Origin of the sequence: Enterococcus sp. AZ050 (assembly GCF_051715085.1) — a bacterium.
In the GTDB taxonomy this organism is placed as follows: Bacteria; Bacillota; Bacilli; order Lactobacillales; family Enterococcaceae; genus Enterococcus; species Enterococcus faecalis.
Genome location: NZ_JBIOTC010000001.1, coordinates 1,485,344 through 1,600,686, shown reverse-complemented (window position 1 = coordinate 1,600,686; position 115,343 = coordinate 1,485,344). Strand labels below are relative to the sequence as shown.

The following is a 115,343-nucleotide window of genomic DNA, read 5'->3' as shown; positions in this document are numbered from 1 at the left end:
CAGAAGTTTATCTACAGGTCATTGCAGAAGTTCTTAACCAAGGCAAAACAGCCATTATGCTTGTCCCTGAAATTTCTTTAACTCCGCAAATGGTGCAACGCTTTAAAAGTCGCTTTGGCGAACATGTTGCTGTAATGCACAGTGGCTTATCGCAAGGTGAAAAATACGATGAGTGGCGGAAGATTGAACGAGGAGAAGCGGAAGTGGTGGTTGGCGCGCGTTCTGCCATTTTTGCGCCAATCGAAAACATCGGTGTGATCATTATTGATGAAGAACACGAGGCAAGTTATAAACAAGAAGAAACCCCCCGCTACCACGCGAGAGATTTAGCGATTTGGCGTTCGGAGTACCATCATTGCCCTGTTGTTTTAGGCAGTGCCACGCCGTCCTTGGAATCACGCGCTCGCGCACAAAAAAATGTTTATCAGCGGTTACGGTTAACACAGCGTGCCAATCAAGCGGCAACCTTGCCTACGATTGATGTAGTGGATATGCGGCAAGAAGTAGAAAATGGCAATGTCTCTTCTTTTTCCATGTCGTTGCAAGAAAAACTCCAAGAACGCTTAGAGAAAAACGAACAAAGTGTTCTCCTACTTAATCGCCGTGGCTATTCGTCATTTGTGATGTGTCGCGATTGTGGCTATGTGTTGCCGTGTCCGAATTGTGATATTTCCTTGACTTTGCATATGGATAGTAAAACAATGAAATGTCATTATTGTGGACATGAAGAACGGATTCCTTATCGCTGTCCTAACTGTGGCCAAGATAAAATTCGCTACTACGGAACAGGCACACAAAAAGTAGAAGAAGAATTACAAACGTTGTTACCAGACAGTCGTATTCTCCGAATGGATGTTGATACGACCCGTCGCAAAGGTGCGCATGAAAAGATTTTGCGAACATTTGGTGAAGGACAAGCGGATATCTTATTAGGCACACAAATGATTGCCAAAGGACTGGACTTTCCAAATGTGACGTTAGTCGGTGTCTTAAATGCTGATACCGCCTTGAATTTACCCGATTTTCGTTCCAGTGAACGGACCTTCCAATTATTGACACAGGTCAGCGGCCGCGCTGGTCGCGCTGAAAAACCGGGGGAAGTCATCATTCAATCTTTTAACCCCGAGCATTATGCGATACAATTGGCAAAAGCCCAAGATTATGAAGATTTTTATACAAAAGAAATGTATATCCGCCATCGTGGGGATTATCCGCCGTACTATTTTACGGTCCAAATTACGGCTAGCCATCCTGAAGAAAATGAAGCAGCGAAACAAATGTTTCAAATTGCGACGAAATTAAAACAAGGCTTATCGCCGCAAGCTATTTTGTTGGGACCAACGCCTAACGCAATTATGCGTGTCAATAATCGATACTTTTATCAAGTGATTATCAAGTATAAACAAGAACCAATGCTTCAACCATTATTGAAAGAAATTTTAACCGATACACAACGAGCAACGGCTCGTGGCTTAAAGCTTTCCATTGATGCAGAACCCATGAATTTTATTTAAAAAATACAGCTTTGAAAGGAGCACTTATGCGCTATCCAGTTGTGATTCACCCGAACGAACACTTAAAAATGAAGGCTCAACCTGTGACGATTATTACCGATGAAATTGTGCAGTTACTAGAGGATATGTATGAAACAATGCTGGCCCATGATGGGATTGGCTTAGCAGCCCCGCAAATTGGTAAAAATTTGCAAATGGCAGTGATTGAAATCGATGAAGAATCTGGTCGTTTTGAACTAATTAATCCAGTGATTATTGAAAAAAAGGGAACCAGTATTGATGTGGAAGGCTGTTTAAGTATTCCAGAAACATATGGAACCGTTGAACGAGCAGATGAAGTGACTGTCCGTTATTTTGACCGTGAAGGTGAAGAAATGGAAGTTACGGCTTACGGCTATTTAGCTCGAGCTTTTCAACACGAAATTGATCATTTGAATGGCGAGTTATTTATCGATAAAATGATTGAGAAAATTGCACCAGAAGATTTAGAAGCGTATATGGAGGAACATTTTGATGACTAAAATTGTATTTATGGGCACACCAGCCTTTTCTGTTCCGATTTTAGAAAGTTTAATCGAGGCAGGCTATGACGTTCAAGCGGTTGTCACGCAACCAGATCGACCAGTTGGCCGAAAAAAAGTGATTACCCCAACGCCTGTCAAAGAAGCAGCTTTAAAACATAACTTATTAGTCTTACAACCAGAGAAAATTTCAGGTTCTCCTGAAATGGAAAAAGTGATTGACTTAGCACCAGATTTAATTGTGACAGCAGCCTTTGGGCAATTTTTACCAGAGAAAATCTTAAAAGCGCCCAAACTAGGTGCAATTAATGTCCATGCCTCACTTTTACCAAAATATCGTGGCGGCGCACCTGTACATTACTCGATTATTGAAGGAGAAAAAGAAACAGGCGTCACGATTATGGAAATGGTGAAAAAAATGGATGCTGGCGCGATTTTAGCGCAACGTGCAATTCCGATTACGAAACAAGACGATGTAGGCACCATGTTTGAAAAATTAAGCATTCTAGGAAAAGAACTTTTATTAGAGACGTTACCTAAGCTAATTGCTGGTGAAATCACGCCTATTCCACAAGTGGAAGAAGAGGCTACTTTTTCACCCAATATTACTCGGGAACAAGAACGAATTGACTGGCAAAAAACTGCTGAGGCAATTGATAACCAAGTGCGTGGTATGCGTCCTTGGCCAACAGCGTTCACAACCTATCAAGGGACTAACTGGAAAATTTGGGCAGTGACACCACTGACTGAAACAACAACTAGCGCCCCAGGAACGATTATCCAGCGTAGTAAAAAAGCGCTATGGATTGCTTGTGGTGAAGGGACAGTCCTTCAAATTGATCGCCTGCAACCAGCAGGTAAAGGTCAATTAACGATTCAAGAATTTTTAAATGGCGTTGGTCAAAATGTCGCAGAAAAAGATAAGGTGGACTAACAAAAATGGCTGAAAAAATCCCCAAGAAATTAAAACGTTCTGTTCGATACGTTGCTTTAGAAACCATCGAACGTGTGGATAAAGGTGGGGCGTACTCCAATCTTTTACTTAATGAAATGATGACAAAATCAGAACTAAGCGAGAAAGATGGCCGCTTGTTTACAGAACTTGTCTACGGCACAATTAGTCGCAAATTATTGTTGGAATACTACTTAACACCATTTGTTAAGAAACCGCAAAAAGTCGATAATTGGGTGAAAAATTTATTGATTTTATCGTTATATCAATTACTTTATTTAGATAAAGTGCCTGATCATGCAGTCATTAATGAAGCGGTTGAAATTGGCAAACGTCGTGGCAATCCTGGGATTGGTAAATTCGTGAATGGCGTGCTGCGGGCGTTCCAACGAAATGGAGCACCTAGTTTGGCCGCAATTAGCGATCCAGTTGATCGTTTAGCAACGGAAATTAGTATGCCACGTTGGTTAACAGAAAAATTACTTGCCCAATTAGGCGAAGAAGAAACACGGCAGTTGGGTTTGTCGTTATTTGAAAAAAGCCATGCGAGTGGCCGCGTAAACACACGGTTTATTTCACGAGAAGAAGCGCTGGAAGAATTACAAGAAACAGGGATTGCCGCGAAGGAAAGTCAACTTTCCCCTTATGGTGTTGTCGCTGAAAAAGGCTACTTAGCTGGCAGTGAACTGTTTATTAACGGTTGTTTAACCATTCAAGATGAAAGCTCTATGCTCGTGGCTCCAGCGATGCAAATTGAACCGCATCATCGTGTCTTGGATGCTTGTGCGGCTCCTGGTGGCAAAACGACTCATATCGCAACTTTTTTAGAGGCTGAAGCAGGTGGTCGTGTGACCTCTTTAGATATTCATGCGCACAAAATTAAGCTAATTAATGAAAATGCGCAACGCCTCCATGTGGCGGATGTCGTCCAAGCCGAAAAGCTTGATGCGCGACAAGTGGCCGAAGAATTTCCCGCAGAAACCTTTGATCGGATTTTAGTTGATGCGCCATGTTCAGGCTTAGGGCTGATGCGCCGTAAACCAGACATTAAATACCATAAAACGGCCAATGATTTTCAAAATTTACCTAAAATTCAGTTAGAAATCTTAGAAAGTGTTGCCCCAACACTAAAACAATGGGGTATAATGGTCTATAGCACTTGTACTATTACGCCAGAAGAAAATCAGGAAGTGGTGGCAGCCTTTTTAGCCAAACACCCTGAATTTGAAAAAATTGAAATTGTTGCAAATGAAAACGTCCAAGCAGTAGTAAAAGAGCAAGAACTGGTTCTGTATCCCCATCAATACATGACAGATGGCTTCTTTATTTGCTGTATGCGGAAAGTTAGTTCAAATGAGGTGAAATAATTTGGAAATCAACGTTCAATCAGATGTCGGTCGCAAAAGAAATACGAACCAAGATTATGCCAACGTTTTTGAGAACCAACAACACATAACCTTTGCTGTTTTAGCAGATGGCATGGGTGGTCACCAAGCAGGTGATGTGGCTAGCCAAATGGCAGTCAATAATTTAGGTGAGAGTTGGTCCAATGCGTCTGTCGACTCAGCTGAAAAATCTGCACAGTGGGTAATTCAAGCAATTCAAAAGGAAAATGAAAAAATTTATGAACGCGGACAATCGAAACCAGAGTATTTAGGAATGGGGACAACCGTGGTTGGTGCCATCCTTTTACCGGATTCATTTGTCTTAGCAAATGTGGGGGACAGTCGTGCTTATTTAGTTCGTGACCAACACATGTTACAATTAACAGAAGATCATTCTTTAGTGAATGAACTAGTAAAATCAGGGGAGATTACTCGTGAGATGGCTGCAAATCATCCACGAAAAAATGTCCTAACACGTTCTTTGGGAATGCCTGGCACTGTCGAAGTCGATGTAACCAATCATGAATGGCTGCCTAATGACTATTTACTGTTATGTTCGGACGGCTTAACCAATATGGTTCCTGAGACAAAAATTTTAGAAATTTTAGAGACGTCAGATCCCTTAGAATCCAAATTAAGCCAACTCGTTGCCCAAGCAAATGAAGCGGGTGGTTTAGATAACATTACCGTGTTAGTGATACACTTTGACGAACAGAAGGAGGAAAACCAATGATAGAAATCGGCAAGAAGCTGAATGGTCGATATCACATTATTGGCAGCATCGGAAGCGGCGGCATGGCCAACGTCTATTTAGCACACGATTTAATTTTAGACCGAGACGTTGCAGTAAAAGTCTTGCGCTTTGACTTCCAAAACGATCAAGCCGCCATCCGACGTTTTCAGCGTGAAGCACTAGCCGCAACTGAGCTGGTTCACCCGAATATCGTCAGTGTGTACGATGTAGGCGAAGAAGATGGACTACAATATTTAGTCATGGAATATGTGAAAGGAATGGACTTAAAACGTTACATCCAAACGCATTTCCCAATCCCTTATTCCACAGTTGTGGACATTACGCAACAAATTTTATCTGCTGTCGCAATGGCACATGAACATAGAATTATTCACCGGGATTTAAAACCGCAAAACATTCTGATTGACGAACACGGCACAGTCAAAATTACTGACTTTGGGATTGCGATTGCCTTGTCAGAAACGTCAATTACGCAAACGAACACAATGTTAGGTTCGGTGCATTACTTATCGCCAGAACAAGCGCGCGGAAGCATGGCGACCAACCAATCAGATATTTACGCTGTGGGAATTATTCTCTATGAAATGCTAACAGGGAATGTACCTTTTGATGGTGAATCAGCCGTAACGATTGCCTTAAAACATTTTCAAGAAGAAATTCCCTCTGTTAAAATGTTTGATCCAGGGATTCCTCAATCATTGGAAAATGTGGTTCGTCATGCAACCGCAAAAGACCCAAGCGATCGCTACAAAACAGCGAATGAGATGGCAGAAGACTTATACACGTCCTTGTCAGCCAGTCGTTTAAACGAACCTGCGTGGGAACCAACGGCTTTATTAGGAGAAACGAAAGTATTAACTCCGATTCCCGAAGACATCGCTGAACCGGAAGAGACAACGCCTGTCGAAGTCCCAGAAGATATCGCAGATGACATTTTAGCTGAACAACCACCGAAGAAAAACCGTAAAAAATTGTGGATTGGCTTAGCAATTGCGGCATTAATTGCTTTAGCAATAGGTGGCTTAGCCTTTGCAATGTCGGGTGGTAAAGATGTTGAAGTTCCTGATGTTACAAACGAAACGAAAGCGGACGCTTCACAAGCGCTACAAAGTGCTGGGCTGAAAGTCGATAGTGAAACCAAAAAAATTCCCGATGATAAGATTGAAGAAGGCAAGGTGGTCAAAACAGACCCCGAAGCAAAATCATCTGTGAAAAAAGGCCGATCTGTTACTTTATACATCAGCTCTGGAACAGAAAAAATTGAGATGGCCGATTATACAAACGAATCGTATGAATCTGCTGTCGAAGCCTTGAAAAAACTAGGGTTTTCAGAAGATCAAATTACAACGAAAAAAGAATACAGTGATTCTGTGTCTACGGATAGCATTATTAAACAAAAACCAGCTGCAGGTAAAAAAGTTGATCCGAAAAAAGACAAAGTCACTTTAACGGTCAGTGAAGGACCAGAAGCGGTTACTTTGCCTAGTTACGCCGGTTATTCTTACGAAAATGCAGTAATTGCACTGAAACAATTAGGCATTTCTGACTCTCAAATTACGCGTGTCGACCAAGCAAGCGATACGGTAGAACCAGGTTTAGTCATTACGCAAGACCCCGCACCAGGTGGGACCGTGACACCTAAAAATGGCCAAGTGACGTTATATGTAAGTAAAGGTAGCGACAAAGTGACACTTTCTGATTATAGCGGAATTTCTTACGATAATGCGGTAAGTCGCTTAATTGCTTTAGGTATCCCAGAATCTCAAATTAAACGAGTGGACGAAGAAAGCGACAAAGTTGAAAAAGATACCGTGATTAGTCAAGAACCAGCTTCTGGTACCGCTGTTGATCCGAAAAATGACACGATTACTTTACATGTCAGCAAAGGCAGCGACTCAGTAACTGTTCCCGATATTTCAGGTTATTCGCCAAAAGCTGCAGAAGACAGCATCAATAACGCTGGCCTTAAAATCAATGAACAAGGATTATCTGGCTCTGGCGATGGCCAAGTCGTTGAACGAACTAGCCCATCCGCTGGCAGCAAAGTCAAAAAAGGCGACGCTGTTACAGTTTATTATTCAAAAGCAAATGATTCAAAAAGCACCACTAGTGAAAGTAGTACGAGTAATTAAGACAAGAGGTTGGGACAGGAGTGTTTAGCTTCAAGAAATAAGAAGAAATTTCCGAAAGATGCTTTTCGTCTTTCGAGGAATTTCGGCTTATTTCTGAAGAAGCTGCTCCTGTCCCGCCGTTTATCTTAAGATTTAAGTCTAGGAAGGTAAGTCATTTCGACTTATGTCCTAGGCTCTTTTTTAATTAATAGAATCGAGAGGCTCCCTTGATTTCTCTGCCACTATCCTGTATATTCGAAAGTAGTTAGGAGTGGTTTATCTGAAAGGTCAAATCAGAAAAGCGTTAAGCGGTTTTTATTATGTATACGCAGATGGAGAAACATATCAAACAAGAGCGCGAGGGAATTTTCGTAATCGAAAAATTACGCCACTCGTGGGAGATGAAGTACTTTTTGAAAGCGATAATTTAACAGATGGTTATGTGTTGGAAATTTTATCAAGACGAAATGAATTAGTGCGCCCGCCTGTTGCAAATGTGGATCTAGGCGTGGTTGTCATGAGTATGGTTTCGCCAAATTTTTCGTTTAATTTGTTGGATCGTTTCTTAGTCAGCTTAGAGTATAAGGATATAGAACCAGTTATTTATTTAACGAAAGTTGATCTATTAGATGAGCCGCAACGTCAAGAAGTCACTGAAATTAAACAGATTTATGAAGCGTTAGGTTATGCGGTAATCGCTTCGGAAGACGTAGAAGCCATCAAAGAATTAGAACGCTTTTTCCCAGAACGGTTGACTGTTTTTATGGGACAATCAGGCGCTGGAAAATCAACATTGTTGAATCAAATTTCACCAGAATTACAACTAGCAACTGCGGAAATTTCCCAATCTTTAGGACGGGGCAAACATACGACCCGTCACGTGGAGTTGATTCCGTTATACGACGGTTTGGTTGCTGATACACCAGGATTTAGTGCCATCGATTTCTTGGAGATGGAAGCAGTGGAATTACCAAAGCAATTTCCTGAATTTGTTGCCGCAGCCTCTCACTGTAAGTTTCGTGAATGTATGCACCACAAAGAACCTGGCTGTGAAGTGAAACGCCAAGTGGAAGCGGGAACCATTGCGACGAGTCGTTACGAAAATTATTTACAGTTTTTAATGGAAATCGAGAATCGACGACCTGTTTATAAGAAAAAATCATAGCAAATATAAAGGGAGCGAGCCAAATGAAACTAGCACCATCCATTTTAAGTGCCGATTTTGCCAATTTAGAAAGAGATATCCGTTTAGTAGAAGAACTAGGAGCAGATTATATTCATGTTGATGTCATGGACGGTCAATTTGTGCCCAACATTACCTTAGGACCGAATATCGTTTCAGCGATTCGTCCAGTGACAAAACTACCATTGGATGTTCATTTGATGATTGTACAACCTGAAAATTATATCAATGCCTTTGCGGAAGCCGGTGCGGATATTATTACTGTCCATCAAGAAGCAACACCCCATATTCATCGTGCCTTACAAATGATTAAAAATGCGGGTGTGAAAGCTGGCGTAACCATCAATCCTGGGACACCACTTTCGATGATTGAAAATGTATTAGACTTAGCAGACCAAGTCTTGGTAATGACTGTCAATCCAGGCTTTGGCGGACAATCATTTATTGAAAACTCACTAGAAAAAATTGCTCAATTAAAAGAATGGAAAGAAACAAAAGGATACACCTATGAAATTGAAGTCGATGGCGGGATTGTTCCTGAAACTGCCGCACGTTGTAAAGAAGCCGGTGCAGAAGTGTTTGTTGCAGGCTCCTACATTTATAATGCTGAAAATCCTCAAGAACGAATCGATGCACTGAGAGCAGTGCTAGACAAATGAGTCGTGTCTTACTGGTAGCTGGCGGCAATCCAAGTGATTGGCCAACCATTGAACCAGCTACGTATGATTATTTCGTAGGTATTGATCGCGGCTGTCTCCATTTATTAGAGGCCGATTTACCGTTACAATTAGCGGTGGGTGATTTTGATTCATTATCACGAGAAGAATACCATTTTGTCCAAAAAACTGCCGAAACACTCATTCAAGCACCTGCTGAAAAAGATGATACAGACACACAATTAGCGCTTCAAGAAGCTTTACAACGATTTCCACAAGCAGAGATGACGATTATCGGTGCGACAGGGGGCAGAATTGACCACCTGTTAGCCAATCTTTGGTTACCCTTTGAACCACGATTTCAAGGCGTACTTCGCCAAATCCGTCTATGCGATCGTCAAAATAGCATCCAGTATTACGCCCCTGGTTCGTATATCGTACCGAAAGAGCCAGATAAAGAATATCTGGCCTACTGCTGTTTGACGCCTGTAGAAAACTTGACGCTACGACGCAGTAAATATTTATTAACCAATCAAGATGTTCCTTACCCAACATCGTATGCAAGTAACGAATTTATCGAAGAAGCCGCTGCTTTTTCCTTCGATGCAGGGATGATTGCGGTTATTCAAAGTAAAGATAAGTAAAAAGAGGTTGAACCTTCAGCACTTTGCTGAAGGCCCAACCTCTTTTTTTTTGCAATAAAAAAAGCCGAACAACGAACGTCCAGCTTTGCTTATTTAAGTTTATTAAACACGTTCGATTTTACCAGATTTCAAAGCACGAGTTGACACCCAAACTTTTTTAGGTTTACCATCGATTAATACGCGAACTTTTTGTAAGTTAGGTTTCACAGTGCGTTTTGTTGAGTTCATCGCATGTGAACGGTTATTACCACTTGAAGTCTTACGACCAGTGAAGTAACATACTTTTGCCATTTTAAGTTTCCTCCTTTGCCTTGATCTTGGAGCGATAATATTCAGCTCATACTAACTTAATTTATCATATTAGGCACTGATTTGCAAGAAGATTTTTAGTGACTAACAACAAAAGTAGCTTGTCAGGTGATAGTTTTTCATTGTCTGATTTTAAATACTTAAGAAATCCATGCACAAACGTAAGACGATAAAGATGAAAATTTAAGAGTTCAAGAAAAAAATGTAGTGGTCCGTGTTTGATTAATATAATTAAAGTACTTAGATAAATGAAAAAGGAGGAAAATATGAGCTTAGAAATTAAAAAGTTGAAAAAGAAAATGAATGAGCAGGAAATTATTAAAGGAATCAATTTGACTATTCCAGAAGGCGAAATTTATGGCTTCTTAGGCGCAAACGGTGCAGGTAAAACTACTATTTTCCGCCATATTTTAGGCATCTACTCTCCTGATGAAGGGGAAATAACATGGCAGGGACGTAAAGTTGATCGCTTTGATGCTAAAGAGGTCGGTTATCTTCCAGAAGAGCGTGGCCTATATCCGAAAAGAACGGTGAGACAACAATTAACTTTCTTTGGGAAGCTCCGTAAAATGAAAAAGAAAGAAATTGAAAAAAGTATCCTCTTTTGGATGGATTTTTTTAAGATACAAAAGAACGTAGATCGAAAAATTAGTGAATTGTCAAAAGGGAATCAACAAAAGATTCAATTTATTGCGTCGATCATTCATGGACCCAAGCTTGTCATTTTGGATGAACCATTCTCTGGGCTAGACCCGATTAATGCGAATCAACTAAAAGAAGCAATTCTTTTTTTGAAGGAAAATAGTGCTACGATAATTTTCAGCTCTCATCAAATGGCAAACGTAGAAGAAATCTGTGAAAACATTTGTATGATGAAAAAGGGTGAGGTTCTTTTTAGAAGGAAATTTAAAAGAAATCAAAGATGAAACGGATAAAAGAAAAGTGATTGTTCAGGCTGATTTTGACAGAGAAATATTAAAGCGAGATTTTGAAATAGAATCGTATAAAGAAGAAAATGATGTTATTTCTTTTTATGTAAAAGATGAATGTACTGCGAAGAAAATTCAAAAATTTATTTTTCAATCAGAAAATATTCAGCAATTCAGAATTGAGCCAATTTCGTTAAATGATATTTTTCTAGAAAGAGTGGGTGAGTAAAGTGAAAAATATAGTGACGATTGCTTTAGAAACATACAAACAAAAAGTCGTGTCAAAAGTGTTTGTTATTATACTGTTGGTTTTGATGGTAGGAACATTTTTGGGAATGAATTATGAAGGGATTCTAAAAAAAGAGGAACCAAGTAAAGAAACCATCCTTGTTGTTTCAAATAATCAAGAAACTGTTACTATGCTGAAAGAAGTTGGTAAAGGTACCAATCTGAACTTTGTTGACGGCGGTCAAAAGTTATCAGATGCTGAGAAAGAGCTGAAAGATAGAGCGAGTAAAACCATTTTGAAAATTGGAAAGAGTAGCGCTGGTCTATACGAAGGAAAAATTTATTACGAAGGAGCTCTCCAATATAATGTGTCTGAACAATTACAAAGTCTTGTAACCACTGTAAATCAATCGATTAAATTAAATCAATTAAATATTGATGCGGCGCAACAACAGTTTTTGAATGAAAGCACACGTTTATCCTTAGAATCTTTAGCTGGAAATCAAGATAATTCGGTTCAAACATTAATACTAGTTTATATTGTTGGTTTTATTCTCTACATGGCAGTTATGCTCTTTTCTACAATGGTTGCCCAAGACATTGCGGTGGAAAAGAGTTCAAGAGTTATGGAAATTTTACTCACAACAATTACACCAGTTCAGCATTTAATTGGTAAAATTGTTGGCATTGGGCTAGTTGGGGTAACGCAAGCAGCAGCAATTTTTGGGGCTGCGTATGCATCTTATGGAATTTTTGGAGATAGTACAGGAGTATTTGACTTTTTGAGTGAAGGCAAAAATAGTCAAGCAATCATCTTAGCTGTCATATGTTTCGTTTTAGGTTATTTGCTATATTCTGTTACGGCTGCTATTTTAGGTTCTGTTGTTTCCTCTGTTCAGGAAGTTCAACAGTTGATGTATATTTTGATTATTCCTTTATTTATTGCGATGTTTATGGTAATGATTCTTGCAGCTGGATTAGGAAGTAACCAAGCGACTATCATTTCATCTTATATACCGTATCTATCACCGATAGTCATGTACGCACGTTATATGCTGGGGGATGCATCGTTAAATGCTTTTGCAGTAGCGATGGGAATTAATCTGGTTTTTACTGCGATTTTAGCGTTTCTAGGGAAGAGTGTTTATCAAGGGGGCGTGTTTATTTATAGTGGAGATAAACTTATAAATGTTTTCAAAAAAGCGTTTAAATCTGGGAAATATTATGTTAGATGAGTATAAAAAATCTTGTCGCAACTCTCATGTATAAAACATTTATTTTGATAAATAAAAAAGTAATTGAAATTGTACACTCAGTATAGCGAGTGTACAATTTTTGTTTATAGCGTAATAGTCGGGCACCGAAATCTACTTTTTCTCAGTTTCACTTATAAAGAAAGCTTGAATTGTCTTTTATTAGAGTATATACTTTTTTTATTAACTGAAATATAAGGAGGTTTTAATTTGGTGAGGTTTGTTTTTATTCTAAGTAATATCACGGCAGTGTTTCAAGTGTTCTTTAATTATCTAAAGTCAAAAGTAGTAAAGCTTAATAAAAAAATTACTTTACATAGTATTTTTGGCTTGATGGTTATTGCAATTTTGAATGGCAAAATAATTTCTGCTATAGGAATGTATGGATTTGCTTGGATTTATTTGAGTATAATAATTTTAGGTTATTTTTTTATCTCTAAAAGCCTTATTAAAGTTTTAGGTATAAATTCTTATATCGTCATTATTTCAGCTATAAGTGGTCAGTTTGTATCCTTTATAAAGGAAAAAATATTTGGCACAGAACTAATTTTTTCAAGTAATTTAACTATGTTTTTACATAGTACATTTCGGCTAGCACTATCAGTAATTCTGACGATATTAATGATAAAGGGGATAAAAAAACTAGAAAAAAAGTTTTCTATTATCAATGAATGTCTTCTGCTTTTTAATTTGATAGGAATCGGCACAATGATTATCTACTATACCAGCCTGATTTTAGGAAAATATTTGGGGAATAACAAGGAAATAATTGTAGTAAATTCAATCTTTCTCACGCTCTATTTAGTCGTTTCATTAATTTCTTTTATTGTGTATCTTAGTTCGCTCAAAAATAAATATGATATTCAACAGAAGGAAACAGAATATTTAGAAAATCAGAGATATATGGAGGCAATGGAGAAACAATTCAAGGAGATTCGGAAGTTTCGGCATGATTATAAAAATATCCTAAATTCATTAGAAGATTTTATTGTAAGTGGAGATTACGAGAGTCTTAATGACTATTATTTCAGTAAAATAAAGAAAGCATCAAAATGCATTGACCAAAATGGGTTCAAGTTAGAAGCGATTGGAAACATTCGAGTAAGAGAAGTTAAAAGTCTCCTTGTGTCTAAGTTGATTTCAACGCAAGAAAAAGGAATGGATGTACAGTTAGAAGTGACTGAACCAATTGAAGAATTAGCCATTGATTCAATTTCTTTGGTTAGAATACTAGGTATTTTTTTAGATAACTCTATAGAAGAAATCGAATTTTTAGGTGAGGGTAAGCTTGTAATCGCTGTATATAAAGATGCCTCTGCTGTACATATTATTATCCAAAATTCATGTAGGAAAAATTTACCAAAATTCCATCTACTTAAGCAACGCGGTTTTTCATTAAAGGGCACTGATAGAGGAATGGGATTGAGTAATGTTCAAGAATTGCTTCAATCCCTAAATAATGTTCAACTAGCTACCTCCATCAGTGATGGATGGTTTACTCAAAAATTGACGATTGAAAACAATAGGAGGTGCGAATAAGGTGATTTCTATTATTATTTGCGAAGATGATTGGCGACAACGACAAATGTTGGAAACCTATGTTAAAAATTACATAATGATGGAAAGTCTTGATATGGAACTGGTTTTTTCAACAGGAAATCCGTTAGAAGTACTTGAATTTGTCAAAAGTCAGTCTAGAATAATTGGGTTATATTTTCTAGATGTTGATTTACAACATGAAATGTCAGGATTAACCTTAGCAGCTAAAATCAGAGACTACGATAATTTAGGTAAAATCGTTTTTGTCACAACACATGGGGAACTGTCCTATCTGACGTTTACGTATAAAGTGGAAGCGCTGGATTATATCATTAAAGACAACAAAGAACATCTACAGCAGAAAATCTGTGAAAATATTCAATTGGCTCATGAACGTATAACTAGTGAACGTGGAGATACAAAAAAATTATTTAAATTTAAGGACGGCGATACCATTCGGTCTGTAGATATGGCAACAATCATTTTTTTTGAATCTTCTTCCGTATCGCATAAAATCGTTTTACATCTTGAAAACGGAGAAATTGAATTTTATGGTTCCTTAAAGGAGATTGAAGAACAGTCTAATGACTTTTATCGTTGTCACAAATCATATTTAATCAACCGCAAGCATATAAGTAAAGTTATAAAAAGCGAACGGATTGTCGAAATGAGTAACGGAGAAAGATGTTTAGTCTCAGTGAGAGCCATGAAAAACCTCTAAAATCAGCAGACAAGATTCAATGAACCAAGTCGAATCTTGTCTTTTTCTGCATTGACAATGCACGACAAACGTTGTAAATTGTACAAATGTTGGTAATTATGAGGAAGGGTCTATAATATCTGACGAACTTCCTTTTAATTAAAGGCTGGATATGATAAAATGTTATGGAAGAAAATAGGGCGAATGTGCTCTTATAAGGAGGCTTTCATCAATGGCTGTAAAAATTCAAACACCCGCAGGTACCATTGAGATTACCAATGATGTGATCGCTACAGTAGTTGGCGGAGCTGCGACAGATATTTACGGAATTGTCGGAATGGCAAGCAAAAATCAAATTAAAGATAACTTAAACGATATTTTACGTCGTGAGAATTACTCACGTGGTGTCGTTGTTCGTCAAGAAGACAACGGAATCGCAGTGGATGTCTACACGATTGTTAGTTATGGTACAAAAATTTCTGAAGTTTCTCGTAACGTCCAAGAAAAAGTAAAATATAATCTTGAAACATTATTAGGTGTCACTGCGAATTCAGTTAACGTTTTTGTTCAAGGAGTTCGTGTATTACCGGATTAGAGGTAGTGTACTGTCAACGATGCAATTGCACAAGGAAGTCGTGTGTTGCCGTTAGCGGTAAATCTGAAGGAGGATTTTTTAGGTGAATGTAACAGAAATCAGCGCAGGTCAGTTCCAGGAAATGGTCCAGGCAGGTGCGACTCGTCTGCACACAAATGCAGAATATGTCAACTCATTAAACGTTTTCCCTGTACCCGATGGTGATACAGGAACAAATATGAACTTATCAATGACCAGTGGTGCAAAGGCTGTGGCCGATTCTCGCTCTGAAAAAGTAGGAGAATTAGCAGGCGCGTTATCCAAAGGGTTATTAATGGGTGCTCGTGGAAATTCTGGGGTTATTTTATCTCAATTATTCCGCGGCTTCTCAAAACAAATTCCTGAGGTTACAACATTAAATGCCAAAGACTTGGCCGCTGCATTTACACATGGTGTAGAAACAGCGTATAAAGCAGTGATGAAACCTGTTGAAGGAACAATCTTAACTGTTTCTCGTGAAGCGGCGCGTTCTGGTGAACGTAAAGCGAAAGAAACAGATGACTGTATCGAAGTTATGACAGCTGTTGTAGCAGGTGCTAAACGTGCCTTAGCGAAAACACCTGATTTATTACCTGTCCTAAAAGAAGTCGGCGTTGTAGATAGTGGGGGTCAAGGACTACTATTTATCTATGAAGGATTTTTAGAAGCGCTTAGTGGTGAATTTTTACCAACTGAAACGTATGAACCAAGTCCTGCCGAAATGGACGAAATGGTTAATGCTGAACATCACCGTGGTGTTAGTGGCCACGTTGCGACAGAAGACATTAAATTTGGCTATTGTACAGAAATTATGGTTCGTATCGGCGAAGGCCCAACCGTGGACAGCGCTTTTGATTATGAAACATTCAGAAACTACTTAAATGAACTAGGCGATTCTCTATTAGTCGTTAACGATGACGAAATTATCAAAGTTCACGTACACACCGAGCATCCAGGTGAAGTGATGAACTACGGCCAAAAATTTGGTTCGTTAGTAAAAATAAAAGTAGACAATATGCGTTTACAACATGAAACGTTAGTTGAACGCGATGCTCAGCAAGAAGCGTTGACTGAAAAAGTTCGCGTACCGTTTGCTGTGATTGCTATTGCAGCCGGTGAAGGCGTTCAAGAATTATTCCGAAGTTTAGGTGCAAGCTACATTATTAGTGGTGGCCAAACAATGAACCCAAGTACGGAAGATATTTTAAAAGCAGTCAAAGAAGTGAATGCAGAGCAAGTCATTATCTTACCAAATAACAAAAACATCTTTATGGCAGCTGATCAAGCAGCAGAAGTTGCCGATGTACCAGTAGCGGTTGTTCCATCTAAAACCATTTCTCAAGGAATGACAGCAATGTTAGCTTTCAATGATCAACAATCATTAGAAGAAAACAAAGCAAGTATGACGGAAATGTTAGACAGCGTTGTGAGTGGTCAAGTAACCACAGCTGTTCGTGACACAACCATTGATGACGTTGAAATTAAAAAAGATGACTTCTTAGGAATGATTGATGGTAAAATCGTCGTTTCTGAAGCAGATCGTTTTAATGCATCATTAGACACGTTGAACCGCATGATTGATGAAGACACTGAAATCGTGACAATTATTGTCGGCGAAGATGGCTCGGTTGAAGAAGCTGAAAAGCTAATCGCTATTTTAGTTTCTGAAAACGATGAACTAGAAACAGAACTTCATGAAGGTGGACAACCTGTATATCCATACTTATTCTCAGCAGAATAGGTTTTCGTGATGAAAAAATAAAAACGAATAGGCTGGTTCATTAGTTAGGGCTAATGAACCAGCCTATTTAATGAATGATCCATTTTTTTGCGTATATTAATGAGGAGGGGATTTTATGGACATCACAGATTTAGTCAGTGTATTGCCCGGTGTTGGCCCAAAACGTGCTGAAAATTTACAAGAACTGGGGATTGCTACAATTGAAGACTTATTGACGTATTATCCCTTCCGCTACGATGATATCCAAGAAAAGGATTTAAGTGAGATTCAGGATCAGGAAAAAGTTACGCTAAAAGGGCTAGTGGTTTCGGAAGCAGTCGTTAGTCGGTACGGTTATAAGAAGAGCCGGTTAACGTTTCGAATGATGCAAGAACATGCGGTCATTAATGTTTCCTTCTTCAATCAACCTTTTTTAAAAGACAAAGTAGTTCTTTCCGAAGAAATTGCTGTTTATGGCAAGTGGGATGCCAAGAGAAAATCATTAAATGGCATGAAAATCTTAGCTTCTAAAGGAGACAATGAAGATTTCGCCCCCATTTATCATGTGAATAAAAAAGTCCGCCAAAGCACGTTGGTTCAGTTAATCCGCACTGCTTTTGAAGAGTATGGTTCACTGGTTGAAGAGATTTTACCGAATGATTTATTAGAAAAGTACCGCTTGATGCCTAGAAAAGAAGCAATGTGGGCGATGCATTTTCCCAGTAATCCAGAAGAAAGCCATCAAGCTAAACGGCGAGTAGTCTTTGAAGAGTTTTTCCTTTTCCAACTTAAAATGCAAGGATTGAAGAAACAAGAAAAAGCGGAAAAAAATGGTTTAGCTATTCAATATGACGTGGATCGCTTAAAAACGTTCACCCAAGGACTGCCTTTTGAATTGACAGGCGCCCAAAAAAAAGTGACCAATGAAATTTGTCGAGACTTGCGAAGTCCGAAGCATATGCAACGATTGCTTCAAGGTGACGTGGGGAGTGGGAAAACGGTAGTGGCTGCGATTGCGCTATACGCCACCATGACCGCTGGCTTTCAAGGAGCGTTGATGGTTCCGACTGAAATTTTAGCGCAACAGCACATGGAAAGCTTACAGCAGTTGTTTGATCCATTAGAAGTTCGGACGGCCTTATTAACAGGTTCCACCAAAACGAAAGAACGTCGTCTAATTCTCGAAGAACTGGCCAATGGCGAGATTGACATTGTGGTAGGGACCCATGCTTTGATACAACAAGATGTCAGTTTCCATCAATTAGGTTTGGTAATCACCGATGAGCAACATCGTTTTGGTGTGAATCAGAGAAAAATATTAAGAGAAAAAGGCTTAAAACCAGATGTTCTATTTATGACGGCCACTCCGATTCCTCGAACGCTGGCCATTACAGCCTATGGCGAAATGGATGTATCAATCATTGATGAAATGCCAGCTGGACGGATTCCAATCGAAACACGTTGGATTCGGCCGCCGCAGTTAGATACTGTTTTAGAATGGATGGAAAAAGAGCTGGCTCGAGGACATCAAGCCTATATTATTTGTCCCTTGATTGAAGAATCAGAAGCCTTAGATGTGAAAAACGCAACAGAAATTTTTGAACATATGCAAAGCTTTTATTCCCCAAGATATCAAGTGGGATTACTACATGGTAAAATGAAAAACCAAGAAAAAGATGACATTATGCAGGAGTTCAAAGACAATCAGCTGCAATTATTGGTTTCTACCACCGTTATTGAAGTTGGCGTGAATGTACCAAATGCCACAGTGATGTTAATTATGGATGCGGACCGGTTTGGGTTAGCACAATTACATCAGTTACGGGGACGTGTGGGGCGTGGCTCCAGTGCATCTTATTGTATTTTAGTGGCCAATCCGAAAAATGAAATGGGCGTTGAGCGTATGAAAATCATGACAGAAACCACCAATGGTTTTGTCTTGAGTGAGCGTGATTTGGAACTTCGCGGACCTGGGGAAGTGTTCGGTGCACGGCAATCAGGGGTGCCTCAATTTGCGGTAGGAGATATCGTGACGGACTTTAACATTTTAGAAGTTGCGCGCCAAGAAGCAAGTGCCCTATGGAAAGTGAAAGAGTGGTGGCAATATCCTGCTTATCAAGGCTTAGCCAATCGAGTGAAACCCCAAGATGAGGCAGCCCAATTTTTCGATTAGAAGAGGTAATTTTTGAAGCCAGAAAGTAAAAGCCAATGCGTATTTCTTTGAAAAAAATATGTTATACTTGTTAGGAAACAAAAAAGTAGGAGGGAATCACTCATGAAAATTGCTGTAGATGCAATGGGTGGAGATAACGCCCCACAAGCAATTGTTGAAGGGGTTATGCTAGCCAAACAAGACTTCCCAGACATTGAATTTCAATTATATGGAAAAGAAGCCGAAATAAAAAAATACATCACCGATGAAAAAAACATTACGATTATTCATACCGATGAAAAAATTGCTAGTGACGATGAGCCAGTTAAAGCAATCCGTCGTAAGAAAACTGCTTCCATGGTTTTAGCAGCGCAAGCAGTTAAAAATGGGGAAGCCGATGCGATTTTTTCTGCAGGCAACACCGGAGCGCTATTAGCAGCGGGTCTGTTCATTGTCGGCCGCATCAAAAATGTGGAACGTCCCGGTTTGATGTCAACTTTACCTGTCATGGGAGAACCAGACAAAGGGTTTGACATGTTAGATTTAGGAGCCAATGCAGACAATAAACCAGAACATTTGGTTCAGTATGCCGTTTTAGGTTCATTCTATGCTGAAAAAGTTCGGAACGTTCAGAATCCTCGTGTCGGTCTATTAAATAATGGAACTGAGGAAACAAAGGGCAGTGAATTAACGAAAAAAGCCTTCGAATTGTTAGCAGCAGATGAAACGATTAATTTTGTCGGAAACGTTGAAGCACGAGAATTATTAAATGGCGTAGCTGACGTGGTGGTGACAGATGGCTTCACAGGAAATGCCGTTTTAAAATCCATCGAAGGCACAGCTATGAACATGATGAGCTTGCTGAAAACAGCGATTCTTTCTGAAGGTGTCAAAGGAAAAATGGGCGCCTTATTATTAAAGAATGCGTTGCGTGGCATGAAAGACGAAATGGACTACTCAAAACATGGGGGAGCGGTTTTATTTGGCTTAAAAGCGCCAGTCATTAAAACGCATGGGGCCACGGGTCCTGATGCCGTCCGCTACACCATTCGTCAAATTCATACAATGTTAGAAACCCAAGTTGTCCCACAATTAGTGGAATATTATGAAGGCAAAGCAGAGTAATTTGCAATTGTCTTGACATCAGTTTGTTACTCAAATGAAAAAAAGATGGACAAATACCCAAATTGTGAGTACAATGTATCTTAGCGTTTTAGTAAAAGAAAGAACCTTTTTTCAAAAGCAGTGGAGGTGAATACAGTTGACTCGTGAAGAAGTACTTCAAAAAGTAGCGAAGATTATCTCAAACCACTTTGATATTGAAGCGGATCAAGTAACAGATCAATTAAACATTAAAGATGATTTGAACGCTGACTCAATTAGCGTAATGGAGTTTGTTTTAGAACTTGAAGATGAATTTGGAACAGAGATTTCAGATGAAGATGCAGAAAAAATTGAAACAGTTGGTGCCGCTGTAGATTATATTGTGAGTAATTCATAAAAAATAATAAGACAAAGTCGATTAACATTCCTGTTAATCGACTTTTTTTGCGTACATAATGGTTATTTTATTAAGCAATAAGGCTATTTTTACACATATTTTTGTAAAAAAAATCATACATGTAAAAAAATAACTGCGAAAAAAGTTATTTTATCTTGCTTTTTATGGAATAATTCTATAAAATTATGAAAAAACAATGAGCTGTAAATTAACATTGATAAAAATTAGAAAGTGCTATCATTAAATATTAGTTAATTTATATAATGTTTTTGAAAGGACGTAAGGGGTGCGTATGGATGCAAGGAAATGAACAATTACTAGAGGTTTCAGGATTAGAAACAGCATTTAGAATCAAAGATGATTATTATAATGCCGTCGATGATGTTTCATTTGAATTGAAGAAAAATGAGATTCTGGCAATCGTCGGAGAATCTGGTTGTGGAAAAAGTACCTTAGCAACAACGATTATGGGCTTACATGATCCCAATCATACCAAAATTACTGGGGAAATTTTATACAACAATTTAAACTTAACTACGTTTAATGAAACATTGTACAACAAAGTCAGAGGAAACGATATTGGGATGATTTTCCAAGATCCGTTGTCTGCACTGAATCCGCTCATGCGAATTGAAGACCAAATTAAAGAAAGTCTCACGTATCATACCAAAATGACTGCACAACAAAAACAAGCACGGGCCATTGAACTGTTAGATCAAGTGGGGATTCCCAACCCAGAGCGTGTCGGGAAACAGTATCCTCATGAATTGTCTGGCGGCATGCGCCAACGGGTGATTATTGCCATTGCAATCGCGTGTAAACCACCGATTTTAATTGCAGATGAACCAACAACGGCCTTAGACGTTACCATTCAGGCACAAATTCTCGATTTGTTAAAAGATTTGCAAGAAGAAACAGGGAGCGGCATTATTTTAATTACCCATGACTTAGGTGTAGTTGCGGAAATGGCTGATCGTGTAGCGGTTATGTATGCGGGTCAGTTTGTAGAAGTAGCCACTGCTGAAGAATTGTTTAGTCATCCGAAACATCCATATACACGTTCCTTACTTCAGTCCATTCCCCAAGAGAATTCCGATGAAGAAGAACTTCATGTGATTGAAGGGATTGTTCCTTCGTTAACCAAATTACCTAGAAAAGGTTGTCGGTTTGCCCCACGAATTCCTTGGATTGATGCATCGGAACATGAAGAAAATCCAACATTACATGAAGTTGCACCGAATCATTATGTTCGTTGTACATGTTATAAACATTTTCATTTTAGAGACGGGGAAGGGGAAGCGTAATGACAGAAATTATTCAAATTAAAGATTTAAAAGTTCATTATCCAATTCGCAGCGGCTTCTTCAATCGAATCACTGATCATGTTTTGGCGGTTGATGGTGTGGATTTCATGATTGAACAAGGTAAAACGTATGGGTTAGTTGGTGAATCGGGTTCTGGAAAATCAACGACAGGAAAAGCAATTATTGGTTTAGAAAAAATTACAAATGGTGAAATTATTTATCAAGGACAAGATGTAACCAAGCCGCGAAGTCGAAAAGCGATTGGATACAACAAAGATGTCCAAATGATTTTCCAAGATTCGATGTCAAGTTTAAACCCTAAAAAACGAGTACTAGATATTATCGCCGAACCAATTCGAAATTTTGAACGGTTAAGTGACCAAGAAGAAAAGAAAAAAGTCAAAAGTTTGTTGGACATTGTGGGGATGCCAGAAGATGCGTTGTACAAATATCCTCATGAATTTTCTGGTGGACAACGCCAACGTTTAGGCGTCGCCCGAGCGGTGGCTACCAGCCCCAAATTAATTATTGCAGATGAACCTGTTTCAGCACTGGACTTATCTGTGCAAGCACAGGTATTGAATTTTATGAAAAACATTCAACAGGAATATGGGTTAAGTTACTTATTTATTTCCCATGATTTGGGCGTAGTTAAACATATGTGTGACAACATTGCCATTATGTACAAAGGCCGTTTTGTAGAAATCGGTACACGCCAAGATATTTACACTAATCCACAACACATTTATACCAAACGCTTACTTTCAGCAATTCCTAAAATTGACGTAGCGAACCGAGAAGCTCACAAAGAAGAACGAAGAAGAGTTGAGCAAGAGTATCGGGAAAATCATAAAGACTATTATGATGAAAATGGGCGGGTTTATAACTTACATGCGATTAGTCCAACCCACCAAGTAGCGTTAAAAAATGGAGGTGCTGAATAATGTGGAAAACAATTTTACGCCGTTTGTTATTGATGATTCCGCAAGTGATTATTTTAAGTGTCTTGATTTTCCTGTTGGCTAAAATGATGCCAGGTGATCCGTTTACAGGATTGATTAATCCGAACCAAGACCCGAAAGTGATTGAAGCCATGCGCGAAGCTGCCGGGTTAAATGATCCTTGGTACGAACAATATTTCCGTTGGATTGGCAATGCCTTACATGGAGATTTTGGTCATAGTTTTATCTTTAAATTACCTGTGTCCACGCTCATTGCTGGTCGGGTGGGGAATACGATTGCATTGGCCGCTGTATCAGTCATAATCACTTATTTAATCGCCATTCCTTTCGGTTTAATTGCTGGCCGTTACCAAAATTCATGGTTTGACAAAATGGTGGTTATCTACAACTTCTTCAGTTTTGCTGTGCCATTATTCATCTTTGCCTTGATTATGCTCTTTATTTTTGGGTATCGCTTAGACTGGTTCCCAACGAGTGGAACAGTGACTGTTGGTTTGGCTGAGGGAACGTGGCCGTATTATTTAGATAAACTGAAGCATTTAATTTTACCAGGAGTCACTCAAGCGTTGCTAGGGACAGCGGTCACTATTCAATATTTGCGCAGTGAAGTGATTGATGTTAAAAACATGGACTTTGTTCGTACTGCTCGTTCAAAAGGAGTGCCAACGAATAAAATTTTTAATCGACACATTTTTAGAAATGCAGCATTACCAATTGCCTCTCAATTAGGTTATGAAATTACTGCTCTGATTGCCGGATCAGTCGTTATTGAAAAGATTTTTGCTTTCCCAGGAATTGGAAAATTATTTATTGATAGTATCATTCAACGTGACTATTCCGTTATTACCGCTCTCGTGTTGATTTTGGGATTGGCAACCCTTATCGGAACATTAATTTCTGATATTGTAATGAGTATTGTTGATCCAAGAATTCGAATTCAGTAGAAAAAACACGAAGAAAGGGTGATAAAAATGGAATTGACAGAAGAAAAAAGAGAAGAAGTCTTACAAGAAAGTATTCCACCAATGGGCTTTCGGATGATTGCGCGAGAATTCGTCAAAGAAAAAATGGCGATGTTTTCTTTAATCCTTTTGGTCATTATCTTATTAGCCGTTTTTATCGGTTCGTTAGTGTTAGACCAAAGTGCCGTTATGCATGTAAGTATTTTAGATAAATATGCGGAACCAGGTACCGTTACAATGAATGGCACCAAGTTCATTTTAGGTGCCGATGAAGGGGGTCGTGATGTTTTAGGACAATTGATTATCGGGGCTAGAAACTCGATTTTAATCGGTTTTGCCATTACGATTATTACGTCTATTATCGGGGTCGGTTTAGGGATTATTTCCGGTTATTATGGAGGCATGATTGATAATATTTTGATGCGTATCGTGGATTTTATTATGATTTTGCCAATTATGTTAATTATTATTGTGTTCGTTTCCGTGATTCCTAAATATAGTATCTGGTCCTTTATTTGGATTATGTGTGCGTTTTATTGGGTTGGAAAAGCGCGGTTGTTCCGCAGTAAAACGTTATCTGAAGGGCGCCGAGATTACGTTAGTGCTTCTAAGACAATGGGAACAAGCGATTTTAAAATTATGTTTCGAGAAATTATGCCGAATTTAAGTTCATTAATTATTACGAACTTAACGATTAATTTCGCGGCCAATATCGGGATCGAAACAACGTTAACTTTCTTAGGCTTCGGGTTACCACAAAGTGTCCCAAGTTTAGGAACCTTAATTGGCTACGCCAGCAGTGGGGATGTATTAGTCAATAAACAATGGGTTTGGTTACCTGCATCAATTCTAATTTTAGTCTTGATGTTAAGTATAAACTATGTTGGACAAGCATTTAAGCGCTCAGCAGATGCACGACAACGATTAGGCTAATTAGCCAAAAAATGAGGGAGGAAAAGAGATGAACAAGAAACGGATTTTAGGTGCAATCACGTTAGCTTCTGTGTTAGTATTCGGGTTAGCTGCATGTGGTGGCGGCAATAAAGGCGGGGGCAATAAAGCAACGGAAACAGAAGACATTTCAAAAATGCCAATCGCTGTTAAAAATGATAAAAAAGCAATTGATGGCGGGACATTAGATGTCGCTGTAGTTATGGATACACAATTCCAAGGACTTTTCCAGCAAGAATTTTATCAAGACAACTATGATGCACAATACATGCTTCCAACGGTACAGCCATTATTTAACAATGATGCAGACTTTAAGATTGTCGATGGGGGTCCTGCGGATCTGAAATTAGATGAAGATGCCAATACAGCAACCATTAAATTACGTGACAATTTAAAATGGTCTGACGGTAAAGATGTGACGGCAGATGACGTGATTTTCTCTTATGAAGTCATTGGTCATAAAGACTATACAGGGATTCGTTATGATGATAACTTTACGAATATTGTTGGTATGGAAGACTACCATGATGGTAAATCGCCAACCATTTCTGGCATAGAAAAAGTCAATGATAAAGAAGTTAAAATCACTTACAAAGAAGTTCACCCAGGAATGCAACAATTAGGTGGCGGTGTTTGGGGTTCAGTTTTACCAAAACATGCCTTTGAAGGAATTGCTGTTAAAGACATGGAATCAAGCGATGCAGTTCGTAAAAACCCTGTGACTATTGGACCATACTACATGAGTAATATTGTGACAGGTGAATCTGTTGAATACCTACCAAATGAGTATTACTACGGTGGCAAACCTAAATTAGATAAATTAGTGTTCAAATCTGTTCCTTCTGCGAGCATTGTAGAAGCGATGAAAGCGAAACAATACGATATTGCATTATCAATGCCAACAGATACGTATCCAACCTACAAAGATACTGAAGGGTATCAAATCTTAGGACGTCCCGAACAAGCCTACACGTATATTGGCTTTAAAATGGGTACGTTTGACAAAGAAACAAATACAGTGAAATACAATCCAAAAGCTAAAATGGCAGATAAAAGCTTACGTCAAGCCATGGGCTATGCAATTGACAATGATGCAGTCGGCCAAAAATTCTACAACGGCTTACGAACAGGGGCAACAACGTTAATTCCACCAGTCTTCAAGAGCTTGCATGATAGCGAAGCGAAAGGCTATACGCTTGATTTAGACAAAGCGAAAAAATTATTAGATGATGCTGGCTATAAAGACGTAGACGGCGATGGCATTCGCGAAGACAAAGAAGGCAAACCACTAGAAATCAAGTTTGCTTCAATGTCAGGCGGCGAAACTGCACAACCACTTGCTGATTACTATGTCCAACAATGGAAAGAAATTGGCTTAAACGTAACGTATACAACAGGACGCTTAATTGATTTCCAAGCCTTCTATGATAAATTGAAAAATGATGACCCAGAAGTAGATATCTATCAAGGTGCGTGGGGCACAGGTTCAGATCCTTCACCAACCGGCTTATATGGTCCAAACTCAGCCTTTAACTACACACGTTTTGAGTCAGAAGAAAATACTAAATTACTTGATGCGATCGATTCAAAAGCATCATTTGATGAAGAAAAACGTAAAAAAGCCTTCTACGATTGGCAAGAGTATGCCATTGATGAAGCGTTTGTAATCCCAACGCTTTACAGAAATGAAGTCTTGCCAGTCAACGACCGTGTAGTTGACTTTACTTGGGCAGTTGATACGAAAGATAATCCATGGGCAACGGTGGGTGTCACTGCGGAAAAACGTTAAACAACGTTCCGCTGATTTAATAGAGATAGAACGAGGTCGGGACAGAAGTGTTTAACTCCGAGAAATAAGGAGGAGTTGCTTCTGTTCCCGCCGTTTATCAGTTTTTGAGCGTGGCGCAAAAATCCAAAGTGATTTTTGTCCCACGCTCTTTCTATCTCTTACGTAAACAAACGCTTTTATCTCAATCATAGCTCTATTTATTTATTTTTTTCTAAAAAATAATGAGAACACAGTGAATAACAGGCTTTTTCTGAATAGAACTATTTAAAAAAAGTGAAAAAAAAAGTATAATGAAACAAGGTGTAAATAAATGTAAAGGAATGTGGAGAATGGACAATCAGTTAACAACAGAGTTAAAAGAACGTTACGGCATTGTTTTCCATGATGTCAATCTATTAGAGCAAGCTTTTACTCATTCATCCTATGTGAATGAGCATCGCTATTTAAAATTATCCGATAATGAACGTCTTGAATTTTTAGGAGATGCAGTTTTAGAATTAATTGTTTCACAATATTTGTATTTAAAATTCCCAGAACTTCCAGAAGGAAAATTAACGAAGATGCGCGCAGCCATCGTTCGGGAAGATAGTTTAGCCAAATTTGCGAAAGAATGTCACTTCGACAACTACATTTTATTAGGTAAAGGAGAAGAAGCATCGGGCGGACGAACACGTGCATCATTATTATGTGACTTATTTGAAGCCTTCTTAGGTGCCCTCTACTTAGACCAAAAAGTTGGCGCAGCCAAGAAATTTATTGAAGACGTTATTTTTCCGAAAATTGATGCCGGTGCTTTTTCACATGAGATGGATCACAAAACACAATTACAAGAAGTTTTACAACGCAAAGGCGATGTTTCAATTGAATATCGCTTAATTAAAGAAGAAGGCCCTGCTCATGACCGCACCTTTTTCACTGAAGTTTACATGAATGGTGAACTCATTGGGTTAGGCCAAGGAAAATCGAAGAAGTTAGCTGAACAGGATGCCGCTGAGCGGGCACTGAAAAGTATTCCTCAGTAAGGCTGGAAGGAGCAATATTCGTGTATTTAAAACGAATTGAAATTACAGGATTTAAATCATTTGCAGATAAAACCATTATTGAATTTGAAGATGATGTGACAGCAGTGGTTGGTCCGAATGGAAGTGGGAAAAGTAATATCACGGAAGCCGTTCGCTGGGTATTAGGTGAACAATCTGCGAAAAACCTTCGCGGTGGCAAAATGAACGACATTATCTTTGCCGGTTCGGAAGGTCGTAAGCCGCTAAATATTGCGGAAGTTACCGTGACGTTAGACAACAGCGACCATTATTTAGCATTGGATTATAGTGAGATTAGTGTCACCCGTCGTTTAAAACGAACGGGCGAAAGTGACTTTTTTATTAATAAACAAGCGTGCCGTTTAAAAGATATTCAAGATTTATTTATGGATTCAGGGTTAGGCAAAGAATCTTTTTCAATTATTTCACAAGGGAAAGTTGAAGCGATTTTTAATAGTAAACCTGAAGACCGTCGTGGGATCTTTGAAGAAGCAGCGGGCGTTTTAAAATACAAACAACGGAAGAAAAAAGCTGAACAAAAGCTTTTCGAAACCGAGGACAACTTAAGCCGTGTCCAAGATATCATTTACGAGTTGGAAGACCAATTAATTCCTCTAGCCGCCCAAGCAGATGCGGCTAAAAAGTATTTAGCTTTGAAAGAAGAACTTACCGAAATTGATGTCAATTTAACTGTGACCGAAATTCAAGAAGCAAAAGCTATTTGGGAAACGAAAACGCAAGAATTAACAGCCATTGAAGAAAAGTTAGCTGGCGCAAGTAAGCAAGTCCATGACTTAGAAGGCAAATTGGTACGTTTACGAAGCAAGCGCAATCGTTTAGATGAACAAATTGAAACGGAACAACAACAATTATTACAAGTGACAGAAGCGTTGAAACAAGCAGAAGGACAAAAAAATGTTTTAATTGAACGTTCCAAACACACCTCCCAAACGGCAAGCGAATACGAAGAGACATTGGCAGAAACGGCCGAAAAAATTGTTCGCTATCGGGAAGAATTGCAGACGCTGGAAACAGCAATCGCAGAAAAAACGGCACAACGTCAGACGTTAAAAGAAGCATTGGCTTTGGCAACGAAAGATGTGGAAAAATATAGTAAGTCTTCTAAAGAATTGATGGAAGAATTGCGCAGTCAGTATGTGGAAGTCATGCAAGAACAAGCCAATACAGCCAATGACTTAAAATATTTAGAACGACAATATCAACAAGAAACAGCTAAAAATCAACAATCGCTAGCAAAACACGAAGCGCTAGAAGAACAGATGGTTGAAGCTCTCGCAATGAAAGAGACGCTAGAAAAAGAGCAAAAAGTTGCAAAACAAGGCTTACAAGAACAGTTGGAAGAATACACTGCGTTGAAAGCAACGCTTGAAGCCAAGCGTGAACGATTAGCACAGCGTCAAAACGATATGTACCAAGCGATGAATCAAGTGCAACAAGCGAAGGCACGCCAAAAAAGTTTGCAAGAAATTCAAGAAAATTACGCTGGCTTCTATCAAGGCGTGAAAGCTGTATTGCGTCACAAAAACCAATTAACTGGGATTGTTGGCGCAGTGGCTGAGTTAATTGAAGTGCCTAAAGAATATACGTTGCCGATTGAAACGGCCTTAGGTGGTGCGGCGCAACATATTGTTGTGGAAAATGAGAAAGATGGTCGAGCAGGCATCACCTTCTTAAAACAACAACACAGTGGCCGAGCGACCTTTTTACCATTGACCACCATTAAGCCACGCTCTGTATCGGCGATGGTTCAGAATCGTTTGGCTGGTGCACCGGGCTTCGTGGGGATTGCCAGTGAATTAGTTCGTTATCCAGAACAAGTACAAACCGTTATTCAAAATCTCTTAGGCGTCACGATTTTAGCGGCAGATTTAACGAGTGCCAACCAGTTAGCAAAATTAGTCAATTACCAATATCGCGTTGTCTCATTGGAAGGCGATGTGATGAATCCTGGCGGTTCGATGACTGGGGGAGCCAATAAACGTGGCAACCAAGGAAGCCTATTTTCACAAGCGCAAGAACTTCAAACAATCACTGAACAAATGACTCAATTAGAAACACAGCTAAGAAGTGTGGAACAAGAAGTCCAAGCGCTCTCGCAAGAAGTGAAAACAGCCACGGAACGTGCAGAAATGTTGCGCTCTGCTGGTGAACAAAATCGCTTAAAACAACAAGAAATTGACAATAAATTAGCCAATCAAACAGAAACGATTACTCGTTTAACAAAAGAAAAACGTCTGTTTGAATATGAATCACGGGAATTGCATCAATTCTTAACCGAATATCAAACGAAAAAAGCCACATTGACAGAGCAACAAGCAAACTTAACGGCAACGAAAGAACGTTTAGATGCTGAAATGAAACAAGTGGAACAAGAAGCTAGCCAAATGGAAACCTTTAAAGCCCAAGCGCAAGAACGCTTGACGACAGTTCAAGCAGAACAAGCAGTAGCGGCGGAACAATGTGCCCATTTTGCTCGTCAAAAGCAAGACAAACAAGAACAATTGGACGAATTGTTGATTCGAGAAACGGCCATCCGTCAACAGCTACAACAACTAAGTAGCCATTCTAGCGATCACCAGTTAACCGAAGAAGGCTTAGCGGCACAAGTCGCGCAATTAGCGGAGAAACAAACAGCATTGCAAACGTCTTTACAAACGGCACGTAGTCAACGACAAGCGTTGCAAGAAGAAGTAGACGAGTTAGATACAAAATTAGCGGAAGAAAACAAACGCCAACAACAGTATTTAGCAGATAAAACACAAATTGAAGTCCTAAAAAATCGTGCAGAAATGCAATTAGATAGCTCGTTAAGTTGCTTACAGGAAGAATACAGCTTAACCTTTGAAGCTGCCTATGAAGCGTATTTCCCAATCGATGATTTAGCGCAGGCGCAGCAAACAGTGAAACGCCTAAAACAAGAAATTGAGCGGTTAGGACCTGTTAACTTAAGTGCCATCGAGCAATTTGAACAAGTCGATGAACGCCATCAATTTTTAGTCAGTCAACGTGATGATTTATTAAATGCGAAAGAACAATTATTTGAAACTATGGATGAAATGGACCAAGAAGTGAAAGAACGGTTTAAAGAAGTCTTTGAAGCAATTCGTGGCCAGTTTAAAGTGGTATTTCCTAATATGTTTGGTGGCGGACGGGCAGAACTGGTGCTAACTAACCCAGAGGATCTCTTGAATACAGGGATTGAGATTGAGGCGCAACCACCAGGGAAAAAATTACAACATTTAAGCTTGTTGTCTGGAGGCGAACGGGCATTAACGGCGATTGCATTACTCTTTTCAATTATTCGTGTTCGACCCGTTCCGTTCTGTATTTTAGATGAAGTAGAAGCAGCTTTAGATGAAGCCAACGTTGCTCGTTTTGGTCATTATTTAAGCGAATTTGAAGATGGCACACAGTTTATTGTGGTGACGCATCGTAAAGGGACAATGGAAGCCGCAGATGTTTTATATGGCGTGACTATGCAAGAATCTGGGGTTTCAAAAATCGTTTCAGTTCGCTTGGAAGAGGTCAAAGAAGGTGGCGCAATTGAAAAAAGCAATTAGCCAGAAGCAAGGAGGAGCGAACGTTTGATAAAATTAGTTGCTATTGATTTAGATGGAACATTATTAAATAGCCAAAAAGAGATTTCTTTACGGAATAAACAAGCACTGATGGCTGCGAAACAAGCAGGCGTGAAAGTTGTTATCTGCACAGGTCGACCTTTGGCAGCTATTGGTCCTTACTTAGAAGAATTAGGTTTACAAGATGAAGGCGATTATAGCATTACTTTTAACGGCGGGTTGGTTCAAAAAAATGATACAGGGGCCATTATTGAGAAAACATTGATGCCCTTGGAAGCGATTCATGAGCTGTACCAATTAGCAACCACACTCAACATGCCGTTTGATGTCTTATCCGATGAGGTCGTGATGCAACTGCCTTCTGCACCTAATTATCCTTCAATTTATAGTTCTCTAAACAAATTATTAACCTTTGAGTCCTACAAATTAGAAGAGTTAACCCCAAATCGAATTTATAACAAAGTTGTTGTTGCGATTGATGAAGCGTATTTAAATGAACGCATCAAGGAAATTCCGGCCTCCTTTTATGAGCGCTTTGAAATTATTAAAACGCGAAATAACTTATTAGAATTTATGCCAAAAGGGATTACGAAAGCCTATGGTATTTCCTTGTTAGCCAAAGATTTAGGAATCCGTGCGGAAGAAATCATGACCCTAGGGGACGAAGAAAATGATTTACCGATGATTGAATACGCTGGCTTAGGTGTCGCCATGGCAAATGCGATTCCATTAGTTAAAGAAGCCGCAGATGTCGTTACAGACACGAATGACCAAGATGGCGTTGCCAAAGCGGTCGAAAAATATATTTTAACGCCGTTGGAAGGAGGCCAATAAGAATGGGATTTTTTGATAAAATTAAAAAAGCTTTTTCCGCTGAAAAAAAGGAAGAAGAAAAACAAGAGATTGTTGAAGAAACAGTAGACGAAACACCAAGTGATGAATCAGCGCCTGCTGAATCAAAAGAAACCGCAGCAGAAGAGGCGCAAACAACACCAGAAACGGCAGCGGAAGAAGTCGCAGAAACAGCCGATTTAACAGATAACGCTGAAATGGAAAAATTAGCTGGCGTAGAAGAAGCATTAGAAGAAGAGCCAGAAGAAATCTTGACAGAGGAAACACAAGAAGTTGTTGTGGAAGCGCCTGAGGAAGAAAGTAGTGTCGTAACTCCTTTGGCAGAACCAACAGACACGCAGGTTTCAGAAGAAATTGAAGAGTCAAAAGAAGAGCAGGTCCAAGAAAAATATGAAAAAGGCTTGGAAAAAACGCGTAAAACATTTGGTCAACGGTTGAACGAATTGTTTGCTAATTTCCGAAGCGTTGATGAAGATTTCTTTGAAGAATTAGAAGAAACGTTAATTGGTGCAGATGTAGGCTTTGATACATCCTTAAAAATTACAGAAGCCTTACGACAAGAAGTGAAACTGCGAAACGTGAAAAAACCAGCTCAAGTTCAAAATACCATCATTGAAAAAATGGTTGATTTGTATGAAGAAGCAGGAATTAATGAAAATAACGCGATTAACTTACAGCCAAATGGCTTAACCGTGATTTTATTTGTTGGTGTTAATGGAGTTGGTAAAACAACCAGCATTGGTAAATTAGCCCATCAATACAAGTTGGAAGGAAAGAAAGTTTTAATGGCCGCTGCCGATACGTTCCGAGCGGGCGCCATCGACCAATTAGTTGTTTGGGGCGAACGGGCTGGCGTTGAAGTTGTACGTGGAAATGCTGGCGGCGACCCAGCAGCGGTCGTTTTCGATGCAGTGGAACGTGCCAAAGCAGAACAGGCCGATGTTTTGCTAGTGGATACAGCAGGTCGTTTACAAAATAAAGTCAACTTAATGAAGGAATTAGAAAAAATTAAACGAGTCATTCAACGAGAAATTCCAGATGCGCCTCACGAAGTTCTCTTAGTCGTGGACGCAACTACTGGGCAAAATGCGATGACACAAGCCAAACAGTTCAAAGAAACAACCGATGTCACTGGCTTAGTTTTAACCAAACTAGACGGAACAGCCAAAGGTGGTATTGTCATTGCTATTCGGAATGAATTACACTTGCCAGTGAAATTAGTTGGTCTAGGTGAAGGAATTAACGATTTAGAACCATTTAATGCCAACGATTTCGCAATGGGCTTATTTAAAGGCTTATTAAAAGATGTTTAGTTGTAGAAAATAACAGGTTTGGGAAGAACGTGGGACAGGAGTATTTAGCTTCAAGAATGAAGAAGCTACTCCTGTCCCGCCGTTTATTTTAGGATTAGGACGGATGTTCTAAGTTCTTCCTAAATTGTTTCTGAAAAAAATGAAGGAGTGAGGGAGAAGATGACAGAACAAATGTGGATTGAGAAGTTAGGACTAGAAGCGCATCCGGAGGGCGGTTATTTTAAACAAACCAATAAAAGTGAACAATTGATTCCGACCAAACGAGGCGAACGGGCGTTGCATACAGCGATTTTGTTTCTATTAAATACAGAAAGTCCGTCACATTTTCATCGTTTAAAAGCGGATGAATTATGGTTTTTTCACGATGGTCAGCCGTTAACCGTTCACTGTATTTTTCCTGATGGAACGTATCAAGCTGTTCAGTTAGGGAAAGACTTAGTTCAAGGACAACAGCTTTCGTTCTCAGTTCCTGCCGGCACAATCTTTGGCTCTACAGTAGCGACAGGATTTGCGTTAGTCAGTTGTGTGGTTACACCAGGCTTTGAGTTTGAAGACTTCGAGTTATTTACTCAAGCGGAATTGTTAAACGATTATCCACAACATAGTGAAATCATTCAGCACTTGGCTTATCGAGAATTACCTTAAGAAAACGTTTTAGTAACATTTCTTTTATGAATATGCTAGTATAAATCAAACAAGCTTGTTGATTTTGTCGCAACGCACACTTAGCTGTCGTAGATGATTAAAAGAAAGGGATGAATCACATGGGCACAATGGTTTTTGTTAACTTCCCAGTAGCGGATGTCCAACGTTCTACAGCATTTTATGAAAAACTTGGATTCAAAAAGAACGAGGAATTTTCAACAGAGGAAGCTAGTTCGATGATGTGGGATGATCAATTTTGGATTATGTTGTTGAACCATGACTTTTATGGAAAATTTATCCAAGAAAAGCAAATTATTGATGCGCAAACAACCAGTGGGGCATTAATTTCCTTTAGTTTAGAGAGTGCCGAAGCCGTAAAACAGTTTGGCGAAACCGCCAAAGCTAACGGAGGCAACTGTTACCGAGTTGATATGGGAATACCAGAAGAGCAAATGTATGGCTTAGAAGTGCAAGATTTGGATGGCAATAGCTTAGAACCTGTCTGGATGAAGATGTAAAAAGAGCCGCAAAATCTCTACAGATTTTGCGGCTCTTTTCCTACAAAAAACTATTGTAAATTATTGGCATTAGTTGCTTCAACGCCATAAGAATCAGCTACTTTTTTCAAGCTAAATCCTTTTCCGTAGACTTCACTCGCACTCATTGAAATCAAAAAGGCTTCTTCATCAATCTCAAGAATGGCTTCTTTTAAGCGGGGAAAATCTTTTTCACGAATGACGGTCATTAAGAGCATGCCTTTCGCGTTTCGATAACCGCCTTCGATTGGCACCAAGGTCACACCTTTATCTAGTTCACGTAATAAGCGTTCTTGAATAGCGACATATTTTGGTGAAATAATCATCACATTCTTCGAGCGAACCAGACCAACTTGAATCATGTCAACGACACGACCAATTGTAAATAAACAAATTAAAGAGAATAACACAATATCTGCATTAAAAGCATACATTGCTGATAAAATGACTAAACCATCGACGAATAAAATAGCAATACCTAAGGAAACTTTGAAGTATTTATTGACAATTTGTGAAATGATTGCTGTCCCACCAGTTGAAGCATTGCCACGGAAAACCAAGCCTAGGCCAGCACCTGTAATAATACCGCCAAATAATGCTGCTAGAAAAATATTATGTGTTAAAACAGGCATCCCCGAAGTAATTCCTACAAAAAATGGATAAATAAGACTACCATAAATGGTTTTGACACCGACCTCTTTCCCAAGAAGTAAGAAACAAAGCACTAAAAGAGGAATATTGATGGCGTAAAGAACAATGGCGGGACTAATCCCGAAAACATAATTAATAACAATACTAATGCCATTGGCTCCGCCTGCGACAAGTTTATTTGGCAATAAGACCGCATTGATTGAAATGGCCAAAATGAATGCACCGACTGTTACATAGGCGGTGTCTTTTAAACGTTGGGCTGTAAAAAATTTATTCATGAAATACCTCCAATTATTTATTAGTTTAGTGAATGATGACATAAAAAAAGACAGAACATGAGAGACAAGCCTAATCGACTTATGTCCCACACTCTAAATCTTCAACTAATCAACTGAACACTTTTTCCTTATACTAACATGAAATACGACAAGAAAACATAGTGAACAAACAATTTTTTGGAAAAGAGGTCGGGACAGAACCATTTAGCTCCGAGAACCAAGTAGGTACTGATTAACATCTATTTGCTTTGCAAATAGTGTTTCTCAGCAATAAGAAGAAATTTCCGAAAATTGTCATAAAACACAACGAGGTACGAGTTGATGTTGCATGATACCTACCCGGTGCTCTTTAATTTTTGGAGACCAAGTAGGTATTGTTCATCATCGAATCACTACGTTCTTCGTGATTCTCAACACTTGGAAGGATTAAGATACGCCGAACACTTGTGTGAGAAAGTCAATTTCGGCTTATTTCCGAAGGACCTTCACCAAGTAGGTACGATGATTTCATCTGTTCATGCTTCACAGTGAAACATCGCAACTCTTAGAGCTGTAGCTCTTTTGAAGGCTGTACTGTGACGAGACGCATGTCGAGAAAACATCTTAGAAGTTGTTGTGATCGAAGCAACGCGTAGTGTTGCTTCTGTTCCCGCCGTTTATCAGATTTTGAGCCCGGAACAAAAATCCAAAGTGATTTTTGTCACAGGCTCAAAAAAGTCAAAAAGCGGCCAGCCCAAATAGCTTCATGATGTTGGATAATTTGTGCCGCGGTTAAATGTCCATTATCCAAGGTGGAAGTGGTTTTCGGTGTCATCAAACACGTATAGCCTAAACCATGAGCCATCCGAATTGTAGTGTCCACACAAAACTCGGTTTGGACACCAGCGATTTCTAACGTTTGAATGTCGTGTTCCGTCAATAAATCATTTAAATTTGTTTGGTAAAAGGCATTCGCATGTGTTTTGCGGATGAAAAAATCTGTGGGCTGTGCATCCAGCTTTTCAAAAAGTTGCCAAGAGTCTGAGTCAAAAGGTAATTCGGTTTCTTCATGTTGAACAAAAATAATGGGCGCATGGTGTTGGCGGTAGACAGCAATACGCTGATTGACTTTATCCAACACTGCTGGTAGACGGTACAATTGCTGCGACGGACTTTCGATGCCTTTTTGAAAGTCAATTAAAAGTAATGCACGATTTTTCATGAGCAATCCCCACTTTCTATAAACTAGTTGTTTTCAGTATAACGGAAAAAGGCGCTCTCTAAAAGTGTCTCAAAAATTCCCAAGCGAACGTTCAAAAAAACAGCATATTTACTCATTTTCCTATATAATAGTAAGAGAAACAGATAGTTTGTAGAAAGAAAGGCGACAAGATGAATTATAGAGAATTAATGCAAAAGAAAAATGTTCGTCCTTACGTATTGATGGCTCGTTTTGGTTTAGAAAAAGAAAACCAACGTAGTACACGAGAAGGGCTTTTAGCGACAACTGATCATCCCACGGTTTTTGGTAACCGTTCTTATCATCCATATATTCAAACAGATTTTAGTGAAACACAATTAGAACTAATCACGCCTGTAGCAAATAGCGGCACAGAAATGCTTCGTTTTTTAGATGCCATTCACGATGTGGCTCGTCGTTCGATTCCAGAAGATGAAATGCTGTGGCCATTAAGTATGCCGCCACAATTACCAACAAAAGATGAAGAGATTAAAATCGCTAAATTAGATCAATATGATGCGGTGTTATATCGTCGTTATTTGGCAAAAGAGTATGGCAAACGAAAACAAATGGTCAGCGGAATTCATTTTAATTTTGAATATGACCAAGCCCTGATTCAGCAATTATATGATGAACAATCCGAAGTGACAGATTGCAAACAATTTAAAACGAAAGTGTACATGAAAGTTGCCCGTAACTTTTTACGTTATCGTTGGTTAATTACGTATCTTTTTGGGGCTTCGCCAGTTAGTGAAGACGGCTACTTTAGGGTCTATGACGACCAACCGCAAGAACCCATTCGCAGTATTCGGAATAGTACGTATGGCTACAGAAATCATGACAATGTGAAAGTATCGTATGCCTCATTGGAACGCTATTTAGAAGATATTCATCGCATGGTGGAAAATGGTTTACTTTCTGAAGAAAAAGAATTTTATGCGCCTGTGCGCTTACGTGGCGGGAAACAAATGTCTGATCTGCCTAAAACAGGTATTCGCTATATCGAGTTGCGTAATTTAGACTTAAATCCTTTTTCACGTTTAGGCATTGTGGAAGATACTGTGGATTTCTTACATTATTTCATGTTGTATTTATTGTGGACAGATGAAAAAGAAGAAGCGGATGAATGGGTAAAAACTGGCGATATTTTTAATGAACAAGTGGCTCTTGGTCATCCTCATGAAACGATTAAGTTAATTGCAGAAGGCGATCGGATTTTTTCAGAAATGATTGATATGTTAGATGCTCTAGGCATTCGTAAAGGTAAAGAAGTTGTCGGTAAGTATTATCAACAACTGCGGAATCCACAAGACACCGTTTCTGGCAAAATGTGGACGATTATCCAAGAAAATTCCAACAGTGAACTGGGAAATATTTTTGGAAACCAATATCAAAGTATGGCCTTTGAACGCCCTTATCAATTAGCTGGTTTTCGTGAGATGGAATTATCCACACAAATTTTCTTATTTGATGCGATTCAAAAAGGTTTGGAAATCGAAATTTTAGATGAACAAGAGCAATTTTTGAAACTGCAACATGGCGAGCACATTGAATACGTCAAAAATGCCAACATGACTAGCAAAGATAACTACGTGGTACCATTGATTATGGAAAACAAAACCGTGACAAAGAAAATTTTGTCTGCAGCAGGGTTCCATGTGCCTGGCGGTGAAGAATTTTCATCTTTTATTGAGGCACAAGAAGCACATTTACGCTACGCCAATAAAGCGTTTGTCGTGAAACCAAAATCAACGAATTACGGTTTAGGAATTACCATTTTTAAAGAAGGCGCTTCGTTGGAAGACTTTACGGAAGCGTTACGGATTGCTTTTAAAGAGGACACAGCGGTTTTAATTGAAGAGTTTTTACCTGGAACAGAATATCGGTTCTTTGTGTTAGATAATGATGTAAAAGCCATCATGTTGCGCGTGCCAGCCAATGTTACCGGAGATGGCAAACACACTGTAGAAGAATTGGTGACCGCTAAAAATAGTGATCCATTGCGGGGGACCAATCACCGTGCACCACTAGAGTTAATCCAGTTAAATGATTTAGAAAAACTAATGTTGAAAGAACAAGGTTTAACTATCTATTCTGTGCCAGAAAAAGAGCAAATCGTGTACTTGCGAGAAAATTCTAATGTTAGCACGGGCGGGGATTCGATTGATATGACCGATGTCATTGATGATAGTTATAAACAAATCGCCATTGAGGCCGTAGCTGCTTTAGGAGCCAAAATTTGCGGTATTGATTTAATCATTCCTGACAAAGACGTAAAAGGCACACGTGATAGCTTAACGTACGGGATTATCGAAGCGAACTTTAATCCAGCCATGCACATGCATGTGTATCCATACGCTGGACAGGGTAGACGCTTGACAATGGACGTTTTAAAACTTTTATACCCAGAAGTGGTTCAATAAAAAAAGAATATCGCCAAAAAATTCATAATAGATTTTTTGGCGGTATTCTTTATAAAAACGTTTTCTTGGTGAACCCAATAGGTTATACTAAAACTATTACCAATGAAAGTTGTATGACGGTGGCTCTGAGTTAGAGAGGCAGGTGATGCCTATGTGTATCCGATGCACTTTAACGAAAGGAGCATTTTTTGTCAATCGAAGCGGCATTGGAATTGATGATTAGTTTTGCAACCCTTGTTGCGTTACTGATTTTCGGTATCCTTGAAGCAACGAAAAACAATAAAAAATAACCGTTCACAAGCTTCGTAGGCCGAACGGTTAAGATTCAAAACTTAACTCAGTAAGCCACCAGTTCTTATAACTGGTGTTGGTATAAAAGGAGAGGTATGTAGTAGCATATCTCTCTTTTCATTTTCATAATAGCATAATTCTATTTAAAATGGAAGCGCTCATAACTTATATCATTTTATAGAAAATTCCTATAAAAACGTTTTCTTAGTGAACCCAATAGGTTATACTAAAGCTATTACCAATGAAAGTTGTATGACGGTGGCTCTGAGTTAGAGAGGCAGGTGATGCCTATGTGTATCCGATGCACTTTAACGAAAGGAGCATTTTTTTTGTCAATCGAAGCGACATTGGAATTGATGATTAGTTTTGCAACCCTTGTTGCGTTACTGATTTTCGGTATCCTTGAAGCAACGAAAAACAATAAAAAATAACCGTTCATAAGCTTGACAGGCCGAACGGTTAAATAGTAACAAAAATTTAACTCAGTAAGCCACCAGTTCTTATAACTGGCGCTGGTATAAAGGAGAGGTATGTACCCGCATACCTCTCTTTTTCATCTTTATAATAGCACAATTCTATTATAAATGGAAGCGCTCATAACTTATGTTTAAACAATCCAATGACTCATAACTTTTCTTGAGCTTTTTATGAGTGAAATAGTTTTTGCCAGAAGCCTTTTTTAGCTGTTGGCTCTTCTTTTGGCGTTTCGGTTGCTTGAGGATATTTTTCTGTAACGTCAATCACAGGTTCATCGACTGCATGTTTTTCAGCTAACAGTAAGCCGAGAGAGTCAGGGTTGTTCTCCACAAAATTGTTAACAATCTTAAAGGTTGCGCCATGCTGATTTAATAATTTAATATAGGTACTTTGCAGGTCAGAAGAGATTTCGCCATTTAAAAGTACTGTAACTTCAGGATGCTTCGCTAATTCTTCTAATAAATGTTGTTGATTCTGTGTATCTTTCATTTCAGCGACGGTCATGGAGAGACGGCAGCGTTCACGAAATGTACCCATATATTTGTGTTGTTCTTCAGGATTGACGAGGGGCGTACCGTACATTCCTTTATCCAGACGTTGTTGTAAGTCATCATTCGCCATTCAGTAACACTCCTTTCATAACGTTTCCCTCCATTATAGCATATCTTAGATAAGTCGTTGGTCAGTCGGCTTGAGAAGAAGTTTTTAAGAAAGGAAAAAAAGTGGTTGCATTTGTGATGGTTTTCTCATACACTGTAATTAAGAATGAGAATCATTCTCAATTAAATAAAAATGGAGTTTTCTCATGAAAAAGATTGGTTTGTTTGTTCTACTATTACTTTTCAGTTTATTGTCATTAGTGATAGGGGTGAAGGACATTGCACTTTCTCAGTTGTTTCAATTAGATGCGCAGCAACAATTTGTTTTATTTACCACCCGTGTTCCCCGCACGTTGAGTTTAATCATTGCTGGTAGTACGATGAGTATTTCTGGCTTGATTATGCAGCAACTCACACAAAATAAATTTGTCGCTCCAAGTGTCGCTGGAACAACCGATAGTGCAAGGTTGGGTATTTTAGTCGCAATGTTATTTTTCCCAACAGCTCCGTTTCTCTATCGAACGGCAATTGCTTTTATTTTTGCGCTAAGCGGGACCTTGTTATTCTTAGCGCTCATTCGATTATTACCAAGTAAGAATCAAGTGATGGTCCCTTTGGTGGGCGTGATGTTTGGTAACATTCTAGGTTCAATTGCCACATTTTTTGCCTATCAATACCAATTGGTTCAAAATATGTCTGCTTGGTTACAAGGAAATTTTTCCACAGTTATGAAAGGGAATTATGAATGGTTATTCTTAATGATTCCTTTGTGGTTTGTTATTTATTTATTTGCTTATCGTTTCACTGTCGTTGGTATGGGTGAAGCATTTGCAAATAGTCTTGGCGTCCATTACCAGCGAATTCAGTTTTTAGGTTTGACGCTGGTTGCTTTAGCAAGTGCCATCGTTTTATTGATGGTGGGGAATATTCCGTTTTTAGGGGTTGTGATTCCTAATCTCGTGTCTTTACGTTATGGCGACCATATGAAAAATACCTTGTGGTTAACTGGGATTTGCGGGAGTTTGTTCTTGTTAATCTGTGATATTTTAGCACGAGTATTGATTGCCCCCTATGAAATTCCTGTCAGCGTGGTTGTCGGAACATTAGGGAGCATTTTGTTCATTTTATTATTACTAAGGGGGCGCAAACAATGAAACGGCCTTTAAAAAAATGGCTTTCATTACTTTTGCTTTTAGCTGCCGTAGTAATTGTGAGCCTTTGTTATTTAACTTATAACACGTATGGCAATTGGTCCTTTGCTTTGGCGTTACGAGGCAAAAAGTTATTGGCTTTTATTTTTGTCGGAATCGCTGCGGCTTTTTCAACTATTAGTTTTCAAACAGTCACGCAAAATCATTTCCTAACGCCAAACATTTTAGGGATGGATTCCTTGTACGTCTTTGTGCAGACGGTGTTATTTTTTCTTTTAGGAGGCGCACAAGCGTTAGGTCAAGTAAGTCTTGGCTCGTTTTTGATGAACGTCTTTTTAATGGTGTTTTTAAGTACTAGTTTATCGTATTTTCTATTACGCAAAAATCAATCCGATTTATTTTTATTATTGATGATTGGCATGATTTTAGGTACTTTTTTCAGTAGTATTAGTACGTTTTTACAAGTGATTATGGATCCTAACGAATACGACTTACTCCAAGGAAAGTTGTTTGCCAGTTTCGGTAACGTCAATAGTCAGTATCTCATTTTCGTTGGTGTGGCGGTACTCATGATTTGTGGGATACTTTGGCGGGAAAGTTACCGTTTAGACGTTTTACATTTAGGGAACCATCAAGCACAGAATTTGGGGATTGCTGTGAATCAGTTTCAATTAGTGTTGTTGTGTTTGATCAGTAGTCTGGTCGGCTTATCAACAGCATTAGTGGGACCGATTACATTTTTAGGTTTTATCGTGGCCAATATGAGTTATCAATTCATGAAAACCTATCGCCACCGAGAACTGTTTGTGGCAGGGAGTTTAATAGCAGTCTTTTTATTGGTGTTCGGTCAATTGATGGTTGAACAGGTCTTTCATTTGAATACCCCGCTCAGTGTCGTGATTCAATTTGTTGGGGGCGTTTATTTTATATGGAAAATTATTGCAGAAAGGAAGCAACGCACATGATCCAGATGAGTGATGTATCAAAAAAATATGGCGATAAATTTGTCGTTTCAGACATTGATTTACCTATTTCTGAAGGCAAATTAACGGCCTTTATTGGGCCAAATGGCGCTGGGAAAAGCACGCTGCTAGCCATGATGAGTCGCTTAATTCCCAAAGATACCGGGGAAATTTATCTGGACAAGCAAGAAGTAAAAACCTGGAAGCAATCGGCTTTTTCACAAAAAATTGCCCTTTTAAAACAAGCCAACGGTGTACAACTTAAATTAACTGTGCGAGAACTGGTCAATTTTGGTCGTTTTCCTTATTCCAAAGGTCGCTTAAAAAGCGCTGACCACGAAAAAGTAACAGAAGCACTGGAACAATTGGGCTTAACTGAAATGGCGGAAGAATACATTGATACCCTTTCTGGGGGCCAATTACAACGGGCGTATATTGCCATGATTTTAGCCCAAGATACCGATTATATTTTATTGGATGAGCCCTTAAATAACCTCGACATGAATTATGCGGTTCAAATGATGCAGATTCTTAAACGCTTAGTGGATGAACTAGGAAAAACGATTCTGATTGTTCTACATGATATTAATTTTGCCGCAAGCTATGCAGATGAAATTGTCGCCATGAAAGGCGGAAAGCTCTATGCGCATGGCGCAACAGAAGAAGTTATTCAAACAAGTATTTTAAATGATCTTTATGAAATGAATATCCGGATTTGTGAAATTGAAGGAAAACGCTTTTGTCTTTATCACTAAATCGGGCAATTTAAAAATAACGTTTTTGGAGGAAAAGAATGAAAAAGAAATTTTTAGCAATGATGGCAGTTTCAATGATGGGACTGTTAATGTTAAGTGCTTGTCAAACAAATAAAAAAACAGCAGATTCTGCAACAACGGAAACAACAGCCAAAACGGAAGTTACAGTCAAAGACACCAATGGTCAATTAACCGTTCCCAAAAATCCTCAGAAAGTCGTTGTTTTTGATAATGGTTCCTTGGATACAATGGACGCACTAGGTGTCGGTGACCGCGTGGTAGGTGCGCCAACCAAAAATATACCTGCGTATTTGAAAAAATACCAAAAAGTTGAATCAGCAGGTGGCATTAAAGAACCAGATTTAGAAAAAATCAATCAACTAAAACCAGACTTAATTATTATCTCTGGTCGTCAACAAGACTATCAAGAACAATTAAAAGCCATTGCGCCAACCATTTACTTAGCTGTAGATGCCAAAAATCCTTGGGCATCAACGAAACAAAATATCGAAACGTTAGGCACTATTTTTGATAAAGAAGAGGTAGCTAAAGAAAAAATAACTGGCTTAGAAAAAGAAATTGCTGACGTGAAAAAACAAGCAGAAGCTAGCGCGAATAATGCGCTTGTTGTGTTAGTTAACGAAGGTCAACTTTCCGCTTACGGAAAAGGCTCTCGTTTCGGTTTAATTCATGATACATTTGGCTTCAAAGCAGCAGACGATAAGATTGAAGCTTCCACTCATGGGCAAAGTGTTTCTTACGAATATGTTTTAGAAAAAAATCCTGGGATTCTCTTTGTGGTAGATCGCACCAAAGCAATTGGTGGCGACGATTCAAAAGATAACGTCGCTGCAAACGAATTGATTCAAAAAACCGATGCTGGTAAAAATGATAAAGTCATTATGCTTCAACCAGATGTTTGGTATCTAAGCGGTGGTGGATTAGAATCAATGCATTTGATGATAGAAGACGTTAAAAAAGGATTAGAGTAAAAAAAAGCCTAGGACAAAAATCACTTTGGATTTTTGTCCTAGGCTTAAAAGCTAATAAACGGCGGGAACAAAAGCAACTCCTTCGGAAATAAGCTGAAATTCTCCAAAAATTAAAGAACAATTTTCGGAAATTTCTTCTTATTTCTCGGAGCTAAACACTTCTGTCCCGACCTTCTTGATGAAAAACAAAAAAGTTTTAAATTAAAAATGTGGTTGACGGTCTCGAAAATGTTTGCTAAACTATCCGTAAATCAGTATGATTGATGAAACAAATAAAAGAACAAAATGTGATGAGAAGGAAAGTACTTTTTAAAATAGCTTGCAGAGAGCCTCGTTTGGTGAGAAGAGGTAGTGACGTTAAAGAGGAAAATGGCCTTTGAACAGGTTGGTTGAAGCCGTTTGCTTAAACCAATTCAGGTGCGCCTGTTATAGCGCTACAGTATGATTGTACTGGAAACGAGCGGATCTTTTTTAGCGAAGAGATCAACAAAGGTGGTACCGCGATTGCATAAGCATTCGTCCTTTTTAGGACGAATGCTTTTTTTATTTGTTTAAAAAATATGAGGGGGCAACAACATGAAATTGGGGAAAAAAGTAGTAGGTTTGATTGCAACAGGGTTTCTTTTAGCCGCATGTGGCGGAACCAAAGAAGCGGCAGAGAAAGTAGATTCGGGAAATTTAGCAGCTGAACAAAAAATCAGTATTAGTTCACCTGCACCAATCTCAACATTGGATACAACACAAACAACAGATAAAAATACCTTTACAATGGCACAACATTTATTTGAAGGCCTTTATCGGTTTGATGATGATAGTGCCACGGTGCCAGCTCTAGCTAAAGATGTCAAGATTAGTGACGATGGACGCAAGTACCACTTTACCTTGCGGGAGGGGATTAAGTGGAGCAACGGCGAGCCAATCACGGCCCAAGATTTTGTTTATTCTTGGAAAAAACTGGTGACACCAGCGACGATTGGACCGAATGCCTATTTACTAGACAGTGTTAAAAATAGTTTTGAAATACGCAACGGTGAAAAGTCAGTCGATGAATTAGGGATTTCAGCCCCTAATGACAAAGAATTCATTGTTGAATTAAAACAGGCCCAACCTTCCTTCTTAGCAGTCGTTTCGATTGCTTGGTTAGCGCCACAAAGTCAAAAATTTGTCGAAGCGCAAGGCAAAGATTACGCCTTGGATAGTGAACATTTACTTTATAGCGGGCCATTTACGCTAGCCAATTGGGATGCGACTTCAGATACTTGGACATTGAAAAAAAATCCAGAATACTATGATGCGGATCAAGTGAAACTGGAAGAAGTTGCGGTTAGCACAATCAAAGAAGATAATACTGGGATTAATTTATATCAAGCGAATGAACTAGACTTAGTTCGCATTAATGGACAATATGTTCAACAATATCAAGATGATCCAGGCTATGTCAGTCATCCAGATGTGGCCAACTACTTCTTAGATTTCAACAAAAAAGAAGGAACGCCATTAGCGAATGTTCATTTACGAAAAGCGATTGGCCAAGCAATTGATAAAGAAGCCTTAACACAAAGTGTCTTAAACGATGGGTCAAAACCCCTCAACGGATTGATTCCAAGTAAACTTTATGCGAACCCAGAAACAGATGAAGATTTCCGAGCTTACAGTGGCGAATATTTGAAAAATGACGTCAAAAAAGCTCAAGCTGAATGGACGAAAGCCCAAGCGGATGTCGGTAAAAAAGTGAAACTTTCATTGCTGGCGGCAGATACAGATCAAGGAAAACGAATTGCTGAATATGTTCAAAGTCAGTTGCAAGAAAATCTGCCAGGTTTAGAAATTACCATTTCATCGCAACCAAGTAATAATGTGAACCAATCGCGACGTGAAAAAAATTATGAGTTGTCTCTTTCAGGATGGATTGCCGGCAGTAGTGAATTAGACTCTTACTTTAACTTATATGCAGGAGAATCAAGTTACAATTATGGCAATTATCATAATGCCAAATACGACCAACTGGTAGAAGATGCACGAACGATTAATGCCAATAATCCAGAGAAACAGTTTGCAGAATACAAAGAAGCGGAAGACATCTTGTTGAACCAAGATGCTGCCCAAGTACCGCTGTATCAAAGTGCCTCAAATTATCTAATCAATCCTAAATTGAAAGGCATTAGTTATCACTTGTATGGGGATTATTTCCACTTGCGCAATGCTTATTTAACAGAATGATTCAGGAAGAAGGAGTAAAAAATGGAAAAATTAGTCGAACGATTTTTAACTTACGTGAAAGTTAACACCCGTTCAGATGCCAATAGTCAAACCACACCGACGACGGTCGGTCAAGTGGTTTTAGCCAAAATGATTGAAACAGAACTTCATGAATTAGGCTTGGCCGATGTGCATTATAACGAACAAAACGGCTTTTTAACGGCACGGTTGCCGGGTAACCAACCTGCAGCGAAGAGTATTGGGTTGATTGCACATCTGGATACGGCGGATTTTTCAGCAGAAAATATCCGTCCCAAAGTCATCACTAATTATGATGGCCAAGATGTCCTCTTGAATCAAGAACAAGGCATCGTTTTATCGGTTGCTGAATTTCCCAATTTAAAAGAGTATCAAGGGGAAACGTTGATTACTACAGACGGAACAACACTTTTAGGAGCAGATGACAAAGCGGGAATTGTCGAGATTTTAGCTGCTGTTGAGTATTTTTTGGCACATCCAGAAGTAGCGCGGGGGGATGTTTGGCTCGCCTTCGGTCCAGATGAAGAAATTGGACGCGGGGCCGATCAATTTGATGCGCCGAACTTCCCAGTCGCTTTTGCGTATACAATCGACAGTGGCCGCGTGGGGCATTTCGAGTATGAAACGTTTAACGCTGCTCAAGCTGTGATAACAATTGAGGGAACCAGTGTCCATCCGGGAACGGCCTATGGTTCGTTAGTAAATGCCATTAAATTAGGCGAACAACTTGATCAATCACTGCCGCAAAAGGAAGTACCAGAACAAACACGTGGAAATGAAGGATTTTATTTACTCAATAAATTTACAGGAAGTATTGAAAAAGCAGAACTTGTCTATATCATTCGGGATCATGATCAAGAAAACTTTCAAGCGAGAAAGCAATTTTTGGAAAAACAAGTCCAACGTTTAAATGCGCTGGCAGATAAACCCAGACTAACAATTACTTTCCAAGACCAATACTATAATATGAAGGAAATCATCGAAAAAGATTGGACGCCTGTAGAATTGGCCGTCCAAGCAATGGAAAGTTGTGACATTGAACCAATCATCACACCATTTCGTGGCGGGACAGATGGTTCTAAGATTTCTTTCATGGGCATTCCCACGCCTAATCTATTTACAGGTGGCGAGAATTTTCATGGGCAATATGAATTCATTACCGTTGAATCAATGGCCAAAGCTGTTCAAACGATCATTGCCATCATTCGCTTAAACGCTAATTAAAGAAACACGCAAGGGAAATGCCGATTTTCCTTGCGTGTTTCGCTGTTTTTCGGTAAAGTATGTAGAAAAGTAGGGAGTTTTGCTCATGAATTATCCATTGATTTTTGCAGAAAACCAACAATTGGAAACGGAACGATTGCATTTACGACCAGTGACATTAGCAGATACAGATGATTTATTTGAATATGCTTCAGATGAAGAAACGACGCGTTTTGTGTTTCCTAAAAATGAAACCAAAGAAGAAACAAGAGCCAGTATTGCGAAATATTTTATGGGGGAACCTTTAGGAAAATATGGGATTGAAGTGAAAGAAACGGGCAAAATGATTGGCACGATTGATTTGCGGGTCAATGAAACCAATAATATTGGAGAATTAGGCTATGTCTTGAACCGTGCCTTTTGGGGCAATGGCTACATGCCTGAAGCCGCGACGGCGTTAGTTGAACTGGGTTTTGCAAAAATGAAACTCATGAGAATCTTTGCTTTACATGATCAAGACAATCCAGCTTCTGGTCGTGTCATGGAGAAAATTGGTTTTACCTACGAAGGAACACTGCCCAATGCCCGAATTAGTAAAGGGAAAATTGTCACAGAGGTTTATCGTGGGATGACACTGGAAACATGGCAAAATCGACAAAAATAGAAGCGTAAGACAAGTTGAGAGAGGAATTAGAGAAATGTTGATGTTTACAGAAAAAGAATTCGCAGCCTTTGAAGTTGCTGGATTAGATGAACGAATGGCGGTTATCCGTGCGCAAATTCAACCTATTTTTCAAGAATTAGACACGTATTTTGCCGAACAACTAGCGCCTGAACTAGGAACGGAGTTGTTTGTCCATATTGCGCAACATCGCCGTCGCACCGTGTATCCACCAGAAAATACTTGGTCCGCACTCAGTCCGAATAAGCGCGGCTATAAAATGCAGCCGCATTTTCAATTAGGCATTTGGGGCGACTATGTGTTTATGTGGTTGTCATTTATTGATAATCCTAAAAATGAAAAGCAGATTGCGCAAGCCTTTTTAGAGAATCAGCAATTATTCCAAGCATTACCAGAAGATACGTATGTTTCCTTGGATCACACGGTTCCTCAAATTACTCCGCTGCCGGAAACGGATTTAGAAAAAGCCTTAACTCGTTTTAGAGATGTAAAAAAAGGTGAGTTTGAAATTGGGCGCATCATTCCCAAAGATAGTGCTTTGTGGCAAAACCCTGAAAAAGCACGAGCGTATATGTTGGCAACCTATCAACAACTCCTGCCATTGTACCAATTGGCTATTGCCCAATAAGAGAAACAGACAGCATTTTGTGTTTTAGTGTTATTTTATCGAATTATCTAATCGTCAAAAATGAGAAAAGCTCACAATGTTAGTATCGAAAACTAACATTGTGAGCTTTTCTGAGGTTTGGTTAGCAAAAATTTAAGAAATTAAAGGCGATTTCTAAAGGATAAACGTGTTTCGACAATCATTTTCAAAGGATAATTTTAAATAACAAAGCACGAAACGCTTGTTATATAAGGGTTTTGTGGGAAATAGGGTTGTCAAATGGAAAATAATGGTGTTTTGGAAAGCTTTTTCTTTGTTATTATAGAGATATGAAAAAAGGTGGTTTGAGCAGTAATTGTAGAGAAACTCAAATCTGTTGTTGAATTAAAAGGAGGTTTTTAAATGAAAAAAAAGCGTTATTTAATGATTGTGTTCCTACTATTTTCCCCTAGTTTTTTTATAAATGTTGAAGCGTCTGAACGTGGTTCTAGTTCGGTGGGGATTGAATTTTACAAAAAGGCACCCCCGAAAGAAGAGCCCTCACCGAAAACAGATCAACCAGGGGCAAGTCCCAAGGGGAAAGGACCAGGACAGACGAGCACTAATCAAGGTATGGCAGGTGGTCAAGGCGCCATTACCACTGGCAATAAACAGCTACCGCGCACAGGGAGTAAGCGGCAGGCAAATCTTAGCATACTTGGCTTCATCGTACTTGGCCTTGTAGCAATGGTACATAGAAAGAAGGGACGACATGAAGCAAAATAAATGGCAACGTCTTGCAGCTATTGGCTTATGTGGTTCTTTGCTAGTGAATGCCTTTTCGGGCGTGACGGCAGTTGCGGAAACCGTCACGATTGAAAGTAGTCCGACCGCTGAAAGTAGCGTCAAGGAAGAAACGCAAGCAAGTAGTGAAACGCAAGAAACAACGACTGAAACAAGTCGAGAAGAAGTAACAAAGGAAATAGAGAAACAAGCAGAAGTGGCGGTAGAAAAGAAGGAAGCACCGCTAGTGAAAGAAGCTGAGCAAGAAAAAGCAGAAGCTCAGCAGGAGGTACAACTCACACCGCAACTCCCAGTACAAATCCAGAATCGAGCGAGGGGTTAAGGCAGGAAATTTGTCGGACGTATATCAAGAATATATAAATTATCGAGATAAGTTTGTTATTAACTCCCAAAGTACTACATTAGTTATGCCTGCAACTAGAATTGGAATAAATTTAAAAGACTTAGATGATACGCCAGTTAATATCTCTGATTTTAACCTCTCAGTATCAACAGTTGGGTTATCATATTTTCAAACAGGTACTACAATGTCTCAACCTACAGTAACTTCTGGATTTACAGATATAGCTACTGTTGAGAAAACAGCTACAAGTATTGATATTATAATACCTTCACAAAGTATGTGGGCGGCAGCATATCCTACATATAGGCAAACAATATTATACTTTAATTTGAAAGATATATTATTAAATGTACCGAAATATATAGACTCAGTAGAAATGCCTACTGGTCCAAATATTGCACAAATTCATGTAAGAAGTAAAATTCTTAATATAACTCCCAATATAGTAAAAAAAGATAAAGAAAAATACAAAATTAGTACGGAAGAAGCAGAAAAGAGTCCTGCAGAACCTGCTTATCCACTAATTAGCATTATGATTGGTAGTCAGGATACACAACAAGGGTATTTTCGTGCACAGTTTCCTACAGAGGATATCCAGTTAACGGTGGTACATAAAAAAGTCACCGAAAACTTCGTTGATGCCACAGGCGCCAAAATCACACCGCCAACTGGTTTCACGCAAGGACAACAAACAAGTATTACGAGCAATGACTTCACATACACCAGTGCCAAAGCCTTGCCAGATACGTACAAGGCAGGCGGCAAGACCTACAAATTCAAAGGCTGGTACAAAGGTACCGACCAAACAGCCCTGAAAACAACGAAAACACCAAGTTATGCCGTGACTTACGATGACCAAGACGACATGACAGCGGTCTACGAGGATTTAGGTGAGACGACAACTTTACCAGCACAAACGTTTAAATTTAGTTTTGTTGATGAGCAAGGAAATTTAGTCAATCCAAGTGGAATTTCTTTAAAAGGGAATCTCCAAGAATATGTTTCAGATGAAACACCAAAAATTATCGGGGAAATTATTGGTAAAGATAATGGGATGGTAAAAGAATACACGATTCCTGAGAAAGTATTCTATGGCGTGACTGATACGCGTTTCAGTTTTTATGGAGCGAAAAGATCAATATTTACGCTTCCAAAATACTATAAATCGTTGACGAAAAACCCAGGAACGTATTATTCTAAAACAGCCAAAGTTTATCCAGCGGCTAGTATTCGCAGAAAGAATTTTATTACCGGTGTTTTAGAGACTGAGATACCTAATGATTTGACCTATCGAGATTTATTCACTATGGCAGATCCTACCCAGTTCTCATTGGCGGAAGCACGATATAATGTTAGTCCAACGAATACAACATTTACCGCTTTAGGGATGGCATTTATGAGACCAGCGGAGGGGATTGTAGTGATTTCTAAAGATGATAGTCCCATCTATTATTATCTAGAAAACCGCCGTGTCACCGAAAACTTCGTTGATGCCACAGGTGCTAAAATCACGCCACCAACAGGCTTTACCCAAGGCAACAAAGTAGTGATTGATAGTGAGAACTTCACCTACACCAGTGCCAAAGCCTTGCCAGATACCTACACAGTAGGGGACAAAAATTACAAGTTCAAAGGCTGGTACAAAGGCACTGATCAAACCAAAATGAAAACGACGAAAACACCAAGTTATGCCGTCACTTACGATGACAAAGATGATATGACGGCGGTTTATGAAGAAGTCCAAGAAATCACTGTTCACCCAGGATTCTACGCAGAGTTTGTCGATGAACAAGGAAAAGCGTTCACGAATCCACTTACGCTTTCTGGAAACTATACAGAATTTTTCAGAAAAACCGCCACTAGTCCCTTTGAAGCAACAGGTTCGCTTTACCCAATGGTGGGAAGTAAAGAGGCAACCGTTGCTAATCGCTATAAAGTAGAAACAAAGCAAAACGTCTTGATTCCTAATGATTATGAACTTTTTTCTGATCTACCAACAGGTGTTTTAAATAAAGGTTTTGCGTTGAACAACTTTGATATTACGAATGAATTGAAGTATGTTGACAAAGTGGAAGCAACAACGAAAACCATTACGTTGTACGACTACGAGACCATTAGTGACATTGGCACCAACCTTCTATCGGATTCAGCAACGACTAGTTTTACTAGTTTTGAAACAGTGTTTAACAGAGAGACGAACAATACTTTTTCTGTTAAGGCAAGGTGGGGCCAATCAGGACTAACAAGAGATGTCCTTCCTAGTCTATTATTTCTAACTAGTGCAAATTCCCAACCAAGATTATTTGGTTTCGATGGAACTAGCGACTACAAGCAAACGATAAACTATAAAGTCACACGAAAACAAGTCACCGAAAACTTTGTTGATGCCACTGGTGCTAAAATTACGCCACCGACAGGTTTCACGCAAGGGAAACAAACACCAATGACAAGTAACAGCTTCACCTACACCAGTGCCAAAGCCTTGCCAGCCACCTACACAGTAGGGGACAAAAACTACAAGTTCAAAGGTTGGTACAAAGGTACTGATAAAACTGCGTTGAAAACTACGAAAACGCCAAGTTATGCCGTAACTTACGATGATAAAGATGACATGACGGCAGTCTATGAGGAAGTCCAAGCAACGGCAGAAATGACCGTTAGTCGGTTACTAGAAGTTGTCTCCAATGAAGCTTCTATGATTTGGACAGTTAGGCTAAAAAACACTAGTGAAGTTCCATTGACCAACGTTAAACTAGCACCAACGGCCAAATGGGCGGCAGGTATTTCGGCGCCGACCCAATTAACTGTTCGCCTTGGTAATACGCCAAATAAAATTATTCCAGTGACGGCAGAACAATGGCGCACAGGAGTTAACTTGGGTGTGGAAATTCCGGTGAATGGTGAAGCTTTAGTGACAGTGAACACAGCGAAAATCACTGGGGAACCAAGACAACTTTTAACCGCAGAAATGACAGCAAGTGGGAATTTTTTCCCAGTGACAGCTAGTAACTTTGTACGTATTCAAGGCGAAGATCAAACGATTGAGCCAACACCAGCAGAAGAAGGCTTCATTAGTACGCCGACGTTTGACTTTGGAAAAATTATGATTAGCGGTAGTACTAAGCAGTACGGCCTGAAAAAAGCAGCTGATTATTATGGGAATGGCACACGTAATCCGTATTTACGGATAAAGAAAAGTCAACCCAATTGGCAGTTGACAGCACAATTATCACAGCTAAAAGCGTCTGCCGATAGTTTGCCAACTAGTACGCGCTTATTATTAGGCAATGCAGACGTTGCAGCAATCGAAAACTATAATCAAGTCACAGAATTAACGAATAAAGTTGGAATTACGGAGCCGTTAGCTTTGACGAGTGATGGCACATCTACACCAGTAATTCTTAATAACCAATTTACAGGTAATGATGTCTATCAATTAGATTTTGATTTTGCCAATGTGAAATTAGAAGTCCCTGCCAATCAAGGGAAAATAAATGAGAAATATCAAGGAACGGTGACGTGGAACTTAGTCACTGGACCTTAAAAAAATAGTAAACCGCCCCCAAAAAGTTAGACTTTTTGAGGGCGGTTTACTATTTTATGGAAAGCCAATTTTATCTAATGGATAATAACGAAAAGTCAAAACACCTTCCACACTCGCTTGTTTAACAAAGCCAAAATAACGACTGTCGTCTGAGCGCGGGCGATTATCCCCCAAGACAAAATACATGCCTTCTGGAACGGTCAGGGATTGGGTGGCTTCTAAGGTCTCTAGCGTAAAATCTTGGGTATAATTTTCATTTTTAGAGACATTTCGTTTAGCACTTGCTAAGTAATCTTCACTGAGCGATACACCATTAATATAAAGGGTATCATCGCGATACTCGACTGTTTCGCCAGGTAAACCAATTAAACGTTTGGCTACTCGTTGGCCGTTGCGAGGACTAGGGAAAGCGATAATATCAAAGCGCTGTGGTTTTTTAATCGAGGTCACCCATAAACGGTCGTTGTTATGAAGTGTTGGTTCCATTGAAGAGCCGTTCACCGCAGCAGGGGAGAAAACATAGTGTCGAATTAGCAAGACAGCGACGACTAACAAAACCAACTGAACCAATCGTTTTAATAATGAGGACATGGACTTCACTCCTTTGTCCTTTTAGTGTACTACAGACAAGGAAAAGAAAAAAGTTTTCCCCTTAAGAAAGGTGTGCTAAAAAACGTTTCATAAAGCGTTGGCGAATTAAAATACCAACATAAGCAGCTGCGACAGCCTTGATGATACCAGGAATAATAAACGGAGCAAACCCGCCAGCGAAAGCGTTTGGCCACGGCAGATTTGCGGAATATTTCAACCAAATCATACCGAAAACTAAGGTAACTAAGGCGCCGGCAATATTTGCGATAATGGCCCAAGTATAGTTAAAGGTTGTTTTTTCTAAAATATAACCAGTTAATAAGCCGTTGAAGATAAACCCGATTAAATAGCCGCCAGTTGGTCCAAAGAGTACACCGAACCCACTAGACATCCCAGCGTAAACGGGTAAACCAATTAATCCTAATAAGAAGTAAATTAAAATAGCGTAGGTCCCCGTTCGCTTGCCCAAAACGGTAGCGGTTAAGCCGATGGCAAATGTTTGTCCGGTTAGTGGGACAATCCCCAATGGAATTGTAAATTGTGAAAGTACAGCAATAATCACAGCGAATTCTGCTGCTAAAATTAAAGAGCGTAACGATGCTTTATTCATAAGAATCCTCACTTTCTATTGTTAACCAATTATTTTTGTTTGGTTAACAATAGTTTAGCGGAAGTAAACAATTTTGTAAAGAGGGCAAAGAAAAAAACCTTGCCAAGAAAGGCAAGGTTTTGAAAGAAGGTAAGAACCGCAGTTCGACCTTTTGAAATCTTAAAGTTTTTGGTTGTAGTATTCAACGACAAGTGCTTCGTCGATTTCTGGGTAAAGTTCATCACGTTCTGGTAAACGAGTGAAGCTACCTTCTAATTTTTCAGTGTCAAAGCTTACGAATGCTGGACGTCCAACAGTTGCTTCAACCGCTTCTTTAATTGTTGAGATGTTTTGAGATTTTTCACGAACACCGATCACTTGACCAACTTCAACGTGGTATGATGGAATATCAACACGTTTGCCGTCTACAGTGATGTGGCCATGGTTAACTAATTGACGTGCTTGACGACGAGTAGTTGCAAGACCTAAACGGTAAACAACGTTATCTAAGCGTTGTTCTAGTAAAACCATGAAGTTAACACCGTGTTTACCTTCTTTGATTTTGCTTGCTTTAATGAACAACGTACGGAATTGACGTTCGTTCATGCCATACATATGACGTAATTTTTGTTTTTCAGTTAATTGCATTCCGTATTCAGAAACTTTACCACGGCTGTTAGGTCCGTGTTGTCCTGGTTTGTAAGGGCGACGAGCTAGTTCTTTACCAGTACCTGATAAAGAGATACCTAGACGACGAGATACTTTCCATGATGGTCCAGTATAACGAGACATTAAAAATTCCTCCAATAAATAAATGTTTTTTTGGAGTAAAATAATTAGATGAAAAATTCATATTCGTTCAGTTCATTCTTCAACCTTCGCCTTTGCAGCCGCGGTTACGCAGTTGAACCAAGTTTGGCAATGAACTGTTGACGAGTTATTATTCTTCTGCTGCAATTATTTTACACAAAATCTAGTATACTTAATAGGATAGGAAACGTCAAGGTTTTAAAGTGAAATATGAAAAAAAGGTAGACAAAAACACTTTTCCTCATTAGAATAAGGAGAGATGTTTTGAAAATATAAGTTGAAAACGGAATGAAAGGGAGTTTACAATGAAGTCTGGTTCACCATTGTTTGAACAAATTGATAAATCCATCGACAAGAAAGTGAATTTATTCTCAAACAGCTTTTCCCGCTACGCTGTTCGTGCAATGCTTGCTTGTCTATTTTTAACGTTGGGAACAGCCGTTGCTTTTGCAATCGCAATTAAAGGAGAAGGAATTTCTCATGGTTTAGGGAAAATGCTTTATGCCTTCATGTTCAGTTGGTCACTTGTGATGATTTTATATATGAATGCCGAACTTGGTACCTCGAATATGTTGTACATGACTGTTGGGGTCTATCGTAAAAAAGTCAACTTTTCCTTAGCTGCAAAAATTTTATTTACCTGTATCTTATTCAATTTAATTGGTGGCGTCTTATTTGGTTTCTTGGTATCACTTACGGTGCCGTTCCAAGAATTACCAAAAGATAGTTTCTTCTTTACGTCGATTGCTGGAAAATTAGAAAAAACCACCCTACAGATTTTAGTTGAAGCTATGTTCGCCAATATTGTGGTTAATACAGCCGTATTAGTGAGTATGCGAATGAAAGATGATGCCGGCAAAGTCGCGGCCATTATTTTCATTATCTTTATCTTTGCGTTCCTTGGTTTTGAACACGTGATTGCCAACTTCCCAGCCTTCAGTTTAGCTTACTTTGCTTCGAACGGCGCAATTGAAGCTTTCACAGCGGGTAATGTTGTTCATAATCTGTTCTGGGCCTTTATCGGTAACTTTATCGGTGGGGGCTTAATTATGGGTCTCGGCTATGCCTGGTTAGATAAAGACAACAAAAACTTAACGTATTTTGATTAATTGACCAACCAACTATACTAAAACATGGTACACTGTTTTAGTATAGTTTTTTTATTATAAGGAGCGAAGGAATGGACACACTTCAATTTCAGAAGAACCCAGAAACAGCAGCAAAAATGTCTGCTTATATGAAACACCAGTTTGTTTTTGCAGGCATCCCCGCCCCAGAACGTCAAGCGTTAAGTAAACAACTTTTAAAAGAAAGTCATACGTGGACAAAGGAAAAATTATGCCAAGAGATTGAGGCTTATTATCAAAAAACAGAACGAGAATATCAGTATGTCGCTATTGATTTAGCCCTTCAAAATGTTCGGAGATTTTCATTAGAAGAGGTCGTAGCGTTTAAAGCCTATGTTCCACAAAAAGCATGGTGGGATAGTGTGGATGCTTGGCGAAAATTTTTTGGGTCGTGGGTAGCGTTGCATCTGACTGAATTGCCAACGATTTTTGCCCTTTTTTATGGCGCTGAAAATTTCTGGAATCGGCGTGTTGCGCTGAATTTACAGTTGATGTTGAAAGAAAAGACCAATCAGGACCTGTTGAAAAAGGCGATTATTTATGATAGAACTACAGAGGAGTTCTTCATTCAAAAAGCGATTGGCTGGTCATTACGCCAATATAGTAAAACGAATCCACAATGGGTCGAGGAATTGATGAAAGAATTAGTGTTGAGTCCTTTAGCACAACGAGAAGGCAGTAAATATTTAGCGAAAGCGAGCGAATAAGGAGAAATGATGGAAAGAAAACTTTTTACATTTGATATTGATGGGACGTTGTTAAATTCGGAGAAGAAAGCATTGGATAGCACGAGAGAAGCGCTAGCAAAATTGCGGGAGCAAGGACACTTAGTTACGCTGGCAACTGGCAGAAGTCGTTATATGGCGCAAGAGGTGATTTGGGATTTAGATTTTACCAATTACGTATTATGTAATGGCGCCGCGGCTTTTGTGGATCATGAGCAATATTATCAAAATTTATTGCACGCTGAAGCGTTGGAACGTTTGGCACAAGATAGTGATCAACGCGGATTAGGATTTGCTTGTGTGGGCTTAGATGATATTAAGAAGAGCAACCAACACCGTGCTGAAAAAATGGAAATTGCGATGAACTCTTTTCATTTTCATTCACCTGCTTATGATGAACACTTTTATCGTCAAAATGATATTTACCAAGCGCTGGCATTTTATGACGCAGAAGATCAGTGTACGTTTGAAGAAGAATACCCAGAATTTCGCTTTATTCGCTGGCATCAACATAGCGTAGATGTTGTGCCTAAAGATGGCTCAAAATCAGCTACGTTAACGTATTTAGCTAAACGTGTGGGCATTGATGCAAAAAATATCATTGCCTTTGGGGACGGCGAAAATGATCGAGAAATGCTAAGCCATGCAGGAATTGGCGTTGCAATGGGCAATGCGAGTCCTTCCATTCAAAAAGTGGCCACGATGGTCACAGATACCAATGATAATGATGGGATTTGGAAAGCCTTAAAAGAAATGAAGGCCATTTAAAAAAACTGGGCCGTTTGTCTGAAAACAAACGGCCCAGTTTTTTTTATTCGATGACTAAAACGCCCTCTTTTAAAGCAAATGGATTTTCTTTGTTAATATGATCGTAGAACATGATGCCATTAATATGATCAATTTCATGTTGAACCACAATCGCTTCGTAGTTTTTTAAACGAACTTTGTGTTTTTCGCCAGCCATGTCAAAATAACTGACGGTAATTTTGTTATGGCGAACGACATACCCAGGCACATCTCGATCGACAGATAAACAGCCTTCCCCTTCACCTAAACATACATCTTGCACAGAATGGCTCAAAATTTTAGGGTTGTACATTACCGTACTTAATGAAGGCGTTTCGTTTTCTGGGTCGTTACTAGGAACATGGACAGCAATAATTCGTTTAGAAATATCTAATTGTGGTGCAGCTAAACCAACGCCACCACGTAATTGTAATTCTTCGGCTTTGACTGGATCTTGACTATTTTTTAAGAAAGTCAACATGTCTTCGCCTAATTGTCGGTCTTCCTCAGTGATAGGGACAGGCACTTCTTCTGCCACAGCACGAAGTGTGGGATTCCCTTCACGAATAATATCTTTCATTGTAATCATTCAATGGTTCCTCCTTTGAAACATAAAAAAATTCTTCTTTTATTTATTCATGCGCTGAAATAATCAGTTGTTTACCACCATTTAGTGTATCACAAAATCACCAAAAAAGGGGCTAGATTGTTTAAAAAAACTATCGAATAATAGAGATTAAGCTTGCATTTTAGCGGTGTTTCCTGTAAAGTAAGCTTGTGTGGAAACACACCATCTATCACTTGGTTTAGCGAGTCACCAACGCTTCACTCAGTGATCAGACGAATAATAGAGAAAGAGGTGGAACAAATGGCAATTTCACAAGAAAGAAAAAACGAAATCATTAAAGAATACGCACGTCATGAAGGAGATACTGGTTCTCCAGAAGTACAAATTGCTGTCTTAACTGAAGACATTAACCAATTGAACGAACATGCGCGTACACACAAAAAAGATCACCATTCTTACCGTGGTTTAATGAAAAAAATCGGTCACCGTCGTAACTTGTTAGCTTACTTACGTAAAACTGACATCCAACGTTACCGCGAATTGATCCAACGTTTAGGATTACGTCGTTAATCATTACGTATAAAGCGAGGTTCAATCAGAATCTCGCTTTTTATCTTATTGTCACTATTGAAGGTCCTCTTTGGAAAGTTTTTAGGAACTACTAACCAAATGAAAGAGCAGCAACGACTTGTTACTTTTTCATTTGTTTAGTAGCCGTCTGACTTTTCCAAAGAGCAAGAGTAAAGGAGAAGAATTATGACAGAAAAACAAGTCTTTAAAACAACTTGGGGCGGCCGCCCACTAGAAGTAGAAATCGGCCAATTAGCCAAACAAGCCAATGGAGCTGTCTTAGTACGTTACGGCGATACGGTCGTTTTAAGTGCTGCTGTTGCCTCTAAAGAAGCAAAAGATGTAGACTTTTTCCCATTAACTGTAAACTATGAAGAAAAAATGTATGCGGTAGGAAAAATTCCTGGCGGCTTCATTAAACGTGAAGGTCGTCCAAGTGAACGTGCGACATTAACCGCTCGTTTAATCGACCGTCCTATTCGTCCAATGTTCTCAGAAGGCTTCCGTAACGAAGTCCAAATTACGAACATCGTTATGAGTGTTGATCAAGATTGTACACCAGAAATGGCTGCAATGTTTGGGTCTTCCTTAGCGTTAGCAATTTCAGATATTCCATTTGACGGACCAATTGCTGGCGTTGACGTTGGTCGTATTAATGGCGAATATGTCTTAAACCCAACGGTAGAACAAGCAGAACAAACAGATATTGAATTAACTGTTGCTGGAACAAAAGAAGCCATCAACATGGTTGAAAGTGGTGCCAAAGAAGTATCAGAAGAAGATATGTTAGGTGCCTTACTTTTCGGTTTTGATGCCATCAAAGAACTAGTGGCGTTCCAAGAAGAAATCGTTGCCGCTGTAGGTAAACCAAAGATGGACGTGGACTTATTACAAGTGGACGCTGATCTTAAAAAAGAAATTTTTGATGCGTACTACAATACAATGAAAACAGCCGTAATGACGGAAGAAAAATTAGCACGTGAAGTTGAAATTGACAAAGTAAAAGATACAGTCAAAGAAGTTTACGCTGAAAAATTTGCGGAACACGAAGAAGAAGCACAATTACTAAAAGAAGTGAAACAAATTGCGGAAGATCTTGAAAAAGATGTCGTACGTGAGTTAATCACGATCGATAAGATTCGCCCGGATGGCCGTAAATTAGACGAAATTCGTCATTTATCATCAGAAGTAAGTATTTTACCACGTGTGCATGGTTCTGGCTTATTTACTCGGGGTCAAACACAAGCTTTATCCGTTTGTACATTAGCGCCTTTAGGGGAACATCAAATTATCGATGGGTTGGGTGTCCAAGATAGCAAACGTTTCATCCATCATTATAACTTCCCACAATTCTCTGTTGGTTCAACAGGACGCGCGGGCTCACCAGGTCGTCGTGAAATCGGTCACGGTGCGTTAGGTGAACGTGCCTTAGCACAAATTATTCCATCAGAAGAAGACTTCCCTTACACAATCCGCTTAGTAGCAGAAGTGTTAGAATCAAATGGTTCTTCTTCACAAGCAAGTATTTGCGCGGGAACATTAGCATTAATGGATGCGGGTGTGCCAATTAAAGCGCCAGTTGCAGGTATTGCAATGGGTCTTGTTAGTGATGGCGAAAACTATACAATCTTAACAGATATTCAAGGTTTAGAAGACCACCTTGGCGATATGGACTTTAAAGTAGCAGGAACGAAAGACGGAATCACTGCTTTACAAATGGACATCAAAATCCAAGGAATTACAGAACAAATTTTAACGGAAGCATTAGACCAAGCGAAGAAAGCACGGATGGAAATTCTAGAAGAATTAACAACAACGATTGCTGCTCCTCGTGAAGAATTAAGTCAATATGCACCGAAAATTGAAATGATTCAAATTAAACCAGCGAAAATTAAAGATGTCATTGGTAAAGGTGGCGAAACAATCAACAGCATTATTGATGAAACCGGCGTTAAGATTGATATCGATCAAGACGGTAACGTAAGTATTGCTTCATCAGATGCTGAAATGATTAAAAAAGCCATCAAGATTATTGAAGAATTAACCAAAGAAGTTGAAGTCGGTCAAGTTTACTTAGCAAAAGTTGTCCGCATTGAAAAATTTGGTGCGTTTGTTAACCTAATTAAAGGCAAAGATGGCTTGATCCATATTTCTCAATTAGCAAACGAACGTGTGAACAACGTTGAAGATGTCGTGAAATTAGGCGACGAAGTCCTTGTCAAAGTAACTGAAATTGACAAACAGGGCCGTGTCAACGTTTCAAGAAAAGCATTATTAAACGAAGAAAACAAAGAAAAATAATTTCTTTTTAAACCAACGAAAACCAAGGGAGTTTCCTTTCTTTTCGTTGGTTTTTTCGTTGAAAACAAGCCCTAAAAAAGAAATGATAAAAAAAGCTAAAGACGGTCGCCAACTCTTTTGTTTATAGTCAATTAGTGGTAAAATTAATACTATCAGTCTGAAGAATATCTGGGGTGTCTTTGTGAAAAAATTTAATCCAAATAAAAATATAATCATTACCTTAATTTTAGTCATTATTTTAGTAACCATTATTAGTTTAACTGCTGCGCAACGTTCTGAAAAAGGCAAAACCAATGTCGTTCAAGGTGGCGTCAACAATAGCGTTAGTATGGTGGATCGTGTGATTTCTTTTCCAGCTCGTGTGGTGGAAAATGGCTTGTCTTCAATGGGCAATTTAATTAACACGTTTAAAGAAAACGAACGTCTAAAAGAAAAAATTGATAGCTATAATGAATTAGCTGTCCAAAACAATAACTATAAACGTGAAATTGATAGTTTAAAACAAGAATTGAATCTGAACGAAACGTTGGCCAACTATGAAAAAGTAACTGCGAATGTCATTACGCGTTCGCCGGATACTTGGCAAGACTTATTAATTATCGATAAAGGAACCAATGACGGCATTGAAGCGGGCATGGCGGTCATGGCGCAAAAAGGGTTAGTGGGGCGTGTTATTGAAGTCAATGCAACGACTGCAAAAGTGGAACTACTAACGTCTAAAAATGTTAACTCAAACCATTTCCCTGTGCGAGTAACTTCCGCAAATGGCGAATCGTTTGGTTTACTTAAAAATTACGACAATAAGACAAATGCATTAATTGTGTCACAATTAACTGGCGATGCTACTCTGAAAGAAGGCGATGTCGTTCAGACTTCTGGCTTAGGTGGTAATTCCCCAGCCGATTTAGCGGTAGGGACAGTTATTAAAGTGAAACCAGATAGTTTTGGTTTAGATCGTGAAGTGTATGTGAAACCTTATGCGGATGTCTATGGTATCTCCGTTGTGACGGTCGTGAAAAGATCGGCAGGGGAAAGCGAATGATTCGGAAAGAGTATTTAAAATACGTCACACCTATTCTCTTGTTTTTCTTAATGTTAATTGATGCTCATTTAACAAAGTCTTTTGAAACGTGGACAAGTAATGTTTACTTCGCCAGTTCTCATCTGCTATTACTTGCGTTTATGTTTGCCGTTCCTAATTTCTCTAAACGTTATTTATTAATTACTTCGTTAATTTTAGGCTTTATTTGCGATAGCTACTACATTGGCATTATCGGGATTTATACAGTCGCACTGACGATTTCGGTTATGTTGATGTATACATTTAAAGAAGTAATTCAAACAAATTTACTAACTGGTTTTTTTGGGATCGTTATTTTTACCACGTTGTATGAACTGATTGCGGTACTGATTCAAGTGGCCTTTCATTTAGCGGATGTCAGCCCAATTTTATTTATTACACGTGTGTTGGGCCCTACATTGCTATTGAACATGGTGTGGTATGTTATTTTATCTTATCCGCTGAAAAAACTGTTTTCCGTAAAATAAAAATTGAAAATTTTGTTCGTTTGCGAAAAATGCTCATTTGTTAGCATTTTTCGCTTTTTTTATTTTCTTTAAATAACAAAACAATGAGAAGATTACCCTGGAGTCTTGAAGAAAGTCGTGAAAAAAGTGAAGCTTTTTTTTGTCATTTACAAGAAGAAAATTGAAATATTACTGTAACATCCATATTATCTCAGTGACATACAGCTATGCTACAATTGCTCTATCGTTGAAAAAGAGAAATTTATTCAAATTTTAATAAATAATAAAAAAGCTTAACAAAAAAGGATTTTCGGAGGACAACAGATTGAAGAAAAGTGTATTATCGGCTCTAATGGTATGTTCCATTACCTTAACAAGCGTAGCGTTGCCATCCGCAGCATTTGCAGATGAATACGATACAAAGATTCAACAACAAGATCAAAAAATTAATGCGTTAACTAGCCAAATGTCAGATGCAGAAGCAAAAGTTGCCGCGATTGAAAATGATATGGTTGAAACGGCCAAACAAATCGATACATTAACAGCTAAAAAGAACAAGCTATCATCAGAAGTATCTAAATTATATAGTGAAATTTCTGATTTGAATGTCCGTATTCAAAAACGTGAAGTACAAATGACAAAACAAGCACGCGATGTCCAAGTGAATGGTCAAAGTGATTCAATTATTGATGCTGTCTTAGATGCAGATTCAGTAGCAGATGCAATTGGTCGTGTTCAAGCGGTCTCAACAATGATGAGCGCCAACAATGAATTACTAGAACAACAAAAAGAAGACAAAGCGACTGTTGAAAAGAAAACAAAGAATGTTGAAAAACAAATTGCTGAATTAGAAGCAGCAACAAAAGAATTAAATGACAAAACAGAATCATTAAAAACATTGAAGATTCAACAAGAAGTGGCTAAAAATGATTTAGAAGCACAACGTTCTGAAGAACAAGGGAAAAAAGACAGCTTCATTAAACAGAAAAAAGAAGCGGAAAAACGTTTAGCAGAAGAGCAAGCACGCCAACGTGCAGCTGCTAAAAAAGCAGAAGAACAAGCGGCAGCGCAAGCACAAGCCGCAGCACAAAAAGCGGCAGCAGAGCAAGCGAAAGCAACAAAAGCAGCCAATGAGGCAGCAGCATCAGCCGCTGAAGAAAAAGCCGCAACACCAGTAGTAGAATCATCAACAACTACTGAAAGTACCACAACGCAAGAAACAACAACTTCAAGTACTGAAACAGAAAGTGTTGTAACAACACCTGCAGCAGCACCTGAAAAAGAAAAAGAAGTTCCTGTAACTAACCCAACGACTCCTGAAAAAGGTAATGAAGCAAAACCAGGGAATGGTGGCGTGACTTCAGGAAAACAAGCCGCAATTAATGCAGCTTTAGCAGATGTTGGTAATTCTTATGCAACAGGTTGGAATCAGCCAGGCGAATGTTTAGTATCCGTTCGTCGCTGGTTAGCGGCAGGCGGTATTAACTTCGGTTATGGTGGTCCAAACAGTGGCTATGTTGCTTCTGGCGCAACACAAGTTAGCTGGAGTAACGTGCAACCAGGCGATGTTGTTCAATATGAAAGTGCCTATAGTCCAGATAGCTGGATTGGTGGCGTGCATACTGTCTTAGTTACAGGTGTAAGTGGTGGAAGTGTTCAAATCGTTGAAGCGAACAACCCAGGAGGCTCTGGTTATGTTTCTTCTAACTCTAACTGGTCACCAGCACCACCAGCAGGATTCCGCGCTGTTGTATGGCGTTTTCCAGGCTAAATAGTCACCTATTAATAATTGATAACAAGGAGTGGTAACTAACAAAAATCGTTAGTTGCCGCTTTTTTTATTCATTTAATTTTAAATATATGCATAAAATGTATCTGAAAATATTGTAATCTGGCCATTTTTTTGCAATTATAGAGGTATATACATATTAGGAGCGGAGGAATCAGCATGAGCGGAACGCACGATACAAAACAAGCAATCGCTTCAGCTTTAATAGAATTATGTGAACAAAAGGATTTTCGTAAAATAAGTGTCCAAGATATTACTAAAAAAGTGGGCTTGAATCGCCAAACATTTTATTATCACTTTACAGATAAATATGATTTATTACGTTGGATTTATCGTCACGATGCATTGATTTACTTGGAAACAGATATTTGTTTGGAAAACTGGGAGGAACAAGCCCTGAAGTTATTAAAAGCGATTAAAGAGAAGAGTCATTTTTACTATACAACAGTGACCTCAGATTCAGAAGTTCTTCTTAATGTTTTTTCCGCTTCGACCAATCGCTTATTTATTTCATTATTTGAACAAGTCGATGTTGAGAACCATTTAACAGATAAAGACAAACAATTTTATGCGAATTTCTTTTCTTATGGATGTAGCGGCGTCTTAACGAAATGGATTCTTGAGGAATATCCTCAGACTCCTTTGGAAATGGCGACGCAATTATTCCGTTTAGCGAAAGATACAGAATTTATGGCTTATCATTTGTATGAACAAGAAGCCAATGAGTAATGTGTGAAGGATAAAAAGTTTTATGAAGGAGTGAAACGTTGTGGTAACTGTGTTATTTGTTTGTTTAGGCAATATTTGTCGCTCGCCAATGGCAGAAGCGATTTTTCGTCAGAAAGTCCAACAAGCTGGTTTAGAATCGACTATTCAAGTATTTTCAGCAGCTACTAGTCACTGGGAAGTTGGCAGTCAGCCACATAAGGGAACCAGAAAAATTTTGGAGCAACAAGGAATTTCCTATCAAGGAATGCGGGCAACACAAATCCAGCCAAGTGATTTTAAAAAATATGACTATATCATTGGGATGGATGCGAATAATGTGGCAGATTTAAAAGCATTAGCTCCTCAAGAAGAGCAACGGCGGATTCATTTATTTATGGAAGTTGTGGCTGGTAAAGAAACCATGGACGTACCTGATCCTTATTATACTGGTGATTTTGAGGAAACTTACCGCTTAGTGGAAGCAGGTACCTCAGAATGGTTGAAAAAAATAAAAGCACAGCTGAAAGATTAGGACTATAGTCCGATAGTACTTTCTGTTTCCCCTTGGTACAATAGTGTTAACAAATTGTTCAGGGAAAAAGAGACAGGAGGGAAGTAAGATGAACAGTAGTTATTTATCCTATGTTTTTGAATTGAGTTTGTATTATTTATTGTTGATAATGAGTCTGCCGCTAGTGTATGCTGTCACGTATCATTTATCTTTTAGTAGTATGTATACAAGTGAATGGTTAATGATCTCTGTCTTCTTATCTCCGTTAGTTTTATTGTTTGCAGGTATCCGTTATGGTTTTGCTCGTCTGAAACAGCAAGAACGTCAAGCGATGAAATAAAGCAAAAAATCCTTGAAAAGTGTCAAAACTTTTCAAGGATTTTTTTATTAAGCCACCCAATCGGCTAAGGTTTTTTGCTCCAATTGGAAAGCCTTCAACATATCGTCGTTGGCGTCTTTAATAGGCGTCGTTGCTGCTAATGTTCCTTGAACAGCAATTCGCGTCGTTGCTTGTAAATCGCCACAGGTAATTAAGGTAATCATATTTTGACCAGGAACGTCATCAATTAACTCAACACGGGTTGGTTCGATTTTTTCTACAGAAGTTATTTTGTATGTATAAACAGTAGATAAATCAGTGATATAAATGAGTTCGTCTTTTTTGGTTCTTTCTAAAGGTGAAAATAAGGAAACGCCATCTTCCGTTCGATGACTAGCCAAGGCATAATTGTTTTTCCCCATGACTTGATCTTCTTTCATGGTCCCGGCACCAGTTAATAAAGCGACATTTGACAATCCTTTAAAAATAGGCAAATTAATTTCGACACTTGGTATCGCAATGGCACCAATCACAGGTAAGTTTTTGTTTTCAAATTGGGCTTTCATCACCGCTTCTGTGCTCAAGGACTCAACTGAATCAAAGTCAAACGTTGTTTCACGAGCCATATTTTTCTTCACATCAGCTGGTTTCAACTTGCTAACGGCGTACGAGCGGCTATTTTGTTGAACCACCCAACTACGTATCTGATTGTTAAAAATTAAGGCCAAGCCAATGATAAATAGTAAAACTAATAAGCTGTTGATTAACCAATTTTTTCCTCTTTTTTTCTCTTTTGGGCGCATATTCTCCCTCCTTTTAATGTATCAAGTTTACCACAATTTATTTGAAAAACCTATTTATTTTCTTTTGGGAATAGGTAAGCAGACCGGACCTTGATTTAATAAAAAACAACTGAATCGATTGATTTTTCAAAAAAATCCTCATTTTGTAATGGAATTTTAAAGTAAAAGAAACAAGCTTTTCTTTTGAAAATATTGTAAAATGGTAAGGAGGCTAGTAGAGGGGAGATGGGAATTTGCTTGATTTAATTTATGTACATATAGATGTAACCAGCAATGCGGTTTTATCTAAAGGAATTACCCATTCCGATTTTGTTCGTTCAATTGTGCATCATCCACAGAACTTACTATTATTAGATCCTTCTGCCGAAGCTGGCGAATACGATATGCATTCAGGCTTGAAAATTATTCGTGGAGAAGAAAGCGTCAATCGCTATTTTCAATCGCTACAACGTCGTTGGATGACTGAAGAGATTAAATGGATTGACTTTTCCGATGTGACGATGCTAAAAGAGCTAACGCCATTAGAAATTTCGGAACTTCTTTATTTTGGACACATGAAGAATAGTTTGCATTCGCCTTTCTTTTATAAGCTACAAAATGATTTTGTCTTTTTTGAATTTGCAGATCAGATGACGCGTGTCTATTATCGTTATATTGATGAATTTTATAGAATCTTTGCTGATAAAATTACACGTGTTGTTTTAGAGAAAGTGAATCAGAAAAAGGCCTTCTTTAAACGAAATACGCCTGTCGAAAAATTAAGTCCTGAATTACTTAAAAATATGAAAGGTATCTTGCAAGAAGGTGTTATTTTTTGCTTCCAACAAACAGAAGTGGATAAAGAAGAATATCGGATTCCTATTTACTTGGTGGAAGATTCACTTAGCAAGATGAAAAATACGTCATACCAAAAAGAAGAAATTTTGGCAACGCTTGTCTATAATAGTGAAAAACGCATTTGGCACATTGAACAAGAGAATGATTTCGGTGAAATTTTTATGTTAGCCCATGAAGGCTGAGAGAGCTCTAACTTTATCAACTAAAGTAGGGCTCTTTTTGTAGCTATGATTTGAATGAGAAATCAAGTATAATAAAATGATAAAAAGGAAAGAAGGTTGTTTAATGAAAAAAATACTCTATGGCGCTCTGACTGGCTTGGCACTCTTTTTGGTAGCTGGCTGTACACCCAAAACGCCTACTGCTGTTTCATCAACAAATGAACAAAAAGAAACAGCAATATCAACTAGTGAAACAAGTTCATCCGTACAACAAGAAGCAACGACGACATCAGAGAAGACAAGCGCGGTAGCTGTCTCTTTAGAAAAAGTAACGACAGCATTTGAGAAAAAATATCCAGAAGCTAAAATAACAAGTCTGCAGTTAGATACAGATTTTGGACGTTATTTTTATGAAATAGAAGGCGTGGATCAGCAAAAAGAATATCAAGTTGAAGTGAACGCAGAGACAGGCGAATTCACAAAAGAAAAAGTCGAAACCTTGGATGCCGATGAACAAAATGGCGTTAAAATGCAAGAAGAGGCACTTGATTTAACAAATATCATTTCCAGAGAACAAGCCACAACCTTGGCTGAAAAAGAAGCGAAAGTCGGCCAGGCAACAGATTGGAAGTTAGAGAAAGAATTAGGAATCACCTATTGGGAAGTGAAAGTGAAAGAGGGCCAACAAAAAATAGAGGTAAAAATCGATGCTCATTCTGGTAAAATTTTGACAACTGAGCGGGACGATTAATGGATAAACAGTAGCTGGCATGCGTTTGAGTAGGAGCTGATTCCCTTAAACGTTGGTCCAGCTATTTTTTGCTTGTTCGACAAACGTGTTTTTCTAAAGTCTCTATGGTAAAATAACGATGTATTAGTGGTTGAGAGCGTCAGAACATAGGAGGAAATTTGTTTGGCTAGAAAAATGGATTTACGTATTTGGGTAGAAGGAACAGTCGTCGCAGCAATGGCAATGGCCCTCTCTTTTTTACCGATTGAATTTGCCAATAGTGGCTTGGACCTATCGTTGGGAATGGTCCCATTAGTTCTTTATTCGTTTCGTCGTGGGTTGCTTCCTGGAGTTGCAGCAGGCTTTGTTTGGGGCATGTTAAATATTATTCTCGGTACAGCCATGAAAAATTTCTTGTCCGTTCCACAGATTATTTTTGAATATCCCTTTGCTTTTGCGTTTGGAGGAATGGGTGGCGTATTCGCTAGAAAAATTCAACTGTATTTTCAAGCGAATCGCTTAAAATCAGCCATTCGTACAATTATTTTAGGAAGTGTTGTCGCAGTCTTCGCCCGTTGGTTTTGGCATTTTTGGGCGGGCGTATTGGTTTGGGGCATGTATGCACCAGAAGGGATGAGCCCATACCTCTATTCTTTTGTACTAAACGGTACGAGTACCGTCGTCAATTGTTTGTATGTAAGTCTAGTTCTAGGCTTATTGGCAAAAGTAGCACCGCAATTATTTGTTCCTAAGAAATAAGTTGAGTCCTAAGTCAGAAGTTTCATGGGATTTTGACTAAAGTCATAAATAAAAAAACCACCAACCTGCAATCGCCAGGGTTGGTGGTTTCCATTTATTTTATAAAGACTTCAATATTCTAGTGAATTTGACGTTGGTGACGATTGGCTAACGTGCTGACTTTCATGACAGAAGCAACAGGAATCATGCGCAACTGTTGTTCATCCGTTTGTAAACGAACGACGATATTGTCCGAAATATTTTTTGAGACAATCCAGCCGATCACCGTTTCGAATTTATGCGCTGTAGGGACTTCTTTCAATTGTAAGACCACTAAGGATTTTTGGGCGGCAGCGACTTGGAGCTCTTGTAAAAGCGCACTGCGTTCCTTTTCTTTATTCTTTTGATCTTGAGAATCTTCTAAAAATGCCGAAAAGAAATGTTGGGAAGAGAGCGTAATCAGTTTAGAAATGCTCTTGATGGTAGCTTTATGTTGATCCATTCTTCTGCCTCCTTTACGAATAAAATAGAATAAAACTCAAATGACTAATTACCTGTATTTTACCTAATTTTGTGATAAAATTCAAGAAAATATGTTCGCCTTCAATAATTATGAGAATTTACCAACGTTTCTGTTTTTCGAAAAAGAAAGTAGTATAATGTGTGAGCATATAAGAAATACATAAGATTATCGGATGTAGTCAATAGATAGAAAAGGATGAATAGTATGTCAAAAAAACCATCAGGTTACCAAAAAAAGTTCTCACGGTGTTGTTGGTATCGTTTGGCTTTGGCGGGTTGTTAGCGCAGTTTTCGCCGATGAAATCAGGTGGGTTTTCAAGTTGGTTTGATGATTCATATGTTAAAGCTAGTGCTGAATCAAGTAAAACAAAAGAACCAGCACCAGTTAAAATTGAGAAAAAAGTCAAACCTTTAAGCTATGGACAACAGGTCAATCAAGAAATTGAAAAGAAGCAATATGATGGACATCTGGATTTGCCGTTAGAATTGCAGACAGATGCTAAATGGAAAGACACCGCGTACGGATTTGGCAATGTAGATAAGCCGAATACAATCGAAATTAATGGCTGTGCGATTGTGTCGCTTGCAATGGTTGGTTCATACATGGATCACCAAGAAGTTACCCCTCTGGATGTGTTAGCTTGGGCAAAAAATGACTTCTTTATGGAAGGACAAGGGACGGCGTGGTCTATTTTTAGTGCATATGCTGAAATGAAAGGCTATAACTGTCAAGAAATTGGGGATATTGAAACAGTGGCAGCTTTCTTGAAGGAAGGTCATCCAGTCATTATTTCTGTAAAACCGGGCTATTTCACTACAACTGGTCACATTATGGTGATGAGTGGTGTGGATGAAAAAGGCGATTTCTGGATTAATGATCCAAACGATTCAGAAGAAAAGGGCCATTCAAAACGGACATTTACAGCCGAAGAAGTGATGAATGAAGCGTTAAACTTCTGGGCATTTTATTAGGAATAAGAAAAGGTGTGGAACAACAGGCAGTACCCTTTGTTCGCATCTTTTTTAGCAAATAAAAGGAGGTAGGACAATGGAGCGATGTACTTGGGCAACGGATACAACTGAAGAGATGCAAGCTTATCATGATGATGAATGGGGACGTCCAGTTCATGAAGAGCAACAGTTATTTGAGTTATTGACCTTAGAAAGTATGCAAGCGGGCTTAAGCTGGGCGATTATTTTGAATAAACGAGAAACGCTTAGAGCAGCTTATGATGCGTTTGATTATCGGAAAATTGCGCGATATGATGAGGAAAAAATTTTAGCTTTACTAGCAAATCCTGGTGTGATTCGTCATCGTTTAAAAATTCAAGCGACCATTACGAATGCGCAAGTTTTTCAAGAAATTCAGGCAGAATTTGGCTCCTTTGATCGCTACCTCTGGAACTTTGTCGATCAGCAACCAATCGTTAATCACTGGCAGCACCCAGAAGAGGTTCCAGCCTCCACGGAATTATCGCAACAGATTAGTCGAGCGTTAAAAAAACGAGGATTTAAATTTTTAGGTGCCACGACAGTCTATTCCTTTTTACAGGCGGCGGGTTTGGTGAATGATCATTTAGAAACGTGTCAGTATAAATAAGTATAGAAGAATTAAAAAGGAAGGAACTAGCAAAACGAATGGCTAGTTCCTTCCTTTTTTTGCAGTGATTATGGACACTCATTTAACATCGTTGAAACAGTTTTCGCCAACTTTTCTATTAAGAATAGTGCAGGTAGTTGGGACGTTACGTCTGCAATGGAACTTTTCTCGGTTGTTATATAGTAGGGGATCGTGACTGTTGAAAGTTGAGCAATCGTGCTTTTTTCACTATTTGTAATAGCAATTACATCAATCCCCATTTCGATAAAATAATCAATATTTTGCCGAACTTTTTGTGTTTCACCCGAAACTGATAAGGCGATAACACCCACTTTTTTAGCCGTTTCTTCGGATAATTTGCTAACGGGATGGGAAAAAAGGTGGGATACAGAAGCAGATAAATTGTAGATACTGGAAAAATAAATTTCACCAAATTCAGCTAGGACTTTGGACGTTCCTTCGCCGATAAAAAGAACAAATTCTTTTTTTGCCAGCAATTCCGCAGCTTGAACAATCCGTCCTTCTAATAATTCTTCTGATGAGCGTTGCAAAAAATGAATCAGCATTGTTTCATCTAAAGATTTTGGTTGGGCTGTTTTTTTTCGTTCGCTTAGATAATTCTTCAATTTAAATTTAAAATCTGTATAGCCTTCACACTCGAATTTTTGACAAAAACGCCAGATTGCCGTTTTACTGAAATGAATTTCATCTGCTAATTCTCGAATTGTCATATAAGGAACTTTTTCAATATTGTGGCTAATATACTTGTAAATCTCTAATTCTGTTGGATTTAATTGTGGATCATAGGTTAAAAACAGCATGCTGATCCCTCCTGTCATTTGTGAACGTAATGTCCTTTTTTAGGGACATGGTCTTATTTGTAGATTATAGCACTCAATCAGAAAACTAGCTATAAAAAAAGGCGTCACTTAGCTACAATCAATAGAGAAACAACTAAAAATTCATGAAACAGAAGAGAGAGTGGGGAAAAATGAGCAATAAAAAATTAATTATCAACGCTGATGATTTTGGTTACACGCCAGCGGTAACGCAAGGAATCATTGAAGCACACAAACGTGGCGTGGTTACTTCAACAACCGCATTACCAACTTCTCCTTATTTTTTAGAGGCCATGGAGAGTGCTCGAATCAGTGCACCGACTTTAGCTATTGGTGTCCATTTAACATTGACATTGAACCAAGCAAAACCTATTTTACCTCGAGAAATGGTTCCTTCCTTAGTAGATGAAGCTGGTTATTTTTGGCATCAATCGATTTTTGAAGAAAAAGTCAATTTAGAAGAGGTTTATAACGAATGGGATGCTCAAATTATTTCATTTATGAAAAGTGGCAGACGCCCTGATCATATTGATTCTCATCATAACGTTCACGGAAAAAATAAAAAGTTATTAGGCGTAGCTTTGGCACTTGCTCGCAAATATCAATTACCTTTACGTAACGCTTCAAGAAGTATTGAAACAAAAGACTATTTAGAGTTATATCAGGATGTTCGCACGCCAGATGAAATGTTGTACCAATTTTATGACAAGGCGATTTCAACTGAAACCATCTTGCAATTGCTTGATATGGTTGTTTGTAGTGAAGGAGAGGTCTTTGAAATCAATTGTTATCCTGCGTTTATCGATACTATTTTACAAAAGCAATCAGGGTATTGTATGCCTCGAATTCGTGAAGTGGAAATATTAACGTCTCAAGAAGTCAAAGAAGCGATTGAAGAACGCGGCATCTTGTTAGCCAATTATGAATCGCTAGCAATGTAAATCAAAGAAGCGTGAATAGCGTGTGAGTAAGTTCTTAATCTGAGCGCTTACTTACACGCTAAATTATTGAAAGAAAGAGGACGTACATGAGTAAAGAACAACCAATAAATCTGAATATCAGCGATTTTTTTAAAGTTTTCGCTGTAGCATCAGTTATTTTACAAACGGTTTTATCATACGTGTTGATACATTCTCCGCAAACGGAAGCAATGAATTCAATCGGTAGTTTTTACCGAATGTCTAAATATTCGGCACCCATGTTTATTTTTGCAATTATTTACAACATGGTGTTAAAGAGTCAAGCTGAATCGTATCTTGAATTTTTAAAGGAAAAATTTTATGAATTGGTGCTTCCTTATGTGGTCTGGTCCAGTCTCTATCTATATGCTTTTCCTAGTTTACAACAACGAATGCCCTATGAAACGTCCCTAGGATTTCTAGGAAAAGTTCTCAGTGGTGATGGCGCGGCACATCTATGGTATGCCGTAATGATGTTGCAATTCCAATTATTTATGCCGTATTTTATTTGGTTGGCAACAAGAATTACAAAAAAGTGATTTTACCAATTGTCTTTTTTACAATCGGTGCGCATATCCTTTGGTGCTTCTGGTACCAGAAAATGATTTTTCCATATGCAGAAACTTCTCTTTGGTACTTAATAGATCGTTCAGGGCTTAGTTATCTCATTTATGGTATTTTCGGGGTCATCGCAGCGAAGTATCAAGGGGCAATTTTTACTTTCTTAAAAAAGACGAGGGTGGCGCTATTTTTGTTATTTCTTTTTATTTTTTGGCAGGCAGTCCAAGGGAATTTATTTGATGGAACACAGATGACACCGAACGATCTACCTTATTTGGATCTTCTTCAAAGTGCCTATAGTTTACTGATTATCGGGTTGGTTTTTTATTTGGGAACACAAGGAATAGCCAAAAAGATTCGTCTTTTACCAATGGTTAAATGGATAGCCACTTATGCGTATCGCAGTTATTTAGCGAATGTTTTTGTTTTTCAAGTGGTCTTGAAACTGGTCCATCCGTTTTTAACCAATCAACCAGTCAGCTTGGTTATTCTTGTGTTGTATATGGGTACATTTGTTGGCTCATTTGGGTTAACGGTTGTAATCGAGCATTTTTTCAAAAGCATATTTAAGTTGGGACGCCTTGTATCTGTATAGGGACATGTTCTTAAATAGAAATCATCGTCCAAAATCATGGGAAAGCATACTCAATTGTTACAAGAATTGTTACACTCTTTGAGGAATAAGTTCTGCTTATCCAATTAAATAGTAAGCTCAGTAAATAGTTAGGGGAGAAAGAATAAATGATAGGTCTTATTTTAACGGGACATGGGGTATTTTCAACTGGAATGCATCAATCAGTTAGTATGATTGCAGGAGAGCAAGCAAATGTTCAGGCGGTCCCTTTTTTCAATGATACAGGGCTTGATGTATTAGAGTCAAACATTCGTAAAGCCGTTGACTCTATGCTGGAGACGTGTCCAGCAGTGGTCATTTTAACTGATCTTTTAGGGGGTACACCGTTTAGAATTTCAATGACTGTCGCAAGTAATTATCAAAATGTTGAAGTGTTAGCAGGAACAAATTTACCGATGGTTCTTGAAGGGCTTGCATTACGCACAATCAGCACGAACGTAGAAGATTTTGTTTCAATGGTCACAGATTCAGCAAGAGACGGGATTGTTCATAAAAAACTAGAACAACCACAAGCAACTACTCAAGAAGAAGCAGACGGAATCTAACCAATTAGAAAAGAGGAGGAAGCACTATGCCGAATATTTTATTAACAAGAATTGATAATCGCTTGATTCATGGTCAAGTCGCAACACAATGGAACGGTTCTTTAGGCGCCAACTTAATTTTAGTCGCAAATGATGCAATTTCTGAGGATACAATGCGCCAACAATTGTTAAACCGGCCCCTGCAGAAGTATAAACCCGTTTTTTCTCCATTAAGAAAACGATTGAGGTCATTCATAAAGCCTCAGAAAGACAAAAGATTTTTCTGTTAGTTGATAATCCTGTTGATGCATTGCGCTTGGTAGAAGGTGGTGTGCCAATCGAAAAATTAAACATTGGTAATATGCATATGGAAGAAGGCAAAAAACAAGTAGCTACCGCTGTTGCGGTTAATAAAACAGATGTAGACGCCTTTAAAAAGCTACAAGAATTAGGTGTTAAACTTTCGATTCAACGTGTACCGTCAACGCCAGAAGAAAGTTTAGATGCATTATTTTCATAAAAAAGTAATGTTGGACAATAATTTTGAAGAGAAGAAGTGGGAAGAATGATTATTCAAAGTAAAAACGTATGGATTAACGAACAATTTCAACCAGCTCAAGTGGAAGTGTCAGAACAACGAATTGTTGCAATTCTACCGTACAATGAAAAAGCTGTCGACAAAGAATATGGAGAAAAGCGCATTCTTCCAGGATTTATTGATATTCATGATCATGGTTGGCATGGTGGGGATGCCAATCATGCCAATCATGAATTTATCAAAGAGTGGCAAGCTTACCTTCCAGAAGAAGGGATTACAGCTTTTTTACCAACAACGTCAACCACATTTCCAAAAGACTTGGAACATTCATTTGAAGTGATTGGTTCATTTATTGAGGAAGACCAAGGAACCAACGGGGCACAAATCTTAGGGATTCATGCGGAAGGCCCAATGATTTCTGAAGAATTTCGTGGCTCTCATAATCCAGAGTTATTAGTAAAACCATCCGTTGAGACATTTAAAAAATGGCAAGAGTTAGCAAAAGGGCACATAAAATTAATGACGTTGGCACCAGAAAATGATGTAGAGAATGCCTTGACTACATATTGTCATGAACATGATGTAGTCATTTCAATTGGCCATACGGCTGCAACCTATGAACAAGCAATGGCAGCTGTCGAAGCAGGTGCAAAAAGTTTTACCCATACGTTTAATGGAATGGAAGATATCAGTCACCGGAAACCAACCGCAGTAGTTGCTGCTTTGGATAGTGAAGAAACGTTTGCTGAAATTATTGCTGATGGGGTACATGTTGATTATTCATTAGTACGTGTGTTAGCCAAACTAAAAGGCAAGGACTATTTAATTGCTGTGACAGATTCTATCTGGGCCAAAGGATGTCAACCAGGCGTTTATCCAAAACCAGAAAAAGGGATCGAAATGGTTATTGATGAACAAAATGTGGTTCGTTTAGCCAATGGCAAGTTAGCTGGAAGTACGAACCATTTAAATAATATGGTTCGCAACCTTGTTGAAAAAGCATTACTTCCAGAAGTGATTGCAATTAATTCAGTCACGAAAAATCCAGCTCGTTTGTTGAATGTGAACGAATCTATGGGAGAAATCAAACTAGGGATTTTAGGTAATTTTACAATTATTGATGAGAAATACGAAGTGCTAGAAACCTTAGTAAATGGTGAAACAGTTTATAAAAAGTAGACGAAGTCTAATAGGAGGGAAAAAATGTTAGTACAGGCAATTTTGGTAGGAATTTGGGCTGGGATAGCAGGGGTTGATAAGCTTGTCTTACAGACACATATTCATCGTCCGATTGTTACAGGGCTGATTGTTGGTTTAATATTGGGAGATGTCAACACAGGGTTAATCACTGGAGCAACGCTAGAGTTAGTTTGGATTGGTGCAGTAGCAATCGGCGGTGCGCAACCACCCAACGTAGTAATTGGGGGAGTTATTGGAACAGCGTTAGCAATTATCACAAAATCTGACCCGCAAGTAACCGTAGGGTTGGCTGTTCCTTTCGCAGTTGCAGCGCAAGCGTTAATTACCTTGTTATATACAGCGATGTCACCAATTATGCATAAATTTGATGCTTATGCAAAAAAAGCAGATACAAGAGGGATCGAAAGATTGTCTAGTTTTGTCCCAATCGTTTTATTCATTTGTTATTTTTTTGTAGTGTTTTTATGTATTTTCTTTGGTGCTGATAAAGCATCTAGTTTCATTTCTATTCTACCCGAATGGAGTATTCATGGCTTGAGCGTTGCAGGTGGTATGATGCCAGCAGTAGGTTTTGCCATGTTATTAAAAACGATGTGGGAAACATCCTACGTGCCGTTCTTTATTTTTGGTTTTGTTATGGCTGCCTATTTAGGGTTAGATACATTAGCGGTTGCAGGTTTAGCTGTCGCAATTGCTTTATATGAATTTTACGCACAAAGAAATAATACAGTTACTGCATCAAATAATAATGGAGGGTTTGAAGAAGATGGCATCTGAAGAAACATATAATGATACGATATCCGAAAAAGTAATAACAAAAAAAGAGTTAAAAAAAATAATGTTCCGTTCGTATCTGCTACAATCTTCATTTAATTATGAAAGAATGCAAGCAGGCGGCTGGACCTACTCATTAATTCCAGGATTGAAAAAGATTCATCGTGATAAAGAAGACTTAGCTCTTTCTTTGGAAAATCATTTACAATTTATGAACACGAATCCACAATTGGTGACGTTCATGCATGGTGTGATTATTGCAATGGAAGAGTCAAAAGAATCACCAAAATCCATTCAAGCGATTAAAACAGCGTTGATGGGCCCGTTAGGCGGAATTGGGGATGCGCTATTTTATTTAACCGTTTTGCCGATTGCAGCAGCGATTGGTTCACAACTATCATTAGAAGGCAATATCTTAGGACCAATTGTTTTCTTGTTGTTATTTAATATTCCGTATATGGCTGCCAAAATTGGGTTAATTAATCTAGGTTATAAAATGGGCGTCAAAGCAATTTCGGTCTTAAGCGAAAGTACCAAAAAATTATCTCGTTCAGCAACAATTGTAGGAATTTCCGTGGTGGGCGCGTTGATTCCGAAGAGTGTACAATTAACGACAACTTTTGTTTTTCGCTTGAAAGATACTAAGTTAGACCTTCAAACACAATTGTTTGATACAATCATGCCCAATTTATTACCGTTAGTGTTTACGCTGTTTTGTTTTATTATGTTGAAAAAAGGACGCACGCCGATTGCTTTAATTATTTTTACTGTGATTTTTGGGTTGTTAGGTTCTTTAATCGGGATTATATAAAAAAGATTTGGAACAATAGCGATTTTGGCTATTGTTCCAAATCTTTTTCTGAATTTAATCGAGTGATTATTCTTTATACGCCCACTTGAAGTCGTATTTAGCACCTGTTGGATGATAAATAATTTCTTTCACGTTTGGTGCACGTAAGTGTGATTCTGCTTTTTGGTAAATTGGCACAACACCCATATCAGCAATTACTGTTTTTTCAGCGTTGATTAGATCTTCCCAGCGTTTTTCAGGATCGTTAACATCTGTGGTTTTGGACGCAGCAATGAATTTATCGTATTCAGGATTGCTGTAACGTCCACGGTTATTAGAAGTTGAGCTTTCTAATAAATCTAAGAAGTTAATTGGGTCTGAATAGTCGGCACTCCAACCACGAACAGCGATTTGGAAATCCCCTTTTAAGGTACGATCTAAGCGAACAGCCATAGGGACAGGTGTCACAGTTACTTTTAAGCCTTCCAAAGTATCAGACAGTGATCCTTGAAGATATTCGCCCATTTTTTTAGCGCCTTCAGAGTCGTCTACCATTAAATCAACCGTTAAGTTGGAAACACCAAGTTCTTGTTTCGCTTTGTTCCAGTATTCCACAGCTTTTTTCTTGTCGTATTTGACTAATTTGTCGCTACCAGCTTCTTTAACAAAGTCTTCACCCGTTTTTGGTGATTTCGCGACATCCACAGGGACGAAGCCTTGTGAAGGAAGAGAGCCATTGGCTAAAATGTTTTTAGCTAATGAATCGCGATCGATGGCATAAGACATAGCACGACGTAAGTTTGCGTTGGTCAATGGTGATTTTTCATCTGCTTGATTCATTTCTAAATAGAAAGAAGAAGCGGCTTTTAATTGGACCAAGTCAGGCGAGTTTTGCATTTGTTGGGCCAGTTCGCCAGATAAATACGTATCATCCACTTCACCAGTTTCATAAAGATTTAAGGCAGTTGGGGCTTCTTTCACCACGTTGATAGCGACTTTATCTAACTTGACAGTCTCTTTGTCCCAATATTCTTCATTTTTAGTTAGAGACCATTTAGTATCTGTTCCGGGACCATCAAACTCAGTTAGCGTAAACGGACCATTGTAGACTGCTTTATCGCTACTCTTTGTATAATCTTTACCAAAACGTTCAACGATATCTTGACGTTGCGGCAAGAAAGAAGGGAAAGCCAATAAATCGTCAAAATATGGTGTTGCTGTTTCTAGAGTGATTTCTAATTCATGATCATTGATTGCTTTAATGCCCAATTCTTCTTTAGGTAGTTCCCCTTTAGAAATTTTTTCAGCATTTTTTACTGGTTCAAACATGTAGGCATATTCTGAAGCAGTGGCAGGATCCACTGTTCGTTGCCAACCATAAACGTAATCTGCAGCAGTAACTGGTTTGCCATCAGACCATTTTGATTCTTCACGTAATTTAACTTTGTAAACTAAACCGTCTTCTGAAACAGTCGCTTTTTCGGCTGCACCAGCAGGCGCGGGTTTGTTGTCTTTATCTAAACGATAGATTCCTTCGTAGACATTATTTAAAGTGGTAAAACTCACTTCATCTGTCGCAAGGGACGGATCGGCACTAGGCATTTCTTGGGATTCAACCATTGTGTATACTTGGTTGTCGCTGCCGCCGTTGCTTGCTCCTTTATCGTCACTGCCACCGCCGCAGGCCGCTAAAGCTAAGCTTGATAATACAAGTAATGAAGTAAATAAAACAGATTTCTTCATTTGACACGCTCCTTTTCATTTTTAGCAATACTCTCAGTATAATGTAAAAATGAAAAGGAGAAATTAAAAAATCGTTAGAAATGATTATTCTTTTATCAATTTTTAAAAAATGTCTAATCTTTTTTATGAAAAAAGTGGACAAACGTTGATAAGTAAAGATTTAAGCTGATTTCCATGCAGAAAACATTCGATTTTTGAGTATTTATTCATCATTGATTTGATTTTTTTGACATAAAATAAACATCCCTTTTACAAAAAACAAATGAGAAGAAAAAAAGATTGTTACAAAAGCAAATAAGTGCTTTTGTAACAATCTTTTTAATCTTTTAATCGTTGGATGTCAATGACAGTTCCTGTGTAGGCATCTGCAGTAAATTCGTATTGAACAATGCCGTCGTCTTCAATGCGGCAAATTCCTCCAGTATACGTTTTGGAGTGGATGGCGAATTTCCGCAAGGGCTTTTTCTCAAACTCAATCCACGAACCTTCAATCGGTCCTTCTTTTAAAAAAGCAGCTTTTACATTTTCTAAGACGAGATCAGCGGAGATTGTTTTTTTCTTATGGTAGAACAAGGTTGAGGCAATGCCGCCTACTAAACCAAGACCAACGCCTAGCGCTAAGCCGCCTTTAAAGTATGTCAACTCATTTTCTTCGTTCATTTGTATGACCTCCCTTGGTCGGTTTCTGCTTACTATTACTTTTGTCAGTATCACTCTTATTTTACCATAGAGAAGGGGCCGCTGAGAAATAAAAAAAGTTTTTCAATCATTCTTTTAGGGCATTCTCATTGTCACGTTTAAAAAGAGAAAGCGATGTGCATTTTCTAGTATTTGCGTTATAATAAGAGTGAAATCATATGAAAGGAGTACCTATTTTTATCGACAGGATAAAGTGACTTTTTAGAGAAAAAGTGACGCTTGGTTGGCGTAATTTCCAACAAATCAAAAGCAATAGGACATACATCTATGGAAGAAAAAACATTTCAACGAATCAAGGAATTAACTGAATTACAAGGAACCAGCGGATTTGAAGACGACATTCGCGCGTACATGAAAGAACATATCGCCCCATTAGTGGACGATGTCCAATATGATGGTTTAGGTGGTATTTTTGGGATTAAACGTTCAAAAGTGGAAGCAGCGCCACGCGTAATGGTAGCAGCCCACATGGACGAAGTTGGCTTCATGTTAACTCAAATTAACGATAATGGTTTATTCCAAGTAGTTCCTTTAGGTGGCTGGAATCCCTATGTTGTTTCAGCACAACGTTTTACGTTAAAAACAAGTAAAGGGAACTATCCATGTATTTCTTCATCTATTCCGCCACACTTGTTGCGTGGTACGAGTGGTCAAAAACAATTAGAAGTCTCTGATGTGTTATTTGATGCAGGATTCTCTTCAAAAGAAGAAGCTGAAAGCTTTGGTGTTCGTCCAGGGGATTCCATTGTTCCACAAACAGAAACGATTAAAACAGCCAATGGCAAAAATATTATCAGTAAATCATGGGATAACCGCTATGGTTGTACGTTGGTATTAGATGCATTGGAAACGTTACAAAATGAAGAATTAGGCCACACATTAATTGCTGGAGCAAACGTACAAGAAGAAGTTGGTTTACGTGGTTCTAAACCATCTGTTCATAAATTTAATCCAGATATCTTCTTTGCGGTGGATTGTTCAGCGGCAGATGATATTCACACGAAAAAAGGGACATATGGTCATTTAGGTGAAGGAACGTTATTACGGATTTTCGACCCAGGTTTGATCACATTGCCTCGCTTACGTGAATATTTATTAGATACAGCTGCGACACACAATATTCCGTATCAATATTTTGTTTCTAAAGGCGGAACGGATGCTGGGGCAGCGCACACAACTAATAACGGTGTACCAAGTACAGTCATCGGCGTTTGTGGTCGTTACATCCATACGCATCAAACAATGTTTAGTATTGCGGATTATGAAGCAGCGCGGGAAATGTTGTTACAAGCATTACGTGGCTTGGATAAATCAACAGTTAATACAATTGTTTACGGAAAGTAGAGGATGTTTAAATGATTTATCCCAATTCATTAGAAGAACTAGCAACTTATGTTGAAAAAGGTAAAAATGTTTTCTTCTTTACTGCTGATTGGTGCGGAGACTGTCGTTTCATTAAACCAGTCATGCCTGAAATTGAAGAAGCATTTCCAGCGTTTCAATTCATCGAAGTCGACCGTGATCAGTTTATTGACGTGGCTGCCGAGTGGAATATTTTTGGTATTCCGAGTTTTGTCGTAATTGAAAACGGTCAAGAGTTAGGACGCTTAGTAAATAAAGATCGAAAAACAAAAGAAGAAATCAGTGCATTTTTAACTAGCTTAGGCTAATTTTCATGAACCAGAGGAACCATTAAATTAAGAGAGAATCAGCTGGACAAAAGGGCGTTCTGCGCAAGGGTCCTAAATTCATTTTTGACTCTAGTTTCTTAGTCAAAGAAGCCTTTTAGATCAGCCTCCATCGGGAAGGTGACGAAAATGGAAGAACAAATGTATAAAAATATTCTTGTCGGCGTAGACGGTAGTGATCAAGCCAATTTAGCTTATGAACGTGCAATTGAGGTTGCTCGTCGAAACGGAAGCCGAGTCATTGTTGCAAATATTTTAGAAAATCAAGTGTATACAATGATGGGGTATTCGACGTTAAATGATCAATTAATTGATCAAGAAACAGCCGCTGCGGAAGAATTAATGGCCGATTGTAAAAAGTATGCTGAAAGCGTTGATTTTCATAATGTTGAAACAGTTACCATGTTTGGTTCACCCAAAGAAGTCATGAGTCATGAATTACCTGAAAAATACAATGTTGATTTAATTATGGTGGGACAATCAGGATTAAACGCAGTCGAACGTGTGGTCATGGGAAGCGTCAGTAGCTACATTATTCGTCAAGCACCTTGCGATGTCTTAATTGTTCACTCTGAAGAAAAATAAGTAAAAAAAGTTATTGATTGAATAGAGAGTTGACCCTACGTTTCTTTTGTTTTTTCAAAGGATCAGCGGCTTGTCACTCAAAATTGAGGACTTGGAGAATAAGTCGTAGCGACATATTTTCCAAGTCTTTTAGTTTTTCGACAAAAAAGTATGCACAATGGGTCAATTTTTGATAAGATAAGACAGGAAAACGACAGAGGAGGAACAAAAATGATTTTTGCATATAACAAAGAACACGTTGGCGATGTCTTACTTGTCATCGTTGCGGACGATCAAGGGGCGGAAAACCAAGTGAAACGTGTCGGCGATGTGGCACGTGTAAGTTTAGTTGAGGCGCCAGAAACAGTGGTAGCTTGGAATATTTTCAATGCTTCAGCGCTTCTAGGCGACATTAATGGCACCGGCCAAGTAACTTTAACAGACGAGCAAATCGAAAAAGTCAATACAGCGATTAAAGATGCGGGATTTTCAGAAACCCTTGAAAAAGACGACACCCCTAAAATTGTGGTCGGCTTTGTCAAATCATGTAAAAAACACCCAGATTCAGATCATTTATCTATCACACAAACAGAAGTAGACAACGGCGAAATCTTACAAATTGTTTGTGGCGCACCGAATATCAAAGCAGGACAAAAAGTAGTTGTGGCCAAACCAGGCGCAATGATGCCTGATGGTTTAATGATTTGGCCAGGGGTTTTACGTGGGGAAGAAAGTTTTGGAATGATTTGTTCAGCAAAAGAATTACGTTTACCAAATGCACCTGCTAAAAAAGGAATCTTAGAATTGCCTTTTGATGCAGAAGTTGGTTCTGCATTTGCGGTAGGAGAATAAAAGAAAGAAACGACCTGTTGTTCAGACAACAGGTCGTTTCTTTCTTTTATTGATTGCTGCGATTATTTTGTTGTGTTAAAGCTGATTTATCAATGGTTAAATCGATGGTTGCTTTCATTTCTTTAGAACCACGATAATAAGTCACTTCCATTTTGTCGCCAACTTTTTTCTTGTAAAGCGCGCTTTGTAAATCTGTAGTAGAGCTTACGTCTTGGCCGTCAACTTTCGTGATAACATCGTATTTTTCCAATCCAGCCTTTTCAGCAGGGGTCGCTGCTTCAACACCACGAACCACTACGCCAGTTTTTACAGAAGCTGGAATTTTTAAAATTTGTTCTTGTTGTTGTGAAGAGATACCTGTTAAATCAGACATCGTAATCCCTAGAGCTGGCCGCGTCACTTTACCATCTTTTTCTAATTGGTTGATAATGTTGACTACGTCATTACTTGGAATGGCAAAGCCCATCCCTTCAACGCTCACTTGACTAGTTGATTGCACAATTTTTACTGAGTTAATGCCAATGACTTGCCCTTCAATATTGATTAGTGGACCACCGGAGTTTCCTGGATTGATGGCAGCATCGGTTTGAATGGCATTAATATTGATGGTTTCACCGGATTCGTTTTTATTGGTAATATTTCTATTCACAGAAGAGATGATTCCTTGTGTGACAGAGTTAGCATAATCAGAGCCTAGCGGGGAACCAATTGCAATAGCAGGCTCACCGACTGTGATTTTACTAGAATTCCCAAACTCAGCGACTTGATCAACTTTGTCGGAAGAAATTTTAATCACGGCTAAATCCGTGTAAGCATCGGTTCCGACTAATTCGCCTTTCACTTTGGTACCATCAGATAAAACAACTTCCAATCCTTGTGCTTTATCTACGACGTGGTTATTTGTCACGACATAAGCCGTTTTACCATCTTTCTTATAAATAACCCCACTACCTTCACTGGCTGCTTCTAAATCGTTACCATTGTTGCCGGAAGAGTCTTGAGTACCTTCATTCCCACCGAACAATCCCCCAAAAGGATCATCTGCCGAAGAATTGTTGCTAGCACTTTGCATATTAATGACAGAAACCACAGAATTTTGAACTTTTTTCACGGCTTTTGTGACATCGCTAGAAACATTGTAACTCACATTGCTGACTTTTGTGTCGCCGTGATTAGTGGACGTCGTCGTCGCTGCATTATTTCCGCCGTTGGGTGTGGGAATAATCCCAGAATAAGCGCCTCCTAGAATAAGGGCGCCACCAAGTAAGCCGCCAGCTAAACCAATCCCAAATTTTTGCAATAAACTTTTTTTATCTGAATTAGGTGTAACATCTTTTCGTTGCATAAAATAACCTCCCAATAAGTGCATCTGAATTTTCTATATTAAGTATATCTGTTTCCTACTCCTTTAGTCTATCGAATAGCTTTGAATTTTTTATGAACAACTTAGGGAAAAATTACAGAAAAAATACGAATGAAAAAGTTATACACAGAAAAATGTGAACAAATCGGGAATAACTCTGTGTACAGTTTTTAGAAAAGTTATCCACAGAATGTGGATAATGTGGACAAATCAGTGGCGAATATGTGTTTGTATTGAAAAAGCTGTTAAATAAAGTAATTTTTTAGTTTGTTCTGTGGATAACTCTGTGTATATGTGTATAAGTATGTGGAAACGTTGTGGAAAGTAGCCAAACTTCGTGCTAAAATAAGAAAGAAGAGAAAACGAGAAAGTAGTGGAATAGGTGAAAATTAAACTAGTAACAGTCGGAAAATTGAAAGAAAAATACCTGATTCAAGGCATTAATGAATATCTGAAACGTTTAAATAGCTATGCCAAGATGGAAATCATTGAAGTACCAGATGAAAAAGCCCCAGAAAAACTCAGTGGCGCTGAAATGCTTCAAGTCAAAGAAAAAGAAGGCCAACGTATTTTGGGGAAAATTAATGACAACGAATACGTCTTTGTTTTAGCCATTAATGGCAAACAATTATCTAGTGAAGAATTTTCAAAAGAAATTGAACAATTAGGGATTAGTGGCAAAAGTAATCTAACCTTTGTCATTGGTGGCTCCTTAGGTCTCAGTGATTCAGTCCTTCAGCGAAGTAACCAACAAATTTCTTTTGGCCGCTTAACTTATCCACATCAGTTAATGCGTTTGGTATTAGTGGAACAAATTTATCGCGGTTTTCGGATTATGAAAGGGGAACCGTATCATAAATAGGAAGTAGACTGGCTGCTCAGTAAGTTCTATGAATCAAGTCATTGCTTGAAAAATATATGAAGTAAAATATCTTTAGTCTGTTTGTCTGATAGAAAATAAAAAAATTCAATCAAACTGGATTGAGAGAAACGTTACCGTTCAAACAATAAATAAAAATGAGAGGAATGGCAAAAAACAATGGTCATTCCTCTCGTTTTTTTTAAAATTGTCCGATTGTTGTGCCTCAGAAATAGGTTCAGCACCCATAATTATTATTTTAAAATGAGAAAAAATTAAGGGATTATCATAAAAATCAATATTTTTAACGTGAAAAGTTGAATAAGCTCTTTAATGAAGAAAACGCTATTGACAGTAACCAAAAATTACCTTAAAGTGAAAGCGTAAACATGTATAATATTTCATGTGACTAGGGAAAACTAGGCATGAAAAGTCTGTCTGAAGTAATTACTTTAGGTTGTCTTTTCATGCCTAATTTTTATATAGAATACTTAGTAGAGGAGGAAGTTGATTAAATTATCAGAAAAAAGTGTTTGGAAAAGTCGGATTGGTTGCTTAAAAATAGAAAGATATGGGGAAAAATATGATTAAAAAAATAATAGTCGTTGTTGCTTTCATGCTTACAGGCTTCTCGCTAACTGCGATGAGTGCCTCTGCAGAAGAAATAACTGATTTATTTTTACAAAAAGAAGTGACATATTCTGGTGTAGAAGGAGGAAAAATTGGAGAGAATTGGAAATACCCTCAATTTGTTGGCGAAAAAGCTGTCGATGGCGATGAAACAACACGCTGGTCCGCTGATAAGCAAGATGAACAATGGTTAATTGTTGATTTGGGTGAAGTAAAAAACATTGGCGAACTCGTTTTACAGTTGCATGCAGAAAGTCCTGTGTATGAAATCTTAGTTTCAACAGATGGTGAAAGCTATCAATCTATCTTTAAAGAAGAGAATGGGCAAGGTGGCCAACCTACCAAAAAATATATTGATGGCAATAATGTCCAAGCACGTTTTGTAAAATATCAGCAGATGAAAATGTGGCAACACACAAATAAGCAATTTTACAGTTCAAGTATTATTTCGTTTGAAGCATATGAAAAAAAACGACTGCCAGAAGCGATTAAACTTTTAACAGAGAACCTGACTATTAGTGAAAAAAGAAAGCAACAGCTAGCCTTTGAAGTGTCACCAGCTGGAGTAGACATCACAGAGGATCAGATTGAGTGGTCGAGTAGTGATCCTACCATTGTGACGGTTGATCAAACGGGTAATTTAACAGCAGTTAAGAGTGGTGAAGCGAAGGTAACAGTCAAAATTAAAGGAACAGAAATTAGTGATACAATTCCTGTGACTGTTGTAGCAGAAAATAAACAATATGCGGAAATGCGAGCAAAATGGAAAATGCGATTATTAGGTACAACGCAGTATGATAACGATGCAGATGTGCAACAGTATCGTGCCCAGATTGCTACGGAGAGTTTAGCATTATGGAAAACGCTTAATCAAGCAGCAGATCGTGGGTATCTGTGGGAACGAAAACCATCGGATACAGTGTCTGCTGATTACACGACTCAATTTACCAATATTAAAAAATTAGCGTTAGGCTACTATGAACCATCAAGTGAGCTTTTTGAAAAACCGGAAGTTTATGATGCGATTGTTAAAGGCATTGAATTTATGATTGATACAAAAAAATACAATGGAACGTATTACACAGGTAACTGGTGGGATTGGCAAATTGGTTCCGCGCAGCCGCTAACAGATACATTGATTTTATTACATGATGACCTATTGAATACAGATGCAGAAAAATTAAATAAATTTACTGCTCCGCTGATGCTGTATGCAAAAGATCCAAACATACAATGGCCAATTTATCGTGCAACAGGGGCTAACTTAACAGATATTTCAATCACCGTTTTAGGTACTGGACTTTTATTAGAAGATAATCAACGCCTAGTACAAGTACAAGAAGCTGTTCCGTCCGTTTTAAAAAGTGTTTCCTCTGGTGATGGCTTATATCCTGATGGTTCCTTGATTCAACATGGTTATTTTCCGTACAACGGCAGTTACGGGAATGAGTTGCTAAAAGGGTTTGGACGAATTCAGACTATTTTACAAGGTTCCGATTGGGAGATGAATGACCCTAATATTAGTAATTTATTTAATGTTGTTGATAAAGGTTACTTACAATTGATGGTAAATGGAAAAATGCCATCGATGGTTTCTGGTAGAAGTATTTCCAGAGCGCCAGAAACGAATCCTTTTACTACAGAGTTTGAATCGGGTAAAGAAACAATAGCTAATTTAACCTTAATTGCAAAATTTGCACCAGAAAATTTAAGAAATGACATTTATACATCTATCCAAACGTGGCTTCAACAAAGTGGGTCATACTATCATTTCTTTAAAAAACCAAGAGATTTTGAAGCGTTAATTGACTTGAAAAATGTGGTGAATAGTGCGTCACCTGCCCAAGCGACACCAATGCAATCTTTAAATGTATATGGTTCGATGGATCGAGTCCTACAGAAAAATAACGAATATGCGGTGGGTATTAGTATGTATTCACAACGTGTCGGAAACTATGAATTTGGGAATACGGAAAATAAAAAAGGCTGGCATACAGCGGACGGCATGCTTTATTTATATAATCAAGACTTTGCTCAGTTTGATGAAGGATACTGGGCAACGATCGATCCATATCGATTACCAGGAACGACAGTTGACACAAGAGAATTGGCAAATGGTGCTTATACAGGGAAACGCAGTCCCCAGTCATGGGTAGGTGGCTCCAATAATGGACGGGTTGCCTCTATAGGAATGTTTTTAGATAAAAGTAATGAAGGAATGAACTTAGTTGCTAAAAAATCTTGGTTCTTATTAGATGGTCAAATCATTAATTTGGGAAGTGGCATTACTGGTACGACAGATGCTTCGATTGAAACAATCCTCGATAATCGGATGATTCATCCACAGGAAGTGAAGCTTAACCAAGGTTCAGACAAAGATAATTCTTGGATTAGTTTAAGCGCAGCGGATCCATTGAATAACATTGGCTATGTTTTTCCTAATTCAATGAATACGCTTGATGTTCAAATAGAAGAACGCTCTGGTCGCTACGGAGATATTAACGAATACTTTGTTAATGATAAAACCTATACAAATACATTTGCTAAAATTAGTAAAAATTATGGCAAGACTGTTGAAAATGGTACTTACGAATATTTAACAGTGGTTGGGAAAACGAATGAAGAAATCGCAGCTCTTTCTAAAAACAAAGGCTATACTGTTCTAGAAAATACAGCAAACTTACAAGCCATTGAAGCAGGTAATTATATCATGATGAATGCATGGAATAATGACCAAGAAATTGCAGGACTGTATGCGTATGATCCAATGTCGGTTATTTCAGAAAAAATTGATAACGGTGTTTATCGCTTGACTCTTGCGAATCCTTTACAAAATAATGCATCCGTTTCTATTGAATTTGATAAGGGCATTCTTGAAGTAGTAGCAGCGGATCCAGAAATTTCTGTTGACCAAAATATTATCACTTTAAATAGTGCGGGGTTAAATGGCAGCTCGCGTTCAATCACAGTTAAAACAACTCCTGAAGTAACGAAAGAAGCGTTAGAAAAATTAATTCAGGAACAAAAAGAACACCAAGAAAAAGACTACACCGCAAGCAGCTGGAAAGTCTACAGCGAAGCATTGAAACAAGCACAAACTGTAGCAGATCAAGCAACAGCAACACAAGCAGAAGTAGACCAAGCAGAAGCAGAGCTACGCTCGGCAGTGAAGCAATTGGTAAAAGTACCAACTAAAGAAGTAGATAAAACCAACTTGTTGAAAATCATCAAAGAAAACGAGAAAAACCAAGAAAAAGACTACACCGCAAGTAGCTGGAAAGTCTACAGCGAAGCATTGAAACAAGCACAAACTGTGGTAGATCAAGCAACAGCAACACAAGCAGAAGTAGACCAAGCAGAAGCAAAACTACGCTCGGCAGTGAAACAATTGGTAAAAGTGCCAACTAAAGAAGTAGATAAAACCAACTTGTTGAAAATCATCAAAGAAAACGAGAAAAACCAAGAAAAAGACTACACCGCAAGTAGCTGGAAAGTCTACAGTGAAGCATTGCAGCAAGCACAAACTGTGGCAGATCAAACAACAGCAACGCAAGCAGAAGTAGACCAAGCAGAAGCAGAGCTACGCTCGGCAGTGAAGCAATTAACATTGAAAAATAGTGGGGAAAATAAAAAGGAACAAAAAAATGGGGGGAATAATGGACACTTAAATACTAGTGCGGGAGTTGATCAAACTGGTACGAAACAAGTTAAGCCATCAAGCCAAGGTGGTTTCAGAAAAGCTAGCCAATTTTTACCGAGCACAGGAGAAAAGAAATCAATCGCGCTTGTGATTATTGGCCTTCTAGTTATCGCCAGTGGGTGTCTTTTAGTTTTTCGTAAAAGTAAATCGAAGAAGTAAAAAATTACGGATTCACTAAAAACATAATAAAAAAGCAGACTTCCATACAAGAAGTCTGCTTTTTCATTAATTACTCCGCTTCCGCATTTTGCAAGTCAGCAACATCAGTCAGATAAGTGGCTTCATCCAACAAATCTTCCGAATGTGCGACATAAATCGCAGTGGCGCTATCACCCACCACGTTTAGGCTAGTAACGAGCATTTCGATTGGACGATTAATGGCTAAAATTAATGAATACGTCGCAATCGCAATCTCATTGTTATAGTTTAAACCAGTTAAAATAGTGAAAAGGATAATTCCGCCAGCGCCAGGTGCCGCCGGTGTACCAATGGATGACATTAAAGCTAAAATGGCAATCAAGGCAATATTAGCTGGTGTCACTTCATAACCAGCTACGCCCGCTACAAAAATAGCCGCAATTACTTGCATAATCGCTGTGCCGTTCATATTAATAGTCATTCCTAACGGCAAGACAAAGGCGGCAACATCACTGTCGACACCTAACTCTTCAACCGTTGTTTTTGTATTTAACGGTAAAGTGGCTGCCGAAGAAGAAGTAGAAAATCCAAAAACCACAACTTTCATAATCTTTTTAATAAAAGGAACAGGATTTAATTTTGTCGCAAATAAGATAAATAATGGGTAACCGATCATCAAAAAGGCTAAGAGCGTCGCTGTCGTTGTTACAACGTAGACTAACGCTGGTTTTAAATAATCAATCCCGTAAGAAGCAAACGTCCGAACTAACAACATAAAGACGGCGATAGGAGCAAATTTAGTAATTACAAAGGTTAAAAATAACGTGACCATCGCATTGACTTCTTCAATTAATTTTTTGAAAACACGAATTTTATCCCCTAATGCATTAATACATAAACCAGTAATCACTGCCAACACAACAACGGCTAAAATCGCACCATTGTCGCTAAATGCAGAACCGATATTTTTCGTGACAGCATTGACAATCACCATTAATGTGTTGCCGCTCGTACTTACTTCGACAGGAGCTAGCGTTTCAGATAACGACACATTAAAAGCGCCAGTTAAATATACGCTATAGCCCACAATTCCAGCCGTTAATAGAGCAATCAGTGACATCGATAAAAAGCCAAAAATTGTTTTATAAGAAATTCGTCCTAATTTTTGCGTATCGGTAATATGACAAATGGCTAAAGTAATTGAAGTAAAGACCATCGGAACAATCACTAATTGTAGGCCGTTGATAAATAGTTGACCAATAATATAGAAAAGCCCAATCGCAGATTGTCCTTTTTCAGGATCTGAAATATCTTGGAAAAGAATCTGATTGATTGTCTGCCACACAGCGCCTTGATTGCTGCGAATAAGGTGCTCTCTTAAAAATAAAAAGCCGAGCCCAACGATTAATCCTCCCACCAATGAAATCACCATTTTTTTGGTAAATGAGATACCTTTCATTTCACGTTTTTTCTTTTCCACTTTGTTGCCTCCCAAATAAATTGATTAAGCACCGCGCAAAAAAAGCCTTGCACACAAAAAAAGGGCAAGACATCTCGTATCATTCACTATACAAAAATACAGAATTTTACAGAACTTTGCCTTGTTAGCCTCTCGGACTATCTTAAAGGTACTTTTCCACATACTAAGGGAAACTAAGAGAATTGTCAATTCTTTTTTACTTAGGGGGGGTGTTATTTTTGAAGAAAGAAAGGAAAGAAACAGACGTTTTTCATTTTTTGTTTAATGATTGTGTTAAAATAATCATTAGTAGAATAAGTGAAAGGAAATATTACCTTTCTATATGATAGGAGAGTATTTTTAATGAGAAGTGATCGACATCATAATAACAAGTATTTAGGAATAGTGATTGGATTATTAATTGTTATTATTGGATTATTAGTATTCATCTTAGTGAATGGGCAAACAAATTTAAAAAGAAAGACGGTAGAAGAAGTAGATGCAACACCATCTTCCTCTACAAAGACCGTTAGCAGTTATTCAAGTACCTCAGTGGTGCAAGAAAGTGAAAGTAGTTCAGAAGTTACTACTATTTCAGATGAAGAAAATGTGGCTGCAGAAGCAGTAAAAAAACTCTCCACTAGCCAACGTGCGGCGTTAGTTATTTTGGGTGCGCCTTCAGGATGGCGGTTTAATGGCTATCCAGCTCAAGAAAATTCGAATCAATCAGTTCAAGAGATTGCTTTGTCCAATATGAATACCATAACGTTAACCAAAGTAAGTAGTAAGTTAAGTGATAACACTAGTGAAAATGATCAAATGTTTTTTGCAACTGGAAAAAATATACAAGGTGTTGGCGGTGTTCCTTCGCAAATCTATGCGTTCGGACGTGATGGTGAAATGATTTACTATTATGTTGTTAAAACGAAACTGGATAATTCATCCGCTCAACCAACAGCGATAAACTTGGGACAAGCTAATATGAATAAAATTTGGAAAAATTTTTTTGATGTGGGTGATTTAAGTAGTATGAATCGAGTGGCGGATCAGATTGTTATAAAGTAATAGAGCACTGATTTAGAAAAGGAGTTAAAGCGTATGTTTAATCATCGTCACCAAAAAAATAAATACTTCTTTGTTGTGATTATACTGCTACTAGTCATTATTGGGTTACTTATTTTTATTATTGTTACTGGTGGAAAAAATTCTGAAAAACAAACAAAAAGTTCCAGCAAAACAACCCAAACAACAAAAATTAGTAAAGAGAGTTTGAAAACCATACCTCAAACAATGAGTTCACAGCAAAATAGTTCAATAAGATTAAACGAAAGGAATTATACGGAGTCAGAGAAGCGAGCAATAACTAATGAATTTCTGCTCTGGGCTAGTAAGCGAGCAGAAATTGGTGGAATGGCTGTTACCACTAGATTTTTTGATCATGGAGCTAGTGGTAAAGGTGATTGGTATGCATTAACACCAGATTGGCAAGCTATTTTAGTTCAGCGGTAAGATTCATCTAGACAAAATAGCTACTCTATTCAAGCCTTGGGTGGGGTAACATTTTATACTTCGAAAGATGGCACCTTGGGCCGGTCTGATAAAGTAATGACTTCGGCTTTAGCAGCAGGCTATAATGAAGTTGCTGATTTAGGAAAACCAATTATAAAATATTTACTTGGTGATGATGGTGAAATTTATGAATATCACAGTAGTGGTTCTTTTACAGATGGTTTTTATGAGATGGATGATAAAGGCAATCGGCAAGAAAATGGAAGGCCTATTCAAACATTTACCCTTTCCGCAGATACCGCAGCCAAAAAAGAGCTACAACGGATTCTTTTGCAGTATAATAGAAAATAGAAACGAAAGAACAGGCACCAACACAAAGGAGGTATTTTTATGAAAGTCACTCAACTTTCTAGTGAAACCCTTGACCGAGCGCATGAACGTTTTGAAGAAACACTTGCGCAAATGACCGTTGCCGAAGCAAACACGATGCCCGCACCATTAATCAAGTCTGTTACTTGGCTGATGTGGCACACAGCCAGAGAATTAGACCTACAAATTTCCGCACTTAATCATAGTGAGCCGTTATGGCTTAGCCAACACTGGACAGAAAAATTTGCCTTGGATTTGCCAGATGAAACAGAAGACTGGCATCACACACCAGAAGAAGCGGCGAAAGTCGTGGTGGCAGAAAAGCAATTGCTTAGTGACTATTTGGCTGCCAGTGTGGCACTTACCAAAAGCTATTTAGACCAAGTCAAAGAAGAACAATTGTCAGACGTGATTGATAAAAATTGGACCCCGCCGGTGACTAGACAAGTCCGTTTAGTTTCAGCGATTGATGATGCAGTGATGCATTCTGGGCAAGCCGTTTATACACGAAGATTAGTCATTGGAAAATGATAAATAAGCAAAAACAAAAATGCTTCTGCTTAAGCAGGAGCATTTTTTATTGAGAGAAAAAATACATAAAAATAATGAACGAAGGACTGTCCACTTTTTCCCTAGTTGAAACGTTGTATAAGTGAAAGGAGAAATCAGATGAAAAAGGAGGCAAATTTTGACGAAGTACTATTTTCTTTGGGGCAAGAAGTCATCCAAGTCTTGATTCGCCGAGGAGCAAGTCTTGAAGATGCACAAGATGCAGTGTCGCAAACGTATACAACGATTTTTTCAATATTACCTGAAATTACATCAGAAAATCTACGCCCGTGGTTTTTCCGAGTAACATTTAATTACTACATTACGATGTATCGAAAAAAGAAACGAGAACGCACTTTTGTGGCAAACAGCCATCCTGTGCAATCAATAGAAAAAATGGAAGGGCAAGAGTTATTATTATTGATCGATTCCTTAAAAGATGAGGAACAAGAACTATTACTTTTGAAATATTATTATCAATTATCGTATGCCGAGATTGCGTTGATTTTAGAATTATCTGTTGAAAATGTTCGCAAAAAATTGTATCGCACACGTCAAAAATTAAAAAAAGAACTGGAGGAATAGAAGTGGATTTAAAAAAAAGTATTCGTAAAGCGAAAAGAAAACAATTTATCGTGATTGGTGCCATAACCGTTGTTAGTTTTGCTGTATTGTTTGTCGGTTTTTTTGTGGGAATGGATAAACTTTCGACGAAAAACTATCATACCCTACTAGAAGTAATTAATGATCAAGAAATGATTGCTTCACCAAACACTCAATTAGACTCCCAAGTAATTGCTAATAGTTCGCCTTTTGGGGGCGAAGTTGTGACCAATCGTTCAAAAAATATTGATGGTTACACGGTGGAGTGGAGTAATTTACGTAGCAGATATAGCTTTTTCAGAAATTCGATTGACTGGAATGAAGTCTATCCTGGTAGCTATTATTCTTCTAAGAATTTTTATGAATACAACCGACAAACCAAGCAGAAAGTAGCATCTTTTTATAACCCAGCGATTACCAATTACTATGGTGGCATCAAAAACGAATTAAGTGAATTAGATAAAATGGAAAACCAAGTAGCGGAAGTGGCGATTTCTTTTGATAAACCTTATCCATATGAAGAAGTCCGCAAAATGTTACCGAGCAATGTCAACTTAGTTTGGCTCTATGTTTACTCCAAAACGGTTAATGAAAAAGAAGGTCCTTCTGGTACGCTGCCTTATGGTTTTCAATTAAGCATGGACGATCACAACGAAATATTTGATCCTGAAAACGACAAGCAACACTTTTTTGAAACCTTAGAAAAATCCCCGTTGTTTGCTGACAACCAAGAAGGCCAAAAGTTTATCCAACAAAATAAAAATAAAAAAGTCGAAAAATTACCTATTTGGGGAGTCATGCTCACCGGACAAACCAAAAATTTCAAAGCCTTACAAAATGAACCTTTTGTTCGTGGTGCTTCAATTGGCGTGACCGTACCTATCGTTCCTTATATTCAGCCAGAGAAATAAACGTTCTTCAGAACTCTAAGCCTTCCGACTGATTTTGCTTCAACGATATTGTCAGTAAAAATAGAAAACGTTATAATAGAATGGATCACAGGAAGTGCTTCTACAATGCGTGGGAGCACTTTTTTTACTTATCTATGAGGAGGGCAAGTGAATGTTTTTTAATTTTATTGGGTTAACGTTATTTTTTGGTATCGGGATCTTAGTTGCGAATGGCGCCAAAATTGTAGCGAATAAAGGGAAAAAGAGTAAGGGGACCATTCTATTAATGGTGATGGAATTGCTCTTGTTAGGTATCTTTTTATTTGTGACTTTGCCAAGTAAAAATCTTTCAACCGTGTTGTGGATTAATTTGATTGGCGCAGTGATTGCTAGTGGGGTGTTATTAAGTACACGCTTAGCTAGTAAAGTCGAAGTTCCTGGTATCCAAAAGGGCCGCAAAGAAGTAGGGAAGAATACCAACAAAACGGCTAACAAAGACTGGTCTGGCAAAATTTTGGGTGTTGCCGTTTTGGCAATGATTTTGTTGACCATTGTCAGTAGTATTACCAGAATTTCTTCTATTGATGAAATTTATCAAACGATTCCTTTAAAAACGGAAGAAAAAGCTGAAGTTTTAACTTCGGCGAAAGAAACACCCATTGCGATTGCACCACAAACGGCGAAACGAAAAATGTTACAGAAATTTTCTGTCATTCCCAATTCCAATATGTTTACTTTGGATGGTATAACGGCACAAGTTGTCAATGGCGAGTATGTTTATGTAGCAACAGTCGAATTTAATGGCTTCTTTAAATGGCTAAAACTGGGGGAAGTACCTGGCTATTTCATCATTAGTGCAACAGATATCAACGCACAGCCAGAATTTGTAGAAAAACCAATTGTTTATACTCCTTCAGCTTACTTTGGCAAAGATGCCGCACGAAAAATTTATTCCGCTTATCCAGGTTATGCAGCAACTGGCACAATCAATTTAGAGCTGGATGACCAAGGGAATCCTTACTATATTCAAACGCTTTACAAAGAGTATGGGGTTTCTGGTCGCATGCACTATAATGAATTTAAAACGGCAGTATTGAATGCTACAACAGGAGAAGTTAACGTTTATGACAGTCAAAAAGCCCCAAGTTTCGTTGATGCGCCGATTACTAGCTCAGCGGCGAATAGCTTAAATGAATTCTTTGGTCGTTACAGTCAAGGCTGGTGGAACCAGACAATGTTTGGTGCCAAAAAAGATGTTAAAATTCCAACTGAAAATGGTATTTATGCATCAGGACAAATTACGCCGATGATGAACAAGGAAGGGAACCAGTTGCTTTATTTTACGGACTTTACAAGTAGTGAAAAAGACCAAGATTCCGCTTTAGGTTACTCCTTAATCAATGCCCGAACAGGTCAAGTTACGTATTATCGTGATACTAAAGTCGGCATTATGGATAGTGATGGCGCCATTTCTATCGCCTCAAAAATTTATCCAGAAAAGAAATGGAAAGCTAGTATGCCAGTCCTTTATAACATTGATGGCGTGCCAACGTGGATTGTTTCGTTAATGGACAGTAAAGGGATTTTCAAAAAATATGTCTATATAAACGCCGTAGATAATGATATTGTGATTGATGCAGACACGGCACAAGGCGCATTAGACGCTTATCGAATTGAGTTAGTAACCAAAGGAAGTAACAATGAAAATACAGACAAAGCCAACTTGAAAACGATGCAAGGTAAAGTAGCTCGTGTCTCAGTAGTAGCTGGGGAAGCGCAAACGGTAGTTTCATTTTTACTAGAAGATGAAAAAACCATTTTTAGCGTAACGACTAATAACAGTCCGCTGGCGCTATTCTTAAAAGAGGGCGACCAAGTGACATTTAAAGCCGTAGTGACTGAAAATGCTAAAGCAGCGAATGTTGAAGAATTGAAAATTGAAGGATTAAACTAAATAAAACACCTCTTTTCTATGGAAAAGAGGTGTTTTATTCTTGGAAAAGAAGAAAAATCCACCTATTTCTGCTATGATAAGAGAGAAAAAGAATACGAAGGAGCTTCGCCCATGCGCAACATAAAATTAACCATTGAATATGATGGTAAAAGATACTCAGGTTGGCAACGACTAGGCAATTCAGAGAAAACGATTCAAGGGAAAATTGAAAGTATTTTAACACAAATGACAGGTGAACCGATTGAAATTATTGGCTCAGGCAGAACGGATGCCGGCACACATGCACGTGGTCAAGTAGCGAATTTTAAAACGACTAGTTCACTAACAACAACCGAAATGTTATCCTTTTTAAATCGATATTTACCTGGCGATATTGTTGTTAAAGAAGTTACAGAAATGCCTGAACGTTTTCATGCACGGTATAACGCCACAGGCAAACAATACAGCTACTATGTTTGGAATAGCCCAATTCCTAATGCCTTTGAACGGTATCATAGTTTTCACTTTCCCAAAGCGTTGGATCAAGAAAAAATGGAACAAGCTTGCCAAAAATTAATAGGGACCCATGATTTTATTGGCTTTTCAGCATTGAAAAAAACCAAAAAATCGACTACTCGAACGATTGAAAAGATTACGATTGAAAGAAGCGGCGAAATGTTACAGTTCACTTTTGTGGGCAATGGTTTCTTGCATAAAATGGTCCGCATCCTCGTTGGGACACTTTTAGAAATTGGTGCAGGCACCAAAGAATTAGCGATAATTGACGAATTATTCGCAACAAAAGTCCGAGAAGGCGCAGGTGAAACGGCTCCTGCACAAGGGTTATTTTTAGATGAAGTGTATTATAAATAACAAAAAAATAAATTTTCTTTAACCACACCAATTAAAAAGTTGAACTTCATCTAAAAAGTGCTAACGTTAAGAAGAGATTAACAATAGAAAGAGGTCATTTTTTTGCTATCTTTACTTATTTCTGTCAAAAAATTATTTTCATCTTTTTTAGGTATCTTAAAAAAAGAAGACACTCGTGCCTTGTTCTTTTTATTGGCAACCACGTTGTTGAGTGGGACCATTTTTTATTCAACAGTGGAAAAATTGTCGCCATTAGATTCGTTATATTTAAGTTTCATGACGTTAACCACGATTGGTTATGGAGATGTGCATCCAGTTACTGACTTGGGAAAAATTTTCACCATGGTTTATGCTACAGTAGGCTTGGGGATTATGGCTATGTTTATTTCGGTCGTAGCAAAATCTTACTTGTATTCTAAACAAAGTCATCACCACCATCACCATAAAAACAAAGAACATTCAGCGGAAAAGTCTTCAGAAAAATAGACGAAATTGAGGAGTTGACCAAGTGTTTCTCGAAAAATGAAAGTTTTTTGAGAAACACTCTTTTTTTATCTTAATAATTATGGTAGTATGTCCCAAACTGTATTTTATTTTAAAGGAGCGTGAAGTGAATGGTCAAAGCGATTCGGAAATTATCGTTAATTCAAAAAATCATGATAGGGATTGTGATTGGAACCACCTTGGGTTTCTTGGTGCCTGAATGGACCTTCATCAGCGTTCTTGGTGAATTGTTTGTGGGCGCCTTAAAAGCAATTGCGCCGATTTTAGTTTTTGTCTTAATTATTGCGTCGCTAGCCCAACAAAAGGCTGGGGCGAAAACATATGTTGGATCAATTTTAGTTGTGTATCTGTTAGCGACATTTTTGGCAGCTGTTGTTGCCGTGACGGCAAGCTATCTGTTTCCCGTTAAGATTGTCTTGGAGGCGGCGCAGGAAGCGCAAGCAGCCCCAACGCAACTTAGTGATGTTTTAAGTAATGTGTTAACAAGCGTTGTCCAAAATCCGATTCAAGCGATGATTGAAGGCAATTATTTATCTGTTTTATTTTGGTCCTCATTAATCGGTATTGGGTTACGTCAAAGTTCGGTCGCTACCAAGGATGTGATTGCCAATCTTTCAACAGGGATTACCACGGTCGTTCAAATGATTATCGGCATTGCGCCAATTGGAATTCTAGGTTTGGTGTTTCATTCGGTGGCAACCACAGGCATTGCAGGGTTAGCCAAGTATGGTCAGTTATTATTATTGTTAATTGGTACGATGGCCGTGGTTGCTTTAGTCGTTTATCCAGCGATTGTTTTTTGGAATATTCGGCAAAATCCGTATCCGTTAGTCTTTTTTGTATTAAAGGAAAGTGCGATTCCCGCATTCTTTACACGCAGTTCTGCGGCCAATATTCCCATTAATATGGAATTGGCGAAAGCAATGGATTTAAATGAAGAATCTTATGCGGTCTCTATTCCGCTGGGCGCAACGATTAATATGGGTGGCGCAGCCATTACGATTACTATTATGACATTGGCGGCAGTCCACACATTAGGGATGTCCGTGCCAATCTATTTAGCATTATTGTTGAGCATCATCGCCGCTGTTTCTGCTTGTGGGGCTTCAGGAATTGCTGGTGGCTCCTTGTTGTTAATTCCGCTTGCATGTAGTTTGTTTGGCATTTCCAATGACATTGCCATGCAAGTCGTCGGCGTTGGCTTTATCGTCGGCGTAGTCCAAGATTCCATTGAAACAGCGTTGAACTCTTCTAGTGACTTGTTGTTTACCACCTCAGTTGAGTTAGCAGACCGACGTAAAAATGGTGAAATCATTGATGTTAAAGCGTTAATTGGCAAAAGTCAATTGGTGGTCGAACAAGAAAATATTTAAAAGAAAGGAACAATCCGCTAAAATGTGGGTTGTTCTTTTCTTTAATAATCTCGGCCCCATTTTTTTCAGGGGCCACTGAAATTATCGACCATTTTGTGAAGAAAATCCTCTCTATAATAAAGGTATCAAGTAAATAGGAGGTACACGAAATGAAATGGTATCAACTTTCCTCAACAAAAGTAATCGAGCAGACTAAGACGAAGCAAACGGGTCTTTCTAGCGAAGAACGTCAGCAACGTTTACAAACGAATGGTCCAAATAAAATTGAAGAAAAACAACAACTGAAAACGTGGCAAAAGCTAGCCAAACATTTTACAGATTTACTAATGGTGGTCTTACTCGCTGCCGCAATTCTAAAATTTGCCACAGGCGAAGTGGTCGAAGGAAGTATCATTTTTCTAGTGGTACTTGTCAATGGCTTTGTCGGTTATTGGCAAGAGCGTAAAGCAGAAGAATCATTAGACGGCCTGAAACAGATGATGGGCCAAGAGGCAGTCGTTCTAATTGATGGACAAAAAACAACCGTTTCTTCTGAAACATTGGTTCTGGGAGATGTAGTCACGTTACAAGCTGGCGATGTAGTCCCAGCAGATTTGCGCTTATTTGATGTTCATAATCTGATGATTGAAGAATCAATTTTGACAGGCGAATCAGAAGCCGTGGAGAAAATTACCGGTTCCTTGAATGAAGAATTGCCAACAGGCGATCAAAAGAATTTGGCTTTTTCAGGAACTCTTGTCCAAGCGGGCTCAGCCTTAGGCGTTGTAGTAGAAACAGGAGATGCCACTGAAGTTGGAAAAATTAATCACGCGTTGCAGTCAGTAGATCAAAAAACAACGCCGCTCGTGCGGAAAATGCACCAATTAAACAAGCAAATTTTCCAAGGGATTATGGTCTTGATTGTGTTTCTGATTTTCTTTACCACTTTTCGTCATGGCATGGAATGGAGCCTCTTATTTTCTGCGATGATTGCATTAATTGTAGCAATGATTCCAGAAGGCTTACCTGCTGTGTTAACGATGATTTTATCGATGGGTGTTCATGAGATGGCTAGAGAAAATGCGATTATTAAAGGCATGCCTTCCGTTGAAACATTAGGCTCAATGACAGTTATCTGTTCAGATAAAACAGGAACGCTAACTAAAAATGAAATGACGGTAATGGATGTAGTGACTGAAGAAATGACCATTGTCAAAGAGATTATGGCCAACTGTCAAGAATTGAAATTACAAGACCAACAAAAAATCGCCGACTTGCAGGGGAATCCTACCGAGTTAGCTTTACTACAATATGTTGATCAGGATCAACTGTCTTTACGCCCTGTAGAAAAGAAAATTCCGTTTAGTTCAAGTTATAAATACATGGCCACTCGCCATCCGCAAGCAGAAGGTTCAATTATTTATGTCAAAGGTGCGCCAGAAGTATTGTTACAACTTTCTATGTTATCTGATAATCAAAAAGGTGCTTGGCAAGCACAAGCTGCGTAATTAGCGCAAAAAGGACAACGGGTATTAGGTTTCGCTTATAAGACAGTTACGTCACAACAGGAACTGACACATGAAACATTGTCAGGATTGACGTTTGCTGGACTGGCAGGCATCATCGATCCGCCAAAAGAAAGTGCCATTCAAGCCGTCAAAGAATCTCAAGAAGCAGGTATTTCCGTCAAAATGATTACCGGAGACCATAAAGATACAGCGCAAGCCATTGGCGAGCAAGTTGGTTTAAAGCATACGAAAAAAGTCCTTGAAGGATTAGAAATTGATGCTATGTCAGATGAAGAATTAGCTCAGCACGTTCAAAAAGTCGATGTATTTGCACGAACGACACCAGAACATAAATTACGAATTGTCACGGCTTTACAAAACAATGGCGAAATTGTCGGAATGACCGGCGATGGTGTGAACGATGCGCCAGCACTAAAGAAAGCTGATGTCGGAATTGCCATGGGAATTAAAGGAAGTGAAGTAACCAAACAAGCCGCAGATATGGTTTTGGCAGATGATAATTTCCATACGATTGCTAAAGCTGTGAAAGAAGGACGCCGCATTTTTGATAACTTGAAAAAGACGATTACTTTCTTCTTGCCAACTTCTTTGGCACAAGGCTTAATTGTTGTCTGGGCGCTTTTAATGAATCATCCTCTACCGTTGACACCTGTCCAGATATTATGGGTAAACATGGTAACTACGATTACTTTGTCTTATGCATTAGGTTTTGAAAAAGCGAGTGCTGATACCATGAAACGACCACCAAGAGATGTCAACGAAGGCATTTTAACAAAGTACAGTATTTTTAGAATCGTCTATGTGTCGGTACTCATTATGGTACCAGGTTACCTCATGGCGTTACAATTTGAGGGCCAAGCCTTACAGCAAACGTTCCTCTTACAAAGTATCGTCTTAGCGCAAGCAGCGTATATGATCAACTGTCGTAAGTTGGTTGATCCGTCGTTAAGCACAGGCTTTTTCCAAAATAAAGTGTTGTTTGCTTCATTAGGAATCCTCTTTTTACTACAAGCACTAGTGGTCTACTTGCCAGTAGCGCAGCAATTAATTGGCACAACTTCTTTAAATGGCCTTCAATTAGCAATGATTTGTGTCCATGTTGTGAGTCTGTTTTTCCTTGTTGAAGGGGAAAAATATATAACCAAACGATTCATGACGAAAGAAAGCCAAAAAACTAGCGAATGTCCTCGCTAGTTCCTTTAAAAATAAGAATGAAGAGTGAGCTCTGCTAGTCGGCGGAGTTCATTTTTTGTTGGAATTAAAGAGAGATAAAAGACAGGAAGATCAAGATGATCCAAGGGGAAATTGGAAATAATTATGTCGGCTTCATTTAACGTCAACTGGCTTAGTTCCACATATTCAATAGCTTGTAATTTCACACGAGTACCTAAATAAGCAGCTAATTCTTGTTGTAAAAAAGCTTTCCAAGCAGGTTCCCCTTGAAAGAGGAAATAGGCAGTCATCGTTTGCGCCTGAATGGAATAACTGGCTTGTTTTTCTAACAAAGAAGCCAAACTAAGAAAATAAGTCGGTTCTTCAATCGTGGTGTAGCGAGATAAAATCTCCAAAAGTTCTTGGTTGCTCTTTGATAACGCAAGGTCCTCTGCGGCTTGTTCGGTCATTAATTCTTGATATTCCAATTGAAATTGCTCAGAAAGTGTTGGGGACTCGGTATATTTAATGAATAACAATAACAGATTATCCAATAAATTTGTTTGGATTAAATCAGGCCGGGCTTCTTCAGTGGACAAATTAGTGACAAACTGTTGTAACGACTTTCGCAGCTGACTGTAATGAGTGTGGAGCGCAGTAGCCAACGTTTCGCCATAGACATTATCGTAATTCCAGCTTTCTAAGAAACAAAAGAAGGCGAAAAAACTTTCTTCCCCTTGCAAATAGATGCCTTCAGAAGCATAAAGTTTTGCCAAGGACGGTTGATAAAGTTGAAACAAGACATCTTTTGAGTCAAAAGAAAATTGACTCACTCGGCAATTGGCTTTGTTGCGAATCGTGTTAATAAAAAACCAACAAGCGCCAAAAATTTCTTCCGTTTCCACCGTCAACTCACTACTGTAAACTTGTTTCAAAAATTGAAAATAATGCTCCTCATGAATAGAATAATCGTCAAAAAAATAATTATTATGAGTAAAAGGCACCAACAAACGGTGATAAAAAATCCGAATATTGCTTTCTGCCCCGATTAGCTGAATGGTCGTTGTGGTTAATTGAATCGTTAAATGAAAATCCCGTAAGGCCTGATTCATTTTTTTGATATGTCGCTTCAAAGTTTCATAAGAAACACCACTAGTGCTCAAAAAAGAAGTTGTCACTAACTCTTTCGTAAATAGTAGCTCTTTTAATAGTTGAATACTAATGGATTGAGGTAAAAATAATGACCAAAGCTCATTGGTTTGCGCATTCCCCTGATTGCGTAACCGAATACCACTGCTATCGGTTTCAATGGACCAGTCGGCGGGTAATTGACTGCGAATATACTGTAAATCCGAAAAAACGGTTCGCTCTGTCGTCTGGATTTGCGTGGCTAAACGCTTGGCTGTCAGCTGAGGAACATTTAACAACTGTTCCAACAAACGAATTTGCCGAAGCAAATCTTTTTCCGTTATCACACGTTTTAACATGGAGTACATGGCAAAACCTCCTTTTGCTTAAGAATACGGATAAAAAGGGGATTGGTCAATCAAAAAAGGGGAGAAGTTTGAAAAGGGATTGACATTTATTGAGTTAATTCATTACACTTACACTGAGGTACTGTGTAAGTTCAAAATTTCTATCTTTGGAAATCAATCTTCACAGAAAATTCAGACAATTAGAAAAGAGGATAATATCTTGGGAGCAGAATTAAATCAACGGTTATTCAGCGCTGCAGACAATCTTAGAAGTAAAATGGATGCGTCTGAGTACAAGAACTACTTATTAGGATTAATCTTTTATAAATATTTATCTGATAAATTATTACAAACAGTAGTGACTTTAGCAGATGAGTCACTAGAAGAATATGATACGCCAACAAAACAAACAGAGCTATATAAAGAATTGCTAGAAGATGAGGACTCTCGTCAAGACTTAGTTGACACCTTAGTCGATACATTAAGTTATGATATTGAGCCAGATTATTTATTTAGCAGTTTAGCAGAACAGGCAAAACAAAATGTTTTCCAATTAGATGACTTGAAAAAAGCCTTTGTTTATTTATCTTCAAACTATAAACAATTTAATGGCTTATTTGATGATGTTGATTTACAATCGAAAAAATTAGGTTCCGATGACCAACAACGAAATGTAACAATTACGGAAGTATTAAAAAAATTAAATGATATTGATGTCACGGCTCATGAAGGCGATGTGATTGGTGATGCGTATGAGTTCCTGATTTCCCAATTTGCGTCTGAAGCTGGAAAAAAAGCAGGAGAATTTTACACTCCGCATCAAGTTTCGGATATGATGGCGCAGATTGTGGCATTAGGTCAAGAAGATAAAAAGTTGTTTAGTGTTTTTGACCCGACAATGGGCTCCGGCTCGTTGATGCTGAATGTCCGTAACTACTTGAATTATCCAAAAAGTGTCAAGTATCATGGACAAGAGCTGAATACGACTACCTTCAATCTCGCAAAAATGAATCTAATTTTGCATGGTGTGGAAGCGGAAGATATGAACTTACGGAACGGAGATACGCTCAATAAAGATTGGCCAACAGATGAGCCATATACCTTTGATTCTGTAGTTATGAACCCACCATACTCGGCAAAATGGTCGGCGGATGCCTCATTTTTAGATGATTCACGCTTTAACCGTTATGGCAAATTAGCACCGAAATCGAAAGCAGATTTCGCCTTTTTACTGCATGGTTATTATCATTTAAAAGATTCAGGAACTATGGCGATTGTCTTGCCGCATGGGGTTCTTTTCCGTGGTGCTGCCGAAGGTGTTATTCGTAAAAAATTATTAGAAGATGGTAGTATTTACGCAGTTATTGGCATGCCTGCCAACTTATTCTTTGGTACATCAATCCCGACTACGGTTATTATTCTTAAGAAAAATCGTGACAATCGAGATGTTTTATTTATTGATGCAAGTAAAGAATTTACAAAAGGGAAAAACCAAAATAAATTAGCACCCGAACATATTGATAAAATTGTTTCAACTTATATTGAACGTCAAGATGTAGAAAAATATGCGCATGTGGCGACTTTTGAAGAAATTGTTGAAAATGATTATAACTTGAATATCCCACGCTACGTGGATACATTCGAGGAGGAACCGCCTGTGGATTTGGTGGCATTAAATAATGAAATCAAATCCACAAACCAGGAAATAAAAAAAGTAGAAGCTGAGTTATTAGCTATGCTTGATGATCTGGTGGTAACGGAGGAAACTCAAGCACTGATTGATGCTACGAAAGAGGTGTTTGGAGGATGAGGGACGAGATGAAAAAGGTCCCTCGGCTCCGTTTCCGCGGGTTTCAGGAAGATTGGGAACTGTGTAAGTTTGAAAGGATATTTGAAAAAGTAAAATCCTATTCATTATCCAGAGAGGTTGAGACCAATGAATTTACAGGTATGAAGTATATTCATTATGGAGATATTCATACAAAAAAGGCAGATAAAGTTAGTGAAAATTCTAATATACCCAATATAATAAAAAAAAATTTCGCCCTTTTAGAAATTGGCGATTTAATTTTGACAGATGCTTCAGAAGATTATAAGGGCATTGCTACGCCTGCTGTAATCAGAGAAAACACATCATTTGATATTGTAGCAGGTCTTCATACGATAGCATTGCGTCCTAAGAATATAGACCCTATGTTTTTGTATTATTTAATTAAAGCACCGACTTTTCGCAAGTATGGTTACAAGGTTGGAACAGGGATGAAAGTGTTTGGTATAAGCTCTAGTAAAGTGCTAGATTTTACTACGTATATTCCCAAAAATGATGAAACAAAATTGGTAAGTAGTTTTTTAGAAAAAATAGATTACGCATTGGATCTTCATCAGCGTAAGTTGGACCAGTTGAAAGAGTTGAAGAAAGCGTATCTGCAAGTAATGTTCGTTTCAATGAATACTAAAAATAATAAAGTTCCCAAGTTAAGATTTGCTAACTTTGAGGGAAACTGGGAACAGTGTAAGTTAATAGACTTAGCCACTACTTACATTGGCTTAGTTACTACAATGACAACAAACTATACTGATCAAGGTACTTTATTAATTCGAAACTCGGATATCAAAGAGGGGAAATTTGATTTGAATAACCCTATCTATCTGAAAGAAGAATTCGCTAAGCAAAATGAAAATCGTAGTATGAAAATGGGGGATGTAGTTACCGTACATACGGGTGACATTGGTACATCAGCTGTTATTACTGAAGATTTGGACGGTACAATAGGTTTTGCTACAATAACTACTCGTCCATCTAAGAAATTAAATTCTAATTATCTTTGTTGGTATTTTAATTCAAACATTCATAAAAAGTATGCTAAGCGAATGTCAACGGGAGATGGTAGGTCAAACTATAATATGAAAGATTTTAATAAGAATATACTTGTAATTCCTAAAATAGAAGAGCAACAAACAATTGGTATTTTCTTCCAAAATCTTGACAATACTATTACTCTTCATCAAAATAAACTAGATCAACTAAAATCCTTAAAAAAATCCTACCTCCAAAACATGTTCATCTAAAAAAATAACTCCCCGCAATCCGCGAGGAGTTATTTTTCTTACATCAACATCGACAAATGGCGCATAATTTTATCATTATCCTGATTCTCTAGTTCCTGAATAATATGCAGATAAGTTTCTTGCGTAGTTGTCATACTAGAATGGCCTAATCGAGTCGCCACGCTGGCAATTGAAACACCAGCAAATAATAACAGCGAGGCATGTGTATGACGCAAACTATGGACAGTAATCACTGGAATCTGCGCACGTTTACATAAGACTTTTAAGCGACTATTAATCGTAGAATTAAAGACACGTCCTTTCACAAAAATTGGTTCCATTGGTGGCATATTTCTTATCAATTGAGAAAATTGCATTGCTGTTTGCCAGTCAATTTGTACTTTGCGTTTAGAAGATTCATTTTTTGTTGATTGGAAAAAACCAGTGGGGTTCTTATAATTCCATGTTTTTTCAATAGTTATTTTTTGTTTAGAAAAATCAAAATCTTTTGGCGTTAGCGCCAATGCTTCAGAAAAGCGTAGTCCCGTTTTAACTACCAATAAAATAAACCAATCCCAGTTTAGCTGCTCGCCTAACTCTAATTCTTTCAAAAGAGCCTGAACTTCAAATTGGTTTAAAAATTTTGATTTTTTAGGACGTGGTGCTTTTCCTTTAATGACAATTTTTCGTGTTGGATTTTTTGAAATAAGTCCTTCATCGACTGCATCTAAAATTGCCCCTTTTAATTGATGATGAAAATCCATGGTTGTCTGCCGTTCGTGGGTTAACGCATAGTCATTTAATAACTGCTGATACCGTTGCCGATCCAAATGTTTTACTTTTAAACCAGGTGCCAACTCAGCAAGTCGTTGTTCCGCAATATAATATTTTTGCAACGAAATATCCCGAATCGCTCCTACCTTATATAGCTCCACCCATTCACTAAAATATTCATGAAATAACTGCTCTGTTCTCTTTCTCTTAACCAAAATAAAACCTCCTCGATAATTGTTGATGAACGAATCATATTTTTTATTATCTCGGAGGTAGGAAAGTGTGTAAATATTCAGTTTTATATGAACATATTTTGGAGGTAGGATTTTTTTAAGTTCTTTAGTTGGTTAAGCTTGTTTTGGTAAAGTGCTGTGATATCATCTAATTGTTTACAGAGTGTACTAATCTTAAGCTGTTCATCTTTTGAAGGAGTATTGATTTCCAAATTCATCATAACTTCAGAATTTAATTTTGAACGTCCTCCACCAACTAAAAAAGGCTCTATATTGATACTTTTTATTGCATTCATTAAAAATTTGTTATCAGCTTTAGACCTTTTTGCTTGGAGAACATGTGCATGATTATTAACCCAAACTTTACCATTGACGTATTGAACCGGATAATCCTTTAAATTGCTAGCTCCATCTTCTGCTACTAAAATGAACTCTCCATCATGTGTGTATCCCTCAACAAAATCTTGAATTCCGTTAGCTCCATAGTAGGGTGTATTTCCATAAATACGTTTAGATGCTGTTATTGGTATACGCAAATTATTATATTTGTTTGCTAAATCTTCCAACTTACACTGTTCCCATTCTCCTTCAAAATCAGCAAAACGTAACTTCGGTACTCGTTCATCTTTTGCAGGAAACATTACTTGCAAATACGCTTTCTTCAACTCTTTCAACTGATCAAGCTTACGCTGATGAAGAGCGATGGTATCGTCGAGTTTTTTGAATAAGTAACTGATTTTATTCTGTTCCTCAATTTTCGGAACCAGTAGCTCTAAACTATTCAAAATAGTTTGACTAACATTAAAACGGGTACTACCACCTGCTTTTCTTTCTATTTGTTTTCTGTTGATAGAATTCAATGTAAGTTCAACGAAATGTGAATTAAATTCATTTGTTTTCTTTCCTCGAATCGAAAACCCGCTATATAAAGCATATTCTTCTAAATATGCTTTAGCCCACCCTACTTCTTCTGGAACTTCAGATGACCTCACAAAGACTAGATCTCCATACTCAACTTTATTTTTTGATTCAATTTCTTCATTAACTTGAACAGAATTACGTATATATTCATACTTTACAGGATGCTCATCGAGGATATCCATTACACTGATCATCTTACGTCCTTTGCCATAATTCTCTTTCGGGGCATTGATACCATTTGAAAATGACATCAGGCTAGATAACTTACACAGTTCCCAATTGTAATTGAACAAATTCTCCATATAGTGATATAATTTAATTAAATAAAACAATGTGAGGGTCAGGTTATGAAGCTAAGTGTCAACGATGAAGCAACAGTGGAAAACAAGTTAATTGCGATTCTTGGGGAAGATCGTAATCAGTGGACGTATCGAGCAGATTTAAAATCGGAACAAGATTTATGGCGTAATTTACGTGAAAAAATCATTCAAAATAATTTAGCCGCAATTGGGGAACACCCTTTAACAGACCAAGAATTTGAACGCATAAAAACAGGATTATTAGAACGAACACGTACGCCTTTTGAAGCAGCCAAATGGTTAAAAGGGGAAAATGGTATTGCGAAAATTACCATCGAACGAGAAGATGCTTCTCTAGGAACGATGAGCTTGATTTTATATTCGAATCGTGATATTGGTGGGGGGATTTCTAGTTATGAAGTCGTGAATCAAATTGCCAAAAAGAATACTAATTCTGCAAAGCATGATAGTCGTTTTGATGTGACATTATTAATTAATGGGTTGCCTATTGTCCAAATCGAATTGAAACAAGTGACAGCGAAAGATGGTGTATTTCAAGCATTTAATCAAATTAAAAAGTATGCAGAGGAAGGTATGTTTCGTAATAATATTTTTTCAACTTTGCAATTATTTGTTGTTTCCAATGAACAAACCACTCGCTATTTTGCGAATGCGCTACCACAATTTATGCATAAAAAATTCTTGTTTAGTTGGCGAACAAAAGACAATAAAAAAGTTGAAAATCTTTATGAGTTCTGTCGCCAAGTGCTAAATATTCCAGATGCCCATCGCTTAATTGCCGATTATACGATTGTTAGTGAAGAACAAGACAACAAAGTATTAATGGTTTTACATCCTTATCAAATTCATGCGATTGAAGCCTTATATGTTGCCGCTAGTAAGCACACCTCCGGCTATATTTGGCATGCTACAGGTTCTGGAAAAACATTAACCAGTTTCGTTTCTACTAAATTATTAGCGCGTAAACCAGGGATTGATCGGACGATTATGCTTTTGGACCGAAAAGATTTAGATAATCAGACAACTAGTGAGTTTACTAAATTTGCTTCGGAGTTTAACACAGGGATTTCATCAGGTGATGGTAAAGCTAATAGTCTGATTGTCGGGACAGGCAGTGCCAAAGAATTGAGTAAAACGTTGTTGGCCGATGCGAACTCTAACGTAGTCATTGTGACAACGCGTCAAAAGCTGGATGCTGCTTTGAAATATGCACGAAAACAAGAAGAGCAGAAGGGTACAAATCGTTTTCAAAAATTAATGGGGCAACATATTGTTTTTATTGTTGATGAATGCCACCGAGCAGTTAGTGCGGAAAATATGATGGATGTTAAAAAAGTATTTCCTAGATCTACTTGGTTTGGCTTTACAGGAACACCGATTTTTGAAGAAAATAAAAAGCAAGCGCAAGGACAACTAGCCAGAACGACACACGACCAATATGGAGAAGTTTTACATACGTATACAATCAAAAATGCGTTAGAAGATAAAGCTGTTTTGGGCTTTCAAGTGGAACATGAAGATACGATTGATAGCGAGTCGTTGTATAAAAAAATCTATGATGGTTTGTCTAACGAAACCAAATATGCAGAATACACGCCAGAAGAGTTAGCGAATGAAGTAGAAGCAATGGACAACATTCAAAAAGAGAAAATGTTGGATCGTTCTATTTATGAAAATGATAAGCATATTCAAGAAGTCATTCATAAAATGTTCCGCCCCAATAATGCTTATACTAAATTTGATTTTGGGAATGGTCGCCCTCGAAAATCAGCAATTTTAACAACAAGTTCAATTGATATGGCGAAACGTTATTATCATGCCATTAAAAAAATGACAGCGAAAGAAAATTGGTTAGAAAAAGAATTTCCTAAGCATCAGATTCGTCAAGGGAGAACGATGGAAGACCCTGATTTTCCGCGAATTGCCATTACTTATTCATTAGAAGAAAATGCTGAGAATAGTAGCGCACAGCAAGACGAGTTAGCAAAAATTATGGCCGAGTATAATGCGTACTATGGTACTTCATGGACCTTGCAAGACATTAAGCGCTATAACGGAGACATCAACAATCGCTTAGCTCGTAAAAAAGCAGAGTTTAAAGAATTTGGCCGTCATGTTGATTTGGTTATTGTGGTTGATCGGCTGTTAACAGGTTTTGATGCACCTACGATTCAAACGTTATTTGTCGATCGTAATTTAGAATACGCCAATTTGATTCAAGCATTTTCAAGAACTAATCGCACCTATCCTGATAAAACAAAGGGCTTAGTGGTTACTTTCCGAAAACCTCACACAATGGAACAAAATGTCGCAAATGCGACTCGTCTTTATTCAGAAGCAAAAGAAGAATCTGGATTAATTTATCCAACCTATAAAGAATCAAAACAACGATTTAAAAAAGCCTTTCGTAAAATGCAAGAATTTAATCCAGAAGAGATAGATGAGAACCAGCCGATTGATGTGCGAATTGATTATGTTCAATCGTTTCAAGCGTTAAGTAATAGCTATGAAGCATTAGTGACCTATGATGAATATAATGATGAAATGGAAAAATCACCAGCTTTAGCTGAGCAAGTCCATTTGATTGAAGAACAGATAGGAACATACGAAACAATCAAAGGCTCCTTAATAGAAGTAGAGCCAAAACCAGAGAATGATTTTTCGGAGATTGAATTTTACAGCGATAATCATGCCAAAATGTACGACATTGACTCTTCTTATATTGATCAATTATTAGGAAATTATTCTGCAAATAGCCAAGGCGTTCGTGAAGAAATTGAAAAGGCTTTGCAAAAATTGAATAAAACGGAATGTGTTAAAGAAGTGTATCGGGAAATTTTAAATGCAATGGATAATGAAAAAGTAGATCAAAGAGAAGATGTATTTGTTTTAAAAAGACGCTACTTCACAGGAACTAGAAATCAAGTGATTGCACAATTTGCGCAAGAATGGTTTGTCTCAGAGGATCAACTTCATTCATCCGCTATTCAATATATGATTGGTATGAACCCAATCCCAAACATGGGGGACATTATCAGCAGCAAAGACTTCGAGTCATATAAAGCGACGCACCCAGAAGCAAAACCATTTAAATACCCGCAACAAATGAAGCGTGCTTGGCGTCAAACGTTAGATGAATATTTAGTACCGTTGGAGGATGAATTACGATAATCCTTCCCAAAATCTTCAAACACAAACCACTAACTATCTGCTACTATAAAAGAAACAACTATCATTTGGAGGAAGTATGCGTAACAGAAAAATGTGGACAATTATCGTCAGTGGGTTATTTTTAAGTAGTATCATCGCGGGAATTTCAGGAGCGTTTTTAATCATTGAAGGAGAGCTAACGACTCTGCTCTGGGAGGTGTTGCCAGCGCAAATGAAATGGCCAATCCTCTATTATTTTATCTTGTGTGTGCTAGGAGCGTTGGTATTAAGTTATCTGAAGAAACGCTTCGGACAAGTACCACAAACGGCGCACGAGGCGCTGACAGAATTGAAGGCGAAACAATCGGTCGATTATTCAGGAGTGTTTAGAAATTTATTGGCCGCCTTGGTAATTTTAATTTTCGGGGCTGGTGTCGGTCCTGAAGCCGCATTGTTGGGAGCAATTATTTCGTTGTCAGTCTGGCAATCTGATAAGTTAAGGTACCTTTATTTTCATTATGACGAGCAAGAACAGCAAGTATTTTGGACAAAAATTCAGCGCTTGCTGCATCCGCAACAGTTTGTTCAGCGCTACGATACGATGCTCGCTCCTGCGGATAAAAAGAAACTGAAACAAGTGATGAACGGGTTATTTATTGTGAACGGGTTGGTGGTGTTTACCTTTTTAATGAAATTGGTGGGACACCCATCGTTTATTACGAAGTTAGGAACTGGAAAAATTGAAACGGCTTCGTTATGGCTGATTTTACCCGCTTTATTAACTGCTTTTGTGATTGGTAACGCCTATCAATGGTTGCAAGCTGCTCTGGCTAAACTATGCCAACCATTTGAAGGAAAGCAAAGCATACTGGTAAGTTTAGGCGCAGCCTGTATTTTTCTTTTTGTTATTTTAATGCCAAGATTACTATTTTCAGGACAATCTTTTATGCATTTAGTTCCTAGTTTTGGTAGTCAACAAGCCTGGTATATCTTGGTGGTCGCTGCGATAATGAAACTAGTATTTTTACAAGTTTGTTTACAGACAGGTTGGATAGGTGGCGATATTTTTCCCGTCGTTTTTTCAGCTATTTTAATCGGGTTTGCGGTCGCACAATTTTTCCCAACAATTGACTCGCTTTTTGTTGTCGCAATTTTTGCTACGAGTTTAACAACCCAGATTTTAGGGACGATTCTTGTACCAGGCATTTTTGTGGGGCTCTTTTTCCCAATCACGCTTTGGCCAGTTGTAGTCCTTGTGTTATTTTTACAATGGCTATTGAAAAATAAAATTATTAAGAGTAACTAGAAAAACGTCAAATCGACTTAGGGGATTAAGCCGATTTGACGTTTTTCTAATTAGAACACTCAAACCATAGTTGATAGTAATCTTGATGTTTTTTTGAAAGCAGATAGCGGCCCAATAGTTGATGGACTTGATAGCCTTGTTCTTGTAAGTAAATCAGATTTTTCTGAATTTGTTGTGGCTGCAACTGATTGCTACTTTCTTCTATACGAATC

The 115,343-nt window shown here is 38.3% G+C and carries 101 protein-coding genes, 5 pseudogenes and 1 other annotated feature (2 of these 107 running past the window's edge); of the genes and pseudogenes, 87 read left to right on the top strand and 19 right to left on the bottom strand.

Annotated elements, in window-relative coordinates; translation table 11 throughout:
- The 9 genes from priA to IGJ04_RS07745 form a co-directional block, all read left to right on the top strand.
- Nucleotides 1-1,514, top strand: the 3' portion of a protein-coding gene (gene priA, locus IGJ04_RS07785) for a primosomal protein N' (protein WP_002365371.1). The gene continues 919 nt to the left of window position 1, outside the view; only the last 1,514 of its 2,433 coding nucleotides appear in the window; its start codon lies beyond the left edge, outside the window; the stop codon is at nucleotides 1,512-1,514.
- A gap of 26 nt (nucleotides 1,515-1,540) precedes the next feature.
- Entirely contained in the window at nucleotides 1,541-2,035 is a 495-nt protein-coding gene (def, locus tag IGJ04_RS07780; protein ID WP_002371656.1) for a peptide deformylase, read from the top strand.
- Complete coding sequence (gene fmt / locus IGJ04_RS07775) at nucleotides 2,028-2,969, top strand: methionyl-tRNA formyltransferase (RefSeq protein ID WP_002368448.1); 942 nt, start codon at nucleotides 2,028-2,030, stop codon at nucleotides 2,967-2,969. Before def (IGJ04_RS07780) ends, fmt begins: the two co-directional genes overlap by 8 nt.
- A 5-nt stretch (nucleotides 2,970-2,974) precedes the next feature.
- Complete coding sequence (gene rsmB / locus IGJ04_RS07770) at nucleotides 2,975-4,354, top strand: 16S rRNA (cytosine(967)-C(5))-methyltransferase RsmB (protein ID WP_002354921.1); 1,380 nt, start codon at nucleotides 2,975-2,977, stop codon at nucleotides 4,352-4,354.
- A 1-nt stretch (nucleotide 4,355) separates the two neighbouring features.
- Complete coding sequence (locus IGJ04_RS07765) at nucleotides 4,356-5,105, top strand: Stp1/IreP family PP2C-type Ser/Thr phosphatase (protein ID WP_438840097.1); 750 nt, start codon at nucleotides 4,356-4,358, stop codon at nucleotides 5,103-5,105.
- Nucleotides 5,102-7,258: a serine/threonine protein kinase IreK gene (gene ireK / locus IGJ04_RS07760; protein ID WP_010713716.1), complete on the top strand. Its 2,157-nt coding sequence runs from the start codon at nucleotides 5,102-5,104 to the stop codon at nucleotides 7,256-7,258. Before IGJ04_RS07765 ends, ireK begins: the two co-directional genes overlap by 4 nt.
- A gap of 250 nt (nucleotides 7,259-7,508) precedes the next feature.
- Nucleotides 7,509-8,402 carry a ribosome small subunit-dependent GTPase A gene (gene rsgA, locus IGJ04_RS07755; protein ID WP_438840096.1) on the top strand — a complete coding sequence of 298 codons (894 nt, stop codon included), beginning with the start codon at nucleotides 7,509-7,511 and terminating at the stop codon, nucleotides 8,400-8,402.
- Between the two features lie 23 nt (nucleotides 8,403-8,425).
- Nucleotides 8,426-9,079, top strand: coding sequence for a ribulose-phosphate 3-epimerase (gene rpe, locus IGJ04_RS07750; RefSeq protein WP_002354925.1), 654 nt, complete (start codon nucleotides 8,426-8,428; stop codon nucleotides 9,077-9,079).
- Nucleotides 9,076-9,720, top strand: coding sequence for a thiamine diphosphokinase (locus tag IGJ04_RS07745; RefSeq protein WP_002408349.1), 645 nt, complete (start codon nucleotides 9,076-9,078; stop codon nucleotides 9,718-9,720). The genes rpe and IGJ04_RS07745 overlap by 4 nt, the downstream gene beginning before the upstream one ends.
- A 102-nt stretch (nucleotides 9,721-9,822) precedes the next feature.
- On the opposite strand, the gene rpmB is transcribed toward IGJ04_RS07745, so the two are convergent.
- The gene (gene rpmB, locus IGJ04_RS07740; protein ID WP_002354928.1) at nucleotides 9,823-10,011 is read right to left on the bottom strand and encodes a 50S ribosomal protein L28; all 189 of its coding nucleotides are present in this window, start codon (nucleotides 10,009-10,011) and stop codon (nucleotides 9,823-9,825) included.
- A 266-nt stretch (nucleotides 10,012-10,277) separates the two neighbouring features.
- Between rpmB and IGJ04_RS07735 the strand changes: the two are divergent.
- From IGJ04_RS07735 to IGJ04_RS07640, 20 genes and pseudogenes are all read left to right on the top strand, one after another.
- A pseudogene (locus tag IGJ04_RS07735) lies at nucleotides 10,278-11,187 on the top strand (ABC transporter ATP-binding protein).
- Nucleotides 11,180-12,421, top strand: a complete 1,242-nt coding sequence (locus IGJ04_RS07730) for an ABC transporter permease (protein ID WP_438840095.1) — start codon at nucleotides 11,180-11,182, stop codon at nucleotides 12,419-12,421. Before IGJ04_RS07735 ends, IGJ04_RS07730 begins: the two are co-directional and overlap by 8 nt.
- Before the next feature lie 228 nt (nucleotides 12,422-12,649).
- The gene (locus IGJ04_RS07725) at nucleotides 12,650-13,978 is read left to right on the top strand and encodes a sensor histidine kinase (RefSeq protein ID WP_075578742.1); all 1,329 of its coding nucleotides are present in this window, start codon (nucleotides 12,650-12,652) and stop codon (nucleotides 13,976-13,978) included.
- Nucleotide 13,979: 1 nt separating this feature from the next.
- Nucleotides 13,980-14,699: a LytR/AlgR family response regulator transcription factor gene (locus IGJ04_RS07720; protein WP_002413786.1), complete on the top strand. Its 720-nt coding sequence runs from the start codon at nucleotides 13,980-13,982 to the stop codon at nucleotides 14,697-14,699.
- Between the two features lie 211 nt (nucleotides 14,700-14,910).
- Entirely contained in the window at nucleotides 14,911-15,273 is a 363-nt protein-coding gene (locus IGJ04_RS07715; RefSeq protein WP_002354933.1) for an Asp23/Gls24 family envelope stress response protein, read from the top strand.
- An 82-nt stretch (nucleotides 15,274-15,355) separates the two neighbouring features.
- Nucleotides 15,356-17,032, top strand: a complete 1,677-nt coding sequence (locus tag IGJ04_RS07710) for a DAK2 domain-containing protein (RefSeq protein WP_002354936.1) — start codon at nucleotides 15,356-15,358, stop codon at nucleotides 17,030-17,032.
- 115 nt (nucleotides 17,033-17,147) lie between these two features.
- Nucleotides 17,148-19,184 carry an ATP-dependent DNA helicase RecG gene (gene recG / locus IGJ04_RS07705; RefSeq protein WP_002370092.1) on the top strand — a complete coding sequence of 679 codons (2,037 nt, stop codon included), beginning with the start codon at nucleotides 17,148-17,150 and terminating at the stop codon, nucleotides 19,182-19,184.
- A gap of 102 nt (nucleotides 19,185-19,286) precedes the next feature.
- Nucleotides 19,287-20,288, top strand: a complete 1,002-nt coding sequence (gene plsX / locus IGJ04_RS07700; protein WP_002354938.1) for a phosphate acyltransferase PlsX — start codon at nucleotides 19,287-19,289, stop codon at nucleotides 20,286-20,288.
- 136 nt (nucleotides 20,289-20,424) lie between these two features.
- Nucleotides 20,425-20,664 carry an acyl carrier protein gene (gene acpP, locus IGJ04_RS07695; RefSeq protein ID WP_002354939.1) on the top strand — a complete coding sequence of 80 codons (240 nt, stop codon included), beginning with the start codon at nucleotides 20,425-20,427 and terminating at the stop codon, nucleotides 20,662-20,664.
- Between the two features lie 263 nt (nucleotides 20,665-20,927).
- Nucleotides 20,928-21,968, top strand: a complete 1,041-nt coding sequence (gene opp2D, locus IGJ04_RS07690; protein WP_002367425.1) for an oligopeptide ABC transporter ATP-binding protein Opp2D — start codon at nucleotides 20,928-20,930, stop codon at nucleotides 21,966-21,968.
- On the top strand, nucleotides 21,968-22,912 hold the full coding sequence (gene opp2F, locus IGJ04_RS07685; RefSeq protein ID WP_002354942.1) for an oligopeptide ABC transporter ATP-binding protein Opp2F: 945 nt from the start codon (nucleotides 21,968-21,970) through the stop codon (nucleotides 22,910-22,912). Before opp2D ends, opp2F begins: the two co-directional genes overlap by 1 nt.
- Nucleotides 22,912-23,874 carry an oligopeptide ABC transporter permease Opp2B gene (gene opp2B / locus IGJ04_RS07680; RefSeq protein WP_002354943.1) on the top strand — a complete coding sequence of 321 codons (963 nt, stop codon included), beginning with the start codon at nucleotides 22,912-22,914 and terminating at the stop codon, nucleotides 23,872-23,874. Before opp2F ends, opp2B begins: the two co-directional genes overlap by 1 nt.
- A gap of 27 nt (nucleotides 23,875-23,901) precedes the next feature.
- Complete coding sequence (opp2C, locus tag IGJ04_RS07675) at nucleotides 23,902-24,825, top strand: oligopeptide ABC transporter permease Opp2C (protein WP_002365358.1); 924 nt, start codon at nucleotides 23,902-23,904, stop codon at nucleotides 24,823-24,825.
- Nucleotides 24,826-24,853: 28 nt separating this feature from the next.
- Nucleotides 24,854-26,632, top strand: a complete 1,779-nt coding sequence (opp2A, locus tag IGJ04_RS07670) for an oligopeptide ABC transporter substrate-binding protein Opp2A (RefSeq protein ID WP_002408275.1) — start codon at nucleotides 24,854-24,856, stop codon at nucleotides 26,630-26,632.
- Between the two features lie 329 nt (nucleotides 26,633-26,961).
- Nucleotides 26,962-27,654 carry a ribonuclease III gene (gene rnc, locus IGJ04_RS07665; RefSeq protein WP_002354946.1) on the top strand — a complete coding sequence of 231 codons (693 nt, stop codon included), beginning with the start codon at nucleotides 26,962-26,964 and terminating at the stop codon, nucleotides 27,652-27,654.
- A gap of 20 nt (nucleotides 27,655-27,674) precedes the next feature.
- Nucleotides 27,675-31,253, top strand: a complete 3,579-nt coding sequence (gene smc, locus IGJ04_RS07660; RefSeq protein WP_438840094.1) for a chromosome segregation protein SMC — start codon at nucleotides 27,675-27,677, stop codon at nucleotides 31,251-31,253.
- A 24-nt stretch (nucleotides 31,254-31,277) separates the two neighbouring features.
- A complete protein-coding gene (locus tag IGJ04_RS07655) occupies nucleotides 31,278-32,105 on the top strand; it encodes a Cof-type HAD-IIB family hydrolase (RefSeq protein WP_002359053.1) in 828 nt (275 codons plus the stop codon).
- A 2-nt stretch (nucleotides 32,106-32,107) separates the two neighbouring features.
- Nucleotides 32,108-33,436, top strand: coding sequence for a signal recognition particle-docking protein FtsY (ftsY, locus tag IGJ04_RS07650; RefSeq protein ID WP_002408272.1), 1,329 nt, complete (start codon nucleotides 32,108-32,110; stop codon nucleotides 33,434-33,436).
- Between the two features lie 159 nt (nucleotides 33,437-33,595).
- The gene (locus IGJ04_RS07645; RefSeq protein ID WP_002381091.1) at nucleotides 33,596-34,081 is read left to right on the top strand and encodes a cupin domain-containing protein; all 486 of its coding nucleotides are present in this window, start codon (nucleotides 33,596-33,598) and stop codon (nucleotides 34,079-34,081) included.
- A 119-nt stretch (nucleotides 34,082-34,200) separates the two neighbouring features.
- Nucleotides 34,201-34,599 carry a VOC family protein gene (locus tag IGJ04_RS07640; RefSeq protein ID WP_002354951.1) on the top strand — a complete coding sequence of 133 codons (399 nt, stop codon included), beginning with the start codon at nucleotides 34,201-34,203 and terminating at the stop codon, nucleotides 34,597-34,599.
- A 50-nt stretch (nucleotides 34,600-34,649) separates the two neighbouring features.
- On the opposite strand, the gene IGJ04_RS07635 is transcribed toward IGJ04_RS07640, so the two are convergent.
- A complete protein-coding gene (locus IGJ04_RS07635; RefSeq protein WP_002354953.1) occupies nucleotides 34,650-35,546 on the bottom strand; it encodes a YitT family protein in 897 nt (298 codons plus the stop codon).
- A gap of 700 nt (nucleotides 35,547-36,246) precedes the next feature.
- Nucleotides 36,247-36,747: a cysteine hydrolase family protein gene (locus IGJ04_RS07630; RefSeq protein WP_270278727.1), complete on the bottom strand. Its 501-nt coding sequence runs from the start codon at nucleotides 36,745-36,747 to the stop codon at nucleotides 36,247-36,249.
- A 170-nt stretch (nucleotides 36,748-36,917) separates the two neighbouring features.
- Between IGJ04_RS07630 and gshAB the strand changes: the two genes are divergently transcribed.
- The 3 genes from gshAB to IGJ04_RS07615 all read left to right on the top strand — a co-directional run bounded on the left by gshAB (nucleotide 36,918) and on the right by IGJ04_RS07615 (nucleotide 39,910).
- Nucleotides 36,918-39,188: a bifunctional glutamate--cysteine ligase/glutathione synthetase gene (gene gshAB / locus IGJ04_RS07625; RefSeq protein ID WP_202256332.1), complete on the top strand. Its 2,271-nt coding sequence runs from the start codon at nucleotides 36,918-36,920 to the stop codon at nucleotides 39,186-39,188.
- 188 nt (nucleotides 39,189-39,376) lie between these two features.
- Nucleotides 39,377-39,478 (top strand): putative holin-like toxin, encoded by a 102-nt coding sequence (locus IGJ04_RS07620; protein WP_224800345.1) that lies wholly within the window; start codon nucleotides 39,377-39,379, stop codon nucleotides 39,476-39,478.
- Between the two features lie 330 nt (nucleotides 39,479-39,808).
- Entirely contained in the window at nucleotides 39,809-39,910 is a 102-nt protein-coding gene (locus tag IGJ04_RS07615; protein WP_162780856.1) for a putative holin-like toxin, read from the top strand.
- A gap of 214 nt (nucleotides 39,911-40,124) precedes the next feature.
- On the opposite strand, the gene IGJ04_RS07610 is transcribed toward IGJ04_RS07615, so the two are convergent.
- Complete coding sequence (locus IGJ04_RS07610; protein ID WP_010707017.1) at nucleotides 40,125-40,577, bottom strand: YueI family protein; 453 nt, start codon at nucleotides 40,575-40,577, stop codon at nucleotides 40,125-40,127.
- Nucleotides 40,578-40,761: 184 nt separating this feature from the next.
- Here IGJ04_RS07610 and IGJ04_RS07605 point away from each other — a divergent pair, with 184 nt between their 5' ends.
- From IGJ04_RS07605 to IGJ04_RS07555, 11 genes and pseudogenes are all read left to right on the top strand, one after another.
- Nucleotides 40,762-41,709 carry an ABC transporter permease gene (locus IGJ04_RS07605; protein ID WP_010824002.1) on the top strand — a complete coding sequence of 316 codons (948 nt, stop codon included), beginning with the start codon at nucleotides 40,762-40,764 and terminating at the stop codon, nucleotides 41,707-41,709.
- Nucleotides 41,706-42,671 carry an iron chelate uptake ABC transporter family permease subunit gene (locus tag IGJ04_RS07600; protein ID WP_085443086.1) on the top strand — a complete coding sequence of 322 codons (966 nt, stop codon included), beginning with the start codon at nucleotides 41,706-41,708 and terminating at the stop codon, nucleotides 42,669-42,671. The genes IGJ04_RS07605 and IGJ04_RS07600 overlap by 4 nt, the downstream gene beginning before the upstream one ends.
- Nucleotides 42,668-43,423, top strand: coding sequence for an iron ABC transporter ATP-binding protein (locus IGJ04_RS07595; protein WP_002354962.1), 756 nt, complete (start codon nucleotides 42,668-42,670; stop codon nucleotides 43,421-43,423). Before IGJ04_RS07600 ends, IGJ04_RS07595 begins: the two co-directional genes overlap by 4 nt.
- Nucleotides 43,424-43,461: 38 nt before the next feature.
- Nucleotides 43,462-44,415: a siderophore ABC transporter substrate-binding protein gene (locus IGJ04_RS07590; protein ID WP_002359060.1), complete on the top strand. Its 954-nt coding sequence runs from the start codon at nucleotides 43,462-43,464 to the stop codon at nucleotides 44,413-44,415.
- A gap of 281 nt (nucleotides 44,416-44,696) precedes the next feature.
- Nucleotides 44,697-44,942 (top strand) — a binding site (T-box leader).
- A gap of 49 nt (nucleotides 44,943-44,991) precedes the next feature.
- A complete protein-coding gene (locus IGJ04_RS07585) occupies nucleotides 44,992-46,635 on the top strand; it encodes a peptide ABC transporter substrate-binding protein (protein WP_002370085.1) in 1,644 nt (547 codons plus the stop codon).
- 21 nt (nucleotides 46,636-46,656) lie between these two features.
- Nucleotides 46,657-47,877: a peptidase T gene (pepT, locus tag IGJ04_RS07580; RefSeq protein ID WP_002408266.1), complete on the top strand. Its 1,221-nt coding sequence runs from the start codon at nucleotides 46,657-46,659 to the stop codon at nucleotides 47,875-47,877.
- Between the two features lie 85 nt (nucleotides 47,878-47,962).
- Nucleotides 47,963-48,520, top strand: coding sequence for a GNAT family N-acetyltransferase (locus IGJ04_RS07575; protein ID WP_010707020.1), 558 nt, complete (start codon nucleotides 47,963-47,965; stop codon nucleotides 48,518-48,520).
- A gap of 34 nt (nucleotides 48,521-48,554) precedes the next feature.
- Nucleotides 48,555-49,166 (top strand): YktB family protein, encoded by a 612-nt coding sequence (locus IGJ04_RS07570; RefSeq protein WP_010713729.1) that lies wholly within the window; start codon nucleotides 48,555-48,557, stop codon nucleotides 49,164-49,166.
- 381 nt (nucleotides 49,167-49,547) lie between these two features.
- Entirely contained in the window at nucleotides 49,548-49,910 is a 363-nt protein-coding gene (locus IGJ04_RS07565; RefSeq protein WP_049096070.1) for an LPXTG cell wall anchor domain-containing protein, read from the top strand.
- Nucleotides 49,897-50,160 (top strand): annotated as a pseudogene (locus IGJ04_RS07560) (hypothetical protein); the annotation flags it as partial. The gene IGJ04_RS07565 and the pseudogene IGJ04_RS07560, both read left to right, overlap by 14 nt.
- A 175-nt stretch (nucleotides 50,161-50,335) precedes the next feature.
- Nucleotides 50,336-53,815: a WxL domain-containing protein gene (locus tag IGJ04_RS07555; RefSeq protein ID WP_438840093.1), complete on the top strand. Its 3,480-nt coding sequence runs from the start codon at nucleotides 50,336-50,338 to the stop codon at nucleotides 53,813-53,815.
- A gap of 54 nt (nucleotides 53,816-53,869) precedes the next feature.
- On the opposite strand, the gene lepB is transcribed toward IGJ04_RS07555, so the two are convergent.
- From lepB to rpsD, 3 genes are all read right to left on the bottom strand, one after another.
- The gene (lepB, locus tag IGJ04_RS07550) at nucleotides 53,870-54,406 is read right to left on the bottom strand and encodes a signal peptidase I (protein ID WP_002385230.1); all 537 of its coding nucleotides are present in this window, start codon (nucleotides 54,404-54,406) and stop codon (nucleotides 53,870-53,872) included.
- Nucleotides 54,407-54,467: 61 nt separating this feature from the next.
- Nucleotides 54,468-55,016, bottom strand: a complete 549-nt coding sequence (locus IGJ04_RS07545) for a biotin transporter BioY (protein ID WP_002354975.1) — start codon at nucleotides 55,014-55,016, stop codon at nucleotides 54,468-54,470.
- A 159-nt stretch (nucleotides 55,017-55,175) separates the two neighbouring features.
- The gene (gene rpsD, locus IGJ04_RS07540) at nucleotides 55,176-55,787 is read right to left on the bottom strand and encodes a 30S ribosomal protein S4 (RefSeq protein ID WP_002365342.1); all 612 of its coding nucleotides are present in this window, start codon (nucleotides 55,785-55,787) and stop codon (nucleotides 55,176-55,178) included.
- A 323-nt stretch (nucleotides 55,788-56,110) separates the two neighbouring features.
- On the opposite strand from rpsD, the gene IGJ04_RS07535 reads away from it, so the two are divergent.
- The 3 genes from IGJ04_RS07535 (at nucleotide 56,111) to IGJ04_RS07525 (ending at nucleotide 58,425) form a co-directional block, all read left to right on the top strand.
- The gene (locus IGJ04_RS07535; RefSeq protein ID WP_438840092.1) at nucleotides 56,111-56,914 is read left to right on the top strand and encodes a formate/nitrite transporter family protein; all 804 of its coding nucleotides are present in this window, start codon (nucleotides 56,111-56,113) and stop codon (nucleotides 56,912-56,914) included.
- A gap of 71 nt (nucleotides 56,915-56,985) precedes the next feature.
- On the top strand, nucleotides 56,986-57,639 hold the full coding sequence (locus IGJ04_RS07530; protein WP_270278717.1) for a DNA alkylation repair protein: 654 nt from the start codon (nucleotides 56,986-56,988) through the stop codon (nucleotides 57,637-57,639).
- 9 nt (nucleotides 57,640-57,648) lie between these two features.
- Nucleotides 57,649-58,425, top strand: coding sequence for an HAD family hydrolase (locus IGJ04_RS07525; protein WP_438840353.1), 777 nt, complete (start codon nucleotides 57,649-57,651; stop codon nucleotides 58,423-58,425).
- A 43-nt stretch (nucleotides 58,426-58,468) separates the two neighbouring features.
- Here IGJ04_RS07525 and def (IGJ04_RS07520) read toward each other — a convergent pair whose 3' ends face one another.
- Nucleotides 58,469-59,032 (bottom strand): peptide deformylase, encoded by a 564-nt coding sequence (gene def / locus IGJ04_RS07520; protein WP_002354981.1) that lies wholly within the window; start codon nucleotides 59,030-59,032, stop codon nucleotides 58,469-58,471.
- A gap of 279 nt (nucleotides 59,033-59,311) precedes the next feature.
- On the opposite strand from def (IGJ04_RS07520), the gene rpsO reads away from it, so the two are divergent.
- The 8 genes from rpsO (at nucleotide 59,312) to IGJ04_RS07480 (ending at nucleotide 66,757) form a co-directional block, all read left to right on the top strand.
- The gene (gene rpsO, locus IGJ04_RS07515; RefSeq protein ID WP_002354983.1) at nucleotides 59,312-59,581 is read left to right on the top strand and encodes a 30S ribosomal protein S15; all 270 of its coding nucleotides are present in this window, start codon (nucleotides 59,312-59,314) and stop codon (nucleotides 59,579-59,581) included.
- Between the two features lie 186 nt (nucleotides 59,582-59,767).
- Nucleotides 59,768-61,882 (top strand): polyribonucleotide nucleotidyltransferase, encoded by a 2,115-nt coding sequence (gene pnp, locus IGJ04_RS07510; RefSeq protein ID WP_002367402.1) that lies wholly within the window; start codon nucleotides 59,768-59,770, stop codon nucleotides 61,880-61,882.
- 181 nt (nucleotides 61,883-62,063) lie between these two features.
- A complete protein-coding gene (gene mreC, locus IGJ04_RS07505; protein ID WP_002383273.1) occupies nucleotides 62,064-62,924 on the top strand; it encodes a rod shape-determining protein MreC in 861 nt (286 codons plus the stop codon).
- The gene (gene mreD / locus IGJ04_RS07500; protein WP_002359075.1) at nucleotides 62,921-63,430 is read left to right on the top strand and encodes a rod shape-determining protein MreD; all 510 of its coding nucleotides are present in this window, start codon (nucleotides 62,921-62,923) and stop codon (nucleotides 63,428-63,430) included. Before mreC ends, mreD begins: the two co-directional genes overlap by 4 nt.
- A gap of 331 nt (nucleotides 63,431-63,761) precedes the next feature.
- Nucleotides 63,762-65,180, top strand: a complete 1,419-nt coding sequence (locus IGJ04_RS07495) for a CHAP domain-containing protein (protein WP_025188766.1) — start codon at nucleotides 63,762-63,764, stop codon at nucleotides 65,178-65,180.
- A 177-nt stretch (nucleotides 65,181-65,357) separates the two neighbouring features.
- Complete coding sequence (locus IGJ04_RS07490; protein ID WP_002354991.1) at nucleotides 65,358-65,927, top strand: TetR/AcrR family transcriptional regulator; 570 nt, start codon at nucleotides 65,358-65,360, stop codon at nucleotides 65,925-65,927.
- Nucleotides 65,928-65,967: 40 nt separating this feature from the next.
- Nucleotides 65,968-66,438, top strand: a complete 471-nt coding sequence (locus IGJ04_RS07485; RefSeq protein ID WP_002378799.1) for a low molecular weight protein-tyrosine-phosphatase — start codon at nucleotides 65,968-65,970, stop codon at nucleotides 66,436-66,438.
- Nucleotides 66,439-66,526: 88 nt separating this feature from the next.
- Nucleotides 66,527-66,757, top strand: a complete 231-nt coding sequence (locus IGJ04_RS07480) for a hypothetical protein (protein ID WP_002383277.1) — start codon at nucleotides 66,527-66,529, stop codon at nucleotides 66,755-66,757.
- 47 nt (nucleotides 66,758-66,804) lie between these two features.
- Here the strand turns inward: IGJ04_RS07480 and IGJ04_RS07475 are convergent, their stop codons facing one another.
- On the bottom strand, nucleotides 66,805-67,539 hold the full coding sequence (locus tag IGJ04_RS07475; RefSeq protein ID WP_002354994.1) for a class A sortase: 735 nt from the start codon (nucleotides 67,537-67,539) through the stop codon (nucleotides 66,805-66,807).
- Between the two features lie 233 nt (nucleotides 67,540-67,772).
- Here IGJ04_RS07475 and IGJ04_RS07470 point away from each other — a divergent pair, with 233 nt between their 5' ends.
- From IGJ04_RS07470 to thiT, 3 genes are all read left to right on the top strand, one after another.
- Complete coding sequence (locus tag IGJ04_RS07470) at nucleotides 67,773-68,558, top strand: hypothetical protein (protein ID WP_002354996.1); 786 nt, start codon at nucleotides 67,773-67,775, stop codon at nucleotides 68,556-68,558.
- Between the two features lie 76 nt (nucleotides 68,559-68,634).
- Complete coding sequence (locus tag IGJ04_RS07465) at nucleotides 68,635-69,288, top strand: PepSY domain-containing protein (protein WP_033625246.1); 654 nt, start codon at nucleotides 68,635-68,637, stop codon at nucleotides 69,286-69,288.
- 162 nt (nucleotides 69,289-69,450) lie between these two features.
- On the top strand, nucleotides 69,451-70,026 hold the full coding sequence (gene thiT, locus IGJ04_RS07460; protein ID WP_002354998.1) for an energy-coupled thiamine transporter ThiT: 576 nt from the start codon (nucleotides 69,451-69,453) through the stop codon (nucleotides 70,024-70,026).
- A 118-nt stretch (nucleotides 70,027-70,144) separates the two neighbouring features.
- On the opposite strand, the gene IGJ04_RS07455 is transcribed toward thiT, so the two are convergent.
- Nucleotides 70,145-70,507: a hypothetical protein gene (locus IGJ04_RS07455; RefSeq protein WP_002354999.1), complete on the bottom strand. Its 363-nt coding sequence runs from the start codon at nucleotides 70,505-70,507 to the stop codon at nucleotides 70,145-70,147.
- Nucleotides 70,508-70,773: 266 nt separating this feature from the next.
- On the opposite strand from IGJ04_RS07455, the gene IGJ04_RS07450 reads away from it, so the two are divergent.
- Both IGJ04_RS07450 and IGJ04_RS07445 read left to right on the top strand, forming a co-directional pair.
- The gene (locus IGJ04_RS07450) at nucleotides 70,774-71,499 is read left to right on the top strand and encodes a peptidase C39 family protein (RefSeq protein ID WP_002380940.1); all 726 of its coding nucleotides are present in this window, start codon (nucleotides 70,774-70,776) and stop codon (nucleotides 71,497-71,499) included.
- 76 nt (nucleotides 71,500-71,575) lie between these two features.
- A complete protein-coding gene (locus tag IGJ04_RS07445; protein ID WP_010713735.1) occupies nucleotides 71,576-72,127 on the top strand; it encodes a DNA-3-methyladenine glycosylase I in 552 nt (183 codons plus the stop codon).
- A gap of 68 nt (nucleotides 72,128-72,195) precedes the next feature.
- Here IGJ04_RS07445 and IGJ04_RS07440 read toward each other — a convergent pair whose 3' ends face one another.
- On the bottom strand, nucleotides 72,196-72,948 hold the full coding sequence (locus IGJ04_RS07440; protein WP_002365331.1) for a MurR/RpiR family transcriptional regulator: 753 nt from the start codon (nucleotides 72,946-72,948) through the stop codon (nucleotides 72,196-72,198).
- 143 nt (nucleotides 72,949-73,091) lie between these two features.
- Between IGJ04_RS07440 and IGJ04_RS07435 the strand changes: the two genes are divergently transcribed.
- From IGJ04_RS07435 to IGJ04_RS07405, 7 genes and pseudogenes are all read left to right on the top strand, one after another.
- Complete coding sequence (locus IGJ04_RS07435; RefSeq protein WP_438840091.1) at nucleotides 73,092-73,907, top strand: carbohydrate deacetylase; 816 nt, start codon at nucleotides 73,092-73,094, stop codon at nucleotides 73,905-73,907.
- 86 nt (nucleotides 73,908-73,993) lie between these two features.
- Nucleotides 73,994-75,081 (top strand): annotated as a pseudogene (locus IGJ04_RS07430) (acyltransferase family protein).
- A gap of 146 nt (nucleotides 75,082-75,227) precedes the next feature.
- Nucleotides 75,228-75,665, top strand: coding sequence for a PTS sugar transporter subunit IIA (locus IGJ04_RS07425; RefSeq protein ID WP_002372860.1), 438 nt, complete (start codon nucleotides 75,228-75,230; stop codon nucleotides 75,663-75,665).
- A gap of 26 nt (nucleotides 75,666-75,691) precedes the next feature.
- Nucleotides 75,692-76,164 (top strand): annotated as a pseudogene (locus tag IGJ04_RS07420) (PTS system mannose/fructose/N-acetylgalactosamine-transporter subunit IIB).
- Nucleotides 76,165-76,209: 45 nt separating this feature from the next.
- Nucleotides 76,210-77,361 (top strand): N-acetylglucosamine-6-phosphate deacetylase, encoded by a 1,152-nt coding sequence (gene nagA, locus IGJ04_RS07415; RefSeq protein ID WP_438840090.1) that lies wholly within the window; start codon nucleotides 76,210-76,212, stop codon nucleotides 77,359-77,361.
- A gap of 24 nt (nucleotides 77,362-77,385) precedes the next feature.
- On the top strand, nucleotides 77,386-78,159 hold the full coding sequence (agaW, locus tag IGJ04_RS07410) for a PTS N-acetylgalactosamine transporter subunit IIC (RefSeq protein ID WP_002355009.1): 774 nt from the start codon (nucleotides 77,386-77,388) through the stop codon (nucleotides 78,157-78,159).
- Nucleotides 78,131-78,967 carry a PTS system mannose/fructose/sorbose family transporter subunit IID gene (locus tag IGJ04_RS07405; protein WP_002396861.1) on the top strand — a complete coding sequence of 279 codons (837 nt, stop codon included), beginning with the start codon at nucleotides 78,131-78,133 and terminating at the stop codon, nucleotides 78,965-78,967. Before agaW ends, IGJ04_RS07405 begins: the two co-directional genes overlap by 29 nt.
- 66 nt (nucleotides 78,968-79,033) lie before the next feature.
- Here IGJ04_RS07405 and IGJ04_RS07400 read toward each other — a convergent pair whose 3' ends face one another.
- The gene (locus IGJ04_RS07400; RefSeq protein ID WP_002355011.1) at nucleotides 79,034-80,689 is read right to left on the bottom strand and encodes a peptide ABC transporter substrate-binding protein; all 1,656 of its coding nucleotides are present in this window, start codon (nucleotides 80,687-80,689) and stop codon (nucleotides 79,034-79,036) included.
- 318 nt (nucleotides 80,690-81,007) lie between these two features.
- Nucleotides 81,008-81,349 (bottom strand): PepSY domain-containing protein, encoded by a 342-nt coding sequence (locus IGJ04_RS07395; RefSeq protein ID WP_002355012.1) that lies wholly within the window; start codon nucleotides 81,347-81,349, stop codon nucleotides 81,008-81,010.
- Nucleotides 81,350-81,655: 306 nt separating this feature from the next.
- On the opposite strand from IGJ04_RS07395, the gene pepA reads away from it, so the two are divergent.
- The 4 genes from pepA to ytpR all read left to right on the top strand — a co-directional run bounded on the left by pepA (nucleotide 81,656) and on the right by ytpR (nucleotide 84,492).
- Nucleotides 81,656-82,732 carry a glutamyl aminopeptidase gene (gene pepA / locus IGJ04_RS07390; RefSeq protein ID WP_202579767.1) on the top strand — a complete coding sequence of 359 codons (1,077 nt, stop codon included), beginning with the start codon at nucleotides 81,656-81,658 and terminating at the stop codon, nucleotides 82,730-82,732.
- A gap of 11 nt (nucleotides 82,733-82,743) precedes the next feature.
- A complete protein-coding gene (locus tag IGJ04_RS07385; RefSeq protein WP_002355015.1) occupies nucleotides 82,744-83,058 on the top strand; it encodes a thioredoxin family protein in 315 nt (104 codons plus the stop codon).
- Between the two features lie 147 nt (nucleotides 83,059-83,205).
- Complete coding sequence (locus tag IGJ04_RS07380) at nucleotides 83,206-83,661, top strand: universal stress protein (protein WP_002385249.1); 456 nt, start codon at nucleotides 83,206-83,208, stop codon at nucleotides 83,659-83,661.
- Nucleotides 83,662-83,871: 210 nt separating this feature from the next.
- Nucleotides 83,872-84,492 carry a YtpR family tRNA-binding protein gene (ytpR, locus tag IGJ04_RS07375; RefSeq protein ID WP_002361057.1) on the top strand — a complete coding sequence of 207 codons (621 nt, stop codon included), beginning with the start codon at nucleotides 83,872-83,874 and terminating at the stop codon, nucleotides 84,490-84,492.
- Between the two features lie 46 nt (nucleotides 84,493-84,538).
- Here the strand turns inward: ytpR and IGJ04_RS07370 are convergent, their stop codons facing one another.
- The gene (locus IGJ04_RS07370) at nucleotides 84,539-85,837 is read right to left on the bottom strand and encodes a S1C family serine protease (RefSeq protein ID WP_002368406.1); all 1,299 of its coding nucleotides are present in this window, start codon (nucleotides 85,835-85,837) and stop codon (nucleotides 84,539-84,541) included.
- A 400-nt stretch (nucleotides 85,838-86,237) separates the two neighbouring features.
- Between IGJ04_RS07370 and rlmH the strand changes: the two genes are divergently transcribed.
- Nucleotides 86,238-86,717 carry a 23S rRNA (pseudouridine(1915)-N(3))-methyltransferase RlmH gene (gene rlmH / locus IGJ04_RS07365; RefSeq protein WP_010707033.1) on the top strand — a complete coding sequence of 160 codons (480 nt, stop codon included), beginning with the start codon at nucleotides 86,238-86,240 and terminating at the stop codon, nucleotides 86,715-86,717.
- A gap of 580 nt (nucleotides 86,718-87,297) precedes the next feature.
- On the top strand, nucleotides 87,298-91,203 hold the full coding sequence (locus IGJ04_RS07360) for a polysaccharide lyase family 8 super-sandwich domain-containing protein (RefSeq protein ID WP_438840352.1): 3,906 nt from the start codon (nucleotides 87,298-87,300) through the stop codon (nucleotides 91,201-91,203).
- A 70-nt stretch (nucleotides 91,204-91,273) separates the two neighbouring features.
- On the opposite strand, the gene IGJ04_RS07355 is transcribed toward IGJ04_RS07360, so the two are convergent.
- Nucleotides 91,274-92,677, bottom strand: coding sequence for a dicarboxylate/amino acid:cation symporter (locus IGJ04_RS07355; RefSeq protein WP_438840089.1), 1,404 nt, complete (start codon nucleotides 92,675-92,677; stop codon nucleotides 91,274-91,276).
- A gap of 327 nt (nucleotides 92,678-93,004) precedes the next feature.
- On the opposite strand from IGJ04_RS07355, the gene IGJ04_RS07350 reads away from it, so the two are divergent.
- The 11 genes and pseudogenes from IGJ04_RS07350 (at nucleotide 93,005) to IGJ04_RS07300 (ending at nucleotide 103,946) form a co-directional block, all read left to right on the top strand.
- Nucleotides 93,005-93,706 carry a hypothetical protein gene (locus tag IGJ04_RS07350; RefSeq protein WP_010707036.1) on the top strand — a complete coding sequence of 234 codons (702 nt, stop codon included), beginning with the start codon at nucleotides 93,005-93,007 and terminating at the stop codon, nucleotides 93,704-93,706.
- A gap of 33 nt (nucleotides 93,707-93,739) precedes the next feature.
- Entirely contained in the window at nucleotides 93,740-94,150 is a 411-nt protein-coding gene (locus IGJ04_RS07345; RefSeq protein ID WP_438840088.1) for a hypothetical protein, read from the top strand.
- A gap of 36 nt (nucleotides 94,151-94,186) precedes the next feature.
- Entirely contained in the window at nucleotides 94,187-94,501 is a 315-nt protein-coding gene (locus IGJ04_RS07340; protein ID WP_438840087.1) for a hypothetical protein, read from the top strand.
- A 39-nt stretch (nucleotides 94,502-94,540) separates the two neighbouring features.
- A complete protein-coding gene (gene gst / locus IGJ04_RS07335; protein WP_002409189.1) occupies nucleotides 94,541-95,050 on the top strand; it encodes a DinB family glutathione transferase in 510 nt (169 codons plus the stop codon).
- Nucleotides 95,051-95,188: 138 nt separating this feature from the next.
- The gene (locus IGJ04_RS07330; RefSeq protein ID WP_002383292.1) at nucleotides 95,189-95,653 is read left to right on the top strand and encodes an RNA polymerase sigma factor; all 465 of its coding nucleotides are present in this window, start codon (nucleotides 95,189-95,191) and stop codon (nucleotides 95,651-95,653) included.
- A gap of 2 nt (nucleotides 95,654-95,655) precedes the next feature.
- Nucleotides 95,656-96,582: an anti-sigma factor gene (locus IGJ04_RS07325; protein ID WP_010823981.1), complete on the top strand. Its 927-nt coding sequence runs from the start codon at nucleotides 95,656-95,658 to the stop codon at nucleotides 96,580-96,582.
- Nucleotides 96,583-96,733: 151 nt separating this feature from the next.
- Nucleotides 96,734-98,515 (top strand): DNA-binding protein, encoded by a 1,782-nt coding sequence (locus IGJ04_RS07320; RefSeq protein WP_208772167.1) that lies wholly within the window; start codon nucleotides 96,734-96,736, stop codon nucleotides 98,513-98,515.
- A gap of 111 nt (nucleotides 98,516-98,626) precedes the next feature.
- Nucleotides 98,627-99,367, top strand: a complete 741-nt coding sequence (truA, locus tag IGJ04_RS07315; protein ID WP_002409191.1) for a tRNA pseudouridine(38-40) synthase TruA — start codon at nucleotides 98,627-98,629, stop codon at nucleotides 99,365-99,367.
- A 102-nt stretch (nucleotides 99,368-99,469) separates the two neighbouring features.
- Complete coding sequence (locus IGJ04_RS07310) at nucleotides 99,470-99,853, top strand: potassium channel family protein (protein ID WP_002355036.1); 384 nt, start codon at nucleotides 99,470-99,472, stop codon at nucleotides 99,851-99,853.
- 128 nt (nucleotides 99,854-99,981) lie between these two features.
- Entirely contained in the window at nucleotides 99,982-101,244 is a 1,263-nt protein-coding gene (gene sstT / locus IGJ04_RS07305) for a serine/threonine transporter SstT (RefSeq protein WP_002355037.1), read from the top strand.
- A gap of 149 nt (nucleotides 101,245-101,393) precedes the next feature.
- Nucleotides 101,394-103,946 (top strand): annotated as a pseudogene (locus tag IGJ04_RS07300) (cation-transporting P-type ATPase).
- A gap of 5 nt (nucleotides 103,947-103,951) precedes the next feature.
- On the opposite strand, the gene IGJ04_RS07295 reads toward IGJ04_RS07300, so the two are convergent.
- Nucleotides 103,952-105,391, bottom strand: coding sequence for a helix-turn-helix domain-containing protein (locus IGJ04_RS07295; protein WP_025192855.1), 1,440 nt, complete (start codon nucleotides 105,389-105,391; stop codon nucleotides 103,952-103,954).
- A 208-nt stretch (nucleotides 105,392-105,599) separates the two neighbouring features.
- Between IGJ04_RS07295 and IGJ04_RS07290 the strand changes: the two genes are divergently transcribed.
- Nucleotides 105,600-107,189, top strand: coding sequence for a type I restriction-modification system subunit M (locus IGJ04_RS07290; RefSeq protein ID WP_252671589.1), 1,590 nt, complete (start codon nucleotides 105,600-105,602; stop codon nucleotides 107,187-107,189).
- Nucleotides 107,186-108,448: a restriction endonuclease subunit S gene (locus IGJ04_RS07285; RefSeq protein ID WP_438840086.1), complete on the top strand. Its 1,263-nt coding sequence runs from the start codon at nucleotides 107,186-107,188 to the stop codon at nucleotides 108,446-108,448. Before IGJ04_RS07290 ends, IGJ04_RS07285 begins: the two co-directional genes overlap by 4 nt.
- Nucleotides 108,449-108,486: 38 nt before the next feature.
- On the opposite strand, the gene IGJ04_RS07280 is transcribed toward IGJ04_RS07285, so the two are convergent.
- Nucleotides 108,487-109,416 carry a site-specific integrase gene (locus IGJ04_RS07280; protein WP_128437953.1) on the bottom strand — a complete coding sequence of 310 codons (930 nt, stop codon included), beginning with the start codon at nucleotides 109,414-109,416 and terminating at the stop codon, nucleotides 108,487-108,489.
- 83 nt (nucleotides 109,417-109,499) lie between these two features.
- A complete protein-coding gene (locus IGJ04_RS07275) occupies nucleotides 109,500-110,549 on the bottom strand; it encodes a restriction endonuclease subunit S (RefSeq protein ID WP_438840085.1) in 1,050 nt (349 codons plus the stop codon).
- A 153-nt stretch (nucleotides 110,550-110,702) separates the two neighbouring features.
- On the opposite strand from IGJ04_RS07275, the gene IGJ04_RS07270 reads away from it, so the two are divergent.
- On the top strand, nucleotides 110,703-113,846 hold the full coding sequence (locus IGJ04_RS07270) for a type I restriction endonuclease subunit R (protein ID WP_438840084.1): 3,144 nt from the start codon (nucleotides 110,703-110,705) through the stop codon (nucleotides 113,844-113,846).
- Nucleotides 113,847-113,922: 76 nt separating this feature from the next.
- Nucleotides 113,923-115,131: a chloride channel family chloride transporter gene (locus IGJ04_RS07265; protein ID WP_010823973.1), complete on the top strand. Its 1,209-nt coding sequence runs from the start codon at nucleotides 113,923-113,925 to the stop codon at nucleotides 115,129-115,131.
- A gap of 46 nt (nucleotides 115,132-115,177) precedes the next feature.
- Here IGJ04_RS07265 and IGJ04_RS07260 read toward each other — a convergent pair whose 3' ends face one another.
- A protein-coding gene (locus IGJ04_RS07260; RefSeq protein WP_010713754.1) for a helix-turn-helix domain-containing protein crosses the window boundary here: on the bottom strand, nucleotides 115,178-115,343 show its 3' end. The gene runs 587 nt beyond the window's last position; 166 of the gene's 753 nt are visible here — the last part of the coding sequence; its start codon lies off the right edge, out of view; it ends in the stop codon at nucleotides 115,178-115,180.

Bases quoted from the DNA above. Each gene is read 5' to 3' on its own strand.
- IGJ04_RS07455 (WP_002354999.1), bottom strand. From the start codon at position 70,507: ATGGATCAACATAAAGCTACCATCAAGAGCATTTCTAAACTGATTACG.
- IGJ04_RS07545 (WP_002354975.1), bottom strand. From the start codon at position 55,016: ATGAATAAAGCATCGTTACGCTCTTTAATTTTAGCAGCAGAATTCGCT.
- IGJ04_RS07715 (WP_002354933.1), top strand. From the start codon at position 14,911: ATGGCTGTAAAAATTCAAACACCCGCAGGTACCATTGAGATTACCAAT.
- IGJ04_RS07405 (WP_002396861.1), top strand. From the start codon at position 78,131: ATGGAGGGTTTGAAGAAGATGGCATCTGAAGAAACATATAATGATACG.
- IGJ04_RS07530 (WP_270278717.1), top strand. From the start codon at position 56,986: ATGGACACACTTCAATTTCAGAAGAACCCAGAAACAGCAGCAAAAATG.
- pnp (WP_002367402.1), top strand. From the start codon at position 59,768: ATGACAGAAAAACAAGTCTTTAAAACAACTTGGGGCGGCCGCCCACTA.
- IGJ04_RS07370 (WP_002368406.1), bottom strand. From the start codon at position 85,837: ATGCAACGAAAAGATGTTACACCTAATTCAGATAAAAAAAGTTTATTG.
- plsX (WP_002354938.1), top strand. From the start codon at position 19,287: ATGAAAATTGCTGTAGATGCAATGGGTGGAGATAACGCCCCACAAGCA.
- IGJ04_RS07535 (WP_438840092.1), top strand. From the start codon at position 56,111: ATGAAGTCTGGTTCACCATTGTTTGAACAAATTGATAAATCCATCGAC.
- ytpR (WP_002361057.1), top strand. From the start codon at position 83,872: ATGATTTTTGCATATAACAAAGAACACGTTGGCGATGTCTTACTTGTC.
- opp2F (WP_002354942.1), top strand. From the start codon at position 21,968: ATGACAGAAATTATTCAAATTAAAGATTTAAAAGTTCATTATCCAATT.
- rpmB (WP_002354928.1), bottom strand. From the start codon at position 10,011: ATGGCAAAAGTATGTTACTTCACTGGTCGTAAGACTTCAAGTGGTAAT.
- recG (WP_002370092.1), top strand. From the start codon at position 17,148: ATGGACATCACAGATTTAGTCAGTGTATTGCCCGGTGTTGGCCCAAAA.
- IGJ04_RS07400 (WP_002355011.1), bottom strand. From the start codon at position 80,689: ATGAAGAAATCTGTTTTATTTACTTCATTACTTGTATTATCAAGCTTA.
- IGJ04_RS07480 (WP_002383277.1), top strand. From the start codon at position 66,527: ATGAACAGTAGTTATTTATCCTATGTTTTTGAATTGAGTTTGTATTAT.
- IGJ04_RS07320 (WP_208772167.1), top strand. From the start codon at position 96,734: ATGTTTTTTAATTTTATTGGGTTAACGTTATTTTTTGGTATCGGGATC.
- IGJ04_RS07610 (WP_010707017.1), bottom strand. From the start codon at position 40,577: ATGGCGAATGATGACTTACAACAACGTCTGGATAAAGGAATGTACGGT.
- IGJ04_RS07555 (WP_438840093.1), top strand. From the start codon at position 50,336: ATGCCTGCAACTAGAATTGGAATAAATTTAAAAGACTTAGATGATACG.
- mreD (WP_002359075.1), top strand. From the start codon at position 62,921: ATGATTCGGAAAGAGTATTTAAAATACGTCACACCTATTCTCTTGTTT.
- pepA (WP_202579767.1), top strand. From the start codon at position 81,656: ATGGAAGAAAAAACATTTCAACGAATCAAGGAATTAACTGAATTACAA.
- IGJ04_RS07360 (WP_438840352.1), top strand. From the start codon at position 87,298: ATGATTAAAAAAATAATAGTCGTTGTTGCTTTCATGCTTACAGGCTTC.
- truA (WP_002409191.1), top strand. From the start codon at position 98,627: ATGCGCAACATAAAATTAACCATTGAATATGATGGTAAAAGATACTCA.
- gst (WP_002409189.1), top strand. From the start codon at position 94,541: ATGAAAGTCACTCAACTTTCTAGTGAAACCCTTGACCGAGCGCATGAA.
- rpsO (WP_002354983.1), top strand. From the start codon at position 59,312: ATGGCAATTTCACAAGAAAGAAAAAACGAAATCATTAAAGAATACGCA.
- IGJ04_RS07575 (WP_010707020.1), top strand. From the start codon at position 47,963: ATGAATTATCCATTGATTTTTGCAGAAAACCAACAATTGGAAACGGAA.
- IGJ04_RS07465 (WP_033625246.1), top strand. From the start codon at position 68,635: ATGATAAAAAGGAAAGAAGGTTGTTTAATGAAAAAAATACTCTATGGC.
- IGJ04_RS07640 (WP_002354951.1), top strand. From the start codon at position 34,201: ATGGGCACAATGGTTTTTGTTAACTTCCCAGTAGCGGATGTCCAACGT.
- IGJ04_RS07380 (WP_002385249.1), top strand. From the start codon at position 83,206: ATGGAAGAACAAATGTATAAAAATATTCTTGTCGGCGTAGACGGTAGT.
- IGJ04_RS07350 (WP_010707036.1), top strand. From the start codon at position 93,005: ATGAGAAGTGATCGACATCATAATAACAAGTATTTAGGAATAGTGATT.
- def (WP_002354981.1), bottom strand. From the start codon at position 59,032: ATGATTACAATGAAAGATATTATTCGTGAAGGGAATCCCACACTTCGT.
- rpsD (WP_002365342.1), bottom strand. From the start codon at position 55,787: ATGTCTCGTTATACTGGACCATCATGGAAAGTATCTCGTCGTCTAGGT.
- fmt (WP_002368448.1), top strand. From the start codon at position 2,028: ATGACTAAAATTGTATTTATGGGCACACCAGCCTTTTCTGTTCCGATT.
- IGJ04_RS07525 (WP_438840353.1), top strand. From the start codon at position 57,649: ATGGAAAGAAAACTTTTTACATTTGATATTGATGGGACGTTGTTAAAT.
- IGJ04_RS07330 (WP_002383292.1), top strand. From the start codon at position 95,189: ATGAAAAAGGAGGCAAATTTTGACGAAGTACTATTTTCTTTGGGGCAA.
- opp2D (WP_002367425.1), top strand. From the start codon at position 20,928: ATGTTTTTGAAAGGACGTAAGGGGTGCGTATGGATGCAAGGAAATGAA.
- ireK (WP_010713716.1), top strand. From the start codon at position 5,102: ATGATAGAAATCGGCAAGAAGCTGAATGGTCGATATCACATTATTGGC.
- IGJ04_RS07345 (WP_438840088.1), top strand. From the start codon at position 93,740: ATGTTTAATCATCGTCACCAAAAAAATAAATACTTCTTTGTTGTGATT.
- IGJ04_RS07630 (WP_270278727.1), bottom strand. From the start codon at position 36,747: ATGAAAAATCGTGCATTACTTTTAATTGACTTTCAAAAAGGCATCGAA.
- IGJ04_RS07590 (WP_002359060.1), top strand. From the start codon at position 43,462: ATGAAAAAGAAATTTTTAGCAATGATGGCAGTTTCAATGATGGGACTG.
- rpe (WP_002354925.1), top strand. From the start codon at position 8,426: ATGAAACTAGCACCATCCATTTTAAGTGCCGATTTTGCCAATTTAGAA.
- lepB (WP_002385230.1), bottom strand. From the start codon at position 54,406: ATGTCCTCATTATTAAAACGATTGGTTCAGTTGGTTTTGTTAGTCGTC.
- IGJ04_RS07635 (WP_002354953.1), bottom strand. From the start codon at position 35,546: ATGAATAAATTTTTTACAGCCCAACGTTTAAAAGACACCGCCTATGTA.
- ftsY (WP_002408272.1), top strand. From the start codon at position 32,108: ATGGGATTTTTTGATAAAATTAAAAAAGCTTTTTCCGCTGAAAAAAAG.
- IGJ04_RS07270 (WP_438840084.1), top strand. From the start codon at position 110,703: ATGAAGCTAAGTGTCAACGATGAAGCAACAGTGGAAAACAAGTTAATT.
- IGJ04_RS07600 (WP_085443086.1), top strand. From the start codon at position 41,706: ATGAAACGGCCTTTAAAAAAATGGCTTTCATTACTTTTGCTTTTAGCT.
- sstT (WP_002355037.1), top strand. From the start codon at position 99,982: ATGGTCAAAGCGATTCGGAAATTATCGTTAATTCAAAAAATCATGATA.
- IGJ04_RS07475 (WP_002354994.1), bottom strand. From the start codon at position 67,539: ATGCGCCCAAAAGAGAAAAAAAGAGGAAAAAATTGGTTAATCAACAGC.
- IGJ04_RS07585 (WP_002370085.1), top strand. From the start codon at position 44,992: ATGAAATTGGGGAAAAAAGTAGTAGGTTTGATTGCAACAGGGTTTCTT.
- opp2A (WP_002408275.1), top strand. From the start codon at position 24,854: ATGAACAAGAAACGGATTTTAGGTGCAATCACGTTAGCTTCTGTGTTA.
- IGJ04_RS07565 (WP_049096070.1), top strand. From the start codon at position 49,548: ATGAAAAAAAAGCGTTATTTAATGATTGTGTTCCTACTATTTTCCCCT.
- IGJ04_RS07440 (WP_002365331.1), bottom strand. From the start codon at position 72,948: ATGCTGTTTTTAACCTATGATCCACAATTAAATCCAACAGAATTAGAG.
- agaW (WP_002355009.1), top strand. From the start codon at position 77,386: ATGTTAGTACAGGCAATTTTGGTAGGAATTTGGGCTGGGATAGCAGGG.
- IGJ04_RS07490 (WP_002354991.1), top strand. From the start codon at position 65,358: ATGAGCGGAACGCACGATACAAAACAAGCAATCGCTTCAGCTTTAATA.
- rnc (WP_002354946.1), top strand. From the start codon at position 26,962: ATGGACAATCAGTTAACAACAGAGTTAAAAGAACGTTACGGCATTGTT.
- opp2B (WP_002354943.1), top strand. From the start codon at position 22,912: ATGTGGAAAACAATTTTACGCCGTTTGTTATTGATGATTCCGCAAGTG.
- IGJ04_RS07745 (WP_002408349.1), top strand. From the start codon at position 9,076: ATGAGTCGTGTCTTACTGGTAGCTGGCGGCAATCCAAGTGATTGGCCA.
- pepT (WP_002408266.1), top strand. From the start codon at position 46,657: ATGGAAAAATTAGTCGAACGATTTTTAACTTACGTGAAAGTTAACACC.
- IGJ04_RS07295 (WP_025192855.1), bottom strand. From the start codon at position 105,391: ATGTTAAAACGTGTGATAACGGAAAAAGATTTGCTTCGGCAAATTCGT.
- gshAB (WP_202256332.1), top strand. From the start codon at position 36,918: ATGAATTATAGAGAATTAATGCAAAAGAAAAATGTTCGTCCTTACGTA.
- opp2C (WP_002365358.1), top strand. From the start codon at position 23,902: ATGGAATTGACAGAAGAAAAAAGAGAAGAAGTCTTACAAGAAAGTATT.
- IGJ04_RS07435 (WP_438840091.1), top strand. From the start codon at position 73,092: ATGAAACAGAAGAGAGAGTGGGGAAAAATGAGCAATAAAAAATTAATT.
- nagA (WP_438840090.1), top strand. From the start codon at position 76,210: ATGATTATTCAAAGTAAAAACGTATGGATTAACGAACAATTTCAACCA.
- IGJ04_RS07395 (WP_002355012.1), bottom strand. From the start codon at position 81,349: ATGAACGAAGAAAATGAGTTGACATACTTTAAAGGCGGCTTAGCGCTA.
- IGJ04_RS07425 (WP_002372860.1), top strand. From the start codon at position 75,228: ATGATAGGTCTTATTTTAACGGGACATGGGGTATTTTCAACTGGAATG.
- rsmB (WP_002354921.1), top strand. From the start codon at position 2,975: ATGGCTGAAAAAATCCCCAAGAAATTAAAACGTTCTGTTCGATACGTT.
- IGJ04_RS07570 (WP_010713729.1), top strand. From the start codon at position 48,555: ATGTTGATGTTTACAGAAAAAGAATTCGCAGCCTTTGAAGTTGCTGGA.
- IGJ04_RS07265 (WP_010823973.1), top strand. From the start codon at position 113,923: ATGCGTAACAGAAAAATGTGGACAATTATCGTCAGTGGGTTATTTTTA.
- IGJ04_RS07645 (WP_002381091.1), top strand. From the start codon at position 33,596: ATGACAGAACAAATGTGGATTGAGAAGTTAGGACTAGAAGCGCATCCG.
- IGJ04_RS07595 (WP_002354962.1), top strand. From the start codon at position 42,668: ATGATCCAGATGAGTGATGTATCAAAAAAATATGGCGATAAATTTGTC.
- IGJ04_RS07385 (WP_002355015.1), top strand. From the start codon at position 82,744: ATGATTTATCCCAATTCATTAGAAGAACTAGCAACTTATGTTGAAAAA.
- IGJ04_RS07275 (WP_438840085.1), bottom strand. From the start codon at position 110,549: ATGATCAGTGTAATGGATATCCTCGATGAGCATCCTGTAAAGTATGAA.
- IGJ04_RS07495 (WP_025188766.1), top strand. From the start codon at position 63,762: ATGGTATGTTCCATTACCTTAACAAGCGTAGCGTTGCCATCCGCAGCA.
- def (WP_002371656.1), top strand. From the start codon at position 1,541: ATGCGCTATCCAGTTGTGATTCACCCGAACGAACACTTAAAAATGAAG.
- IGJ04_RS07445 (WP_010713735.1), top strand. From the start codon at position 71,576: ATGGAGCGATGTACTTGGGCAACGGATACAACTGAAGAGATGCAAGCT.
- IGJ04_RS07285 (WP_438840086.1), top strand. From the start codon at position 107,186: ATGAGGGACGAGATGAAAAAGGTCCCTCGGCTCCGTTTCCGCGGGTTT.
- IGJ04_RS07605 (WP_010824002.1), top strand. From the start codon at position 40,762: ATGAAAAAGATTGGTTTGTTTGTTCTACTATTACTTTTCAGTTTATTG.